The 107266-nt window shown below is 62.9% G+C and carries 117 protein-coding genes, 3 tRNA genes and 3 rRNA genes (2 of these 123 cut by a window edge); 54 read left to right on the plus strand and 69 right to left on the minus strand.

Translation table 11 applies throughout. The features are described from left to right. Positions 1-184, plus strand: partial view of a non-hydrolyzing UDP-N-acetylglucosamine 2-epimerase gene (gene wecB, locus ACLM42_RS02120; protein ID WP_415399582.1) — the 3' portion only. 953 nt of this gene lie to the left of the window's left edge; the window shows 184 of its 1137 coding nt (coding positions 954-1137); the start codon falls outside the window, past its left edge; the stop codon is at positions 182-184. Here wecB and ACLM42_RS02125 read toward each other — a convergent pair. Then, positions 181-1380: an efflux RND transporter periplasmic adaptor subunit gene (locus tag ACLM42_RS02125; RefSeq protein ID WP_415399583.1), complete on the minus strand. Its 1200-nt coding sequence runs from the start codon at positions 1378-1380 to the stop codon at positions 181-183. The genes wecB and ACLM42_RS02125 overlap by 4 nt on opposite strands. A gap of 115 nt (positions 1381-1495) precedes the next feature. Here ACLM42_RS02125 and ychF point away from each other — a divergent pair, with 115 nt between their 5' ends. Continuing rightward, positions 1496-2587, plus strand: coding sequence for a redox-regulated ATPase YchF (gene ychF / locus ACLM42_RS02130; RefSeq protein ID WP_415399584.1), 1092 nt, complete (start codon positions 1496-1498; stop codon positions 2585-2587). Between the two features lie 753 nt (positions 2588-3340). On the opposite strand, the gene ACLM42_RS02135 is transcribed toward ychF, so the two are convergent. The 4 genes from ACLM42_RS02135 to ACLM42_RS02150 form a co-directional block, all read right to left on the minus strand. Beyond that, positions 3341-4084 (minus strand): trimeric intracellular cation channel family protein, encoded by a 744-nt coding sequence (locus tag ACLM42_RS02135; protein WP_415399585.1) that lies wholly within the window; start codon positions 4082-4084, stop codon positions 3341-3343. Positions 4085-4279: 195 nt separating this feature from the next. Next, complete coding sequence (locus ACLM42_RS02140) at positions 4280-4993, minus strand: TMEM175 family protein (protein ID WP_247911548.1); 714 nt, start codon at positions 4991-4993, stop codon at positions 4280-4282. 140 nt (positions 4994-5133) lie between these two features. Then, positions 5134-5385, minus strand: a complete 252-nt coding sequence (locus ACLM42_RS02145) for a hypothetical protein (protein ID WP_247911547.1) — start codon at positions 5383-5385, stop codon at positions 5134-5136. 37 nt (positions 5386-5422) lie between these two features. Continuing rightward, positions 5423-5578 carry a hypothetical protein gene (locus ACLM42_RS02150; protein ID WP_247911546.1) on the minus strand — a complete coding sequence of 52 codons (156 nt, stop codon included), beginning with the start codon at positions 5576-5578 and terminating at the stop codon, positions 5423-5425. Between the two features lie 113 nt (positions 5579-5691). Here ACLM42_RS02150 and ACLM42_RS02155 point away from each other — a divergent pair, with 113 nt between their 5' ends. Next, positions 5692-5919 carry a Nif11-like leader peptide family natural product precursor gene (locus tag ACLM42_RS02155; protein WP_415399586.1) on the plus strand — a complete coding sequence of 76 codons (228 nt, stop codon included), beginning with the start codon at positions 5692-5694 and terminating at the stop codon, positions 5917-5919. A 3-nt stretch (positions 5920-5922) separates the two neighbouring features. Here ACLM42_RS02155 and arfB read toward each other — a convergent pair whose 3' ends face one another. Both arfB and ACLM42_RS02165 read right to left on the minus strand, forming a co-directional pair. Then, entirely contained in the window at positions 5923-6363 is a 441-nt protein-coding gene (arfB, locus tag ACLM42_RS02160) for an alternative ribosome rescue aminoacyl-tRNA hydrolase ArfB (protein ID WP_247911544.1), read from the minus strand. A gap of 24 nt (positions 6364-6387) precedes the next feature. After that, positions 6388-6624 carry a hypothetical protein gene (locus ACLM42_RS02165; RefSeq protein ID WP_415399587.1) on the minus strand — a complete coding sequence of 79 codons (237 nt, stop codon included), beginning with the start codon at positions 6622-6624 and terminating at the stop codon, positions 6388-6390. A 59-nt stretch (positions 6625-6683) separates the two neighbouring features. Between ACLM42_RS02165 and ACLM42_RS02170 the strand changes: the two genes are divergently transcribed. Beyond that, positions 6684-7157 (plus strand): early protein (E6), encoded by a 474-nt coding sequence (locus tag ACLM42_RS02170; RefSeq protein ID WP_247911542.1) that lies wholly within the window; start codon positions 6684-6686, stop codon positions 7155-7157. Here the strand turns inward: ACLM42_RS02170 and ACLM42_RS02175 are convergent. Next, a complete protein-coding gene (locus tag ACLM42_RS02175) occupies positions 7147-7320 on the minus strand; it encodes a hypothetical protein (protein ID WP_415399588.1) in 174 nt (57 codons plus the stop codon). The genes ACLM42_RS02170 and ACLM42_RS02175 overlap by 11 nt on opposite strands. A gap of 196 nt (positions 7321-7516) precedes the next feature. On the opposite strand from ACLM42_RS02175, the gene ACLM42_RS02180 reads away from it, so the two are divergent. Next, on the plus strand, positions 7517-7696 hold the full coding sequence (locus ACLM42_RS02180) for a hypothetical protein (protein WP_247911540.1): 180 nt from the start codon (positions 7517-7519) through the stop codon (positions 7694-7696). On the opposite strand, the gene ACLM42_RS02185 is transcribed toward ACLM42_RS02180, so the two are convergent. Further along, the gene (locus ACLM42_RS02185; RefSeq protein ID WP_415399589.1) at positions 7693-8910 is read right to left on the minus strand and encodes an MFS transporter; all 1218 of its coding nucleotides are present in this window, start codon (positions 8908-8910) and stop codon (positions 7693-7695) included. The genes ACLM42_RS02180 and ACLM42_RS02185 overlap by 4 nt on opposite strands. A 2-nt stretch (positions 8911-8912) precedes the next feature. Between ACLM42_RS02185 and ACLM42_RS02190 the strand changes: the two genes are divergently transcribed. Further along, a complete protein-coding gene (locus ACLM42_RS02190; RefSeq protein WP_415399590.1) occupies positions 8913-10574 on the plus strand; it encodes an alpha/beta hydrolase in 1662 nt (553 codons plus the stop codon). Here ACLM42_RS02190 and ACLM42_RS02195 read toward each other — a convergent pair. From ACLM42_RS02195 to ACLM42_RS02260, 14 genes are all read right to left on the minus strand, one after another. Further along, complete coding sequence (locus ACLM42_RS02195) at positions 10519-11538, minus strand: ABC transporter permease (protein WP_247911537.1); 1020 nt, start codon at positions 11536-11538, stop codon at positions 10519-10521. The two genes, ACLM42_RS02190 and ACLM42_RS02195, sit on opposite strands and share 56 nt — an antisense overlap. After that, positions 11535-13076: an ABC transporter substrate-binding protein gene (locus ACLM42_RS02200; protein WP_415399591.1), complete on the minus strand. Its 1542-nt coding sequence runs from the start codon at positions 13074-13076 to the stop codon at positions 11535-11537. The genes ACLM42_RS02195 and ACLM42_RS02200 overlap by 4 nt, the downstream gene beginning before the upstream one ends. Before the next feature lie 77 nt (positions 13077-13153). Beyond that, positions 13154-13363, minus strand: coding sequence for a hypothetical protein (locus ACLM42_RS02205; protein WP_415399592.1), 210 nt, complete (start codon positions 13361-13363; stop codon positions 13154-13156). 162 nt (positions 13364-13525) lie between these two features. After that, positions 13526-14836 (minus strand): homoserine dehydrogenase, encoded by a 1311-nt coding sequence (locus ACLM42_RS02210; RefSeq protein WP_415399593.1) that lies wholly within the window; start codon positions 14834-14836, stop codon positions 13526-13528. A 49-nt stretch (positions 14837-14885) separates the two neighbouring features. Then, on the minus strand, positions 14886-15308 hold the full coding sequence (locus ACLM42_RS02215; protein ID WP_247911533.1) for a SufE family protein: 423 nt from the start codon (positions 15306-15308) through the stop codon (positions 14886-14888). Then, positions 15308-15760 (minus strand): hypothetical protein, encoded by a 453-nt coding sequence (locus ACLM42_RS02220; protein ID WP_415399594.1) that lies wholly within the window; start codon positions 15758-15760, stop codon positions 15308-15310. Before ACLM42_RS02220 ends, ACLM42_RS02215 begins: the two co-directional genes overlap by 1 nt. Before the next feature lie 26 nt (positions 15761-15786). Further along, positions 15787-15996 (minus strand): hypothetical protein, encoded by a 210-nt coding sequence (locus ACLM42_RS02225; RefSeq protein ID WP_415399595.1) that lies wholly within the window; start codon positions 15994-15996, stop codon positions 15787-15789. Positions 15997-16022: 26 nt separating this feature from the next. Beyond that, the gene (locus ACLM42_RS02230) at positions 16023-16607 is read right to left on the minus strand and encodes a 5-formyltetrahydrofolate cyclo-ligase (RefSeq protein ID WP_415399596.1); all 585 of its coding nucleotides are present in this window, start codon (positions 16605-16607) and stop codon (positions 16023-16025) included. After that, a complete protein-coding gene (gene ruvC / locus ACLM42_RS02235) occupies positions 16607-17080 on the minus strand; it encodes a crossover junction endodeoxyribonuclease RuvC (protein ID WP_247911529.1) in 474 nt (157 codons plus the stop codon). The genes ACLM42_RS02230 and ruvC overlap by 1 nt, the downstream gene beginning before the upstream one ends. A 6-nt stretch (positions 17081-17086) precedes the next feature. Continuing rightward, a complete protein-coding gene (gene bchI / locus ACLM42_RS02240) occupies positions 17087-18175 on the minus strand; it encodes a magnesium chelatase ATPase subunit I (RefSeq protein WP_247911528.1) in 1089 nt (362 codons plus the stop codon). Beyond that, a complete protein-coding gene (locus ACLM42_RS02245) occupies positions 18172-19497 on the minus strand; it encodes a DUF3370 domain-containing protein (RefSeq protein WP_415399597.1) in 1326 nt (441 codons plus the stop codon). The genes bchI and ACLM42_RS02245 overlap by 4 nt, the downstream gene beginning before the upstream one ends. Before the next feature lie 11 nt (positions 19498-19508). Next, positions 19509-20558: a serine hydrolase gene (locus tag ACLM42_RS02250; RefSeq protein WP_415399598.1), complete on the minus strand. Its 1050-nt coding sequence runs from the start codon at positions 20556-20558 to the stop codon at positions 19509-19511. Between the two features lie 85 nt (positions 20559-20643). Next, on the minus strand, positions 20644-21360 hold the full coding sequence (locus ACLM42_RS02255) for an RNA methyltransferase (protein WP_415399599.1): 717 nt from the start codon (positions 21358-21360) through the stop codon (positions 20644-20646). Further along, a complete protein-coding gene (locus ACLM42_RS02260; RefSeq protein ID WP_247911524.1) occupies positions 21357-21743 on the minus strand; it encodes a c-type cytochrome in 387 nt (128 codons plus the stop codon). The genes ACLM42_RS02255 and ACLM42_RS02260 overlap by 4 nt, the downstream gene beginning before the upstream one ends. A gap of 74 nt (positions 21744-21817) precedes the next feature. Between ACLM42_RS02260 and petG the strand changes: the two genes are divergently transcribed. Next, positions 21818-21931, plus strand: coding sequence for a cytochrome b6-f complex subunit V (gene petG, locus ACLM42_RS02265; RefSeq protein ID WP_006041770.1), 114 nt, complete (start codon positions 21818-21820; stop codon positions 21929-21931). Positions 21932-21933: 2 nt separating this feature from the next. On the opposite strand, the gene rsmD is transcribed toward petG, so the two are convergent. The 7 genes from rsmD to ACLM42_RS02300 all read right to left on the minus strand — a co-directional run bounded on the left by rsmD (position 21934) and on the right by ACLM42_RS02300 (position 27821). Continuing rightward, entirely contained in the window at positions 21934-22482 is a 549-nt protein-coding gene (rsmD, locus tag ACLM42_RS02270; protein ID WP_415399600.1) for a 16S rRNA (guanine(966)-N(2))-methyltransferase RsmD, read from the minus strand. Further along, complete coding sequence (hisH, locus tag ACLM42_RS02275; protein ID WP_247911522.1) at positions 22479-23105, minus strand: imidazole glycerol phosphate synthase subunit HisH; 627 nt, start codon at positions 23103-23105, stop codon at positions 22479-22481. The genes rsmD and hisH overlap by 4 nt, the downstream gene beginning before the upstream one ends. Beyond that, on the minus strand, positions 23102-24160 hold the full coding sequence (locus ACLM42_RS02280) for a TIGR00730 family Rossman fold protein (RefSeq protein ID WP_415399601.1): 1059 nt from the start codon (positions 24158-24160) through the stop codon (positions 23102-23104). Before ACLM42_RS02280 ends, hisH begins: the two co-directional genes overlap by 4 nt. Positions 24161-24234: 74 nt before the next feature. Beyond that, complete coding sequence (gene trxA, locus ACLM42_RS02285) at positions 24235-24558, minus strand: thioredoxin (RefSeq protein ID WP_185188072.1); 324 nt, start codon at positions 24556-24558, stop codon at positions 24235-24237. 206 nt (positions 24559-24764) lie between these two features. Next, on the minus strand, positions 24765-25928 hold the full coding sequence (locus ACLM42_RS02290; RefSeq protein WP_415399602.1) for a GuaB3 family IMP dehydrogenase-related protein: 1164 nt from the start codon (positions 25926-25928) through the stop codon (positions 24765-24767). Positions 25929-25997: 69 nt separating this feature from the next. Next, positions 25998-26609 carry a CAAD domain-containing protein gene (locus ACLM42_RS02295; RefSeq protein WP_415399603.1) on the minus strand — a complete coding sequence of 204 codons (612 nt, stop codon included), beginning with the start codon at positions 26607-26609 and terminating at the stop codon, positions 25998-26000. A gap of 69 nt (positions 26610-26678) precedes the next feature. Continuing rightward, a complete protein-coding gene (locus tag ACLM42_RS02300) occupies positions 26679-27821 on the minus strand; it encodes a homocysteine biosynthesis protein (RefSeq protein ID WP_415399604.1) in 1143 nt (380 codons plus the stop codon). Between the two features lie 45 nt (positions 27822-27866). Between ACLM42_RS02300 and gyrA the strand changes: the two genes are divergently transcribed. Both gyrA and crtL read left to right on the plus strand, forming a co-directional pair. After that, a complete protein-coding gene (gene gyrA, locus ACLM42_RS02305; protein ID WP_415399605.1) occupies positions 27867-30494 on the plus strand; it encodes a DNA gyrase subunit A in 2628 nt (875 codons plus the stop codon). Between the two features lie 52 nt (positions 30495-30546). Next, positions 30547-31794, plus strand: coding sequence for a lycopene beta cyclase (gene crtL / locus ACLM42_RS02310; protein WP_415399606.1), 1248 nt, complete (start codon positions 30547-30549; stop codon positions 31792-31794). Here crtL and arsS read toward each other — a convergent pair. Both arsS and ACLM42_RS02320 read right to left on the minus strand, forming a co-directional pair. Further along, the gene (gene arsS, locus ACLM42_RS02315; RefSeq protein ID WP_415399607.1) at positions 31784-32809 is read right to left on the minus strand and encodes an arsenosugar biosynthesis radical SAM (seleno)protein ArsS; all 1026 of its coding nucleotides are present in this window, start codon (positions 32807-32809) and stop codon (positions 31784-31786) included. The genes crtL and arsS overlap by 11 nt on opposite strands. Then, a complete protein-coding gene (locus tag ACLM42_RS02320) occupies positions 32806-34392 on the minus strand; it encodes a glycoside hydrolase family 57 protein (RefSeq protein ID WP_415399608.1) in 1587 nt (528 codons plus the stop codon). The genes arsS and ACLM42_RS02320 overlap by 4 nt, the downstream gene beginning before the upstream one ends. Positions 34393-34458: 66 nt before the next feature. Here ACLM42_RS02320 and ACLM42_RS02325 point away from each other — a divergent pair, with 66 nt between their 5' ends. The 3 genes from ACLM42_RS02325 (at position 34459) to ACLM42_RS02335 (ending at position 37528) form a co-directional block, all read left to right on the plus strand. Beyond that, a complete protein-coding gene (locus ACLM42_RS02325) occupies positions 34459-34965 on the plus strand; it encodes an NYN domain-containing protein (RefSeq protein ID WP_247911515.1) in 507 nt (168 codons plus the stop codon). Positions 34966-35039: 74 nt separating this feature from the next. Then, positions 35040-36680, plus strand: a complete 1641-nt coding sequence (locus ACLM42_RS02330; protein WP_415399609.1) for a 2-isopropylmalate synthase — start codon at positions 35040-35042, stop codon at positions 36678-36680. After that, positions 36680-37528, plus strand: coding sequence for a carbohydrate ABC transporter permease (locus tag ACLM42_RS02335; RefSeq protein WP_415399610.1), 849 nt, complete (start codon positions 36680-36682; stop codon positions 37526-37528). Before ACLM42_RS02330 ends, ACLM42_RS02335 begins: the two co-directional genes overlap by 1 nt. On the opposite strand, the gene ACLM42_RS02340 is transcribed toward ACLM42_RS02335, so the two are convergent. Then, on the minus strand, positions 37529-38680 hold the full coding sequence (locus ACLM42_RS02340; protein ID WP_415399611.1) for an aminotransferase class I/II-fold pyridoxal phosphate-dependent enzyme: 1152 nt from the start codon (positions 38678-38680) through the stop codon (positions 37529-37531). Positions 38681-38688: 8 nt separating this feature from the next. Beyond that, the gene (locus tag ACLM42_RS02345; RefSeq protein WP_415399612.1) at positions 38689-39063 is read right to left on the minus strand and encodes a hypothetical protein; all 375 of its coding nucleotides are present in this window, start codon (positions 39061-39063) and stop codon (positions 38689-38691) included. A gap of 100 nt (positions 39064-39163) precedes the next feature. Here ACLM42_RS02345 and ACLM42_RS02350 point away from each other — a divergent pair, with 100 nt between their 5' ends. Both ACLM42_RS02350 and ACLM42_RS02355 read left to right on the plus strand, forming a co-directional pair. Next, positions 39164-39409 (plus strand): Nif11-like leader peptide family RiPP precursor, encoded by a 246-nt coding sequence (locus tag ACLM42_RS02350; protein ID WP_247911510.1) that lies wholly within the window; start codon positions 39164-39166, stop codon positions 39407-39409. 11 nt (positions 39410-39420) lie between these two features. Next, on the plus strand, positions 39421-39897 hold the full coding sequence (locus ACLM42_RS02355) for a DUF427 domain-containing protein (RefSeq protein WP_415399613.1): 477 nt from the start codon (positions 39421-39423) through the stop codon (positions 39895-39897). On the opposite strand, the gene ACLM42_RS02360 is transcribed toward ACLM42_RS02355, so the two are convergent. Further along, a complete protein-coding gene (locus tag ACLM42_RS02360; RefSeq protein WP_247911508.1) occupies positions 39894-40091 on the minus strand; it encodes a hypothetical protein in 198 nt (65 codons plus the stop codon). The genes ACLM42_RS02355 and ACLM42_RS02360 overlap by 4 nt on opposite strands. A 138-nt stretch (positions 40092-40229) precedes the next feature. Between ACLM42_RS02360 and ACLM42_RS02365 the strand changes: the two genes are divergently transcribed. The 4 genes from ACLM42_RS02365 (at position 40230) to ACLM42_RS02380 (ending at position 41611) form a co-directional block, all read left to right on the plus strand. Continuing rightward, positions 40230-40598, plus strand: a complete 369-nt coding sequence (locus ACLM42_RS02365) for an AbrB family transcriptional regulator (protein ID WP_247911507.1) — start codon at positions 40230-40232, stop codon at positions 40596-40598. 97 nt (positions 40599-40695) lie between these two features. Further along, entirely contained in the window at positions 40696-40977 is a 282-nt protein-coding gene (locus ACLM42_RS02370) for a hypothetical protein (RefSeq protein WP_415399614.1), read from the plus strand. A 17-nt stretch (positions 40978-40994) separates the two neighbouring features. After that, complete coding sequence (locus ACLM42_RS02375; RefSeq protein ID WP_247911506.1) at positions 40995-41276, plus strand: cell division protein SepF; 282 nt, start codon at positions 40995-40997, stop codon at positions 41274-41276. A 32-nt stretch (positions 41277-41308) separates the two neighbouring features. Continuing rightward, the gene (locus ACLM42_RS02380) at positions 41309-41611 is read left to right on the plus strand and encodes a hypothetical protein (RefSeq protein ID WP_247911505.1); all 303 of its coding nucleotides are present in this window, start codon (positions 41309-41311) and stop codon (positions 41609-41611) included. Between the two features lie 3 nt (positions 41612-41614). Here the strand turns inward: ACLM42_RS02380 and ACLM42_RS02385 are convergent, their stop codons facing one another. Beyond that, positions 41615-41986 carry a hypothetical protein gene (locus ACLM42_RS02385; RefSeq protein WP_415399615.1) on the minus strand — a complete coding sequence of 124 codons (372 nt, stop codon included), beginning with the start codon at positions 41984-41986 and terminating at the stop codon, positions 41615-41617. 44 nt (positions 41987-42030) lie between these two features. Between ACLM42_RS02385 and ACLM42_RS02390 the strand changes: the two genes are divergently transcribed. Beyond that, positions 42031-42663, plus strand: a complete 633-nt coding sequence (locus tag ACLM42_RS02390) for an RluA family pseudouridine synthase (protein ID WP_415399616.1) — start codon at positions 42031-42033, stop codon at positions 42661-42663. Here the strand turns inward: ACLM42_RS02390 and ACLM42_RS02395 are convergent. Then, on the minus strand, positions 42660-43958 hold the full coding sequence (locus ACLM42_RS02395; protein WP_415399617.1) for a Rieske 2Fe-2S domain-containing protein: 1299 nt from the start codon (positions 43956-43958) through the stop codon (positions 42660-42662). The two genes, ACLM42_RS02390 and ACLM42_RS02395, sit on opposite strands and share 4 nt — an antisense overlap. Beyond that, on the minus strand, positions 43958-45988 hold the full coding sequence (locus tag ACLM42_RS02400; protein WP_415400112.1) for an HDIG domain-containing metalloprotein: 2031 nt from the start codon (positions 45986-45988) through the stop codon (positions 43958-43960). Before ACLM42_RS02400 ends, ACLM42_RS02395 begins: the two co-directional genes overlap by 1 nt. A gap of 146 nt (positions 45989-46134) precedes the next feature. On the opposite strand from ACLM42_RS02400, the gene folD reads away from it, so the two are divergent. Genes folD through ACLM42_RS02420 form a run of 4 tightly spaced genes read left to right on the plus strand, consistent with a single transcriptional unit; the run spans position 46135 to position 49972 of the window. After that, entirely contained in the window at positions 46135-47031 is an 897-nt protein-coding gene (gene folD, locus ACLM42_RS02405; RefSeq protein WP_415399618.1) for a bifunctional methylenetetrahydrofolate dehydrogenase/methenyltetrahydrofolate cyclohydrolase FolD, read from the plus strand. A 55-nt stretch (positions 47032-47086) separates the two neighbouring features. Next, positions 47087-48025 carry a geranylgeranyl diphosphate synthase CrtE gene (gene crtE / locus ACLM42_RS02410; RefSeq protein ID WP_415399619.1) on the plus strand — a complete coding sequence of 313 codons (939 nt, stop codon included), beginning with the start codon at positions 47087-47089 and terminating at the stop codon, positions 48023-48025. After that, entirely contained in the window at positions 48022-48510 is a 489-nt protein-coding gene (locus tag ACLM42_RS02415; RefSeq protein ID WP_247911500.1) for a divergent PAP2 family protein, read from the plus strand. Before crtE ends, ACLM42_RS02415 begins: the two co-directional genes overlap by 4 nt. Next, complete coding sequence (locus ACLM42_RS02420) at positions 48503-49972, plus strand: ATP-dependent DNA helicase (RefSeq protein ID WP_415399620.1); 1470 nt, start codon at positions 48503-48505, stop codon at positions 49970-49972. The genes ACLM42_RS02415 and ACLM42_RS02420 overlap by 8 nt, the downstream gene beginning before the upstream one ends. Here ACLM42_RS02420 and ACLM42_RS02425 read toward each other — a convergent pair. The 7 genes from ACLM42_RS02425 to ACLM42_RS02455 all read right to left on the minus strand — a co-directional run bounded on the left by ACLM42_RS02425 (position 49965) and on the right by ACLM42_RS02455 (position 57281). Continuing rightward, on the minus strand, positions 49965-50651 hold the full coding sequence (locus ACLM42_RS02425) for a GAP family protein (protein WP_247911498.1): 687 nt from the start codon (positions 50649-50651) through the stop codon (positions 49965-49967). The two genes, ACLM42_RS02420 and ACLM42_RS02425, sit on opposite strands and share 8 nt — an antisense overlap. A 9-nt stretch (positions 50652-50660) precedes the next feature. Continuing rightward, positions 50661-51080 carry an acylphosphatase gene (locus ACLM42_RS02430; RefSeq protein ID WP_247911497.1) on the minus strand — a complete coding sequence of 140 codons (420 nt, stop codon included), beginning with the start codon at positions 51078-51080 and terminating at the stop codon, positions 50661-50663. A gap of 67 nt (positions 51081-51147) precedes the next feature. Then, positions 51148-51750 (minus strand): histidine phosphatase family protein, encoded by a 603-nt coding sequence (locus tag ACLM42_RS02435; protein ID WP_415399621.1) that lies wholly within the window; start codon positions 51748-51750, stop codon positions 51148-51150. 2 nt (positions 51751-51752) lie between these two features. Continuing rightward, positions 51753-53114 (minus strand): cobyrinate a,c-diamide synthase, encoded by a 1362-nt coding sequence (locus tag ACLM42_RS02440; protein WP_415399622.1) that lies wholly within the window; start codon positions 53112-53114, stop codon positions 51753-51755. 8 nt (positions 53115-53122) lie between these two features. Beyond that, positions 53123-54427 carry a glucose-6-phosphate dehydrogenase assembly protein OpcA gene (locus ACLM42_RS02445; RefSeq protein WP_415399623.1) on the minus strand — a complete coding sequence of 435 codons (1305 nt, stop codon included), beginning with the start codon at positions 54425-54427 and terminating at the stop codon, positions 53123-53125. Between the two features lie 39 nt (positions 54428-54466). Then, a complete protein-coding gene (gene zwf / locus ACLM42_RS02450) occupies positions 54467-55990 on the minus strand; it encodes a glucose-6-phosphate dehydrogenase (protein ID WP_415400113.1) in 1524 nt (507 codons plus the stop codon). 115 nt (positions 55991-56105) lie between these two features. Continuing rightward, positions 56106-57281, minus strand: a complete 1176-nt coding sequence (locus tag ACLM42_RS02455) for a phycobilisome linker polypeptide (protein ID WP_247911493.1) — start codon at positions 57279-57281, stop codon at positions 56106-56108. Positions 57282-57515: 234 nt separating this feature from the next. On the opposite strand from ACLM42_RS02455, the gene ACLM42_RS02460 reads away from it, so the two are divergent. Further along, on the plus strand, positions 57516-57986 hold the full coding sequence (locus ACLM42_RS02460; protein ID WP_247911947.1) for an SRPBCC family protein: 471 nt from the start codon (positions 57516-57518) through the stop codon (positions 57984-57986). A gap of 106 nt (positions 57987-58092) precedes the next feature. On the opposite strand, the gene ACLM42_RS02465 is transcribed toward ACLM42_RS02460, so the two are convergent. Next, positions 58093-58165 (minus strand) — tRNA-Glu (locus ACLM42_RS02465). Between the two features lie 124 nt (positions 58166-58289). Beyond that, positions 58290-59408 (minus strand): histidine kinase, encoded by a 1119-nt coding sequence (locus ACLM42_RS02470; RefSeq protein WP_415400114.1) that lies wholly within the window; start codon positions 59406-59408, stop codon positions 58290-58292. Between the two features lie 256 nt (positions 59409-59664). Between ACLM42_RS02470 and ACLM42_RS02475 the strand changes: the two genes are divergently transcribed. From ACLM42_RS02475 to pepN, 3 genes are all read left to right on the plus strand, one after another. After that, complete coding sequence (locus ACLM42_RS02475) at positions 59665-60201, plus strand: hypothetical protein (RefSeq protein ID WP_415399624.1); 537 nt, start codon at positions 59665-59667, stop codon at positions 60199-60201. 58 nt (positions 60202-60259) lie between these two features. Continuing rightward, the gene (locus tag ACLM42_RS02480) at positions 60260-60667 is read left to right on the plus strand and encodes a cAMP phosphodiesterase (RefSeq protein ID WP_415399625.1); all 408 of its coding nucleotides are present in this window, start codon (positions 60260-60262) and stop codon (positions 60665-60667) included. A 257-nt stretch (positions 60668-60924) separates the two neighbouring features. Further along, complete coding sequence (gene pepN / locus ACLM42_RS02485; RefSeq protein WP_415399626.1) at positions 60925-63633, plus strand: aminopeptidase N; 2709 nt, start codon at positions 60925-60927, stop codon at positions 63631-63633. Here pepN and ACLM42_RS02490 read toward each other — a convergent pair. Beyond that, complete coding sequence (locus ACLM42_RS02490) at positions 63630-64775, minus strand: glycoside hydrolase family 10 protein (RefSeq protein ID WP_415399627.1); 1146 nt, start codon at positions 64773-64775, stop codon at positions 63630-63632. The genes pepN and ACLM42_RS02490 overlap by 4 nt on opposite strands. After that, positions 64772-65767: a ribose-phosphate pyrophosphokinase gene (locus ACLM42_RS02495; protein ID WP_247911488.1), complete on the minus strand. Its 996-nt coding sequence runs from the start codon at positions 65765-65767 to the stop codon at positions 64772-64774. The genes ACLM42_RS02490 and ACLM42_RS02495 overlap by 4 nt, the downstream gene beginning before the upstream one ends. Positions 65768-65847: 80 nt before the next feature. Between ACLM42_RS02495 and ACLM42_RS02500 the strand changes: the two genes are divergently transcribed. Further along, the gene (locus tag ACLM42_RS02500) at positions 65848-66393 is read left to right on the plus strand and encodes a hypothetical protein (protein WP_415399628.1); all 546 of its coding nucleotides are present in this window, start codon (positions 65848-65850) and stop codon (positions 66391-66393) included. Here the strand turns inward: ACLM42_RS02500 and ACLM42_RS02505 are convergent. Next, positions 66329-67270 (minus strand): LCP family protein, encoded by a 942-nt coding sequence (locus ACLM42_RS02505; RefSeq protein WP_247911486.1) that lies wholly within the window; start codon positions 67268-67270, stop codon positions 66329-66331. The two genes, ACLM42_RS02500 and ACLM42_RS02505, sit on opposite strands and share 65 nt — an antisense overlap. Positions 67271-67339: 69 nt before the next feature. Here ACLM42_RS02505 and ACLM42_RS02510 point away from each other — a divergent pair, with 69 nt between their 5' ends. Next, positions 67340-68593 carry a Coenzyme F420 hydrogenase/dehydrogenase, beta subunit C-terminal domain gene (locus tag ACLM42_RS02510; RefSeq protein ID WP_415399629.1) on the plus strand — a complete coding sequence of 418 codons (1254 nt, stop codon included), beginning with the start codon at positions 67340-67342 and terminating at the stop codon, positions 68591-68593. Further along, on the plus strand, positions 68590-70080 hold the full coding sequence (malQ, locus tag ACLM42_RS02515) for a 4-alpha-glucanotransferase (RefSeq protein ID WP_247911484.1): 1491 nt from the start codon (positions 68590-68592) through the stop codon (positions 70078-70080). The genes ACLM42_RS02510 and malQ overlap by 4 nt, the downstream gene beginning before the upstream one ends. Here the strand turns inward: malQ and ACLM42_RS02520 are convergent. Beyond that, entirely contained in the window at positions 70062-70964 is a 903-nt protein-coding gene (locus ACLM42_RS02520; protein ID WP_247911483.1) for a helix-turn-helix domain-containing protein, read from the minus strand. The two genes, malQ and ACLM42_RS02520, sit on opposite strands and share 19 nt — an antisense overlap. Before the next feature lie 17 nt (positions 70965-70981). Beyond that, a complete protein-coding gene (locus ACLM42_RS02525) occupies positions 70982-71689 on the minus strand; it encodes a pseudouridine synthase (protein ID WP_247911482.1) in 708 nt (235 codons plus the stop codon). Between the two features lie 100 nt (positions 71690-71789). Here ACLM42_RS02525 and ACLM42_RS02530 point away from each other — a divergent pair, with 100 nt between their 5' ends. After that, positions 71790-72782 (plus strand): RpoD/SigA family RNA polymerase sigma factor, encoded by a 993-nt coding sequence (locus ACLM42_RS02530; RefSeq protein WP_415399630.1) that lies wholly within the window; start codon positions 71790-71792, stop codon positions 72780-72782. On the opposite strand, the gene ACLM42_RS02535 is transcribed toward ACLM42_RS02530, so the two are convergent. Together ACLM42_RS02535 and ACLM42_RS02540 are read right to left on the minus strand one after the other, a co-directional pair. Continuing rightward, positions 72779-73246: a hypothetical protein gene (locus ACLM42_RS02535; protein ID WP_247911480.1), complete on the minus strand. Its 468-nt coding sequence runs from the start codon at positions 73244-73246 to the stop codon at positions 72779-72781. The genes ACLM42_RS02530 and ACLM42_RS02535 overlap by 4 nt on opposite strands. 25 nt (positions 73247-73271) lie before the next feature. Then, positions 73272-74924, minus strand: coding sequence for an ABC1 kinase family protein (locus ACLM42_RS02540; RefSeq protein WP_247911479.1), 1653 nt, complete (start codon positions 74922-74924; stop codon positions 73272-73274). Between the two features lie 39 nt (positions 74925-74963). Here ACLM42_RS02540 and ACLM42_RS02545 point away from each other — a divergent pair, with 39 nt between their 5' ends. Genes ACLM42_RS02545 through ACLM42_RS02555 form a run of 3 tightly spaced genes read left to right on the plus strand, consistent with a single transcriptional unit; the run spans position 74964 to position 77868 of the window. Continuing rightward, positions 74964-76361 carry an aminotransferase class I/II-fold pyridoxal phosphate-dependent enzyme gene (locus ACLM42_RS02545; RefSeq protein ID WP_247911478.1) on the plus strand — a complete coding sequence of 466 codons (1398 nt, stop codon included), beginning with the start codon at positions 74964-74966 and terminating at the stop codon, positions 76359-76361. 8 nt (positions 76362-76369) lie between these two features. Further along, positions 76370-76984, plus strand: a complete 615-nt coding sequence (gene cbiT / locus ACLM42_RS02550; RefSeq protein ID WP_247479082.1) for a precorrin-6Y C5,15-methyltransferase subunit CbiT — start codon at positions 76370-76372, stop codon at positions 76982-76984. Beyond that, positions 76981-77868 (plus strand): phosphatidate cytidylyltransferase, encoded by an 888-nt coding sequence (locus ACLM42_RS02555; RefSeq protein WP_247911477.1) that lies wholly within the window; start codon positions 76981-76983, stop codon positions 77866-77868. The genes cbiT and ACLM42_RS02555 overlap by 4 nt, the downstream gene beginning before the upstream one ends. Here the strand turns inward: ACLM42_RS02555 and ACLM42_RS02560 are convergent. The 3 genes from ACLM42_RS02560 to ACLM42_RS02570 are packed head-to-tail and all read right to left on the minus strand — an operon-like array spanning position 77865 to position 80446. Next, positions 77865-78464: a DUF2993 domain-containing protein gene (locus ACLM42_RS02560; protein WP_247911476.1), complete on the minus strand. Its 600-nt coding sequence runs from the start codon at positions 78462-78464 to the stop codon at positions 77865-77867. The two genes, ACLM42_RS02555 and ACLM42_RS02560, sit on opposite strands and share 4 nt — an antisense overlap. Continuing rightward, on the minus strand, positions 78457-79341 hold the full coding sequence (locus tag ACLM42_RS02565) for an alpha/beta fold hydrolase (protein WP_247911475.1): 885 nt from the start codon (positions 79339-79341) through the stop codon (positions 78457-78459). The genes ACLM42_RS02560 and ACLM42_RS02565 overlap by 8 nt, the downstream gene beginning before the upstream one ends. Further along, a complete protein-coding gene (locus ACLM42_RS02570) occupies positions 79334-80446 on the minus strand; it encodes an iron-containing alcohol dehydrogenase family protein (RefSeq protein ID WP_415399631.1) in 1113 nt (370 codons plus the stop codon). The genes ACLM42_RS02565 and ACLM42_RS02570 overlap by 8 nt, the downstream gene beginning before the upstream one ends. Before the next feature lie 130 nt (positions 80447-80576). On the opposite strand from ACLM42_RS02570, the gene ACLM42_RS02575 reads away from it, so the two are divergent. Beyond that, positions 80577-81116 (plus strand): hypothetical protein, encoded by a 540-nt coding sequence (locus ACLM42_RS02575; RefSeq protein ID WP_247911473.1) that lies wholly within the window; start codon positions 80577-80579, stop codon positions 81114-81116. 92 nt (positions 81117-81208) lie between these two features. Further along, on the plus strand, positions 81209-82210 hold the full coding sequence (gap, locus tag ACLM42_RS02580) for a type I glyceraldehyde-3-phosphate dehydrogenase (RefSeq protein WP_247911472.1): 1002 nt from the start codon (positions 81209-81211) through the stop codon (positions 82208-82210). Here the strand turns inward: gap and ACLM42_RS02585 are convergent. Beyond that, complete coding sequence (locus ACLM42_RS02585; RefSeq protein WP_415399632.1) at positions 82189-82977, minus strand: AEC family transporter; 789 nt, start codon at positions 82975-82977, stop codon at positions 82189-82191. The two genes, gap and ACLM42_RS02585, sit on opposite strands and share 22 nt — an antisense overlap. A 27-nt stretch (positions 82978-83004) precedes the next feature. Here ACLM42_RS02585 and ACLM42_RS02590 point away from each other — a divergent pair, with 27 nt between their 5' ends. The 6 genes from ACLM42_RS02590 (at position 83005) to rrf (ending at position 89415) form a co-directional block, all read left to right on the plus strand. Beyond that, positions 83005-83457 (plus strand): hypothetical protein, encoded by a 453-nt coding sequence (locus ACLM42_RS02590; protein ID WP_415399633.1) that lies wholly within the window; start codon positions 83005-83007, stop codon positions 83455-83457. 567 nt (positions 83458-84024) lie between these two features. Further along, positions 84025-85509: ribosomal RNA gene (locus ACLM42_RS02595) — 16S ribosomal RNA — on the plus strand. Between the two features lie 174 nt (positions 85510-85683). Further along, positions 85684-85757 (plus strand) — tRNA-Ile (locus ACLM42_RS02600). A 25-nt stretch (positions 85758-85782) separates the two neighbouring features. Then, positions 85783-85855: transfer RNA gene (locus ACLM42_RS02605), tRNA-Ala, on the plus strand. 421 nt (positions 85856-86276) lie between these two features. Further along, positions 86277-89152: ribosomal RNA gene (locus ACLM42_RS02610) — 23S ribosomal RNA — on the plus strand. Positions 89153-89298: 146 nt separating this feature from the next. Further along, a 5S ribosomal RNA gene (gene rrf / locus ACLM42_RS02615) occupies positions 89299-89415 on the plus strand. The 16S, 23S and 5S rRNA genes sit together here with 2 tRNA genes alongside, the layout of an rRNA operon. 230 nt (positions 89416-89645) lie before the next feature. On the opposite strand, the gene ACLM42_RS02620 is transcribed toward rrf, so the two are convergent. From ACLM42_RS02620 to ACLM42_RS02630, 3 genes are all read right to left on the minus strand, one after another. Continuing rightward, a complete protein-coding gene (locus ACLM42_RS02620; protein ID WP_415399634.1) occupies positions 89646-89795 on the minus strand; it encodes a hypothetical protein in 150 nt (49 codons plus the stop codon). Positions 89796-90063: 268 nt separating this feature from the next. Then, positions 90064-92619, minus strand: coding sequence for an ATP-dependent Clp protease ATP-binding subunit (locus tag ACLM42_RS02625; protein ID WP_415399635.1), 2556 nt, complete (start codon positions 92617-92619; stop codon positions 90064-90066). 182 nt (positions 92620-92801) lie between these two features. Further along, complete coding sequence (locus ACLM42_RS02630) at positions 92802-93266, minus strand: GNAT family N-acetyltransferase (protein WP_415399636.1); 465 nt, start codon at positions 93264-93266, stop codon at positions 92802-92804. 46 nt (positions 93267-93312) lie between these two features. Here ACLM42_RS02630 and lysA point away from each other — a divergent pair, with 46 nt between their 5' ends. From lysA to ACLM42_RS02660, 6 genes are all read left to right on the plus strand, one after another. Further along, positions 93313-94692, plus strand: coding sequence for a diaminopimelate decarboxylase (lysA, locus tag ACLM42_RS02635; protein ID WP_415399637.1), 1380 nt, complete (start codon positions 93313-93315; stop codon positions 94690-94692). A gap of 90 nt (positions 94693-94782) precedes the next feature. Next, positions 94783-95550, plus strand: a complete 768-nt coding sequence (locus tag ACLM42_RS02640) for a diadenylate cyclase (RefSeq protein WP_371820708.1) — start codon at positions 94783-94785, stop codon at positions 95548-95550. Then, positions 95547-96341, plus strand: coding sequence for an isoprenyl transferase (locus ACLM42_RS02645; protein WP_247911464.1), 795 nt, complete (start codon positions 95547-95549; stop codon positions 96339-96341). Before ACLM42_RS02640 ends, ACLM42_RS02645 begins: the two co-directional genes overlap by 4 nt. A gap of 80 nt (positions 96342-96421) precedes the next feature. Continuing rightward, positions 96422-97324: a biotin synthase BioB gene (gene bioB, locus ACLM42_RS02650; protein ID WP_415400115.1), complete on the plus strand. Its 903-nt coding sequence runs from the start codon at positions 96422-96424 to the stop codon at positions 97322-97324. Next, positions 97321-98235, plus strand: a complete 915-nt coding sequence (locus ACLM42_RS02655; RefSeq protein ID WP_415399638.1) for a rhodanese-related sulfurtransferase — start codon at positions 97321-97323, stop codon at positions 98233-98235. The genes bioB and ACLM42_RS02655 overlap by 4 nt, the downstream gene beginning before the upstream one ends. Positions 98236-98240: 5 nt before the next feature. Continuing rightward, the gene (locus tag ACLM42_RS02660; protein ID WP_415399639.1) at positions 98241-99188 is read left to right on the plus strand and encodes a DUF952 domain-containing protein; all 948 of its coding nucleotides are present in this window, start codon (positions 98241-98243) and stop codon (positions 99186-99188) included. Here the strand turns inward: ACLM42_RS02660 and ACLM42_RS02665 are convergent. Beyond that, complete coding sequence (locus tag ACLM42_RS02665) at positions 99176-99448, minus strand: Txe/YoeB family addiction module toxin (protein ID WP_415399640.1); 273 nt, start codon at positions 99446-99448, stop codon at positions 99176-99178. The two genes, ACLM42_RS02660 and ACLM42_RS02665, sit on opposite strands and share 13 nt — an antisense overlap. After that, on the minus strand, positions 99435-99695 hold the full coding sequence (locus tag ACLM42_RS02670) for a type II toxin-antitoxin system Phd/YefM family antitoxin (RefSeq protein ID WP_247479049.1): 261 nt from the start codon (positions 99693-99695) through the stop codon (positions 99435-99437). Before ACLM42_RS02670 ends, ACLM42_RS02665 begins: the two co-directional genes overlap by 14 nt. Positions 99696-99740: 45 nt before the next feature. On the opposite strand from ACLM42_RS02670, the gene ACLM42_RS02675 reads away from it, so the two are divergent. The 3 genes from ACLM42_RS02675 (at position 99741) to ACLM42_RS02685 (ending at position 101306) form a co-directional block, all read left to right on the plus strand. After that, the gene (locus ACLM42_RS02675; protein WP_415399641.1) at positions 99741-100235 is read left to right on the plus strand and encodes a hypothetical protein; all 495 of its coding nucleotides are present in this window, start codon (positions 99741-99743) and stop codon (positions 100233-100235) included. Next, positions 100232-100852 (plus strand): DUF429 domain-containing protein, encoded by a 621-nt coding sequence (locus tag ACLM42_RS02680; RefSeq protein WP_415399642.1) that lies wholly within the window; start codon positions 100232-100234, stop codon positions 100850-100852. The genes ACLM42_RS02675 and ACLM42_RS02680 overlap by 4 nt, the downstream gene beginning before the upstream one ends. 61 nt (positions 100853-100913) lie before the next feature. After that, positions 100914-101306, plus strand: coding sequence for a DUF1622 domain-containing protein (locus tag ACLM42_RS02685; RefSeq protein WP_415399643.1), 393 nt, complete (start codon positions 100914-100916; stop codon positions 101304-101306). A gap of 290 nt (positions 101307-101596) precedes the next feature. Here ACLM42_RS02685 and lipA read toward each other — a convergent pair whose 3' ends face one another. Beyond that, complete coding sequence (gene lipA, locus ACLM42_RS02690; protein ID WP_415400116.1) at positions 101597-102550, minus strand: lipoyl synthase; 954 nt, start codon at positions 102548-102550, stop codon at positions 101597-101599. Positions 102551-102554: 4 nt separating this feature from the next. Beyond that, positions 102555-103124, minus strand: coding sequence for a recombination mediator RecR (gene recR / locus ACLM42_RS02695; protein ID WP_415400117.1), 570 nt, complete (start codon positions 103122-103124; stop codon positions 102555-102557). A gap of 116 nt (positions 103125-103240) precedes the next feature. On the opposite strand from recR, the gene psbP reads away from it, so the two are divergent. Together psbP and ACLM42_RS02705 are read left to right on the plus strand one after the other, a co-directional pair. Further along, a complete protein-coding gene (gene psbP, locus ACLM42_RS02700) occupies positions 103241-103804 on the plus strand; it encodes a photosystem II reaction center PsbP (protein ID WP_247911457.1) in 564 nt (187 codons plus the stop codon). A gap of 20 nt (positions 103805-103824) precedes the next feature. Beyond that, positions 103825-104835 carry an FAD-dependent oxidoreductase gene (locus ACLM42_RS02705; protein WP_415400118.1) on the plus strand — a complete coding sequence of 337 codons (1011 nt, stop codon included), beginning with the start codon at positions 103825-103827 and terminating at the stop codon, positions 104833-104835. Here ACLM42_RS02705 and ACLM42_RS02710 read toward each other — a convergent pair. Both ACLM42_RS02710 and ACLM42_RS02715 read right to left on the minus strand, forming a co-directional pair. Further along, on the minus strand, positions 104783-105061 hold the full coding sequence (locus ACLM42_RS02710; RefSeq protein WP_415399644.1) for a hypothetical protein: 279 nt from the start codon (positions 105059-105061) through the stop codon (positions 104783-104785). The two genes, ACLM42_RS02705 and ACLM42_RS02710, sit on opposite strands and share 53 nt — an antisense overlap. Continuing rightward, on the minus strand, positions 105003-105185 hold the full coding sequence (locus ACLM42_RS02715; RefSeq protein WP_415399645.1) for a hypothetical protein: 183 nt from the start codon (positions 105183-105185) through the stop codon (positions 105003-105005). Before ACLM42_RS02715 ends, ACLM42_RS02710 begins: the two co-directional genes overlap by 59 nt. 82 nt (positions 105186-105267) lie before the next feature. Between ACLM42_RS02715 and ACLM42_RS02720 the strand changes: the two genes are divergently transcribed. Then, complete coding sequence (locus ACLM42_RS02720; RefSeq protein ID WP_415399646.1) at positions 105268-105486, plus strand: DUF6737 family protein; 219 nt, start codon at positions 105268-105270, stop codon at positions 105484-105486. Here ACLM42_RS02720 and ACLM42_RS02725 read toward each other — a convergent pair. Both ACLM42_RS02725 and ACLM42_RS02730 read right to left on the minus strand, forming a co-directional pair. After that, a complete protein-coding gene (locus ACLM42_RS02725) occupies positions 105483-106379 on the minus strand; it encodes an LCP family protein (protein ID WP_415400119.1) in 897 nt (298 codons plus the stop codon). The genes ACLM42_RS02720 and ACLM42_RS02725 overlap by 4 nt on opposite strands. A 111-nt stretch (positions 106380-106490) precedes the next feature. After that, positions 106491-107266, minus strand: the end of a protein-coding gene (locus ACLM42_RS02730; protein WP_415399647.1) for an ABC transporter ATP-binding protein. It continues 1015 nt past the right edge of the window; the window shows 776 of its 1791 coding nt (coding positions 1016-1791); its start codon lies off the right edge, out of view; the stop codon is at positions 106491-106493.

Below are 107266 nucleotides of genomic sequence, written 5' to 3' on the forward strand. Positions count from 1 at the left end.
GCTGATCGGGACTGACTCGGCCGACATCCTTCGGGAGGCCTCGCTGTTGCTGGACAACGCTGAGGCCTATGAGGAGATGTCCAGAGCGCACAATCCCTTTGGGGATGGCCAAGCCAGCAGCCGAATCTTGGATGCCTGTCGCAGTTTCCTCAACGAGCGCCGCCACGCGGCAGAGCAGCTCTAGTTCCCATCACTCTTGCGCTTGGCCCAGGGGGGGAGGTCGATGAAGACCTGCGTCCCGGGTTTGAGGCCGTCGAGAATTTGGGTATTGCGGCCGCTACTGGCTCCCAGGGTTACGGCTTGGAATTTGGGTTGGTTGCCTGGACCCACCAGGAGCACACCTGGCTTGCCCCGCTCGGTGACGACAGCCACCGTGGGCACCAGGGTGCGTGGGGGTAAATCTCCAGTGTTGAAGTCAATGTCAGCGGTCATGCCAATACGCAGCTCAGGCGCTGGCTCGACGAACTTCAAGGTGACCTCAAAGGAGGTGACGTTGTTGAGCTTGGCCGCCCGCGGCGCGATCTGACGCACCTGGGCTTTGAAGCGTCGATCGGGGAAGGCGTCGACACGAACCGAGCCGGTTTGCCCGAGCTTGATCCGGCCGATGTCGCTTTCAGGAACCTTGGCGACCGCTTCGAGTCCTTGGGCGAGCTCGACGATGGAGGAACTGCTGGCGCCGGCGGAGGCTGACGCCGAGGTGGTGGGGGTCACGTAGGCCCCGGGGTCGGCGAACCGTGCGGTGATGATCCCGGCGAAGGGGGCGCGAACGATCAATTCACTGCGCTCCATCTCGCGCTGCTCGAGGCGTTGCTGGGCGGCATCCACGGCGGCGCGGTCCACCAAATAGGTCGCCTTGGCGCTGTTGTAGTTGTCCTGGCTGATGGCGCCGTTGCGCACCAGGTTCTCTCGGCGTTGCAGTTCGCTCTGGCTGCGGGCCAGTTGGGCTTTGGCCGATTGCAGTTGAGCGGCCAGCTCTTCCAGCCGGTCCGTCAGGTCGCCGCCATCCATCAAGGCCAGGGCCTGCCCGGCCTGAACACTGTCGCCCTCTTCGACATAGAGGGTCTTGAGGACCCCTTGGCGCTTGGGGCTGACGTTGACGAGCCTGAAGGCTTCCAGTTCACCGCTGGCGGTGACGAGACCCGGCAGTGATCCCTCTTGGGCGACTGCGGTGTAGGTGCTGAGGCTGCGGGCCTGCTTGGCGCTGCGGCTGAGGTTGAGCGCTGTGGCTCCACCGGCAATCGCGACCGTCCCGGCTAGGGCTGCGGCCCAGAAGCGACGACGGGCCAGCCATGGCCGATCGGCCGCCAGACGTTTGAGGCTCAAGGTGTTGCCTTGTAGCCAGGTGACAACAGGTTGTTTGCGACGGGGTGGTTGGAGCATCGCGCTGACCTGTCTGGCTCCTGGTATCTACCCAGTCTTCATTGCTGCGGGGAGCTGGCGGGTGTTCGGTCAGGGACGGATCACCGTCATCGAGGGCAAACCGTAGATTCCATCGATGCTTAAAGCCGGAATCGTGGGGCTGCCCAATGTGGGCAAGTCGACCCTCTTCAACGCACTGGTGGCCAATGCCCAGGCCGAAGCCGCCAACTACCCCTTCTGCACCATTGAGCCGAACTCCGGTGTGGTGGCGGTTCCGGATCCCCGCTTGCAGCAGCTCTCTGATCTGAGCAGCAGCAAGGAGCTGATTCCCACTCGGGTTGAGTTCGTGGATATCGCCGGTCTGGTCAAAGGTGCCAGTCAAGGGGAAGGGCTGGGCAACAAATTTCTGGCCAACATTCGCGAGGTGGATGCCATCGTCCACGTCGTCCGCTGCTTTGAAAACGACGACGTGATCCACGTCAGCGGATCCGTCGGTCCGGCCCGCGATGCCGAGGTGATCAATTTGGAGCTCGGTTTGGCGGACCTCTCCCAGCTGGAGAAACGCCGCGAGCGTTTGAAAAAGCAAGTGCGCACCAGCAAGGAAGCCCAGGTGGAAGACGCAGCCCTGGAGCGGATCCAGGCGGTGCTGGAGCAGGGCGGTGCGGCCCGCAGCGTCAGCCTCACCGTTGAAGAGGCCGCGATGATCAAGCCCCTGGGTTTGCTGACGGCCAAGCCGATCATCTATGCGACCAACGTCAGCGAAGACGACCTCTCCAGTGGCAATGCCTACTGCGAAGAAGTCGCCGTCTTGGCGGAGAAAGAGGGTGCTGGAACGGTGCGAATCTCAGCGCAGGTCGAGGCTGAGCTGATTGAACTGCCCGAAGAGGATCGGGCCGAATTCCTGGAAGGATTGGGTGTTGAAGAGGGTGGTCTTCAAAGCCTGATTCGTGCCACCTATAGCCTTCTCGGCCTGCGTACCTATTTCACGACAGGTGAGAAAGAAACCCGTGCCTGGACGATCAAGGCGGGCATGACCGCTCCCCAGGCTGCTGGTGTCATTCACACCGACTTTGAACGCGGCTTTATTCGCGCGCAGACCATTGGCTACAAGCAGCTGCTTGAGGCGGGTTCCCTGGCAGAAGCGCGCAATAAAGGTTGGCTGCGCGCTGAAGGAAAGGAATATGTCGTTGAAGAGGGGGATGTGATGGAGTTTCTCTTCAACGTCTGAGGTCTGCCGGCCTCTACTGAACTAAATCTATCAAGTAAGTGTTGATTTATCGGCTTGTTGTTGTGACTGGCTAAGGGACAAAACTTGTGAATCCAAGGCTTTTGTAGGTTGAATTATTGTTCTGGGAATTTGCAAGCTAAGTATTTCCGCCGACAGAATTGTGTTCCCGAGTATCCCTGTTGCCTGGCGTTGATGTTAGGGCAGTAACGGCAGCATTGGCTCTCGCTTGATTTCAGCGGGGAAGCGCGACCTTGAAGGAGCTGTTAGAGGATAGATTTGTGCCAATGGTTAAGTCGTTTTTGCTGGCATAAGTAAGCCAGGCGAAACAAGATGGCAGATCCGACCGCTGCACCTGTGTCACCGTTTTGGCAGTGGTAGCCAACAGAAGTTTTGAGGGCACTGAGGTTGTACCCCGCATCTAAGCCAAAGGTGTCTAGTGCTCTGCTTGCTGAGATGAATAAGCCATAGTCAAGGTTTGGAAGTGGGCTTCCCTCGCCGCAAGCAGTCAGGCAGCAACCACTCGCCCAAGAGTAACCATGGGTTCACTACCCGAAGATGCAAGCCAGCCTGAACCTGTGGAAGACGAGCAAAATTGAGAGCATCAGAGTCACCCAGCTGCATTATGCGATGGCCAATCAAGGTAAAGGTGGCAGTCGTGCTTGCTTATGGATTAGAGCGGAACAGGATTGACTTTCCAGATTTGTATGAGGAGAAAGAGGCTTATCAGCTACTTAGATGCTATTGGACTTGGCGCTAGCTGTCGTTAGTGAGTCGCCATGAACGCCAGCCTTTGCGAACAACCAGAAGACGTAATGAAAACATTGAAAGCCAAGCCACTAATATCGGCATTAGGACCAAAGCGTCCCTGCCAAAAAATTGATTTTGCAAGAACCAAAGAATAGTCAATAAAAAGCCACCCCCATATGCAATTTCCTCATAAGGTTCACCCGTGAAAACCTTTGGCTCATGTGCCGTTATCACATCCATAAGTATACCGCCACCAGTGCAAGTCAGAGCGGCTGAAATGGGCCACCAATACCATGGGAGTTCAGCTAATAAAGCGACTCTCGTTCCTATCACTGCAAAAGTAGCTAGTCCGATCGAATCGGCAACTATTAGCAGCTTGGAAGGCCATTTTGGTCGCACAGATACGCCAACGAAAAGTACCGCTAGGATAGCTATTAAGTATGAAGGGTCATTAAAGATAAATAGCGGCAGTCGTTCTCCACCAATGAGAAGATCGCGCACGACTCCACCTCCAACTGCGGGAAGCAAAGTCAAGATAAAAGCACCCCATAAACCATATTGCAGTCTCTTGGCTGTTAGGAAGCCATAAACAGCATAAGCAATGGTGCCAATCAGATCCCAGGGCTTAAGGCGAGACGATGTAAAGACTGACTCCAGCTGGGCTCGGCCATCATCGGTAAGAACTAATGGGTTGACACGTTGTATCCAGATTGCTAAGACAATAAAGGCTATGAGAATTAATGCCGACATCAAGCCCAATCGGGATTTGGCGACCTGCCCGCAGGCATTCGTTGGCTTGGGATAAATGAGGTTATTAGACTCGCGATGCTGCATTTTAAGAAAATCTTGAGGGCCAATAGGAATTAGATCGATAAGCGCAAGAAGGCAACGCGCGCCCCTCTACATCCGGCCAAGTCCTCCGAGCCTGTTGTTCTGCATGGGCCGTCAAGCTGTTTTGAGGCTTTTGCTTGGTGGAATGAAGATCGTGATCGCTAGCGCTAATGATGGGAAAAGCACCACCATTGCTCCGGTCTTGATGCCGATGATCAGGCTGATGGCGATGAGAACAGGTAGGACAAAGCAGCGACGCTTGAGCAGAATCCGGTTTAGTGAGAGCTGCTGTCTTCTCGACTTCTCCGCGTCCGTCGAATCACCAGGTTGACGGAGTTCGGTGTTCGCAAGATTCAGCAGAATAGAGTAAATCAGCAAAAGCAGGAAGAGTGCTGAGGATCGGATGGCCAACAGGATGCCAATGTCAGGGTCTTGGATCTCTCCAATCAGCGCCCCCAGAGAGAGATCTTGTACAAAATGTTCAAGCAGAAAGAACATCGGTGGGATGAGTGTTGATAGCCATAGGGTGCCCAGGGTGGATATTGAGCAGAGCTTAGATGGTCTGATATTTTGAACAAGGCTTTTATGAATCGACCAGATGTCGTAAATGACAATGGCGATTAGGAGGTATCCAGCCAGCTGCTGAATCACGATGAAGGCGACGCGGTCGGCTCTGAGCTCATGTGTAGACGCTTTTTCGATGATGTTGATGATGAGATCAGGCATCTCGAGCACCAGAAGCGTCAGGACAATGGCCTGAACCCCATCGATTAAGCCTGCATAGGCTTCGCCGCTCATTCCTTCCTTGATGACCTTGGATAAGTGCATGGCGACGCTTGCTTTTCACAGGATCAGAGAGACTCTGATCCTTCTTGTTTCGATATGGGAATGGTTGTTACCTTGTTTAAGGTTGTTGATTTCTGTATGTCTATTTCTTTGGTTGCTTCGCTGGGACCTGCATTGTTGGCCTAGCGAATCAGGTTCATTCCCAGGAATCCACGGCCCAGCCCTGAGCTGCGCTCGTTGAGATAGGTCAAGGCGATTTCGAAATCCATCAGGCCGGCCTCCTCAATGGCCTCTCTGCTGAGCTTGCCTTCACTTTGTGCGGCGTAGTTGGCGTAGATCTCTTCTTTGCGCGCGCCGAGGAAGCTCACCACTTCCTGGACAACAAAGTTTGCCCACTCGCTTTTGTCTTTCGCGCTGATGGCAGGACCTGGCATGGAGTGAGGGACGGGCGGTCGCACCAGTTTGGGGCGCTCAGCGCTGTCCCAGGAGCTCATCCCAACTCAGCCCATGGTTCTGGAGCGTTCGAGCAGGAATGGTGAAGCTGCGCTCCGGCCATTCCGGCCAGAGGGGGCGAGAGCCAAGGGTCTCGTGGTCGGGGGTGACCACCACGGGGACGGTGGTTTCCATTCAGGTCGAGATGGCATTTGCTAACCCCGTCAGCCTGCCTGCAATGACAGGATTGCGCTGCACACCAGACCACCGGCGGCTGTGCTCAAGGCAACAGCTCCTAGCCTGCGTACATGGCGTTTGAGCAGGTACAGCAGTTTTTTGCGCGGGTTCATGCTGAGCCCGCCCTACGGCAAGCGCTGGAAGAGGCCATGACGGCCGATGATGTGGCTCGCTTGGCCCAGGAGCTCGGCTTTGAGGTCTCAGGCAGTGACCTTCTTCGCTTTTCGGGGCGAACGGCGTCCGGTGTGACGGTCACCCGGATTGATCATCCAGGCGAATATCCCGGCCGATACGTCTAGAGCTCAGTCCTCCAGCCGCGGTCGTTGCTGCCGGTTGCGTTTGACATCGCCGCGCAGTTTTTTGCCTTCTAGACGCCTCCGTGTGGAGGCTTTTGAAGGCTTGGTGGCGCGCCGTGGTTTCGGGTCTGGTTTCAATCCGTCCCGGAGAGCCTCAGCCATTTTCTCCAGGGCCAGGCAGCGGTTTTGGTATTGCGAACGGTGCTCCGATGCGCGGATGCGGAGCACACTTGATCCCCTCAACTGCGTGAGACGTGATTGCAGCCGTTGTTTCTGAAAGGGGCCCAGAACCTTGCAGGCTTCGATGTCAAAGCTGAGCTCGACAGCGGTTTCCAGCTTGTTGACATTTTGTCCTCCAGGGCCTGCACTGCGACTAAACGACCACTGCAAATCCGCCGCTGGGATCACCAGCCTTGGATGAATCACAAGGTCAAGGTTTTGCGCCATGGAGAAGCTGAGGAAGGGACGCGATCAGTCCTCTTCCAGCCAGGCTCGAAAGGTGAGGACGCGTAAGCGCTGGACCTGACGCAGGCGCCGAACGCGATCCATCACGTAATAGGCCAAGCCGATGGCAAGGGCCGTGCGGATGAAATACCAGCTCAAGCTCCAGATGAAGACCCTGGCGAGGCTGAGGAAAGCAACCACCCCGAGCAAAATCCAGAGCGTCGAGAGAAGGAGCCGAATCAGTCCGCTGTTGCGTCGCGTCATTGGTTCTTTGCTTTCTCGATTTCCCTCCGTAGGGTTTTTAGCAGAGTTCATTGGAGTGAATGCCTTCGAAACCGCGCAATCGCATTGGTGAGGTGTATGGGCAACTCACCGTTGTGCGTGCGTCGGAGAAACGTTCCAAGGCAGGGAATGCCTACTGGTGGTGTCGCTGCAGCTGCGGCCAAGAGCGGGAGGTGCCAAGCGACAAGCTCTCCCACAACGTGGAGCGGAAGAAGCCCACGGTTCAGGCCTGCGCTGCTTGTTCCCGCGAGCTTCAGGTGGAGGCGGTCTGCGCGAAGAACGATCGAGAGGAGCGTCAGCGTCGGCGTGAGGCCTTGGCCAATCGCGAGGCCCTCAAGGGCACCGTTCCTGAAAGCTGGCTGGCCTTGCCCCTGACGGATGCCCATGCCCGCGAGCAGGGGCAGGTGTTGTTTTTTCGGGGTACCCGCTGCTTAAGGGATCACCTGGCTCCTTATCGCATTAATGGTGGTTGCTTGGCCTGCGCCGGCCAGCGGCCCTCGGCGACTATTCACTGAACTCCCGTTGGTCTGCTTGCCAGCGGCGCTCAAGGGAAGCGCGAACCTGCTCTGTGCTCGGTTCAGCCAGTTGCCGCCGGAAGGGCCGGGTTAGTCGCCAGAACTTGACCCCCGCAGCCAGGGCGAAGACTGCCCAGGGAACCAGCAGCCAAAGCTGATGCATGAGGGGGCCAGGGCGATCGGTCACGATCAGTCTCGCGGAGATTGGACCTGATCTGGTGCAAGAGGAACTGCGTTTTGTGATCACGCTGTTGTTGCTCGCGATCCTTCCGGTTGGGTTGCTGTTTTGGGCTTGGTTGCGTCTGCTCCCCTCCAAATCCAGATAGCTGTTTCAGAATGGCGCCAGCTCCAGATCTGCCATGACGGCTCAGCGCTCTCCTGAAAGCACCGGTGAAGGTCGTCAGGCACACGATTTCGACAGTCAGAAGGAGCTGCACAAGCAGATCCGCAACGATCCTGACTACGACGACTGGGAGTACGGGACTGAACCCCTGCCCCATGAGGCCTGGGCTAAAAAAAAGGCTGAAGAGAAGGCTTAAGCCGAGCGCCGCTTCGAACGCCTCTGGATCGGCCCAATCAGCAGCAAGCTGAGGCCGCAGGCCAGGGCGGTGGCCATCCAGAGGCTCATGCCATGGCCATGCTCATCCAGGAGCACCCCTGCCAGCAGGGGGGCAGCAAAGGCGCTCAGGGCAAAACACTGAGAGAACAGCGCCATCGCTAAGCCGCCGTGCCCTTGGGGACTGAGCTCAACCACCGCCTCAGTCGCCGTTGGCAGAAAGGCCGCCTCGCCAAGGGCCACCACGGCGAGCGCCACCACCACCAGGAGAATGCCGTGACTGCTCAGGGCTGAGGCGGCCAGGATCAGCGTCCCGGTGCTGAAGCAGACCAGGCTCAGCCCGAGGCCCACACCCACCGGGCGCAGGGCCAATGCTCTGCCGACGGGCCACTGAATCAGCACCAGGAGACCCAGTTTCAGCCCGATCAGCAGCGCGCTCCAACTCTCAGGCTGACCGGCTCGGTTGAGTCCGCCGCGCACGAGGTCCAAGGGCAGCGCGCTCTGCATCAGGGCTGGGATGGAGGTGGCGACGACCGAAATGCCGAGCATCGGCAACAGGGCTGGAAGCCATTGGCGCAGGGGGAGTTGTCCCTCTGCGCTCTCGCCGGCCCTGACGGCCCTGGGCAGGGGCTTGAGTAACAGCAGCGCTGCCAAGCCAAGTACCGCAGCGATGTCGATCCAGTAGACCCCTCGCAACTGTCCGGCGGCCGCCAGAAGTGAGCCTGTGAGTGTTCCGCTGGCCACACCTAAGGCATCGGCGCTGCGCACAAGCGCGTAGCCCTGGGCGGAGGGCAATGGGCTGGCGCATTGCGGCACGGCAAGCTCAACCGCCGGCCAGTAGAGACCGCCGGCCATGCCAATACAGAGTTGGCCAGCGACATAGCCCGCCATGGTGCTGGCCTGAAGCAAGAAGCCATCCCCCACGAAGCCACAGGCCGCTGCCATCAGCACCGGCGTTCCGCAACTGCGGCCTTGATCGAGCAGGGCACCGCTGATGAAACGTCCCACGGTGCCGGCCAGGGCGGCCAGGGCTAAGCCCAGTCCAATCGAGGAGGCGCTGAAGTCCTGTTGGTGAAACACCATCGGGGTGAGATACAAGATCCCACCGGCCCCAAAACTGGCGACCAGGCGAACACTGGCCAGTTCCCGCAGTGCCGGGGGAAACTGGTGCCACCAGCTCCAGCCTGTTGCCTGCATCCGTGGTTGAGCCAACCCGCTTGCGTCGCCGCCGTGCACTGTCCAGCAGTCTGCTGGCTGGAGTCCTCTCGCTGGGATCGCTGCTGGCCCTGCCACTGCGGGCCGCTGAACAACTGGACATCCACCTCGATGGGCTGGATCTCCCCCTCAACCTTGCGGAGCTCGAACGCTGGAGTCGTGATCCACTGGCACGCTCCGGAGAGTTGACGGTCTGGCTCAACCTGCTGGATCCTCAGAGCCAAGAGCAGTTGCACCGGCTGCTCAATGTCTCCCTGGTGCAACAGCGCAGCTTCACCCAACAGATGATGCGCAGTTGGGCCGGTCAGCGGGTCGCCGAAGAATTGGGTGTGTTGCTCAGCACGGAGAACGGCAATGCCGGTCCGCTGGTCCTCAGCACCCTCAACACCCTGCTCAAAGACCAGCAGCAGGTGACGGTGATGGAGCTGATGCGGGCACTCCCGGCCCGGCAGCTCACCATCAATCTCGATGGCCTCCAACAGCTCGCTAGAGGCTGGCGGCAACAGTTGTCTGATCAGGAAGCGGCCCTGCAGGCTCTGCAAACCCTGCCGCTGCCGCAGGGGACTCCGCTGTTACCCCTTTCCGATGGGGTTTTGTTGGAGCGGCAGCCCTCGCCGGCGGATCGGGCACTGCAGCGCTGGCGTCTGCCGGTCCCCCATCGCCAGCAGCCCCTGGAGCTCGAGCTCTGGCCTGTGCAAGGCGCCAAAACCTGGGTGCTGCTGATGCCCGGATTAGGGGGCAGCACCGATCAGTTGCGCTGGTTGGCCCAGGCACTGCATGAGCGGAACTGGCCCGTGGTGTTGCTCGATCACCCCGGCAGCAATGAGTTGGCCGTGCGCGAGCTTGTTCAGGGGCGCCGCTTACCCCCTGGAGCTGAGACCCTGCCCGGTCGGGTGCAAGACCTACAGGCTGTGGTGGCTGCTGCTCAGGCCGGTGGATTGCCCAAGTTGGGTCAGCGCGTTGTCCTGATGGGCCACTCCCTGGGGGGGCTGACGAGCTTGTTGGCGGCTGGCCTGCGTCCGGAACCGGGACTGCAGCGCCGTTGCAAGCGATCGCTTGCCGATCTGCCGTTAATCAATCTCTCGCGTCTCCTGCAGTGCCAGCTCCCTGAAGTGGCCCTGCCGCCGGTGCAACCGCTGGCCCAGCCGATTGCAGGGGTGGTGACCTTCAACGGCTTTGGCAGCTTGCTCTTTCCCCATCGCGGCCTGCGGGACCTGGATGTTCCCGTCTTCATGCTGGGGGGAAGTTTGGACTTGATTACGCCGCCCCTCAGTGAGCAGCTACGACTGTTCCTGCCAGATCCGAATCCCCGTAGCCGTCTGGTGCTGCTGGAGGGGGCGAGCCATTTCTCCCCTGTGCGGATGCAGGCTGGCGGTGAGGCTCCCCTGTTCAAGTTCGGCGAGGAGTGGGTTGGTGTGGATCCCACCCGGGTTCAGAACTTGATTTTGAGCTTGAGCAGTGAGTTTCTGTGGGGGCTGGATCAACCTGGGCTCAGGCGGGACTTGCCTCCCCAGCGGCGCGATCTCGGCGGGGTGAGTGCCTACGTGCTCGACCACGACCTGGCGAAGATTTGGCAGACCCGCATCGAGGTCAGAACTTCACGCGCGGATCCAACAGAGCTACCAGCAGGTCCACCAGAACGCTGACCGCCACGACGAGGCTGGCCACGACCACCACAATCCCTTGGACGACGGGGTAGTTGCGTTGGCTGATCGCTTCTTGAAGACGGAAAGCCACCCCAGGCCAGGAATAGGTCACCTCGATCAGCAGGGCCCCGCCGATCAAGGAGGCCACAGTGATGCCGGCAATGGTCAACACCGGCAGTAGGGCGTTGGGTAGGGCATGGCGGAGTACGACGCGGCGTTCACTGAGGCCGCGGCTGCGGGCTGCCTCCACGTAGTCGGAATCCAAGGCCCGCCGCAGATTGAGGCGCAGGGCGTTGGCAAAGATGCCGCTCAGCAGGATGCCCAAGGTGCTGGCCGGCAGCACCAGATGCCGGATCGTTCCCCAAAACTGCTGGCCATTGCCCTGCAGCAGGCTGTCGAGCAGGTAAAAACCACTGCCCTCAGGAGGAATCAAGGTGGCCGGGAAGCGTCCGCCCACTGGGAGCCAGCCCAGCCAGACCGCAAACACCAGTTGGACCATCATCGCGGCCCAAAACGGAGGCATGGCGTAGGTGCCGATGCCATAGAGCCGGGCCGAGAGGTCGAGCTTTCCCTCCGGTCGGGCGATGCCGCTGAAGCCCACGGCGAGTCCAACGACCGCCGCGATCAGCAGGGCCGTTAGGCCCAGCTCCAGGCTGGCGGGAAGGCTGCGGGCAATCACCGCCGTCACGGGCTCCTGGTTGGTCAGGGAGGTGCCTAACTGGCCGTGCAGGAGGTCATTGAGGTACTGGCCGTACTGCACCGGGAGGCTTTGATCGAGGCCCAGTTGCTGTCTCAGGGCCTCCCGTGCGGCCTGCGGCGCCCGTGGACCGAGCAGGGCATCGATGGGATCGCCAGGCGCTACTCGAAGCAGGAGGAACACCAGGCTGGCGATCAGCCAGAGCATCACGGGCACGAGGGCCAGACGGCTCAGCAGGTAGCCCCAGAGGTGATGGCGGCGGCTCATCGCTTGACCTGCTCCAGCTGCTGCAGGATCACCCGCCCAGAGCCATCAAATTGGGGCGCACGCAAGCTCCGTTGGCCCCAGGCGCGGGCATTGACCTGCCAGAGGGGAACAAACGAGGCCCCAATTGCGGTCTCCCGTTGGATCGTCAACAAGGTGGACCGGCGTGCCTGTCCAGAGCGGCTTTCACTGGCCTGGAGCTGTTGTTGCAGGCCGGGCTTGGTCCAGAAGCTTCCCGAATCAACGCTGCTGCCTGAGAGGCAATGGTCGCCTTCGCTTTTGCGGCAGCCCAGCAAGGGAGCCAGGTAGGTGTCGGGATCGGGGTAATCGCCAATCCAGTCGTAGATGATCATCGGAAAGACCCCCTGCGCCAGCTGCCGGTAGGCACTTGTGGACTCCACCCCGGTGATCTCCAGCCGGACGCAATCCCCCAGGTCCCGTCGCAATTGGGCCTGCCAGGTGAGGGCAAAAAGCCGATCGGAGGCATGGTTCGAGCGGAAGGTCAGCGGCAGGGTCAGTTGTTTCCCTGCGCAGAAGCCCTCATTGGTGTACAGCGCTCGAGCCGCTTTGGGGTCGTAGGCCGGCCAGCTCGGGGGCCGCGAGCCTGCGAGCGGCGGTGGCACAAGGGAACGGAGGGGTTCACTCATGCCAAAACTCACCCGTTGGCTGATCAGCCGGCGATCCAGGCTCAGGGCCACCGCTTGACGCAGCGTTCTGCGGTTGAAGGGCGGGCGTTGACTGTTGAGGGCCATCAAGGCGATCTCGATCGCCGGACCTTCTCCGCTGACTAGCTCACCGCGGGCAACGCGGGCATCGAGGGCCTGCTGCTGGTCGCTCTCGAGGCCACTAGAAATCAAGAGGTCCACTTCGCCGCTGACGAGGGAACCAAACAGCGCTGTGGAGTTGCTCAGGGTGATCAGGTTGATTCCAGCGTTCTTGGCGGGCTCACCCCAGTAGCCCGCAAACGGCAGCAACTGCTGTTTGCGCGGGCTGTAGCTCACCAAGCGGTAGGGACCGGTGCCGACAAAGCGCCCCGTCAAGGAGCGCTCGCTGTAGTCCTGGTAGGCCGTTGGTGAAACAGGGGTGAAGGTGATCGAACTCAGTAGGGCCGCCAGGGCGCGGTAGGGGCGCGTCAGACGGACTTCAATCGTGTACGGCCCCACGCTGCGAACCGAGCGGATTCGGTCATCCAGCAGGTAGCTGAGTTTTCCCAGTCGCCGAAAGCGATTGAGGTTGAACACCATCGCCTCGGCGTCGAAGCGGGTCCCGTCGTGGAAGCGAACGCCCTGGCGTAGGGGGATGCGAGCGCTGAGGCCGTCTGCGCTGAATCGCGGTAGAGCTGTGGCAAGCCTTGGCTGGAGTTGGCCTTGCCGATCGGCTGCGTAGAGCGGGTCGCCGACGGCGCTGAGCAATTGCGTTCCGGCCAACAAGTAGACATCCACCGGATCGACGGAGTCGAGGCTGCTCTTGTTGGCCACCACCAGTTGGCCGGCGGGATGGGGTGGTTGGCAGCCCATCAACAGCTGCAGGGCCGGCAGCATGGCCACTAGGCCGGCAACAGCAGGAAAGCGAGTGATGGGGCGCTTGGGCTAAGCGACCCCATTCAAGCCCCAAGACTTCAATTTGCGGGGCCGAGCGCTTGGCGGCCCGCGAGCTGTTGCAGAGAAATTTCAAAGACCGGGCAGCCGTGGCGGGCCAGGGGCCAACGCCGCACCCAGCAGCGGTCATGGCTGTCATCGATTCCCACCACTTGATAGGTGTGGGAATCACTGAACAGGGTGACGCAATCGCCCTGATGGACGTGGCGAGAGGGGCTTACTGAGGTCATGGCCAACGCAATAGTGAGGCCGAGGCTCAAACCAGCTGACCCGCCCAGGATTCCGCGTCGTTTGCGCTCAAAACGTTTGAAGAGCTACAAAACTGCGGTTGGGTCAGGGGAACGGCATCAACCGATCCCAAGACTCTGGCCCAGGTGCCCGGTCCGCTGCCACTACAACGTCGGCAGGCAGGCGGCGACGGCCTTCACCTCGGGAAGCGCCTTGATTGCCGCCAGGGCATTGGCAAAGTGCTGTTGCTTCACCTCATGGGTGATCACCACGATTTCGGCGTCGGTGGCTTCTCCGGAGGTTTCGAATTGGACGATGGAGCGGATGGAGACGCCCTGGTCGCCAAAGCAGCTTCCGATTCGCCCAATCACGCCTGCTTCATCACCGGTTTGCAGACGCACGTAGTGCCGCTGCAGGGTCTCACCGGCATCCACCAAGGCGCAGTTCCGCCAGCGGCTGGCCGCCAGCAGGGGGTCGAGTCCGCCGTTGTTACCGGTGGCAGCCCGGATGCCGGCGATGTTCAAGATGTCAGCCACCACAGCGGAAGCGGTGGGGCCGGACCCTGCTCCTGGGCCGTAGAACATCACCCGGCCGACGGGGTCGCCTTCCACCAGGATCGCGTTGTTCACGCCGTGGACCCCGGCCAAGGGGTGATCCTTGGGCAGAAGGGTGGGGCTGACCCGCACATCCAGTTGGACGGTGCCATCGCTGGCGGTGCCCAGATTTTTCGCTTGGGCCACGAGCTTCACGACATAGCCCAGTTGGTCGGCGTAGTTCACATCACAGCCATCCAGACGATCGATGCCTTCGGTCGGAATCGCGGCGCGCTCGATCGGGCCTCCATAGGCCAGGCCCGAGAGGATGGCGATTTTGTCGGCGGCATCACCACCGCCCACATCGGCGGCGGGATCGGCTTCGGCATAGCCCAGCCGTTGGGCATCGGCGAGCACCTCGGCATAGGCCGCGCCCTCATCCGCCATCCGGCTGAGGATGTAGTTGGTGGTGCCGTTGATGATCCCGCTCACCCGTTGGATCCGATTGCCGCCCAGGGATTGCTTGAGGGGCTCGATGATCGGGATTCCGCCGCCAACGGCGGCTTCGATCAGGACATAGACGCCTTTGTCGGCGGCGGCAGCAGCAATCTCTTCGCCGTGGCGGGCGATCACGGCCTTGTTGGCCGTGACGACTGGCTTTCCTGCCGCAATCGCCGCCAGAATCAAGCTGCGGGCGGGCTCGAGGCCACCCATGACTTCCACGACGATGTCCACCGCGGGGTCCTGAACGACCGCTTGGGGATCGGTGCAGAGAATCTCGCTGGGCAGTTCAATCGGCCGAGGGCGGTTGAGATCCCGCACGGCCACGCGTTTGAGCTCCAGATCCGCCACGAGCGGGTGGCGACCGTCTGGGGTCTGCAGGATTTCCGCAACGCCTGCTCCCACAGTGCCGAGCCCGAGCAAGCCGATGCCGATGGTCATCCTGTCGCCGATCTGAAAGGAGTGATCCTAGAAATTGGCCTTCCCGCTTTTAAGCCGCGGGGTTGAGGGCGCTGGCTTGGGCTTGCATCATCTTGAAGATGTTGAGAAAGCCATTGGCCCGAGACGGGGTCAGGCTTGCCTGCAGGCCGGTCTCACTCAAGAAGGCCGGATCAATGCCAGCCAGGGCGGCGGGATCGAGGCCCTCGGTGCCCTCGATCAAGAGGGCCAGTAGTCCTTTGGTAATGGCGGCGTCAGAGTCACCTTGCCAATGGAGTTTTCCGTCCACCAGCTGCCCCACGACGTAGACCTGAGAGACGCAGCCCTTGACCTTGAAGACGTCGTTGCGGAATTCCTCCGGCAGGGGCTCCAACTTCTTGGCGAGCCAGAGCACGTACTCGTAGCGCCGTTTGGGATCAGCGGTCCCTTTGAGGCGGTCCACGATTTGGTCGAGCTTCTGGCTGCCGGTGGCCATTAACGGTTGCGTCGAGTGCGCTGAAGTCCAAGCAGCATGGCAGTTGCACCGAAGGCACTGAGCCACAGCAGAGGTCGTGTCTGGGGACCAGTGCTGATTTGATCGACCTGGACTTGACCGGCCTGAACCGGCATCTCGAGGTAGTCGCGGTGGCCTGGGCCGCCATCCACCTGCAGTTCCCAGGCGCCTTGGCTGCCCATGGGCAGGGCGAAGCTCAGTCGCCCTGCCGCATCGGTCCGACCCAGGTCGTGCTGGCTGCCATCCGGGGCAATCAGGCGCACGACGGCATCGCTGGTGGGCTCTCCAGTGGAGAACTGGCTTTGGAGCACCAGTTGGCTATTGAGGCTCTCGAGCTGGCTGATGCTGCTCTCAATCCCATGGGCCTTGGCCGAATGGGCTGTTGCCCAGATCAGGACGGGAGTGAAGGCGCAGAGAACGAAGGTGGGTCGCATCTGCAATCAGGGCTGCTGCTCAGGACTTAAGCGGACCAGTGGCTGTCTGTCTTGGTTTGGCCGGCTTGAACCATGTGCACCATGGAGCTCACCATCATCGAGAGGGCGTTGCTGCTCTCATTGCGCCCCTTCAGCTCCGCCGCCGCGGATGGACGACCAGCATTGATGGCGGAGGGGATTGCGTCGTTGCCTGTGAAATCCACTGGTTCCGCCGTGAACTGAATCGATCCTGCCAAATTCAGTGCGTCGCTGCGCCCTGGCTTCAAGGTTGCTCAACAGGTTGCAACTCAGGCCGCCAGTGCACACCCTGCTCATCCAACCAGCCGGGGAAGGGCACATCCCAGGGGTCTGCGGGTAGTTGCTCCACCAGACATCCGCTTGGAACGACGGCCAGCGCTGGCACCTGGTCCCAAGGGGGCGTTTGCCGGAGTCGATCGAACCAGCCGCCGCCATAGCCCAGACGGACCCCCGCTTGATCGAAGGCCAGGGCTGGGGCGAGCAGGAGACCGATCTGTCTGGCCTCGAGGTTGGCCGCAGCAGTGGTGGGTGCGGGAATACCCGTCTCGTCGGGTGAGGTGGGATCGCCGGGGCTCCAATGGCGATAGGTCAACCGCCCTCCGGCGATGCAGGGCAATGCAATCCGGCCCGCCAGGACAGGCAGCTCGGCGAGACAGCGCAGATCCACTTCCCCGCTCAAGGGCCAGTAGAGCCCGAGGGCGCGGTCTGGAGGCAGCAGGCCGGGGAGCCCTTGGATCGCCTGGGCACGAAGGCTTGGGGCGCAGGCTGCGTGAAGCGTCAGCCGGCGCTGCTTGAACGCCTGGCGCAGTTGTGCTTTTTGTCCATCCATCAGCGCTGGAACCAGCCGGTGAGCGCAACCGCCAGGGCATCCGCGGCGTCATCGGGCCGCGGCGGGGTGTCGAGGTTGAGCTCCCTCATCACCGCGTCGAGCACATCGTCCTTATCGGCATGGCCATGGCCGGCTAAGGCCAACTTGATCTGCATGGGCGGGAACTCCACCACCGGGATGGCAAAGCGCGCCAAGGTCATCATTAGGACCCCCCGGGCTTGAACCACCGAGATGGTGGTGCTGGAGCGGTAGAAGAAAAACTTCTCGACAGCCGCTAGCTGCGGCCTCCAGGTGCGGATCAGGACCCGCAGGTCCTTGGCAATCTCGACCATCCGCTCGCCATCGCTGCGGCCGGGGTCGGTGCGGATGATGCCGCAATCAAGCATGGTTTGAGCCCCGCCGGGACCCTCCTCGACATCAATCACGCCATAGCCCACGCGAGCGAGGCCGGGATCGATGCCGAGGATCCGCAACGGCTTTTAGGCGGCGAGGGCCAATTCGAAGGCGGCCTTGTCGCCGCTTTCTGGACGCTCAAACACTTTGCAAAAGACCTTGACCACACGATCGCCCGAGTCGATCTGCTCGAGGGGGTCCTTGCGCAGGCGGTGACGCAGGCAGCAGGCGGCCACGCGTGCCACGTCGTCTTCGGTGACCTCGGTGCGGCCTTCGAAGGCGGCCAGGGCCCGGGCGGCCCGATTGGTCACGATGTCGCCCCGCAGGCCATCGACATCCAGCTCGCCGCAGATCGCGGAGATGCGCACCCGCAGGTCGTCGTCGATCTGAACATGGGGCAGGCGGTTCTGGGCCTCGACCACCCGGGCCTGCAAGCCGTCTTGTGTGCCTTGGACGGCGGTGTTGAAGCCGTCGGGGTCGTTGTCAAAGGCGGTGCGCTGGTCCACCACCTGCACCCGCAGTTCGGGGTCGCGGACGGTCCGCACCTCGACGCTCATGCCGAAACGGTCGAGCAGTTGGGGACGCAGTTCGCCTTCCTCGGGGTTCCCCGAGCCGATCAGCACGAAGCGGGCGGGGTGGCGGACGCTGACGCCTTCCCGTTCCACGGTGTTCCACCCGGAGGCAGCGGAGTCGAGCAGCACGTCGACGAGGTGGTCGTCCAGCAGGTTCACCTCATCGACGTAGAGCAGGCCGCGGTTGGCCTTCGCCAGCAGGCCGGGCTCAAAGGCGCGGACACCCTCGCTGAGGGCCTTCTCGATATCGATGGTTCCGCAGAGGCGGTCTTCGGTGGCCCCCAGGGGCAGGTCCACCATCGGCACCTGGCGCTTCTCGGTGGGGAGTTGCTCACCCTGCTCGGCCCGCTGACGCACCTCGCTGCTCTGCAGATCGGGGTCGCTCTCGGAACTGTTGTAGGGGTCGCCGGCCACCACGTCGATCTCGGGCAGGAGATCAGCCAAGGCACGAATCGTGGTGCTCTTGCCGGTGCCGCGGTCTCCCATGATCATCACGCCGCCAATGCGGGGATCGATCACGTTCAACAGCAGGGCCAGCTTCATCTCCTCCTGACCCACGATGGCGGTGAAGGGAAAGACCCTGCGCTTGCGGGCTTGCGTCACGGCTGGAGGCTGTCTGGCGGTGCTGGCGATTGTTTCACAGGCAGCAGGCTGAGGACCTGGGGCGGTGTGGCATCGGCGGGGTAGATCAGGCGCACGCGCAGATCCCGGCGGCCCCCTGCAGGCACGTTGATGCGTCCGAGTTCAGGTCCTTGCTGACCGGCCCGTTGGACCAGATGAAAGCTCTGGCGGCTGGATTCACCGTCGAGTCCGCTGAGTTCGACCGTGCCTCGAAACATCACGGAGCGCGACGGGGTGCTGTTGAAGCGCAGTCCCCCGATGGCTTTGTCGGTTTTGAGCGGTGACTCCAGAGCGACGGCGAGTTCAGTGCTGCTTTGGGAGCGGTTGCAGAGCGGGATGCGGATGTCGTAGGCCACGCCGTAGTTCCCATGGGCCGCCCAGGCGGTACCGGGGTAGTGGGCCTTGAGTTCTGCGGTCTGCACCTGAGCGGTCCCCAGCGTGCCGCGCTCCAGTGAGGCAATCGGCCAGGAGATGGGAGCTGATGCACTCGAGAGGCAGGGTTGGCCTGGATCCGTGATCACGGCGCTCCAGGTGCTGCCGACTTGCACGCCGCTGACGCGGGAATAGACCATGCGCCCTCGGGCGCCCCGCGGGGTGGGTTTGTGCTCCTTGGGGCTCAGGACGCCGGAGGCTAGGAGCTGTTGCAGAGCGGCCTTGCTTGGGGGCTTTTCCCCCTCTCCAAAGGCGGCCAGGGTGGCCACGCTGATGGCTCCGCTGGCCTGCAGCCGGAGCTGCAGATTGCGGCCATTGAGTAAGGGATCCAGTCCCTGCACCGGAATCGGCAGCAGCAGCAGGGTGGTGGGTGCGCCGGGACGTAACTCCCAGCGTTTGGGTAAACGAGGGTTGCGTTGGCGCAGCAGCAGTTCTGTGGCGACCCGACTTCCAGGTCCGGCGTAGGTGGAGCCGTCTTGGCGCATCCGCTCGGGTAGCGGAAGGAAAGGCGCCTGGGGTTCGCGGTCGTCGGTGGCCTGGGAGAGGGCGGTTGAGCCGCTCAAGAGCGTGAGCTGGACCGGTTGATCACCCCGGGGTTGGGCCACAACCGCTAACCAGATGGTCGAGTCCGGTTTCTCCGGGGTACCGGCGTAAACGTGGTGGCTAAACAGATCGAATCGACCGCTGAGCGGCAGGTCCAGCTGGCCGGCTCCCGCAAAGGTGGAGAGCAGGATCCCCGGTCCGCTGATCAACTCGGGGTTGTTGTCGTTGAGCATCAACACCCCATCGAGGCTTCCCGGCAGAGGACGGACCTGTTGCGGGCGCAGGACGGGTGCGGCGGCGGGGCTTGCAGCCAGGAGGACAGGAAGCATCGACGGAGTCCCTAGGCGGTGGGTTTCTTGGGCTTTGCGGGAGCGGGGGCGGGTTTGCGCACCAGGCTTTTCGCGATCTCGCCAGCCATGGCCCGGATCAAGTTCGTGGAGCGCGGATCGTTGAAGGGTCCCTTGACCATGAAGGCCGCCACGGCCCGTTTGCCGTCGGGCAATTCGATCAGGCCGGCATCGGCGTAGGCAATGCCGATATCTCCCGTTTTGTTGTAGACGGTCACCCCGTGGGCCATCAGTTCGCTGTCGGGGTTCGCCGAATCACCGCCTAGACCCATCAACATGCCGAGGGGCAGGAGGGTGTTGGTGCGGGATCGGCCCATGACCTCCCGGAAGAGATCGCGGGCCCGTGGGCTCAGCTTCTCGCCCGTATCGACAAGGGCGATGGAGCGGGCGAGGTCGTAGGCGCTGGTGGTGTTGGTGCCGTCCAGATCCGGCAGCCAGTTGTTCACCGCGGTGCTGGTGAGACCCAAGGCTTGGAATCGAGCGTTGAGGACCGTTTTGCCGCCCACCCGTTTGATCAGGAGGTTGGTGGCGGTGTTGTCGCTGACCCGAATCATCTCGTTGGCCGCTTCCCAGAAGGGGAAAGTGGTCCCGACGGGCTTGTTGGCCATCCAGCCCGCTCCCCCACCAACGACCTCCTTGGTCATCGCCAGGCGTTCGTTCCAGCGCAGCTTCCCGGCATCAAGATCCTCCAGGCCCACCAGCAAGATCGGTGTCTTGATCGAGCTGGCGGCAGGTAAGGGGCGTTGGGGGGCTAGTTCCGCAAAGCGGCCGTCATCGAGCACCAGCAGATAGCCGCTGACGGTCAGATCCTTGTAGCGAGCGGCGAGTTGGGCCCAGCGTTTGCTCAGGGCGGTGAGCTCCAGCCGTGGCTCGAAGCGGCCTAGATCCAGGCCGCGGGGGAGCGGCCGTCCGGGGGGCGCCAGAAGCGATTGGGGTTTGGCGGCTTGGGCGGCCCCTTGCCCCAGTTTTGGGGCGAGCAACTTCAGGCCGGTTCCAGCAATGACCCCAAGCCCCAGTCCCATGACCAGCAGCCGCAGCACCAATCGGACCGGTGCCCCCCAGCTGGAGCGGTTTGAACGTTGTGACCGACCTGCGCCCACGGAAGCGATCGAAGCTTGGGCTCAGACGTTAGGGGCAGTCTCGCTGTGATGCCCAGCGCAGCTGACGCACCATTCCTCGCAGCAGGGCGACTTCCTCATCGCGGATCTCGGCCCGTTGGAGCAGGGCCCGCACTTTGCCCATCCGCGCCTGGGCGGTATGGGGATAGAGAAAGCCCACCTCCAGCAGGAGTTGCTCAGCATCCGCCAGCGCGGCCTCCAGCTGCTCCCGCTGGCAGGGTTCAGGCTGGTGCTCCGCCTTGGGCCGGGTGCAGCGCCGCAGTTCATGCAGGCAGACCGCGACGGCATGCGACAGGTTCATTGAGGCGTAGGCCTCGCTGGTGTCCAGCCGCAGGATTCGTCCAGCCTGGAGTAGTTCTCCATTGCTCAGTCCGCGGTCTTCTCGGCCGAACACCAGGGCCGCTGGGGCTCCTGCTGAGGTGCCCCCCTGCAACCAGGAGAGGGCTTCCTCAGGACCGTTGAGCGGTAAGGCTTCCTCCTCGATCCGACCGCTGGTAGCCACCACGCGCCTGCAATCGGCCAGGGCGGCCTCCAGGTTTGGAAAGAGTTGCGCTTGCTCGAGCAGCGCTTCCCCGTGCACGGCCATGAGCCGGGCCTCGTCCCCGAGGTGATCGCAGCGGGGTGCCACGAGGCGCAGTTCGTCCACTGCGAAGTTCGCGCAGAGCCTGGCCACGCTGCCCACATTCAGGGGGCCGGCGGGCTCCACCAGCACCACCGCGAGTCTCACGAGAGGCTGTGAAGGTAGGCCAAGAGATCAGCCATGGCCTGGGGTTCCGGTTGGAAGCGCGGCATGGGCGGGGTGCGTCCGCTGACCACCTGTTGAATCAGCTGGCGATTGTTCTTGCGGTTGTCCACCTTGTGGAGGTTGGGCCCCACCAACCCTTGAGCGGCTATGCCATGACAGCCGGCGCAGTTCAAAAGGAACAGCTGTTCCCCGTGCTCGGCGGAGCCGCTCAGCTGCAGGGTGGTGCGGGTGTAGGGATCGCTGCGAGCGGCAGGGATGACGACGACCAGCATCACGATCGTGACGCAGATCGATGTCAGGAGCACGAGCGCCGAGATCAGGCCCCGCTGGGGTTGTTGCGCGGGGGAGGGGGGCTGTGCAGTCACGGTTGATGCAGATCGATCACGAACCCAGCCATGGGCGTGGGAGAATTGTGCAACCAAAGCTGGCTGCTCCTTCCATGATCGAACCCCTGCTCTGCGGCATCGTGCTCGGTCTGATTCCCGTGACTTTGCTTGGCCTGTTTGTGGCGGCCTGGAACCAGTACCGCCGTGGTAGCGCCCTGGGCGGCTGATCTCAACAGCGCGAGAGCATCACGAGGCTGCAGCTTCCGTAGCGCTTTTGCTTCTCCAATTCCCAACCCGCTGGAATCTCCGGCGGGTTTTTTGTTGCATGCTCCAGCAGCACGAGGGCTTGGGGCCTGAGCCAATCCCCTGCGGCGAGAGCCTCGAGCAGCGACCCATAGAGGCCAGCGGCATAGGGAGGATCCGCGTAGACCAGATCAAAGCCCTCGCCGTGGGGCGAGCTCAGCCAGCGGATCGCCTCCTGTTGGACGACGCGGAAGGAGGGGCGCGGCTGAAGGCTGGAGGCCACCGTCTCCAGATTGCTTTGGGCGATGGCGCCGATGTGCCGGTCCTGCTCCACGGCCACCACCTGAGCCGCGCCACGCAGTAGGGCTTCGCAGCCCATTACCCCACTGCCGCAGAAGAGATCAAGCCAGTGGGCCCCGGGCAGTTCTGCCGCCAGCATGTTCATGACCGCCAGACGCACCCGAGAGGCGGTTGGGCGGGCGATCTCTCCAGGAGGACTAAGCAGTTTGCGACCCCCGCTGAGCCGCAGGCTCATGCTTGCCCCTCGACCCAGCTCAGCCAGCGCCGAAGCAGTTGCTCTCCAGCTTCCGAGGATTTTTCAGGGTGAAATTGGCAGGCTCCGACGCTGCCTTGCCAGACGGCTGCCGTGACGGGCTGCTCCGCAAACGACACCGAGGCGGTGACGCAGCTGGGATCCCTGGGTTGAGCGGCAAAGGAGTGGACGAAGTACACCCAGCTCTCCTCAGATCCCTCTGGCAGTAACGGTGACGGAGTTCCAGGAATGAGGGCTTCCCAGCCCATGTGGGGAATCGGATGCCCTGGGACCTTGGGAAGCGCCGCAATATGCCCAGCCAGCAGTCCCAGTCCAGCGGCGGATCCTTCATCACTGCTTTCAAAGAGCAGTTGCAAGCCCAGGCAGATGCCCAGCAATGGGCGCCCCGCGTTGCACCAGGCTTTGATCGCTGGCACCAGGCCAGAGGCGTTCAGACGCTCCATGGCCGGGTCAAAGGCCCCAACACCGGGCAGCACCAGCGCTTGGCAGTCCTCCATGGCCTCGGCCTGCTGCAGGATCCGCACCTCACACCCCAACCGTTCAAAGGCCCGCTGCACTGAATGCAGGTTGCCCATCCCATAGTCGATTAGGCCGATGCGCGTCATGGGGTGGGCGGTAGGGAGCAGACACGTTGTCCAGGTTGCTCGATCGAGGGAGGAACCTCGATGGGTAGACCATTCAGGACATCGATCAATTGGTAGAGCAGCCCCACCCTGCGGCGATCCAGGTGAAAGCGCAGGCAGGGCCGCAGGATGCCGTGATGGTCACAGCTCTCGCCTTGGCTGATGCTGCCCTCATCCACCAGGGCGTCAAAACGTTGGTTGAGCTCAGCCACCGTTTCGGCAGGTAGGGGGGAGTGCATCAACAACTCCATCTGCTCCTCCGCAAACTGAGCGGTGTGGAAGACCCGGTAGAAGCGGCTGATGTGCCCTAAGGCCTCAGCGGCACTGCTGGCTTGTTTGAGCAGGGAGGTGTCCTCTGCGGAGATCAAGGCACGCCCCAGCAGGGTGTTGTCGATGGTCGCGAGCCAATCGCTCCAGAAGTCATCTCCCTCTGGAGCCAGAAGGACCACGGGGATTGGAGGTGTGCGTCCGGTCTGGATCAGTGTGAGCGATTCGAACAGCTCATCAAAGGTCCCAAACCCGCCGGGCATGACCACCAAGGCATCGCTCTCTCGCAGGAAGAAGAGTTTGCGGGTGAAGAAGTAGCGGAAGTGCAGCAGGCGCCCGTCGCAGGCGTTGACGTAGCGATTGGCGTGCTGCTCAAACGGCAGATCGACATTGAGGCCGATGCTGTTTTCACAACCGGCTCCACGGTTGGCGGCCTCCATCACGCCGCCGCCAGCTCCAGTCATGATTTCGAAGCCGCATCGTGCCGCCTCGCGCGCAAGCTCTTCGGCCAGCGGGTAGGGAGCCTCTTCTGACGTGGTTCGTGCAGAACCAAACACCGTCACCTTGCGGGTCTGGCGATGGGGGGCAAAGACGTTGAAGCCGTCGCGGATGTCCGCCAGTGCTCCTGTGATCAGCCGCCATTCATCGGCATCGCTGCTGTTGCGTGCGATCTCCAGCAGCCGTACGACACTGCGCTCGATCGAGCGGCGTTGCGGATGTCCGTCCAGGGCATCGGCCAACGCATCCAGAGGACTTCTCTCGATGGCCATCGTTTGGGATCAGGACAGAAAAGCCCGGCCATTGGCCGGGCTTGAGCTGAGGTCTTCGGCTGTGCCGCTGACGCTCAGAGGTACTTGGAGATGGTGCCGGACAGGGTGGTCTTGGGCACAGCGCCCACAACGGTGTCCACCTTCTGGCCGTCCTTGAAGACCATCAGGGTGGGGATGCTGCGGATGCCGTACTGGCTGGCGACGTTGGGGTTTTCGTCGGTGTTGAGCTTGAAGACCTTGATCTTGCCTTCGAACTCTTTCGAAATCTCATCAACGATGGGCGCGACCATGCGGCAGGGGCCGCACCAGGGAGCCCAGAAATCCACAAGAACGGGTACATCGCTCTTGAGCACGTCTTGCTCGAAGGAAGCGTCGGTGACGGCTGCGGCGCTGGACATCCGTTCAGGGATCAGTGTTTTCGGAATTTAGCAACGAGTTTTGGGCTTCGGCAGAGGCCTGGAGGAACTCGTAACTGGGTGGCGTAGTGCTGGCGGCTTGAGCCGCCGAGCCCTGGCAAAGAGTGAAAGCTCGGACGCGCCGAGCCGGGGGGTGTGAGGAGTGTGAGGGCTTTGGACCCACACACTCCGGAGGCTACCGCGATCGCTTACTTGCCCATGCCCAATTGCTGGGCCTTCTGATAAACCTTGCCCTCGGTCAGCAGGGACGGGGCGACGACGACCTCCACCTGCTGCATTTCCTTGAGGGTGCGAGCGCCGAGGGTTCCCATTGAGGTCTTGATGCAGCCCAGCAGGTTCTGAGTGCCGTCGTCGAGGGAGGCCGGTCCGCGCAGGATTTTCTCCAGGCTGCCGGTGGTGCCCACCTTGATGCGGGTGCCGCGGGGCAGGACGGGACTGGGCGTGGCCATGCCCCAGTGGAAGCCGCGACCCGGAGCTTCGGCAGAGCGGGCAATCGGTGATCCGATCATCACGGCATCGGCGCCGCAGGCCAGGCACTTGCAGATGTCACCGCCAGTGACGATGCCGCCATCGGCAACGATCGGGACGTAGCGGCCGCTTTCCTTCATGTAGTCATCGCGGGCTGCAGCGCAGTCGGCAACGGAGGTGGCCTGAGGAATGCCGATGCCCAGCACGCCGCGGGAGGTGCAAGCGGCGCCAGGGCCGATGCCCACCATCACCCCAGCGGCGCCGGCGCGCATCAGTTTCAAGGCGACGTCATAGGTGACACAGTTGCCGATGATCACGGGAACACCGAAATCACGGCAGAGGGCCTCAAGGTCCAGGCTCTCTTGGCCTGCAGGGCCGATGTGTTCGGTGCTGACCACGGTGGCCTGCACAAAGAACAGATCTGCGCCGGCCTCGGCGATGGCCTTGCCGAACTTCAGGGCGGCAACGGGGGTGCCGCTCACCGCTGCAATGCCGCCGCGCTCTTTGATTTCACCGATCCGCTTGCGGATGAGGTCTTCCCGCACGGGTTGGCTGTAGAGCTCCTGCATGAGGGGCACGAACTCTTCTTTGCCCACCGAAGCGATGCGATCGAGGGCCGGGTTGGGGTCGTCGTAGCGGCACTGGACGCCCTCCAGATTCAGCACGCCGAGGGCGCCTTGCTTGGCCAGCTCAACGCACATGCCCACGTCCACCACACCGTCCATGGCGCTGGCGATGATTGGGATCTCGCGGGTGATGCCGCCCAGGGTCCAGCTGCTGTCGGTGACGGCCGGATCGACCGTGCGACCGCCAGGCACCAAGGCGATTTCATCGATGCCGTAGGCGCGGCGCACAGTACGGGAACGGCCGAGCTGAATGTCCACCTGAGACCTTTTGAAGCAATCAAGCCAAGCTATCAACCGACCTGACGGCTTCTGGCCTCAGCCCATCTGCTACCGATTGCCCCGGAAGTTGCTCCAGCGCTGCTTCAGACCATCGATCACCTCATGGCGATCGTCGCTTTTCACCAGGCGAGTGAGGCTGAAACGGACCACGCTGATCACCCCCACCAGCTCGAGCAGTCCAGGGAGTAGAGGCAGGCTTTCCAGCACGCCGAGCAGTGAGCTGTAAATCCGCAGAACCAGCAGGACTGCGATCAGGCCAGCCAGCAGGGTGATTGGGGTGCGAGCCGTTTCCCACTGCTGCTGAAGTTGGCCGCTGGCGATCCACTGTTTGACCTTCTCGACAAGCAATTCCCATTCGCCGCCCTCGCCTTCGGGGGGCGCTGCTGCAGTGCTGGCCGGTACATCGGTGGTGCTGGCCACCTGAGGGGCCAAGGCATTGACCGGTTCTGGTTCGGGCGCAGGCTCCGGCTCCGGTTCCGGTGCAGCGGCCGTCTCGGCGACTTCAGTGACTTCAGCTGCAACGTCAGCCGCTTCTGTGGGTTCAGCGTCAGCCGCGGTCTCGATCGGCGCAGTGACGGTGCTTTCCGCAGCGTTGGTCTCCAAAGCCTCGAGTCCAGGTTGCTGCTCGGCGTCCGGCTGCGGGGCAGGAGCATCAGCCATGGTTTCGGTTCTGGATCGATGAAGCCGGGAGCATACGGCCGTTCTTGAACGTTGTCGGTTTGGGCGTGGTTAGTTCAGTGCCCGCACAGCCCGCTCGCTGGGCAGTGGGGCAAGGGGCAGGCGCAGCGGGAATGCGCCGCTGAGAAGCATCTGCTCGAGTTGGGCTCCCGCCTCCGCCGCCAGCCTGGGGCTATGGGCCGGTGCGGCAGAGAGGTGCCTCTCACCGAGACGGATGGAGCCGTTGAGCAATTCCCCATAGGTTGCGCTGGCCGGACAGGGCCGAACCCGCCTCGGGACCCCGTAGTCCAGGAGCGGTGCGGACAGTTCCTCGGCCGTAGCCGTCAGACGCTGAGCGGTGCTGAGGTTCAACAGAGGGATAGGAGCGGCGATGGCTACAAGCAGCCCGCTGCTGCCATCGGGAAGGCGGGTGGCACGGATCCCTGAGGGCTGCAGTCCATGGAGGTCCACTTGCAGGGCGCAACAGGCCCCGGGGCCCAGGGCATGACCGTTGCGGCTGCGTTTGGCGCCAGGGTTGTGACCGCTTCCCGGTCCGCTGACCCAGCCGATGGTTCCGCCGACCAGGACGGGAGATCCCGCTCCGAGGCCATCCAGGCCCGGCATGCTCAAACCAATGCTTCCAGGGCCGCGGCAGCTGTAGAGCGCGCTGGTCCATGGTCCCAGGACCGGTCCCCAAGGGGTTGGGGTCAGCCCTTCTCGGCTGCTGACGGCCACCACGCCGTTTTCGCTGATCCCGCGATGCAGGAGCAGGCGGCCGCATGGGATGTCTTCGAGTCCCAGTTCGGTCTCCAGTTCGACCTTGGGTTGCTGCTGACTGGGGGTTCCGCCCATGGAGAGGGGGAGGCGTTGACCGTCGAGGAGTGCGCTGAGCAGTGCTGCGCCACCCGCCCCCATCGGAATCACGAGTTCGGTATTGCCATGGCCGCCATGGCCTTCTGCTGGGCCAAAACGGAATTGGCGAACACGGATGGGTGGGTCGCTTGGACCCAGATGCAGCACCAAGGTGGCCTGCTGCGTCAGTTCGGCATCGCTGGCGACGACGACATGGGTTGTCTGGTAGGCCGTCTCCAGCCCCCGCTCCTCAGCAAGGTCACGGAAGCCTGTAGCGCTGCGGACCTTGAGTCGTCCTTCGCGCTGCCATTGCTGCAGTTCGGTCTCGCTCCGATTGGGGAGGTTCCCAGGGGAGGAAGACACAGGCACAAGTACCGATAAAATGCGTTCTAATCAAAGCTGTCTCGAATGGCGGATCCAACCGAACCCCGTGAATTGCCCGCGGGGGACGGAGAAGGACCAGGCGGATCCGACGGCCGGGTGATTCAGGCCGACCTTCGCAACGAGATGTCGCGCTCCTACTTGGAGTACGCGATGAGTGTGATCGTGGGACGGGCTTTGCCCGATGCCCGCGACGGTTTGAAACCCGTGCATCGGCGGATCCTGTACGCGATGTACGAACTGGGCCTGACCAGCGATCGGCCCTACAGAAAGTGCGCCCGTGTGGTGGGTGAGGTGCTGGGTAAGTACCACCCGCACGGCGATACCGCCGTCTACGACGCGCTGGTGCGCATGGCGCAGGACTTCTCCATGCGCATGCCGTTGATCGATGGTCACGGCAACTTCGGTTCGGTGGATAACGATCCGCCGGCCGCCATGCGATACACCGAATCGCGGCTCAGGGCCCTCACGACCGACAGCTTGCTTGAGGACATCGAGAGCGAGACCGTCGATTTCATCGATAACTTCGACGGGTCGCAGCAAGAACCAACGGTGATGCCTGCGCGCATCCCCCAGTTGCTGCTGAATGGCTCGACGGGAATCGCGGTGGGCATGGCCACCAACATCCCCCCCCACAACCTCACCGAGCTGATTGACGGTTTGTTGGCCTTAATCGCCAACCCTGAGGTCACCGACCGTGAGCTGACCTCCATCATCACCGGGCCGGACTTCCCAACCGGCGGACAGATCCTCGGCCGGCGAGGGATCCGTGAGATGTACGAAACGGGCCGAGGCTCCGTCACCATGCGCGGCGTGGCGGCCATCGAGACGATCGAGGCCAAGGGGCGTCCTGATCGCGACGCCGTGATCATCACCGAGCTGCCTTACCAGACCAATAAAGCGGCGCTGATTGAGCGCATCGCTGAGCTGGTGAATGACAAGAAGCTCGAAGGCATTTCCGATATCCGTGACGAATCCGATCGCGACGGGATGCGGATCGTTATCGAACTGCGTCGCGATGCCTATCCCCAGGTTGTCTTGAACAACCTGTTCAAGCTCACGCCGCTCCAGAGCAACTTCAGCGCCTACATGCTGGCGCTGGTGAAGGGGGAGCCCATCCTGCTCACGCTTCGCAAGATGCTCGAGGTCTTCCTCGAGTTCCGGGTCGAGACGATTGAGCGCCGGACGCGTTACTTGCTCCGCAAGGCCGAAGAGCGCGACCACATCCTTCTTGGCCTCCTGATTGCGCTCGACAACCTCGACGCGATCATTGCCCTGATCCGTGGTGCAGCCGATAGCGCCACCGCGCGATTGGAGCTGGTTGAGCAGTTTGGGCTGAGTGAGATTCAGGCCGACGCCATCCTGCAGATGCAGCTGCGGCGTCTCACTGCGCTCGAGGCCGACAAGATTCGCCTCGAGCACGAGGATCTACTCGCCAAGATCACTGACTACAAGGACATCCTGGCCCGCAAGGAGCGGGTTTACAGCCTGATCACTGAGGAGCTGGGAGTGATTCGCTCCCGCTATGACTCCCCGCGTCGCACCGAAATCCTCGATGTCGAAGGCGGCCTCGAAGACATCGATCTGATCGCCAATGAGCGCTCGGTCGTTCTCCTGACCGAAAACGGCTACCTCAAGCGGATGCCAGTCAGCGAGTTCGAAGCCACCAGCCGCGGCACCCGCGGTAAGGCCGGCACCAAAGCCCAGGCTGAAGAGGCGGTTCGTCTCTTTATCAGCTGCAACGACCACGATTCCCTGCTGCTGTTCTCCGACCGCGGCGTGGTCTATACCGTTCCCGCCTATCGGGTTCCCCTGTGTAGTCGCGCTGCTAAGGGCACGCCGATCGTCCAGCTGCTTCCGATCCCCCGTGAGGAGCAGATCACCTCATTGCTCGCGGTTAGTGAGTTCACCGAGGATGCCGTTCTGGTGATGCTCACCAGTGGCGGTTACATCAAGCGCACCCGTCTCTCGGCCTTCGCCAACATCCGCTCCAATGGCTTGATCGCCATTTCTCTGGAGGAGGGGGATGCCCTGACCTGGGTGCGTCTGGCTCAGCCCGGCGACAGCGTGCTAATCGGTTCGCGGAACGGGATGACCATCCACTTCCGCCTCAGTGACGACGAGCTCCGGCCTTTGGGCCGCACCGCCCGCGGGGTTCGGGCGATGAATCTTCGTCCTGGCGACGAGCTGGTGAGCATGGATGTGCTTCCTGTGGAACTCGCTGATCGCGTTGAGGGCAGCAGTGCCAGTGCCGATGACGACGAAGCCGAGGACGTCGCTCCGAGTGACGGCCCCTGGGTTCTGGTCGCGTCCGCCAGCGGTCTGGGTAAGCGGGTTCCTGTGGATCAGTTCCGCCTTCAGAAGCGGGCCGGCATGGGCCTGCGGGCGATGAAATTCCGCCGGGACGGCGACGTTCTGGTTGGCCTGAGGGTGCTCGGCTCGGGTGAGGAGTTGCTGCTCGTCAGTGAGCGTGGGGTGATCGTGCGGATGCAAGCCGACGCGGTGCCGCAGCAGTCGCGGGCGGCCACCGGCGTGAAGCTGCAACGCCTCGACAGTGGCGATCGCCTTTCTGAGGTGGTCCTGGTGCCCCCGGCACTCGAGGAAGAGGAAGAGGGCGAGGGCGCTTCGGGTGAGACCGAAAGCGCAGAGGCCTGATCGATAGCTCGGTGAGACACCTCCGTTCCAGGTCGATCACCGCGTTGTGATCTTGAACCCCGAGGTCCTGGTGATCGGCGCTGGTCCAGCGGCGCTCTGCATCGCTGCAGCCCTTCTGGAGCGTGGTGTGAGGGTCGCGGGTGTCGCTCCCTCCTCACCGGAGGCCCCCTGGCAGAACACCTACGGCATCTGGGGGCCGGAGGTGGATGCCTTGGGGATGGCCCATTTGTTGGGCCACCGCTGGAGCCAGACCAGCAGCTATTTCGGAGAAGAGCTGGGGACTGAGCCCCTGGTCCATGGCATCGATTACGGGCTCTTTGACAAGGCGGCGCTGCAGCGTCACTGGCTGTCCCCTTGCCAAGCGGCTGGTGTTCCCTGGACCTGCGCTGCGGTGGTGTCGATCGAGCACCACGACCAGGGCTCGATCGTGATGACGGATCAAGGAGAGCGGTTGGAGGCCCGGTTGGTGATCGATTGCAGCGGGCATCAGACCCCGTTTCTCAATCGCCCGGATGAAGGTCCGGTGGCGGGTCAGGCGGCCTACGGGATTGTCGGTCGCTTCTCCAAGCCCCCTGTGGAGCCCGGCCAATTTGTCTTGATGGATTACCGCTGCGATCACCTCAGTGAGGCTGAGCGGCGCTGTGGTCCGCCAACTTTCCTCTACGCGATGGACTTCGGCGAAGGGCGCTTTTTTGTCGAGGAAACCTCCTTGGCCTTGGCCCCGGCAGTTCCCTACGACGTGCTGAAAGCGCGTCTGCTGAAACGGCTCGCCCACCGAGGCGTTGAGGTGCTGGCGGTGGAGGAGGAGGAGTTTTGTCTCTTCCCGATGAACATGCCCCTACCGGATTTGGATCAGCAGTTGCTGGCCTTCGGTGGCGGCGCCACCTTGGTTCACCCCGCCTCCGGCTACATGGTCGGCTCCCTGCTGCGTCGGGCACCCGCGCTGGCCCAGGCCATCGCCGATGGACTGGCCGATGCCAACCTCCCTTCGCCGTCCCTGGCCCGGGCGGCTTGGCAAGCGCTTTGGCCGTTGGAGCTGCAACGCAAACATGCCCTGTATCGCTTTGGCCTCGAGAAACTGATGCGCTATCCCGAAGGGGAGCTCAGGCAGTTTTTCGCCACTTTTTTTGCCCTGCCTCGGGAGCAGTGGTACGGCTTCTTGACCAATACCTTGTCCCTGCCGGCCTTGGTTGGCGCGATGCTCCGTCTGTTCTCTGTTGCCCCCTGGAGTGTCCGCTGGGGTTTGATGCAGCAGCAGGGGCGCGAGTTGCCGTTGCTGCTGCGGCTGATTAAGCCGTAGCGCCAGCGCAGGAGCTCCCTTGGCCTGCGGTGCAGCCGAAGCAGTGGTTTCCCCAACGGATCGGTTGGAGCATCCATTGCTTCAGGTTGATCGAGCGAATCGTGGCTCCCCCGCGCAGCGGTAGATCCAACATCTGATTGAAGTCGCAGTCGTAGAGGGAGCCATCGGCGGCGACCGAGAGGGTGTCGCGGCACATCAATCCGGAGAGTGCGCCGGGATTGAAGGCACCCTGCAGCAGCTTCAGATAACAGTTGACATGTCCGTCGGCCTGCAGCTGCTGCAGGAATCGGGCGATCGGCATGTTGTTGAGCCCGATCAGTCGATCGAAGGTGACACCGGCTTTCTCTTGCAGGTCCTGTTTCCAGCGCGCCTCGTCGCAGGGGGTGAGCTGTTGCAATTGGGTGCCGCAGGGATTGCTCATCAAGGTGAGCTGCCGCTCAGGTTGCCCTTGGCCGTAGCCGTTGGCATTCAGACGTTTCAGGGCTTCGATGGAGGCCTCCCAGGTGCCATCTCCCCGTTGGGCATCGGTGCTGCTCTCCTCCGGCTGGGGAAGGCTGGCGACAATTTCGACCTGGTGCTCCGCCAGAAAGCTCACGAGATCGGACAGGGCCGGCAGGAGCAAGACCGTCAGGTTGCAGCGGTCGATCACATGGCAACCCCGTTGGCGGGCGGCACGGATCAAATCACGAAAGCGGGGGTGCAGTTCGGGGGCACCACCGGTGAGGTCCAGCACCTCGGGTTCCAGTCTTTCGATGGCTTCGATGCAGGCCTCGACGACCGCATCGCCCATTTGAGTGTGGCCTTGGTGGGGGCCGGCATCGACATGGCAGTGGGAGCACTGCATGTTGCAGAGCTTCCCCAGATTCAGTTGCAGCACCCGCAACCGGCTGCGCTCGGGCGTGGCGGCTTCGTGGCTGCTCAAGGTGGGCAGGAAGGCCAGCTCTTGCGGGAGCGCAGCGTTGAGCAAATCCTGCTGGGCCTTGGGCTCCAGCAGGGATGGACGGGGATCGCTCATGGGGTGGGAAGCCGGGCCCAGTCGGCGGCGTTGATCAGGGGGAACAGGCCGTCTTCCTGTTGGACGGCCACCAGCCAACCCTCGGGCAGAGGCGTATTGGTGTTGATGGCTTCGATCAGGCGCCAGAAGCGCTCGAGATGGCGCTCAATCCGTTCCTTGGCCAGTTCTGTCGTGGTCCCGGCCCGGAGGATGAAGCTCCAGTCTGAGCTTTGGGCGAGCAGCAATTCCCGGCCTGCCTGCTGCAGCCATTCCCTGGCCTGTTCGCTGCCGACCCCGCGGCTGACGCGATCCACCATCGCCCTGGAAGCCCGGTTCCACTCGGGGATCACCCAGGCATTGCTCTCGTTGAGCCAATAGGTGTGATAACCCCCTTGCCCCCAGCTGGAGGGGGAGGGTTGGCAGAGCTGCAGGGCATCGCCTCGACTGAGGGTCTCCCGCAGGGTGGCCAGATCGACGCCCTGGTGTGGCGCTTGCCGGAACAGCTCCGCAAGGAACTGGGGGCCTTCGAACCACCAATGGCCGAAGAGCTCGGCATCAAAGGGGGCCACGAGGAGGGGACGGCGTTCCATCGAGCTGCTGAGCTCCTGCAGCTGCTGTGCCCGGCCTTCGAGAAAGTGCTGCACATCGCGCCGCACTGTTTGTGCCGCCTGCTCGGGTTCGTAGGCCTGCTTGCCTTCGAGGTTGCAGTCCCGCCCGGTGACGCGATGGAGCTTCAGCCCCAGGGGGCGCGGGCTGGTGATTCCCTGTTGTTGGAGTTCGTCCTGGGGCAGATCCCAGCCAAGATCTCTATGGAATTCCCGGTAGCTGGGATCGCCGGGGTAGCCCTCCCGGGCACTCCAAACGGGCAGGGTGGATTCGCTGTCACGGCCAAAGAAGGCCATCCCACCGGGGCTGCAGATCGGTGCATAGACCCCATAGCGCGGCCGCGGTTGTCCGTGCAGCAGTCCGTGGGCATCCAGGATCGCGTAGCGCAAGCCACAGCTGACCAGCAGCCGATCGAGTCCTTCGTAGTAGGCGCACTCCGGAAGCCAAATCCCCAGTGGCCGCACGCCGAGCAGGCGTTCGTGCTCGCGCACGGCGGTGAGCAGCTGAGCGCGAACGGCTTCTGGGCAGTCCCGCAGCAGCGGCAGGTAGCCGTGGGTGGCCCCGCAGGTGAGCAGATCGAGAACCCCTCGCTGCTGTAACGCCTGAAACCGAGGCAGAAGGTTGCCTTTCGCCTCGCTCCAGGCCTGCTGCGCCCGCTGGAGTTGCAGCGTTAAACCGGCAGCTGCCGCCGCATGGCCAGCTGGTGCCTGTCGCAGGAGTTTTTGACGCACCTCGAGCCAGGGGCCAAAGCGCTGGCTCAGGACCGGATTGCTCAGTAGGGAGAGCAGTGTGGGCGAGAGCCCCATGGTCAGTCGCGGACGCTGCGTGGGGTCAGCGGCTGCGGTCTCCAGGGTGTCCAGCAGAGGCAGGTAGCACTCCAGAAGGGCCTGGAAATACCAGTCCTCCTCCAGCGAGCCCGGTGCGCTGGAGTGCACGTAGGGCAGATGCGCGTGGAGAACCAGCGCTAGATCGCCAGCGTTAGCGGGTCCTGCGGCCAACGCATCTGCTCAGAGTGTGGGGACTTTAGGTGCAACTTCTAGGCTCAACGGAACGAAGGGGTGCCCATGCAGCTGGCTCTGGCGGTGGATGGCCACAGCATGTTTTACGTGCAGCAAAAACTTGGTTGGTTTTTTGATCCCCGTCGGCTGCTGGAGTACGCCACGGCGCAATCCGATGTGGAGTTGGGTGCAGCCTTTTGGTACACGGGCCTGAAGGACGCGACGGACCAGCGGCCGTTCCGTGATGCCCTGACCAGCTTGGGCTTCACGGTTCGCACCAAGCCCCTGCGGGAGGTTGGCCATGACTCGGATCAGCGCCAGTTCGCGCGCGCCAATTTGGACGTGGAGATCGCCATTGACCTGATGGCGGTGGCCCATCGAATTGATGAGGTCTGGGTGATGAGCGGGAGCCGGGATCTGGAGCGTCTGCTCGAGGTGTTGCGATTCCGGGGCTTGAAGGTGGTGTTGATGAGCACCGAGGGCATGGTCCCCCGGGAATTGCGCAATGCGGCCGATCGCTTCGTCGACCTCTCCAGCCTGAAGCCGCAGCTGGAGAAGACCGACGCTCACTGAAGCGGCTGAGCCGCATCCCGGCCCTCCCGACTAGAGTGGGGGCTAACTCATAACCATTCCGACTTGTAGCCGCCATGGCCCGCGATCCCGGCCGGGTATTGATCTTCGACACCACCCTGCGTGATGGGGAGCAGTCCCCTGGGGCCAGCCTCAACCTGGAGGAGAAGCTGGCGATCGCCCAGCAGCTGTCCCGGCTTGGCGTCGACATCATCGAGGCCGGTTTCCCTTTTGCGAGTCCAGGTGACTTCAATGCGGTGCAGCGCATTGCCCAGACGGTGGGAACCCCTGAGGGCCCGGTGATCTGTGGGCTGGCCCGGGCGGCCAAGGGGGACATCAAGGCCTGCGCCGATGCGGTCGCGCCGGCTGCCCATCGCCGGATCCACACCTTTATTGCGACCAGCGACATCCACCTGGAGCACAAGCTCCGTAAAAGTCGCGCTGAGGTCCTGAGCATTGCCGGGGAGATGGTGGCCTATGCCCGCTCCCTGGTGGATGACATTGAGTTCTCCTGCGAGGACGCCGGCCGCTCTGACCCGGATTTCATGTATCAGGTGATCGAGGCGGCGATCGCCGCTGGGGCCACCACGATCAATATTCCCGACACCGTCGGCTACACCACGCCCTCGGAATTTGGCGCCTTAATCGATGGGATCAACCGCAATGTCCCGAACATCGATCAGGCGGTGATCTCGGTCCACGGCCACAACGATCTGGGCTTGGCTGTTGCCAACTTCCTCGAGGCAGTGAAAAACGGAGCCCGCCAGCTCGAGTGCACGATTAACGGCATTGGGGAACGGGCCGGCAACGCGTCTCTCGAAGAGCTGGTGATGGCGATGCACGTGCGCCGCAGCTACTTCAATCCCTTCCTTGGCCGCGAGGCCAGCAGCAGCGAACCCCTCACCGGCATCCGCACCGAGGAGATCTACAAAACCTCCCGGCTGGTGAGCAACCTCACCGGCATGGCGGTGCAGCCCAACAAAGCCATCGTTGGTGCCAACGCCTTCGCCCACGAGAGCGGCATCCACCAGGACGGGGTTCTCAAGAACCGTCTGACCTACGAAATCATCGACGCCCGCACCATCGGTCTGGCCGATAACCGCATTTCCCTGGGCAAGCTCAGCGGCCGCAGTGCGTTCCGCGCACGGCTAGAGGAGCTCGGCTACAACCTCGAGCGCGAGGACCTCGACGATGCCTTTGCCCGCTTTAAGGAGCTGGCGGACCGCAAGCGTGAGATTTCCGACCGCGATCTCGAAGCGATCGTCAGTGAGCAGGTTCAGCAGCAAGACCAGGCGACCTACAGCTTGAAGTTGGTGCAGGTCAGCACCGGCACCAGCCTGCAACCCACGGCCACGGTCACCCTGGTGAACAGTGATGGTGCGGAGCTCACCGAAGCCGCCATTGGCACGGGCCCGGTGGATGCGGTCTGTCAGGCCCTCAATCAGCTGGCCCGCGTCCCGAATGAACTGGTGGAGTTCTCCGTGAAGTCCGTCACCGAAGGGATCGATGCCATGGGTGAGGTCACCATTCGTTTGCGTGCCGAAGGTGTGCTGTATTCCGGCCATGCCGCGGATACCGACATCGTCGTGGCGTCCGCTCAGGCCTTCGTGAATGCCCTCAATCGTCTGGTGGCCGGTCACCAGCGCTCACCTCTCCATCCCCAGAAAGCCCCCTTGCCGGTGGGTGATATGGCTCCAGCCGATCGCCCTCGCCTCTGATGGCTCAGCCCATCAGCGGCCGTAGGCGGCCTGTCCTGCTGCATGGCCTGCAGTTGATCACATTGCTGCTGATTGCGGTGGCGATGCTGGTGCCCCTGCTCTGGCTGGTCAGCACCTCCTTGAAGGGACCGGCGGAAGACATTTTCACCAGTCCTCCGGCGCTCTTCCCGAGCCAACCCAGCCTCGAGGCCTACCTGAGGTTGTTTGAGGACAGCCCGATGTGGGGCTACATCCTCAACAGCACGATCGTCAGCGGTTGCGCGGTCTTCGCCAACCTGCTGTTTTGCTCACTGGCGGCCTATCCCTTGGCGCGGATGCGCTTCGCCGGGCGGGGATTGGTGCTGGCCCTTGTGGTGGCCACGATCCTGATTCCCTTTCAGGTGGTGATGATTCCGCTCTATCTCCTGATGGTGCAGCTAGGGCTGCGCAACACCCTCTGGGCCTTGATCATTCCCCAGGCCGCCACAGCCTTTGGAATCTTTCTGCTGCGGCAGAGTTTTGCAGGGGTGCCAGTGGAGCTCGAGGAAGCGGCTCGGATCGATGGCTGCAGTCGCCTCGGCGAGTGGTGGAACGTCATGATTCCGGCGGCCAAGGCCGATTTGATCACCCTGGCGATGTTTGTGTTCATCGGCACCTGGAGTGATTTCCTCTGGCCGCTGGTGATCCTGGATGACCGGAACCTCTACACCCTGCCCTTGGGTCTGCAGCAATTGGCCAGCAGCTTCTCCTTGGATTGGCGCCTGGTTGCCGCCGGGGCCGTCGTGTCAATCGTGCCCGTCTTGGTGCTGTTTATCGGGCTCCAACGCTTCATCCTCCCGAGTGCCACTGGGGATGCGGTCAAGGGCTGACTAGGTCAAGGCCAAGAGCCCGCGTTGGAGGCGCTGGAGTGCCTCGGCGAGGTCCTCGCCGCTGAGCGTGCCGTAGCTCAGGCGCAGGCAGGCGCCCTTCAGTCCAAAGCTGCTGCCGCTGGCCAGGGCCACTTGGTGCTCGCGGATGAGGCGCTCCATCAGTTGGTCTGTGCTCAGGGCGCACTGCACCTGGACCAGGGCGTAGAAGGCTCCTTCCGGTGGGCAGAGCAGACGGCCGGGCTGCTGCCCGTTGAAGGCTTGGAGGACCTGCTCTCGCCGTTCGGCCAGGCCCCCGATCTGTTCTTTGCACCACTGCGCTCCGGCGCCCAAAGCGGCCCGGGCGGCCCATTGGTTCAGCTTGGGCGGACCGATCAGGGAGGTGTCTTGAACTTTGGTCAGCGCTGACATCAGCCCTGGCGGGACCACGGCCCAGCCGATGCGATAGCCCGCCATGCCATGGCTTTTGGAGAGGGAACCCAGGCTGATGGTGTGACTGCCGCTGCCGCTGGCGGCACCGGGACTCCAGGGACGCTCGCCGCCGTAGTGAAACAGGCCATAGGCCTCGTCACTGATGTGGATCAGACCGCGGCGGGCGCAGAGCTGGTTGATGGCCTCCAGCACGGGCCTTGGAAAGATGGCCCCGCTGGGATTGTTGGGTGAGACCGTCACGATCGCCCGAGTCCGCTCGGTGATGGCTTGCTCCAGCTGATCAGGATCGGGGATCACCCCGGCTTCAATCGCCTTTGGAATCCCGCCGGCGATGCGGACCGCCATCTCGTGATTGAAGTAGTAGGGGATGGGAAGAATGACCTCGTCCCCTGGATCACAGAGGGCCTGCACCACCGCCTGAAAGGCCATGTTGCTGCCGGCGGTGATCAGGATCTCGCTCGCGCTGCAGTCGATCTGGTGCTGTTGCTCGAGCCAGTGCTGCAGCTCGATCCGCAGCTCCGGGTCACCGGCAACCGGTCCATAGCGGTGCAGGTCGGGATCGCTGCAAAGCGCAGCCTGAATGGCCTCGATGACCTCCGCTGGCGGTGCCCATGGAGCGACCCCTTGCCCCAGGGACAGGGTGCCGGGGTTGGCCGCGATCAGTTTGGCCATCACGGGGATGACCGGCGTCTGAATCTGATCGAAGCGCTTGGCGCTGGTCATCCCTGCGTTTAGGGCAGTTGGGGGAGTGCCGGCAGGGGCCGCGAGGGCCTCAGCCCAGGCTCGCCGGATTCATAGGGAAACAGCGATGGACGGGCGCGCTGCAGATCTCTCAGGGTCTGCACTTGGCTGCTGAGGCTTTGGACCTTCTGCTCAATGCCTTCCAGCGCTTGCAGGCGCTCCACCGTGGAGCGGAGCTGCTCTTCGAGGGCGTTGGTGCGTTCCAGGTCGTTGGCGTTTTCGATGGTTTGCACCTTGTCCTGCAGCTGCTGAACCCGTTGGCCCTGTTCACGGGTCTGCTGCAGCACCACCACAAACAGCACGGCCAGGAGACCCGTCAGCCCTGCACCAAGCAGGCGCATCCATTGGGGGAGGGGGGGAGCCATGCCAGTGCACGCGTCTTGGGCAAGTTTGCTGCTCGATGCGCCCTTTGACGAGGGCTGGCTTCCGTTAGACCGGTTGCAGGACTTCCCGGAACGAAGAGTCTTGTCGCTACAGCAGTTTGATGCCTTTTTGGAGTTCGCCCGCTCGAAGCCGGAATGGGCCGCACGGCTGAAGGCGCCCATGGATCTCAGCGAGCTGCTCCGCTGGGCGGCGGAGTGCCAATTTGAGGTCGAAGAGTCCGATGTGATCGCGGCCATGGTGCGCGAGGACGATCAGCTCAGCGATGCCGAGCTTCAGCAGCGCGCTGGCGTGGAGGCAAGGAAATTACGCAACTTCATCCCTGGTTGAGTTGAGCGGCCATGCATTCCACTCCTGAGCGGGTTTGCGATTACCCCAGGCCTCCAGCCCTGCAGGCCTCAAGCGAGCACATCGTGGTGCGGGCGTTCGGGACGCTCTTGGCGGAGACCCAGGCGAGTTATCGCGTCCTGGAAACCTTTCACCCACCGACCTATTACTTGCCCCCTGAGGCTTTTGCTAAGGGGGCTTTGGTGCCGGCCGGGGGGCGCAGCTTTTGCGAGTGGAAGGGGATCGCGCACTACTTCGACATCGTCCTGGGTGATCGCTGTTTGCCCAAGGCGGCCTGGAGCTACGCGCAACCTTCCCCCAGCTTTGCCCCCATCGCCAATTGGATTGCGCTCTATCCCGCCTTGATGGAGGGTTGTTGGGTTGACGGGGAGCTGGTGACTCCTCAGCCCGGCGGGTTCTACGGCGGCTGGATCACTTCAAGGGTGGAAGGCCCGTTCAAGGGGGACCCAAGCCATCCCGAGTTGATTTAGGCCGAGCAGGCGTGGTCGCCAAGCATCCGGCAGCCGATTTGGATCACGCCTTCATCGAGCAGGCGACCGAGCTTGAGGGCCATGGCTTCCTCTTGCCTGTCGAATTGACTTTGTTTGGTCGCGATCCAGGCAATTTCCTCAGCGGTGATCACACCGGTCGAGACACTCTCCAGGAAAACTTCGCCAACGATCATGGTGAACGCCTTTCTCTGGCTTGACGCTAGGGAGCTGGATTGATGTTGCCTGAGTGTGCAATGTCTCTTCATGCACACCATCCCCCTTGGTGAGTGTGGTTTCGCCCGCTATCTTTTTTGCAACCGAATCTCTATTCAATGCTCACCGGATCTGATCTTCTCTCCAAGGTCAAAGAGCTGGGTGATGTCAGCAAGTCTGATCTTGTGCGCTCCTGTGGATATGTGAGCAACAAGAAGGATGGTTCTGAGCGTCTGAACTTCACTGCCTTCTATGAGGCACTTCTGGAGGCCAAGGGTCTGAGCATTGGCGGTGGCAGCGGCGGCGGCACCGGCAAGGGCGGTCGCAAGCTCAGCTATGTCGCCACGGTCCAGGGCAATGGCAACCTGCTGGTTGGCAAGGCGTACACCGCTCTGCTGGGCTTGGAGCCCGGTGATGAGTTTGAGATCAAGCTCGGCCGAAAGCAAATCAAATTGAGCCCCGCCGGTGCTGAAGCTGAAGAGGAGTGATCGCTCTCTTCATCGCTTGGATTCCAGGCTGGACCGCTTCTGTGGTCCAGCTTTTTTTGTGCGCGTTTATTCGTAGGCTCAGCGCATCTGAGCGCCCGTGGCTGTGACCTTTTTTGAGTTGCTCTGGAAGGGAGAAAACTGCGGTGATGCCGGTGATCTAGAGGAGGCGCTGGTCAATTTCCAAGAGTTCAGGCCGAAGCATCTGAGCTGGCAGGAGGTGTGCGCTGATCCCGCGATCAACCCCACCATTTGTCGCTATGGCTCCTTTGAGGCCTTCCTCGACAACGAAGACGCTTTGGAGACGATTCATCCCACGGCAGACATGCTCGAGCGGTTCCGTCCACAGGAGGAGCCGGAACCGCCTGAAGGCGAGACCTAAATGGCACCGAGGCGTTGATGGACCCTTTCCTTCCGCAATCTGAGCAGGGCGCTCCGGGCTGGGGCCCGGAGGTCATCGTGATCCATCCGCCCAGTTTTGATGCCGTTCAAGAGGCGATTACAGCCTTGCGGGATCAGGCCACGGTGGTGGTCAACTTGAGCACCTTGCCCGAAAACCAATTGCAGCGTGCCGTTGATTTTTTGGCGGGAGCAGCCGTGGCTCTGGATGCCCAGCAGGTTCGACTTGGCGAGCGGGTCTTTCTCTATGCCCCCCACTACGTCCAGTTGAACCGGGCTTGACCCGAGTCCGCTCGCCGGCAGACAGTGAGTTGATGCAGGTGTTCGACCTCGATCTCTCTGGCTTTGAGCCGGTCAATCATCTTTGGCCCCGGTTGGTGGAGCGACTTGGCAGCGACAGTTCCGCCCGTGCTGTCCGCCAGGCGTTGGATCTGTTTGGGATGCGCGGCTCCCCAGGCTTGATGCCAGCTCTGCTGGTGGAAACCTGCGGTGTGGCCTTGGTGGATCGCCAACAATTGCGCAGGGTGACGGGCCTGCCTGTGGCTGTCGATGGGGATCAACTGGTGCTGATTAGTCGACGTGCCAACGAGCTGCAGCTGCTCCAGTGGAGCGCTTGAGCCTCAGAAGCTGCAGGTGGGCTTGAGTCCCGGCACTGTGAATTCCATGAACCAGAGGTACTCGCGGCTGCGCCAGCCGAGATCAAAGGGTTCTGTGCTTTTCCACTCCTCTGGGGTGAGGTTGTAGGCCGCCTCGAGAAATCCAGGGACCAGCGCTTCGACGGCCTCTTGGCCCTCTTCACCCTCCTCAAACAGGCGATCGGTGTAGATCACGGCGAAGATCTCGTGCTCTTCATCGCAGATCACGACCTCAAAGCCGCTGCCGCCGTAGCTAGGGAGGGTGTTTAGCTCGAAGTATTCGTCGCGCTCGAGGGGATCCTCGGGGGCCTGCTCGAGCAGGGCGGCCAGCGCCTGTTTGAACGAATCGAGTGCCATGGCCCGGCTAGTACTAGGGCCAGTGTGGCCATGGTCGAGCGTTCGTGCCTCCGTTGTTCGATCCCGCTTGGCTGGTGCATGCCGACCCGGCGCTGCTGGTGCTGGAGAAGCCCAGCGGTCTGTTGTCTCAGCCTGGCCTCGGCCCCGACTTGTCCGACTCCTTCATCACGGCGGTGCAGTCCCAGTGGCCTGAAGCACGCCTGGTTCATCGCCTCGATCGAGACACCTCCGGCCTGATGGTGGTGGCCCGATCGGCCGTGGTCCATCGGCACTTGAGCGTGGCCTTTGCCGATCGCCTGGTGGAGAAGCGCTATGTGGCCGATGTCTCTGGCGTGCCAGCCCATCAGGAGGGGTGGATCGACCATCCCATTGCCAAACGGCAACACAGGCCGCCGCTCTACGGCATCGATCCTTCTGGAAAACCCTGCCGGACGGGATGGCAGCTGTTGGATCAGCATCCGGGCTGCAGTCGACTGGCGTTGCAGCCGCTGACGGGACGCTCCCATCAGCTTCGCGTGCACCTTCAGGCTTTAGGGCATCCGATCCTTGGTGATCCCCTCTATGGCGTCATGCCGGCGCCGCGGTTGCATTTGCACGCCTGCAGCCTGGGGTTCAGTCATCCCGGCGATGGCCGCTGGATGGCCTTCGAATCCTCGGTTCCGTTTGCTTTGCCCTAGCGGTTGCGAGGCGGGAGACCCGTGCCGAAGCGCAGCAGCTGGCGCCATCTCCGAATGCGCCAGGCCCCTAGGGCGAGGGCGATGCTCACCCCCAGCGCGATGCTTCCCGCGAAGCCAGGACCACTCCAGGCCGCGGTTAGCCCGGCAGCCGCCACCAGGATCCAGCAGATCGGTTGCAGGCGTCTCAGCCGTTGATCGGCGCCGGAGCAACTGCGGCAATGGCGGGTGTGCGCCTCAAATCGCTCCATCAGGGCCTGGCGGTTTTGCCGCGCTGGTAGCGGTTGGCCAGGGAACGGCTCACCGCCGTAGCGATTCACCCAGTCGTGGAGGGCCCTGACATAGAGATCGGCCTGGGTGGGCAGGTGGTAGTGCCGCAGAGCGTCATGCCTGCCGCCCCGCTGCTCGATCACCCGTTCCTGCCAATGCAAGAACAGTTGGTCGTCCTCCAGCACCGTGTGGTTGCCGATGTGCTGGAGCCATTGGGGGCGCAGGCGCAGGAGCCGTCCTGGCCAGGGGGAGCTGAATTGAAAGGGGAAGCGGGCGATCAAGCGGCACTCCCCAGCTCGAGTGGGCACGGCATAGACGACCGTCAGGATGCGGGCAAAGCCTTTGGCCGTGAGGTCATGCCACATCAGGCCTGGGGCCAAGAAGCGGGTGTGCTGGCTTCCGAGCTTTCCCCGTCTGGGGCCCTCCTCCCAGAGGCCGCTAAAGCCATCGCGATCGAATCCCGTCAAGGCGAGGTTGACTGGGGCAGCGTTCTCCCTGCGGCCCACGGTGGCGTGGTGCGTGAAGGGGACATGGCTGGCATCCAGCACGTTCTCCAGCAGGGTGAGGGCATCCATGGGCAGGTCCCGGAAGGTGTCCTGCACGACCCAGCCCGGCTCATCCAGAACCGGTACCAGTGGTAGGGGCTGCTCGCCCGCTTGGGCGCTGGGTCCGCTGAAGACGAACAGCAATCCCTGGGCGGAGGCCGTCGCGTAGGCGCGGCAGCTGCTGCGTCCACTGACGCTGCTGCCGGAGTCCGCCTGGGGCTGCGCTGTGCAACGGCCTGAGCCATCAAAACTCCAGCCGTGATACGGACACTCCAGCTCTCCGGCGGCATTGAGGCGTCCGTCTGAGAGGGGGACGAGCCGGTGGGGGCAGACATCGGCAAAGGCCCGCCACTCGCCTGCCTGGCGGTCGAACCACAGCACCAGGTCTTGACCCACCAGGGTGAAGGGGTTGGGCCGGTCCCGGTTGAGGTCGCGCAGAAACGCCACCGGGAACCAGGCGTTGTGCCAGCGGTTGGAGGTCATTAGGCGCTGAAACTCTTGCGGGCGGGAATCGGATAGGGGATGCGGCGATGGCGCATCCGCCGCCACACCCGTACAAAGGCGCGGACCAACAGTTCCAACTCTGCAGGGGTCAGCCCGCTGCCTGTGAGCTGGCCATCACGCCAGCGGGCCTCGATGATGCTGCGCACGACATCGCGGGCTTGGGCTTCGCTGGTGTCGGGCGGGAGCGAGCGCAGGGCGGCTTCGCAGCCATCGGCCACCATCAAGACAGCCGTTTCTCGGCTTCGTGGGGTTGGGCCGCGGTAGCGGAAGTCCTCCTCACGGGTGTTGGGGTCGCGCCGGCGGGCCTCATGCAGGAAGTAGCCCATCTTCAAGGTGCCCTGGTGCTCCGGGATGAAGTCCGCCAGGGGTTTCGGCAGCCGGTAGCGCTTGGCGAGCTTGAGGCCTTCATCGACGTGGGCCTGCAGGATCCCAGCACTCAGTTGGGGGTCATCGAGTTGATCGTGGGGGTTGTCACCCCCCTCCTGGTTTTCGATGAACCACTGGGGGCCGTGGAGCTTGCCCACGTCGTGATACAGCGCCCCAGTGCGGGTTAAGTCGATATCGGCGCCGATCGAGCGGGCCCCTTCTTCGGCCAGGCCGCAGATCATCAGGGTGTGCTCGAAGGTGCCTGGGGCTTCGCAGGACAGCCGCCGCAGCAGAGGCCGCTCGAGATCGGCCAATTCCATGAGGCGGCTGCGGGTGAGCAGATCAAAAAAGCTCTCGACCATCGGGCCGATCAGGATGACCCCCAGCAGCAGCCCCCCCAGGACGAGGGCTTCACCGGTGAGGTCCGAGCCGATTGGCAGGCCCCCTTCGCGAACGCCTCGGAAGAGCTCCAGCTGCAACAGCAGCCATTCCGCCAGTAGCGCCCCGAGGGGCACCAGCAGCGCCAGTTGCAGAAGCTGAGCGCGGTTGCGTTGGCGATCCGCCAGGACGGCGGTGATCGCGGCCACGGCCGCTGCGATCAAGATCCGTTGGTCAAAGAAGGGAGACAGGGGGAGCGGCCAGAGCAGGCTGGCCATCGCCAGCCAGGCCAGTCCGGCGGTAGTCCCCAGTCCCTGGGCCAGCAGCAGCGTGGGTGGAACCAACAGCGCCAGGGGGCTGGCGGCAGCGCCGAGCCAGAGCTTGAGGCCTTGAACCAGAGCCAGCAGGCCTAGGGCAAGCAGGGCCTGACGGGGCTCCAGGCTGACCCGGCGGTTGCGGATCAGCAGCACCATCACGCTGGAGGCGGCCAAGGCTTCTGCGAAGTGAAGCAACCAGGCGCCAATCAGGGGGCGACGGTTCACCAGCCCGAAGTAATCGAGCACCGCATAGCCCTGCTGGCTGATCGGCTCTCCCTGCCGGGCGATCAGATCCCCTTTGCTCACTTGGATCGTGGGGATCCCCTGCTGGGTCAGGAGCTCCTCCAACATCCGTTGGCTCAGGGCCGCATCAATGCGGAGGTTGGTGCGCCCTTGCAGCGAATTGGCCATGAGGCGTGCCCCCAGGCCCAGCTCCGGCTCGGGCATGCCCTCCAGTTGATGGCGGGCTGCTTTCACCAGCTGCTGGCGTGCCACGTTGCCCACCACCCCTTGGCGCAACATCCGGGATTGGGCTTGGCGCAGCTTCTCTTCCCAGCGCAGCAGCTGACGACGACTCGAACGCTTCAGCCAAGCGCGCTCCGCCGGGAGGATATCGATGGGAGCCAACTGCTCCTGGTCACTCTGAGCCAGGCGGCTGATGGCCTCGAGTTGGCGATCCAACCGAGCCTGGAGGTCCCGGCTTTGCCGCTCATCCACCACCTGGACGTAGGTCCGTAGTCCCAGCTGGGAGCGGCGTTGCTCCAGGGCCTCGGAGTCGACCACCGTGGCCGCTTTTGGCGCCTTGGCCGTGAACGGTGCGGGGATTCCCGGCCGCAGGCTCGGCTCCACCAACCAGGGCCAACTGGAGACCAGCGCCACCACGAGGGCCATCAGAACAACCCCCGCGCTGGCGCCACGCTTCCAAGGGGTGAGGACCTGACGCGGCATCTCCAGCCGCAACAGTTGCTTCCAGAGCCGCTGGAGCCGTTGCCAGAGCTGGTGCACGGTGCTCAGGCGAGTCACGGCGAGGGCATGACAGATCCCCACGCTAGCCCTGCCATTGCATGCTGAGAGGAGATTGCCTGCCCCTCGCCATGGCTCAGCGTCTCGACGGTCGTCAGTTGGCTGCTGCGTTGGAGGAGCGCCTTGAGCGGGTGGTCACCGAGCGCATCGCCCAGGCGGGCCGTCCCCCGGGCTTGGCGGTGCTTCGGGTGGGGGATGACCCGGCGAGCGGTGTCTATGTCGCCAATAAAGAAAAGGCCTGCAGCCGCATTGGTATCACCAACCTGGGCGCCCATCTGCCCGCAGGCACGCCCGCAGCGGAGGTGTTGAGCACCATCCAACGCCTCAATGCCGATCCCGCCGTCGATGGAATCCTGCTGCAGCTCCCCCTCCCGGAGGGGTTGGATGAACGGCCGCTGTTGGCTGCGATCGATCCAGAGAAGGATGCCGATGGGCTGCACACCATGAACCTGGGGCGACTGCTTAAAGGGGAACCCGGACCCCGCAGCTGCACCCCTGCTGGCGTCATGGCTCTGTTGGCGGCCTCCGGTGTGGAGCTGGCCGGCAAGCGGGCCGTGGTGGTGGGCCGCAGCATCCTGGTGGGCCAGCCCATGGCCCTGATGCTGCAGGCCGCCAACGCCACGGTGAGCATTGGCCATTCCCGCACCCAGGACTTGGCGGAACTCACGCGCCAGGCCGATGTCTTGGTGGTGGCTGCGGGTCGTCCTCGGATGATTGGCGCGGAACACGTCAAACCCGGTGCGGTCGTCGTTGATGTCGGCATTCACCGCTTGCCCTCTGAGCCGGGTGCGAAGGCCAAGTTGTGTGGCGATGTGCGCTTTGAAGAGGTGGAGCCGATCGCCAGCGCCATCAGTCCGGTGCCCGGCGGCGTCGGTCCGATGACCGTGACCCTGTTGCTGGTCAATACCATCGCGAGCTGGTGTCAACGCTGCGGTTTGGATCAGCCCTTGGCTGATTTGCTCCCATAGCGGGGCGCGGCCTGAGAGAATCCGCCCGAGCGATGGCCCTGGGCCCTGATCTCCCATGAGCGCGGCGGTGACGACGACTGACAGCACCTCCACGGGGGAGCCTGGCCACTTTGATTTCGCCTCCTACCTGGAGAGATCCCGGAAGCTGGTGGAACAAGCCCTCGATGGTTCCCTTGGACCTGAGCGGCCCGAGAGCCTCCGGGAAGCCATGCGTTATTCACTCCTGGCCGGGGGGAAGCGCCTCCGTCCGATCCTCTGCCTGGCGGCCTGTGAGCTTACCGGCGGTGATACGGCCTTGGCGATGCCGACAGCGGTGGCCCTGGAGATGATCCACACCATGTCGCTGATCCATGACGACCTGCCGGCCATGGACAACGACGACCTGCGACGCGGGCGGCCCACAAACCACAAGGTCTATGGCGAGGCCAACGCCATCTTGGCGGGGGATGCCCTGCTGACTCGGGCCTTCGAGATGGTGGCTCTGCGCAGCCCCGGCGTCCCCGCCGAGCAGTTGCTGAAGGTGGTTGGAGAGCTGTCGTTGGCCTCCGGTGCCCCGGGACTGGTGGGCGGCCAGGTGGTGGATCTGGAATGCGAAGGCAAGGACGTTGATCTCGAGACCCTCGAGTACATCCATCTGCACAAAACCGGAGCGCTGCTGCGCTCCTGCGTGCTGACCGGGGCCTTGATTGCCGGCGCCTCCGACGAACTCCTGGCGGCCCTGACCACCTATGCCCGCGGGATCGGCCTGGCCTTCCAAATCATTGATGACATCCTTGATGTCACCGCCAGCAGCGAGGTGCTGGGTAAGACCGCTGGCAAAGACCTGACTGCAGATAAGACCACGTATCCAAAACTTCTGGGCCTGGAGGAGTCGCGCCAGCGGGCTGATGCGTTGGTGGCGGAAGCCAAGCAAGCGCTGGAGCCGTTTAATCGCAACGGATCGGCTGCCCCCTTGCTGGCCCTGGCGGACTACATCACCAGCCGGGATCGATGAGCGCTCCCTTGGTGGCTCTGTTGGATAACGGGGCCCTCTGGTGGGGACTTGCGGCCTGCGGCACAGCCCAGTTCTCCAAATTGTTGATTGAGTTGGTGGTCCATCGCCGCTGGAACCCCAAGGTGTTGGTGGAGACCGGGGGAATGCCCTCGAGCCATTCAGCGTTGCTCACCGGTACAGCCGCTGGGCTGGGCTGGCAGCAGGGGTTTGATTCCGGACTGTTCGCCCTGGCGGCAACGATGTGTTTTGTGGTCCTCTACGACGCGTCCCATGTCCGCTACTCCGCGGGCTTAACCGCAGCTCGGGTGAATGCCTTGAGTGATTCCACTGAAGCTCTGCCCCCGTTGAAGGAAAAGCTTGGTCACACCCCCTTGGAGGTGCTGATCGGCAGCCTGATGGGCCCCCTGGTCTCCCTGCCTGGGCTGGTGCTGGTGGGCTCTCCCTTAACGCTGGCCCACCACTGGGGCTTGATGGCGATTGGCTGAGGGATCAGGCGAGGGGCTGACCAGAGGCCAGACCGCGGCGGCCGAGGCCTTTGAGCGTTGGCTCAAGGCTCCTTACGACGGCACTCCGTTTGTCCTCAGTGGCTTTGCCGGAACGGGGAAGACCTTTCTCTCCTGTCATCTGCTCGCTTTGGTGGAGCAGAGGGACTGGTGCTGGACCGTGGTGGCGCCCACCCACAAAGCGGTCGGCGTGTTGCGTCAGCAGCTCTCCTGGGCCGACCTTCAGCCCACTTGGTATCCGAGCACGATCCATCGCTTGCTGCGGTTGAAGCTCAAACGCCAAGGGGATCTGGAGCGTTGCGAGGAAACCGAGCAGACCGCTGGATCCCTCGAGAACCTCTCCTTGGTGCTGATCGATGAGGCGTCGATGGTCGATAGCGCGCTGCTTGAGATTGCCCTGCGCTGCGCCCACCCCTTCAAGACCCGTTTGGTGTTTGTTGGGGATCCAGCCCAGCTCCCCCCCGTGGGGGAACCAGAGAGCCCCGTGTTTTCGATGGGCCGCTCCGTCCAGGCCAGCTTGAGCGAGGTGGTGCGCCATCAAGGACCGGTCTTGCAGCTCGCCACTGGATTGCGCAGCGGTGATCTTCCTTGCCGTCAGCCGCCAGCCCTAGGCCTGGTTCGAGATCCCCAGGGTCAAGTGGCGGTTTTGCCCCGTTCCCAGTGGCTGGAGGCAGCCCAGGCGGCTCTCAAGCGGGGGGCGGAGCTCGATAACCCTGATCACGCCAGGATCCTCTGCTACACCAACCGCGCCCTCGAGCAGTTGGTCCCGCTGGCACGGCGTGCCATCCATGGCGAGATGGCCGATCAACTTCCCGTGCTCCCTGGTGAGGTGTTGATGACCCGCTCGGCGGTGATGGCACCGGCCTGCCGGGCTGGGGAAGAGGCCGCGGAGGAGCCCGACATGCTGCTGGGCTCCAACCGCGAATTGGTGGTCCGCGATGTCACTCCTGAGCGTTGCGATCTGGCGGACTTTGGGGTCGGCGTCGGCGATGGTTTAACCCCAGCCGTCATCGACACCCTCAATGCCGAGGTGGAGGCCGGTGAAACCAGGCTGACCCTGCGCCTGCTGCCGCCAGTGGGTAGCGCGGGCCGTCAAATCCTTGATGGCGTGCTCCGCTCCCTGCGCCTCCAGGCCCGGGAGGCAGGAAAGCAGCAGGGCCGCAGCCTCTGGCGTCGCTACTTCCTCGTGCGCGATGCCTTTGCGTCCCTTGGGCCCGCTGCGGTGCTGACGGTGCACCGCAGCCAGGGCAGCACCTTTGGGGAGGTCTTTATCGCCGGTGACGTCTTCTGGCCCAGTGACGACACCCTGCGGCGCCAGTTGGTCTACGTGGCGGTCAGTCGCGCCTCCCAGGCGGTTTGGCTGAGTGCCGACAACCGTCTGGGGAGCACCGGAGCGGCCCAGGATCGCGAGCGCTGGAGCCGTTGGCTAAAGCCCGCTAGCTGAGCTGCAGTCCTTCGATACCTTGCCAGCCGAGGTATCCCGCCAGAACCAAACTCAGTCCGCCCACCAGCAGATCCCCTTTGTTGAAGAGCAGGGTCTTGACCCGCTCCAGCAGGGGGAGCACCTGCTCGCGGCCAATCAGCACCGCCAGGAATGGCAGCAGCAGTGCGGTGCTGCAGGCCAGGGTGAAGGCACCGGTGTACAGCGTCTCTTGCAAGCGGGTTAGGCCTGAGGCCAACAGGGCCGAGGCGGTCTTGGCAAAGAGGAAGAGGTCGTCGGGGCTAATCACCTCTAGAGCGGAGCTCACCCCCAGCAGCAGGGGCAAGGGCATGGCGCAGAAGCGATCGAGCTGCCGGGTCCAGCCGGGGGCCTCAGAACCCTCCTCCTTGCTCTCCAGTAACTCCTTGAGACCGAGGGCCAATAAGGCCCCTGCTGCAAGTAAATCCAGGCCTGTTCTATGGCTGGTGCCTTTCTCCATCGTGAGCAGGAGGCCATGACCCACGGTCAGCATGAGCACCACCAGGGCGGTCACGGTGAGCATCCAGCCCAGCACCAAAAGCCCCCCGCGCCGCAGCGGGTTGGGTCCCAGCAGCAGCAGGAGCAGCAGGCCGATATGGAGAGGGCTGAGGGCGATCCCACTGCCATAGGCCAGTAATTCGGCCCAGAGGGTCCCGTTGGTCATCGGCCAGCGCTAGCGGCGAATTTCGAACCAGTCTTCCTTGAGGGGAGTGAGTTGGCTTTGGCTCACGCTCAGCACCTCGGCACCCCTGGGTCCCCGCTCGCACCAGAGGCGTAATTCGGTGAGTTGATAGGGCTGACCCTCGGCTTGCACCTCCACCGACCCATCGGGGCAATTCCTCACCCATCCGCTGAGGTCGAGGTCCTTGGCCTTGCGGCTACAGCTCTCACGGAAGCCGACGCCCTGGACACGTCCGCGGACCTGCAGCTGCCAGCGCTCGATGCGCAGTGCGCTCTGGCTGGGGTGACGTTGTTCCTGGCGCACCCACTGCCGCACTTTCGCGGTGCGGTTCCCTCGGTTGAGGGGCCGCGTATCGGCGATCAGCCAGCCCGGTGGACCTGACCGACGGCTTGAGCTGTCCTCCTGATTCATCCACCCCCATGCGAAGGCTTGATGTCTTCAAGGTGGCACGGGTTTGGGCTTTCGGCTACAGCGGTCTTCAGGCCAGCAGCACCGGAGCATTCCAGTGGATCAGGGCTCGCTTTTGCCTTTCGTACCCCAGGACGCAGAAGCTGCCTGTCCCAAGGACCAGCTGGGCCCCTCCGGCGGGGCCTTGGCCCAGCCAGCAGCCTGCAAGGCTGCGCAGGATGTGGCCATGGGCGAAGAGCGCCACATTGCAGCTCTCTGCTTGGGCGCTGCTGGCATACTGGCTGGCGCGCTCAATCACCCGTTCGCAGCGCTGCTGCACCTGATCGCTGCTCTCGCCACCGGGACAGGGGTGGCTGAAGACAGTCCATCCGGGGACCTGGACTCGGATTTCGGGGGTGGTCAGCCCTTCATAGTCGCCGTAATCCCATTCCTTCAGATCCGGTTCGATCTGCGCCTGATGGCTCAGCCCGGCTAGCTCGCAGGTGCGTCTGGCCCGTTGCAGCGGGCTGCTCAACACAGCGGCAAAGGTCTGCTTGGCCAGGATTGGTGCGAGTGCGCGTGCTTCCGTTTCGCCTTGGGGCAACAGGGGCAGGTCGGTGTTGCCGGTATGGCGTCCATTGATCGCCCATTCGGTGGCGCCGTGGCGCAGCAGCCAAAGGTGCAGAGAGGCCATCGTTATTCAGCGACCAGGGGTGAGGCTCGGCGGGCGGCGGCAGCAAAGCGCTCTGGGATCGCCGGGCAGCCGCCCCAATGCAGGTGTAGCCAGCTGGCATGGAGCTGGCCATCACCCCAGCCTTCGCTGCGCGACGGACTGCCCCAGCCCTCCAGATCCCAGAGGCTGGTCTCCCTTGGGTTGTCACGATCGAGTTGCCAACGGTGAAACTCGTGGCCCCAGAGCGTCTCGCCCTGGCGAACCACTAAGCCATCGCAACGGGGGGAGGCTTGGCGATAGCCCAGGCTCAGGCTTCCCCGCCGGGCTTGAAAAGGCAGGAGCCCCGCCATCCCGTGCTGGACGCCCTGTTGATCCTCCAGGTCGCTTCCAAGCAGCAACAAGCCACCGCATTCGGCGTAGATCGGGAGACCTGCATCCCGTGCCTGCCGCAGGGCCGCGAGGCTCCGGCTGCTGCTGCTCAGGGTTTTCGCATGCAGTTCTGGATAGCCCCCGGGGAGGATGACGCCATGGCAATCCGGCGGTAGAGGTTCATCGGCTAACGGCGACCAGGTCTCGACGACCAATCCGTTCTGCTCCAGCAGCTCGATCGCCTCGGGGTAGCGGAAGTGAAAGGCGGCGTCGCTGGCCAGAGCAACCTTGACGGGGGTGCCTGCTCGAGCCGGTGTTGCTGGTGTTGGATCGCCTGGGGCAGGCGCGTTCAGTAGGGGCCAGAGCCGTTCGAGATCGAGATGGTTTTGGGCCAGCTCCGCCCAGGCCTCCAGGCGCTTCTGGACATCCTCGAGTTCATGGGCCGGTAGGAGCCCCAGGTGCCTGGAGGGCAGCTCCAGGCTGGTGTGCCTTGGCAGGGCCCCGAGAACTGGCATGGCAATCGAGGCCAGGGCCTCCCGCAGCAACGCCTCGTGGCGGGGACTCCCCACCCCGTTGAGGACCACCCCAGCGATGGTCAAGCTCGGGTCGTGGTCCCGGAAGCCCCGCACCAAAGCGGCCAAGGATCCTGCTTGCCTGCTGGCCTCCACCACCAGCACCACGGGCAGTTGCAGCATTGAGGCCACGTGGGCCGAGCTGCCCTCGCTTGAGGGCCCCTTGCCATCGAAGAGCCCCATCACCCCCTCGACTAGGCAGAGGTCGCTTTGACTGCCATGACGCTGGAAGGTTTGCTGCAGCCAGGGGCCTCCACAGAGCAAGGCGTCGAGGTTCCGGCACGCCCGGCCACTGGCCAGGGACAACAGCTGGGGGTCCAGGTAGTCCGGCCCCACCTTGAAGGTCTGCAGGCTGAGGCCGCGGCGGCGCGCCAGGGCGGCGAGGGCGAGGCTCACCAGGGTCTTGCCGCTGCCGCTGGCAGGAGCGGCAATCAGGCAGGGCATGGGGCTTCCTAACTGGGCAGCAGCTTGGCAGCTAGGGCGACGGCCGCAGCCATCAGCGGGTTGGTGCTGTCATGGCCCCCCCCGAGCAAGCGGGCCATTTCCATCTCCTCGCTTTCATTGGGCAGAGGAACGACATCCTCGGCCAGTTCCATCGAGGCGACACCACCGGCCTCAAGGCGCATGCAGCCTCCCGATTCCGAGCAGAGGATCACGCAGAGGGGAGAGCGATTGGGCGGGGCACAGATCAACCGCAGGCCGACCAGGGCCCCGGGATGGACCTTGCTCACCCCGACGGGGACCGGCATCAGCCGGAATTGAACGCTTTGACCATCGGAGCGCTGGAATTCAGCACCGATTCCACGCTCTTCTGGGCCTGTGCCCTCAACCCAGAAGCTGCTTACGAGATGCCATCCGAGTCGATCGGCAATCCAGGCGGCCAGCAGGAGGCCTTTCACTGGATGCTGGCCTTCGACATCAATGTCGAGTTGAACCACTTGGTCGAGGGCTTTTTGGCGGCTCGGGGGGTCGAAGACCATCGCCAACGACTCCCTCCAGGTCCGCAGCCGTAACCAGTTCAGGTCATTGACTGCTTGTCCCAGGGCAATGCGCTGGGCGAGCAGATCAATGCAGCGTCTGGGCTCGCCGATGGAGCTGTCCACCACCAAACGGCGTGGCACCGTCGCGAGGCCCTCCAGCAGCTCAGGCGATTCATCCATGCTCCCGTTCCACCAGACCCAGCAGGGCAGGTCGGAGGGGATGAGCTCCTGGAGCATCGACAGGCCTTGGGACATGGCGCCCATGCCCCCGCGCAGGACCACAACATCACCGCAGGCATCGTTGTTCGTGCCGCGCTCTTCTGGCAGAGGGCAATACGCCGCCACCATGGATTGCAACTGTTGATCCTCGGCCAAGGTGGGGGCCAGGGTGATCAGGCGTCTGGGTTGGTGGGCGCTGATGGCGCGGTCGACGAATTGTCCCCGCAGATCCTCAAAGCGGTGCGCACCGGGCTGTTGTCCCAGGGCCCAGGCCAACTGGGGAGCAGTCGGTGCCGTGCCAGTGGGAAGACCCAGCTCACTGCTGGCCCGCCGGGCGGCCTCGAGCAGCTCATCATTGAGGAGTCCGCTCAGGGGGCCGTCCGCACGGCCGGTGCGAATCAGTTGCTGCTGCAGCCAGGAGGGCTCCCAAACCACCAGGGTGAAGGTGGAGGCACCGTTGGAGTCCTGGAGGTGGTCACTCCAGAGCCGGTTGAGATAGGCCGGGACCTCCTGGGGAGACATTTCGATCGGGGCCTGGAGGGTGAGTTGGGGAGCCATGGGGATCGCTGAAGAACAGAACGTCGAAGTGCGCTGGGATTACGGGCGTCGCCACATCAGTCCGTCCTCGGCCAGCAGTGAATCGGAGGCGGCAGGGCCCCAGGTCCGGGCTTCATAGGGATAGACCGGAAGGCGGGCTGGGGCGTCCTCGATGAGTTCCAGCAGAGGGGTGTAGAGCCGCCAAGCTGCCTCCACCTCGTCGCTGCGGGTAAAGAGCGTTGGATCGCCGAGCATCGCGTCGGCGAGTAGGCGGACATAGCCCTCATCGGAGGGTTCACCAAAGCTTTCGTCGTAGCTGAAGTGCATGTCGACGGGCCGGCTGCGCATTCCCGATCCGGGCGCTTTGACGTCAAAGACAAAGCCAGCCCCTTCATCCGGTTGGATCCGCAGCACCAGTTGATTGGCGGTTGGGGTGCCTCCCGCCGCATCAAAGAGCTGAACCGGGGCCTTGCGGAAGGTCAGCACGACTTCGGAGAGACGTTTCGGGAGACGTTTGCCTGTGCGGAGGTAGAAGGGCACCCCTTGCCAGCGCCAGTTGTCGATGAAGAGCTTCATCGCCACATAGGTCTCGGTGGTGCTCTCTGGGTTCACCCCCGGCTCCTGGCGGTAGCCGGCTAACGGGCTGGCGGGGCTGCCGCCGCGGCTGTACTGACCGCGCACGCAGCATTTCCAGGGTTCGTCCTCATAGGCAAGCCTGGCGGCTTGGAGCACCTTCGCCTTTTCGTTGCGGATGGCCTCCGGGTCGAAACGGCCCGGTGCCTCCATGGTGGTCAGGGCGAGCATCTGGGTGAGGTGGTTTTGAACCATGTCCCGAAGGGCCCCACTGGTTTCGTAGTAGCCGGCCCGCTCCTCGACGCCGACGGTTTCCGCCGCCGTGATCTGAACGCTGGAGATGTAGTTCCGGTTCCAGATCGGCTCGAAGATGGCGTTGGCAAAGCGCAAGACCAGGATGTTCTGAACGGTCTCTTTGCCCAGGTAGTGGTCGATGCGGAAGATCTGGGACTCTTGGCCGCAGCTTTGAACGACCCGGTTCAGGCTTTGTGCACTGCTGTAGTCGGTCCCGAACGGTTTTTCGATCACCACCCGGCTGCGGCTGGGGTCCTGGAGCAGGCCAGCATTGGCGAGCGCCCGGCAACCACTGCCGTAGAAGGCTGGTGAAACCGAGAGATAGAAGGTGCGGTTGCCGCGGGTTGCCTTGAGCCGATCGAGGGTCTCCAGCCGTGACCCCAACTTCACGACGTCCTCGTCCTTTTGCAGGTCGACTGGCTCGTAGAACAGGCAACCGCTGAATTGTTCCCAGGCGCTTTGGTGTTGCTGGATCTCGCTGGCCATCGCCTCGGCCATGCGCGCTCGAAAGTCCTCATCACTCCAGGGCCGTCGCGCGCAGCCGAGGATCGCGAATTCACTCGGCAGTCGACGTTGCCTGAAGAGCTCGAACAGTGCTGGGATCAATTTGCGATGGGTGAGGTCACCGCTCGCGCCGAAGATCACCAGGCACTGGGGTGAGATGACGCGCTCTTGTCGAAGGCCTACCCGCAGAGGGTTTGTTTGTTGGGCCGGCATGGGCAATGCGCGCGTGCCCATGGTTTAACGGCGGTTCTTGGGCTACGCATCGAGAAGTCACAAAAAAAGCCCGCCGAGGCGGGCTTTTGAGCAAAGGCTGACCTGAGGTTTTGGCTCAGTAGGTCTCGACGTGCCAGCGCTCGGCTTTCTTGAGCTTGGGACGCAGTTCGGACCAGTCCAGGCCCTTGGCGGCCGCAGCGGTGGTCATCGCTTCGTCGATACCGGGTTCCATGCCACGCAGACCACACATGTAGACGTGGGTCTTGGGGTCTTCGATCATGGCGAAGATCTCATCAGCGTTCTCGCTGACGCGGTCTTGGATGTACATCCGGCCGCCGTTGGCGTTCTGTTGCTCGCGGCTGATCGCCTTGGTGTAGCGGAAGTTCTCGGGGAACTCACGCTCGTAGCGGTTGAAATCGTCGTCGTAGAGCAGGTTGGCGGTGGTGGGAGCACCCATGAACAGCCAGGCCTTGCCGCGGAAGTTCCAACCGTTCTTCTCTCGCTCATTGGCTTCGAACATGCGCCGCAGGTAGGTGCGCATCGGTGCGATGCCAGTGCCGGTGGCCAACATGATGATGTTGGCGTCCTCGTCTTCCGGCAGAAGCATTTCCTTGCCCACCGGTCCGGTGATCTTCACCTTGGAGCCCGGTTCGATGTCGCAGAGGAAGGTGGAGCAGACACCGTTGATGGTTTCGCCGTCCTTCTCGTACTGCAGCTGGCGCACGCAGAGGGAGACGGTGTCATCAGCCAGGTTGTCGCCGTGGCGAGTACTGGCAATGGAATAGAGGCGCAGCTTGTGGGGCTTGCCGTTGGCATCTTCACCATCGGGAATGATGCCGATGGACTGGCCTTCGACGTAGTGCAGCTGTGGATCGCCACCCTTGAGGTCGAAGGTGATGTGGTTCACCCGACCGATGGCACCTTCACCCAGCAGGCTGTAGTTCTCGGTAACGGTTCCCAGGAAAGGGGTCTTGGGCTTGTAGAGATTGACCGGAACGGCAGCGTGTGTCACAGAAGCAGCTTTTTTAGCGGGGGCTTTTTTGGCCGCGGCGGCAGGGGCAGGCTTGGCCGCGGGCGTTGGGGCAGAGGCAACAGGGGCGTCGCCGGAGGGGGTGACCGAAACGATCGTTCCACCGATCTGACTGATGCATTGCATCAGTGCCTGCAGGCGAGAGAAGGGAACGTTGATGGTTCGATTCGTCCTGCGGGAGCGGGCACTGCCGAACCCCTGCAGGACCACCGTGAACATGCGTGAGTCGCTGAGGCTGGATGTAGCGGTCGAAACACGCATGGATCTCTTCTGCCCTGAGGACGCGCGCGATCATAGGTAATCCTCTGGTTTTCGAGCGGCCTCCGTTGCATTCCGGAGCGAGTTAGGTTGACGCTTCTTGAGCGTGAGCCACCCCCGGCGCAACCCTTGACCCAGTTGTCGGTGCCACCGGATTCGACCTTTGCGCTGAGCGAAACGCTGGATGCAGCGTCCTCAGGGCAGGGGGCCTGCTCGCTTGACACCATTCAGCAGGACATGGAGCGTTTGCCGGGGGGGACCCGCCGGCTTGCGGTTCAGCTTCGACTCGCCATCGATCCGAGCTGGATCTGGGCGGTCTTGACCGATTACGACCGGCTTAGTCAATTCATTCCCAATCTCCAAATCTCCCGTTTGCTGTGGCGACGGGGTGCTGTGGTCGGTCTGGAGCAGGAGGGAGCTCAGCGGTTCATGGGGATGCAATTCAAAGCTCGAGTGCAGCTTGAACTCACAGAGCATCCTGAGGACCGTCAGCTCACCTTCACGCTGTTGAAGGGAGATTTTCGCCGCTTTGATGGTGCCTGGACCATTGGATCGGACGGCCAGACCACGACCTTGCTCTATGAGCTCACGGTCCAGGGCTGCGTCGGTATGCCGATCGGACTGATTGAGCAACGCCTGCAGGAAGACCTGGCTGCCAATTTGCGTGCGGTTCAAGCTGAGGCGCAGCGCCGAGAAGCCTTGGCTTGACCGGCCATTGAGACTGCGGTCTCTCCGTCTTTGGATCGCTCGATTGCACGGCAGTTGCGCGCAAAAGTAGTCACAAAAAAAGCGGCCGAAGCCGCTCTTCTCTGGATACCCCCAAGGGGATTCGAACCCCTGTCGCCTCCGTGAAAGGGAGGTGTCCTAGGCCTCTAGACGATGGGGGCTAGGACTCGGATAACAAGGAAAAAACGTTTCCCCTTGCAGCGCTTGCCGTTTGAGAGGCGCGCCCGATGGAAAGAAATTACGGGTCAGAGGGGCCCTTCGTCAATCAAGGTCATGTCCTGCAACTCAACTGGCCCCTTGGCCGTCCCAGACGGGCACGGTGAAGTAGAAGCAGGCCCCTTCGTCCGGCTCTGAAACCACCCAGATCCGGCCGCCATGCACTTCGGTGATGCGCCGGCAGACCGATAGCCCCACCCCGAACCCCGAGGTGGTTGAGGAGGTCTGCGGCAGCCGCACGCGATCTTGAAAAATTCGTTCCTGTTCATCGACGGGAATCCCTGGGCCGGAATCGCAAACGCTGACCTCAAGCCATTGGCTGGTCCGGTGAAAGATCGCCATTCGGACCTGGCCCCCATCTGGGGTGTACTTGAAGGCGTTCTCCAGCAGGTTGAGGAAGACCTGACGCATCCGCCGTTGGTCGGCGTAGACATCCGGCAGGTCGCTTGGGATATCGGTGATCAGCTCGAGACCTCGGCCAACCCAGCGTTTCTCCAGTTCAAGGATGGCCTCGGCGGCCGTGGGGCCCATGGCAATGCGCTGCGGATTGAACAGGGCTTCCCAGCGCGTCGTTCCGACTTCCAGTAGGTCTTTGGACAACTGTTCGATGTCATCGAGCCGGCGATCGAGGACATCTCGGAAGCGGGTCTGATCGATTTGTCCGAGGTTGAGGCTTTGGAGAGCCAGCTTTGATGCCGTCAGAGGTGTCCGCAGTTCGTGGGCCACCATCCGCAGCAGACGCTCCTGCCCCCGAAGGCGCTCGATCAGCGTTTCGTTCTCTTGGCGTAGCACCAAGACCTGGTCTTCCAGTTGCAGTTCCCGTTGGGTGCGGCTGCCGTCGCTTTCCGCGGGCCTAAGGCTCATGCCCAGTCCGCTCACCACCTCCAACTGCTGCCAGCGGGGCAGCCAATTGCGCAGCTGTTGCAGGAGCATGTTTCCGGCAAACACCTGCTTGGGTGCTGGCTCCAGCTTGATCAGCGCTGGGGTGGCCACCAGTCGATGAAGCTCCAGTAGCTCAGGCCGCTGGGCAGGGTCCGCCAGCTCAAGGCTGACTTCAAAGCCAAAGTCCTCCTTCTCGAGGAATGCCACCAGGCTGCGTACATCAGCACTGGCCCGGTGACGGGTGCCGGCCACCAGTAGCAACTTCAGATGTGGCCGCCGGGGGGAGTCCTCGTCGTCGAGCTCCAGCGGGTCTGTTTCCTTCGGATCTGCAGGCACAACAAGGCCTTCCGTAGGGGGCCTACGGATTAGCTCGTTTCCGTCGGGGATTGGGTCCCCAGCAGAGTGCACCGGCGGGTGAAACCTGGAGAAATTGTGGTTTCACGATATGGGGGTTTTTCAAGTGCTGCTGGCCTCGCTATGACGACTGTGACGAGTCGTTGTCTGGTTAGTCCCAGTGGTCCATCATCGGGAACTATCGACTCGAGTCCATCCGGTCTCGTGGGTGCCTTCCGCTTCAAGGACCGGGCGTATTCAATTTGATACGACCTTGCGGCGATGGTTCAACCGCAACTTGGGTCTATGGCGTTCGCGTCGCCAATATTTTTTCCCGGATGATGAGGTCCTCAGGGCAGACATGTTCCTGCGGGTTGAAACCTTTGAAGATCAGGCTGAATCTGAACCGCGTTATCGCTTCTCCTGGTGGCCAGAAAAGGAATACGACTTCTTTGAAATCAAGCCGCGCTATGTCCGCGAGGGCTCCATGGACGCCACCCTGTGCGGCCATCAGCTGCGTCGCAGTCGCGGCTACCTCTGCGGCTCACCAACGAAAAGCCAGATCCGCCAGGTGGATGAGCACGAGGTCGTTTTTGAGTCGCACTATCGGGAGTGGGACATCCTTGAGCACATCCGTCTTGTGAATCAAGACCAGTTCCGGGCGCGTTCCATTTATTCCTGGTGTGACGGGAACCTCGAACTGGTGGAAACCCACCATGAAATTCGGGTTGAAGAGGCGGGGCCCCCGTTAAGTAGCGATAGCTAGAGGCAGGGCGCCTTGATGCAGCAGGATTGAACAACGAATGCTGCTTCCGCCAGTGCGAGTGACTCGAAGCCGTCTCGGTCTGTTGATCCTGCCTGTGGTCCTGTGGTTCGCACCGCTCTCGGTTCAAGCCGCCCCTGCATCCGAGGCGGAGATGAACCTCTACACGCGCATTGCCGCACTCAACGTCTGCATTGCTCGCGCGGCGGGAACGGACTTCGATAAGGCCGTTGCGATTGCTGGGGAAACGATCGCCCAGGTGATCCAGGGCGGGCACCAGTCGCAGATCGCTCAAGTGGGCACCAAGCCCCTTTCAATTGAAGAACTGCGCCGTGGGTCGATCAATTCAGCCGTGCTGGGTGCTGTGGAGGTCTGCCCCAATGAGGTCCCGGCCGATGTGAAGGCCAAGGTGGATGAAGCGGTGAAGGCTCGAGCTCCCCAACCCAAGGCCCCAGTCAAAAAGCCTTGAGTCGCATCTGGTTGTAGGTCCGAGCGCTGGCCTGCGCCGTGACAGCCCCCGTGCCGATCCTGCTGCCCGCTCCCGCTTTGGCTCATGCGGATCGTCGGCTCTGCCATGGGCGGCTTGAGCGGGAGGGCGGCGGCCTATGCGCTCTCTCGCCAGGATGGTTGGGCATGGGCGATCCCCCTTGGTGCTCTGCTCGGCTCTCAGATGGGCTGCGGCGTGGCGCCTGGGAGGGTCCCGTTCCTTGGTGATTGTTCCCCCGCATGGCCACCGTTCGTCTCGCTGACTACCGCCCGGCCCCGTTCACGATCGAGCAGACCCAGCTGTTGTTCCAGCTGCATGCCGATCACACCATTGTTGATGCGGAGTTTCAGCTGCTTCCCGTAGGAGCTGCATCCGATGCGGCTCCCTGGGAGTTTTTGGGGGAGCAACTGGAGCTGCTCTCGATTGAGCTCGATGGCCAGCCTCTCGCTGCCGAGGCCTACCGCCTGGAGAGCAGCAAGTTGGTGTTGCTCGCACCACCGGCAGCGGCCTGCCGCTTGCGTACCCGGGTCAAGATTCAGCCCCAGACCAACACCAGCCTGGAGGGTCTCTACGTCAGCGGTGGCCTCTTCACGACGCAATGCGAGGCCGAGGGGTTCCGGCGGATCACGTTCCATCCGGATCGCCCTGATCTCCTGAGTCGTTTCCGGGTGCGCATCGAAGCGGATCAAGCCAGCTGCCCGGTGCTGCTCTCCAACGGCAACTGCTTGGAGACGGGCTTGCTTCCGGGGGAGCCGGGTCGTCACTACGCCGTCTGGGACGACCCCTTCCCCAAGCCCTCCTATCTGTTCGCCTTGGTCGCGGGTGCCCTGGAGGAGGTGCGCGATCAATTCGTCACCTGCAGCGGCCGGACGGTTCAGCTGCGGATTCATGTTGAGCCTGGGGATGCTCCCTTCACGGCCCATGCGATGGCTTCGCTGAAGCGCTCGATGGCCTGGGATGAGAGTCGCTACGGCCTCGAGTACGACCTCGACGAGTTCAACCTCGTTGCGGTGCGCCACTTCAACATGGGCGCGATGGAGAACAAGAGTCTCAATATCTTTAACTCCAAGTTGGTTCTGGCGGATGCTGAGACGGCCACCGATGCCGAGTTGGAGCGCATCGAAAGCGTCATCGGCCACGAGTACTTCCACAACTGGACGGGCAACCGCATCACCTGCCGGGACTGGTTCCAGCTCTCCTTGAAAGAGGGACTGACGGTGTTCCGTGATGCCAGTTTCACGGCGGATTTGCATTCACCGGAGGTGAAGCGCATCGAGGATGTGGCGCTGCTGCGCAACACCCAGTTCCGCGAAGATGCCGGCCCGACTGCCCATCCGATTCAGCCGGATCACTACCAGGCGATCGACAACTTCTACACAACGACGATTTATGAGAAGGGGTCTGAAGTCATCCGCGTCTTGCACACCCTGCTGGGAGAGGAGACGTTCATGCGGGGCATGGCTCTCTATGTGAGCCGTCATGACGGCACCGCTGCCACCTGCCAGGACTTCGTTCAGGCGATGGAGGATGCCGCTGAGCAAGCGTGGGCTGCGGGCGCGGCGTTGCCCCGCTTTGATTTTCAGCAGTTCCGCCGCTGGTACAGCCAGGCGGGCACGCCCCAGCTGCAGATTGAGCGTCACTGGGATGGCGACGCCGGCACCCTGCAGCTGACGATTCGTCAGAGCACTTCGGCCACACCTGGTCAACCTCAGAAAGAACCGGTGGTGATCCCCCTGGTGCTGGGCCTGGTGGGGCAAGGCGGAGATTCATTGCCGCTCCAGTTGCCCGGGGAGCACGCCCAAGACGTTGCAGCAGCAGGCCTCTCTGCCGAGTGGGGCAGTGCCAGTCGCTTGTTCGTGATCGACCGCGAGGAGCAGCAACTGCTGTTCGTGGGGCTCGAGGCCCATTCCCACCCACCGGCGGTGTCCTTGCCCCGCGGATTCTCCGCCCCGGTGCGGGTCGAGATGGAGCGCCCCAGCAACGAGCTGCTGCACCTGCTGGCCTGCGATAGCGAATCCTTTGCCCGCTGGGATGCCGGCCAGGTTTTGCTGCGTCAGGCCCTGCTCGAGCGAGCTTCAGGTTCGATCAATGATGAGCTGGAAGAAGGCTTGGTGGCCGCCTTTGAGCGGATCCTGCTGGAAGGGGACCTGGGGGATTCGTACCGCAGTGCCCTGATGGCCTTCCCCGGATTGCCGGAGCTGGAGGATGCGGCCTTGGCCCAGAGCGGGACGGTCGACCCGCCGGCCTTGTTTGAGGCGGTCTTGGCCCTGCGCAGCCGGTTGGGTGAGGAGCTGAAGGATCCCCTCGAATCGGTCTTGGCCTCCTGCCGCAGTCAATGGCAGCAGAGCTGGCCTGAAGGGGTGGGTGACCGGGACCTCACGGCCACCGTTTGGAGTTGGCGGGTGGCGGCCGGTGATGCAGGGGTTCGCGCCGAGGCGGCTGCGGCGGTGTCCGGCCCCTCGATGACCCTCTCCCGCGCTGGTTTGCGGGCCCTGCAGTCCATGGAGAGTGCTGAGCGCAGTGCGGCACTGCGGGCCTTCCACGACCGTTGGCAGGACAAGCCCGTGATCCTCGATGCCTGGTTTGGCCTGGAGGCCGCCACTCCCTTCGGCGATGGGGTCAGGCGCGTGCGGGAGTTGATGGATCACCCGCGCTTTGATCCGGCAGCGCCGAATTCCCTGCGGGCGGTTCTTGGGGGATTTGCCAGCAATGTCAGCCAATTCCATGCGCTCGATGGCCGTGGCTATCGCTTCATGGCTGAGCAGGTCGCCGCCTTGGATCAGCGCAATCCGATCACGGCCTCGCGGATGGCCAAGGTGTTTAGCCGTTGGCAGAGCTATGGCGCTGAGCGTTCCGAACGGATGTTGGAGGCGCTGAAGCAGTTGTCCGCGGCGCCCCTCTCCCCGAACAGCCGGGAAGTGGTGGATCAGTGCCTGCAGTTGGCCTAGGGCAGGGCCTGGTGGAGCTGCTTCAGGCCTTCGCGCCGTAGGGCGGCTCCCTCCGGACCGGCATGGGCCCCCCATAGGCCCTCCCAGTAGAAATAAATGACTCCGTGGCCGCGGGCGGCGGCCAACTTGACCCGTTCACTCAGGTCCGGCAACGGCGTGGTGCGTCCGCCAAAGCCCGCCAGGATGCCGATCTCAACTGGGATGCCCCAGCTGCTGGACTTGGTCAGCGCGGGCTGCTGCAGATCCTTTTCAAAGCCGGAGAGGGAATAGGCATAGTTCTGCACCACCAGCTCATCGATCAGTCCCCCCAGGGCCCAGATCTCCCAGTCCTGTAGCCAGTGGTTGTAGGCAAAGCGGAACGGTCCCGGAGAGAGGCTGACGTAGGGACTGCCCTGGCCGCTTTCCTTCAGCGTGCGGCGCAGCTCCCGCAGTAGGCCTGTCAGTTGCCGGCGTCTCCAGTTCATCCAGGCCCGGTCGGTGTGGAGCTCGGGAGGGTCTTGTCCTGTGTCCTGGCGGTAGAGCTGGCGGGTGTAGGGGTCGTACCCCAGTTCAACGGGCCAGGCGAAGTGGTCATCGAGCTGAATGCCATCGACCTTGCAGCGCTGCACGATCTCGCCGATCAGCCCGAGAAAGCGCTTCCGTACCCCAGGGTGGGCGGGGTTGAGCCAGACCATGTCCTTGCCGTGCATCGAAACGCTGCTGCGGCCGGCTCTGTTCTGCAGAACCCATTCCGGATGCTGGCCGACAACCGCCGCATCCGCCGGCTCCATGAGGCCGTACTCAAACCAGGGGATGACCCGCAGGCCGCGCCGGTGGGCGGCTTCGGTGAAACGGCAGATCGGATCGTGGTTGGGGTCGCTCTGGAGCAGGGCTGGTTCCATCGGCGCCCAGCGGCTTCGGTGGAAGGTCGTGCCGCGGCTCCAGACGTTGGGGTAGAGGGTGTTGAAGCCAGCTGCACTGAGCTCCTCAACGGCCGCGTTGATCCGTTGCTTCGTGTAATAGAGCGGGCTTGGGCTGTTGGTGAGCCAGACCCCGATGCGCCTGGGCTCGGGGTCCTTCGCCAGGGCGGTCAGGGGTGCCAGCAGCCCTGAGAGCAACAGACTGGCCCCGATGGCCAGACTGCGCTTCAGGCCTGATCTCAACGGAACATCGAGCTCACCGAGCTCTCATCGTGGATGCGCCAGATCGCTTCACCGAGCATGTTGGCCACCGAGAGCACCTGAAGCTGGGGGAAGCGGCGGTCATCGCTCAGGGGGATGGAGTTTGTGACGATCACCTCCTCAAACAGCCCGGGTTCTGACAGCCGTTCCACCGCTGGAGGGGAGAAGACGGCGTGGGTGGCGCAGGCCAGCACCTGGGTGGCTCCGTTTTGGCGCAGCAGGCGAGCACCGGCACAGATCGTGCCGCCGGTGTCGATCATGTCGTCGATCACGATCGCGGTCTTGCCGGCCACATCACCGATCACCGTCAGGCTCTCGGCCACGTTGTGACCGGAGCGTCGTTTGTCGATGATCGCCAGGGGCGCGTCATTGAGCTGCTTGGCGAAGGCCCGGGCCCGGGCCACGCCACCGACGTCCGGGGAGACCACCACCACATCCCCCAGGTCCCGGCCGGAGAGATAGTCCACCAGCACCGGGGAGCCGTAGATGTGGTCGCAAGGAATATCGAAATAGCCCTGGATCTGGGCTGAGTGCAGGTCCATGGCCAGGACCCGATCCACGCCGGACTTGGCCAGCAGGTTGGCCACCAACTTGGCGGTAATCGACTCGCGCCCAGCGGTCTTGCGATCCGCCCGGGCATAGCCGTAGTAGGGGATCACAGCGGTGATCTGCCGGGCGGAGGCCCGTTTGCAGGCATCAACCATCACCAGAAGCTCCATCAGGTGATCGTTCACCGGAGCGCAGGTGGGTTGGATCAGGAAGACATCGCAGCCCCGGATCGATTCCTGGATCTGGATGTAGAGCTCCCCATCGGCAAAGCGTTTGATTACCCGGGGACCGTCCGGGACGCCCAGGTAGGCCCCGATCTCACGGGAGAGGGCTTGGTTTGAGGTGCCGCTGAATAGCCGCAGACGCTTGGTGTCGTGGCCCATGCTCGCCTGATCGACCCGTTCTGCGGTCAGGAAACTGGTCACGGGGCCGCTGGCTGGACGGTAGAACTCCGATCGTAGAAGCCGCTCGGTTCGCGGTCAGCACCCTGGAGCCCCAACCGTTGATGAATCGCTCCCACTCCAGTGCCGCTTCAGGGGTGTTTTTGGTGGCTCCGGGGGGGCGCATGGGTGCGGCTGCCACCGCGTTGGCTGAGGTCTGTCAGTTGCGGCTTCTGCCAGCCTGGGAGGGCGATCTCCTGGATCGCAACCCGTCGTTTCAAGCATTGACGGCGGAGCCCCCAGGCTGGATCCAACCCTTGGCCTTGGACCCCGGTCAGACCCTGTCTGGATTCGATTGCTGGGCGGAGGCATTGGGGGCCTGGCGTATTCCAAGCTGTCTGGTCTGCAGCGAGGCGGACCGCGCCGCCGGCTTGGCCCGCAGCCACTGGGCGCTGCTGCGCCACTACCGGGTTCCCCTCTTGGGGTTGATCCAAGTGGGTGGGGACTGGCGGCCGGCGGAGCGACGCGCCGAGGGACTCCCCTGGCTGGGGCATTTGCCCACCTCTTCCGGCGATCAGGAAGCCTTGGCGGAGCTGCGGTTGCGTTTTATTGCGGCCAGCGGGGCTGCAGCCGCTGCTCCTCCAGCTCCCGCATCGAAGCCTTCCCATTGAGGGCCGGCCGCAGGCTGAGGCTGTTGAACTGCACGGTTTGCCCGGGTTGCAGCGCCACCGCCAGAAGGCTCAGCGCCTCCTGGGGACTGAGGTTGGTGTCCACCTGGGGGCGGAGCTCTGCCACCAGTGACGGAAGCCGCTTGAGCTGGGCCCCCTGACGCATCTGCCTCAGCAGTGTGGCGAGGGTTTGCTCTTGGCGATCGCGCCGGCGCTCCTCACCATTGAGCGTGTCACGGAAGCGCAGATACTGCTCCACCTGGGCGCCGTTGAGCCGTTGCAGGCCCCCTTGAAGGGCGATGGTCAGCTTCTGGCTCTGATCCGAATAGGCCATGGTCCGATCGGGTGCCAGCTCCAGGCGTCCCAACCCATCCACGAGCTCCCGCAGGGCGGTGCGGGGAATCACGGCGTAACGCTGCGGCTCCCCGTCTGAGAGTCCCAGCAGTTCAGCACTGGCGCTGGCGACCAGGGCGGCGCCACCGCGCCTGTAGAGGCTGCCGAGGGGAACGGGCGTCGCATCACCGGGGAGGCGCACCGCTCCTTCGATCGGCAGATTCATTACCTGCACGGGGCCTGCAGGGTCGATGTGGACCAGCAGCAGGGCATCGCTGTTGGCGGGTCCAGCGGGGGCGGCTCCGTTGGCGATGGCGCCTTGACGGTCCGCGTCGGAGCCGATCAGCAGCACATTCAAGGCTTGGTTGGGACGTTCTGCCAGGGCATCGGCGCTGGGCGGGCCGTCCTCTTTGGCGGAGTGGTCCTGCAGGGGCCAGACCAGGCTCAGGGCGCCCAGGCCAGCCACGATTCCCGCTCCGGCGGCCAAAAGGCGGATGGACGCCCGTTGGCGAGCACTGCGCTGCTGGCGATTCCCAGCGGTGGCCATGGACGGGCAGCAAACAAGGACGCACCACTTTGACGTAGGTCGCCTGGGGCTGACGCCGTTGTTGCAGTCATGCCCGATAGGTTGTTCCTTCGCCCGGCCAAGTCCTTGTCAGTCGCCGCCTCATCTCCAGGCTCATCGCTGCCCCATGAGAGGGCCAGGCCCCTGGCCAAGGGCAGCACCTATCCGGCCAGGGATCTCTGCAGCCAGTGTGGCCTCTGCGACAGCCGCTGGGTGGCCTACGTCAAGGACAGCTGTGCCTTTTTGAACCAGCGCTTCGAGGCCATGGAAACCGCGGCCCATGGCCGCAGCCGCGATCTCGAGAACGAAGACGAGCTCTATTTCGGGGTGCAGCAGAAGATGCTCACCGCCCGCCTGCAGCAACCCATCGCGGGTGCCCAGTGGACGGGCATTGCCAGCCGCATTGGCGTCCTGGCCCTGGAGAGCGGCCTGGTGGATGCCGTGCTCTGTGTGGGGCAAAGCGAGGACGATCGCTTCACTCCTGTTCCCCGTTTGGCCCGTACCCCTGAGGAGGTGCTGAGCGCCCGGGTGAACAAACCCACCCTCTCCCCCAACCTGGAGGTGCTGGAGCAGCTGCCGGGCAGTGGCATCCGCAACCTCCTGGCCATCGGCGTGGGCTGCCAGATCCAGGCCCTGCGGGCGGTGGAGTCCACCCTGCCCCTCGATCAGCTCTACGTGCTGGGCCTGCCCTGCACCGACAACGTTTCTCGCGAGGGCCTGCAGACGTTTCTGGAGACCACCGTGAGCTCCCCGGAGACCGTGGTCCATTACGAGTTCATGCAGGACTTCCGGATCCATTTCCGCCACAGCGATGGCCGTGAGGAGACGGTTCCTTTCTTTGGCCTGGATACCCCCAAGCTCAAAAACGTCTTCGCGCCGAGCTGTCTGAGCTGCTTTGACTACACCAATGCCGGCGCTGACCTGGTGGTTGGCTACATGGGGGCGACGTTTGGCCGTCAATGGCTCACGGTGCGCAACCCCCGCGGCCAGCAACTGCTTGATCTCGTTGAGGCTGAGCTCGACGTCGCACCGGTGACCAGCCGCGGACAGCGCCAGGCGGCGGTGCAACAGGGCATTGAGGCCTATGACAAGGCGCTCAAGCTGCCGATCTGGCTGGCCAACATCATTGGCTGCTTTGTGGGGCGCTTCGGTCCCCAGGGCCTGGAGTACGGCCGTTTCTCCATCGACTCCCACTTCACCCGCAACGCCCTCTGGTTGCGGCGCAATCACCCCGAGAAGGTGGACGCCCACATTCCAGCGTTCGCTAAGCGGATCATTAGCCGCTACAAGCTCCCCAACCCATGAGAGGTGCTGGGGTTCTGCTGCACGTCACGGCCCTGCCGGGAACACCGGCCTGCGGGACCTTTGGCGCCGCTGCCCACCAGTGGGTCGATGCGCTCGCCAGCCACGGCATCCAGGCTTGGCAGGTGTTGCCCCTGGCGCCCACCGACGGCCTGGGCTCCCCCTACAGCGCCCCCAGTGCGTTTGCGCTGAATCCCTGGTTTCTCGATGCAGAGGCATTGGTGGCTGCCGGGCTGCTCAGCCAAGGGGACCTGAGCGACCTTCCCACCGCCGAGCAGCAAGCATCGCTGGACTTCGATCTGGCCCATCGCCGCTCCGCCGGTTTGGCTGATGCGCTGCTGCAGCGCTACCCGAGCTGGGATGAGGGGGTTCGCCAGGCTTTTGATGCATGGCGAGGGCAGGAAGACCACTGGCTCAGGGACCACTGCCGCTTTGTCGTGCTGAAACAACTCCAGGGCGGCCTGCCCTGGTGGTCTTGGCCCGCTCCTCTGGCTCGCCGTCAGCGCTCAACCCTGAAGGCCTTTGATCAGGCGCAACAGCAGGCGTTGCTGCGGGAAGCCCTGCTCCAGTGGCAGCTGCAAGTGCAGTGGCAGCAGCTGCTCGATCACGCCCGCCGCGCCGGCGTGCAGGTGATCGGCGACATTCCTTTTTATGTCGCCCATGACAGTGCCGATGTCTGGAGCCATCGCCGCCTCTTCTCGGTGGATCGCTTGGGACGTCTCAAGCAGCAGAGCGGTGTGCCGCCGGATTACTTCTCAGAGACCGGTCAGCTCTGGGGCACGCCCGTCTACCGCTGGTCCCTGCATCGCTTGAGCCGTTTCCGCTGGTGGAAGCGCCGCCTGCGCCGTCAGCTCGAGGTGTTTGATCTGCTGCGCATTGATCACTTCCGGGCTCTGGAGGCGGCCTGGATCGTTCCCGGCGCTGATGCAACCGCCGAGCGGGGCCGCTGGGTCCCTACGCCCGGAGCCAGCCTCTTGCGCCAGTTGCAGCGGCGTCTGCCCTCTCCCTTGCCCTTGATCGCCGAAGACCTTGGGGTGATCACGCCTGAGGTGGAGGCTCTGCGGGATCGCTTTGCCCTGCCGGGAATGAAGATCCTGCAATTCGCCTTCGACGGCAACCCAGACAATCCCTATCTCCCAAGCAACATTGAGGGAGAGCATTGGGTCGTGTACACCGGCACCCATGACAACGCCACCTGCATCGGTTGGTGGCAGCAGCTCAGCCCTGAGCAGCGCGCGCAAGTGGAGGCCCTGACCGGTCCTGTTCACGCCCCGGGTTGGCAGTTGCTGGAGTTAGCCCTGCGCTCCAGCGCCGGTTGGGCCCTGGTCCCCCTGCAGGACCTGCTGCATCTGGGGGATGAGGCCCGTTTCAACACCCCTGGGACGACGGAGGGCAACTGGCGCTGGCGTCTGCCCCAGTCCATTGCTTCGCTGGCTGGTCCGCTTCAGGGCTACGGGGAGCTGGCTCGTCGCTACGGGCGCTGCGGCTGAGGGGCCGGCACTTGGAACTGTTCCGGCTGCTCGGGAAGGGCGGCTAGGGGCTTGCCGTTCCAGATCACCTCGCCGGTTTTGGGGGCTGGCGCGATCGAGAGTTGTAGGGGCGGTTGCAGCTGCAGCACCAGTTGCCCCTTGCTGCCGCTGAGGCGGGTGCGCTGGCCCCCATCACTGCTGAGGTTCAGCGCACTGGCCTGGCTCAGGTTCAGTTCCAGCACCCCTTGTCCTTCTTGCTTCGGGTCCTGGAGTTGTAGGCGCAGGGCGGTTTGGCCAGTGCCGCGCTTGGCGCGCTCCAGCGGCCGCAGATCTGGGTAGGCCATCAGCAGGTTGTCCCCGGCTTGGACCGGTTTGGACTGCTCGCTGGGCTTCAGGGCTGGAATGGGCTGGTACGTGAGCAGGTTGGCCGCGGCGAGTTGGCGCTGCTGCAGGTTCAGGCCGTAGATCAGGCCCAGGGTGATGGCCCCATAGAGGACGGTGCCCTGCCAGCTGTTGAAGACATCGATCGAGCCCGGGGTGAAGCGTTGCACCATGCCCGGCTTCGAGCTGGCCTCGCTTTGCTTGGGGAGTGCTGCGGCAAGGCTGCCGCTGGGCAGATTCAGGTACCCCTCCAGCAGCGGGATCATGGACTTGAGGTAGGCCCCCTCCGGCAGTCGATCGCGCCAGCCCCGCTCCAGGGCTTCGAGCACTGGGGTGCTTATCTTGGTCTCAAGGGCCATCTGCCGGAGGTTCAGACCTCGGGATTCCCGCTCAAGCTTCAGGCGCCGGCCGACCTCCAGCAAGGGGTCTTCGGGTTCAGGGCTGTCCGTGCCTGAACTCGCCGCACTGTTCCCTCGGCCCAGCAAACGGGCCAGACCTGGGATGGGCAGGGCGAACCGAGGCATTCCGGCCGATCAGCTTGTTAGTCCCATTCTTGGGCGTTTATTCGTCTCCAGCGACCCTCTGGCAGTGCTCCGAGATGAATGGGGCCGATGGCGATCCGCTGCAAATCGACAACACGGTGACCCAAAAGCTCTGCGGTGCGGCGAATCTGGCGATTTTTGCCCTCGCTCATCACCAGCTCCAGCACGGTGTGATCTGGCTCTGTTTCGGCGACGCTGACCTGCACGGCTTGGGAGGGCACCCCATCGAGGCTGACCCCGCGGGCCCACTGATCCAGGACCCGTTGGCTTGGTCGGCCTTGGACGCGGACCCGGTACGTCTTCCTGTGGGCGAAGCGCGGGTGGGTCAGCTCCAGGGTGAGGGCTCCGTCGTTGCTGAGCAAGAGGGCCCCTCGGCTTTCAAAGTCCAGGCGCCCCACTGGGTGCAGTCCCTGGCCTCGGGCTAACTCCGCTGGCAGCAGGTCCAGCACGATCGGCCGGCCTTCTGGGTCAAAGCAGCTGCTAAGGACCCCCGCTGGCTTGTTCAGCAGCAGCACCATCGATTCGGCTGAAGCGCCCAGGGGTTGGCCATCGAGGGCGATGGCATCGCTGTTGGGATCGGCCTTGTCCCCAAGCTGGGCCCGCTGGCCATTGACCGTGACACGGCCGTTCCTGAGGAGTTCCTCAGCGCGGCGCCTGGAGCAGACCCCCGCCTGGGCGATCAGCTTTTGCAGTCGTTCGGCGGCCATCTCAGCGCTGTGCCCAAAAGCATTTTGCTCTCCAGAAAAAAGTGATACGGTTCAGCAACAGCTTTACGAAACACATGGGTTTCGTAAGTCGTTTTTGCTGATGCCCTCCGTTCCGATTCTTCGTGCTGACCGCGACACCGCGCTGGCCGGTGGAACAGACCTGGTGCGCTCGTATCTGCGGGACATCGGCCGAGTGCCGCTGCTGACCCACGAGCAGGAGATCACCTTGGGCCGTCAGGTCCAGGAATTGGTGGCGCTGGAGGTGCTGGAGCAGGAGCTGGCGAGCCGTGAGGGCGTGGAGAAGCCTTCGCCTGCGGTGCTCGCTAAGGAAGCGGGTCTGACGCAGGTTCAGCTAAAGAAGCGGTTGCGCAGCGGCCAGCGCGCCAAGGAGCGGATGGTGGCCGCCAACTTGCGCTTGGTGGTGAGCGTGGCCAAGAAGTACACCAAGCGGAACATGGAGCTCCTGGACTTGATCCAGGAGGGAACCATTGGCCTGGTGCGGGGCGTTGAGAAGTTCGACCCGACCCGGGGCTACAAATTCAGTACCTATGCGTATTGGTGGATCCGCCAGGGGATCACGCGGGCGATTGCGGAGAAGAGCAGAACGATCCGCCTGCCGATCCACATCACAGAGACCCTGAACAAACTTAAGAAGGGCCAGCGGGAGCTGAGCCAGGAGCTAGGCCGCACCCCGACCGTGACGGAGCTGGCGGAGTTTGTGGACCTGCCGGAGGAGGAGGTGAAGGACTTGCTCTGCCGTGCTCGTCAGCCGGTGAGCCTGGAAACAAAGGTGGGCGACGGGGATGACACGGAGCTGCTGGACCTGCTGGCGGCCGATGGCACCCAGCCGTCTGAGCTGGTGGATGGTGAGTGCCTGCGGATGGACATGCGTGGTCTGCTGGACCAACTGCCGGACCTGCAGGGGCGCGTCTTGAAGATGCGCTACGGCATCGATTGCGAGGAGCCGATGAGCCTGAGCTCCATCGCGCGCTCCCTGGAGATGAGCCGTGACCGTGCCCGCAGCCTCGAGCGCAAGGCCCACGAGGAACTGCGCCGGCGCTCAGAAACGATGCATGCCTATCTCGCTGCTTAAAAGAACTCGTCGAAGTTGTCGAAGTCCACGGCGCTGAAGGTACCGTTCTCCACCTGGCTCATCAGCCGCTCCAGCTGAACCCAAAGGGCACCGGCGGTGGCCATGGAGAGCACGAAGGCCACCAGCAGGGCTGCTCCGGAGGCAAAGCCGAAGATTTGGAGGCTGCCGCCGATGAAGAGGGTGATGCCGATGATGATCCCGCTGTAGGGGAGGTTGGTCTCGAAGTTCCCCAGGGGCAGTAAGGCCAGGCGGTCCTGCTTCCACCCATCCAACTTGTTCTGCACGAGCTTGGCGAAGGTCAGCCCGCAGAGGATCCCCATCGCCAGGCCGATGCCCGCCACCACATACGGCGGCTGGAACATCGGGGCAAACTCCAGCAGGATGTCGCCAGGCTCCAGGTCACCGAAGTCCCCTGTCGCGAAGTCCAGGGCGGCTTCGCTCAGGTTGATCGGGGCCAGGGACATTGGTGGTCTGCAAATCGCGCTGACCCTAAGCGGCCAACGGGTTCAGCCGGGTGAGCAGTCGGCCCGCCACGCGGCGCGGGGAGAAGGTGCGGCCCAGCAGCTCCATCAGCCCCCGCAGGTCATCGGTGTTCAGGCGGTTGTCGCGCACCAGGGTCAGCAGTAGCCGCTGCCGCAGGCTCTTGCCCCCTTCCCCCACCAGCAGCTTCAGGCCAGCGCCGGCCACGGGTAGCAGGTCCGTGGCCCCGCCACCGCCGTCGTCGTTCTCAACCACCTGCAGCAGGTTCTCCAGCCGCTCCAGCTGCAGCCGGCCCTCCTGGTCGAAGAGCACCTCCAGCAGCTTCTCGCGCATCTCCGCGGTGTCTCCCGCCAGCAGGCGCCGGGCCACGTAGGGGTAAGCCACGTTGATGATCCGGAAGCTGGGATCCAGGCGCATCGCCAGGCCCTCCTGGCTGACCACCGCCCGGATGATCAAGGCAAAGCGCGCCGGCACCCGGAAGGGGTAGGCGTACATCAGCTCCGAGAAGCGATCGGTGATCGCCTTGAAGTTGAACGAGCCCACGTTCTCCCCCAGGGCGCCGCCCAGCACTTCCTCGAGGGCCGGGACGATCGGCGCCAGGTCTGTTTTGGCGTTCAGGAAGCCCAGCTCGACGAAATCTTGGGCCAGGCCTTCGAAGTCGCGGTTGATTAGGTGCACCACCGCCCCGGTCAGCGTCAGGCGATCGCTGTTGCTGATCGAATCCATCATTCCGAAGTCCACGTAGGCCACATGGCCCATGGCTCCGGTCTTGCCCGGCAGGGCAAAGAGGTTTCCGGGGTGGGGATCGGCGTGGAAGTAGCCGAACTCCAGTAGCTGCTGCAGCCCGGAGATCACGCCCGTGCGGATCAGGGCCGCCGGATCGAGGTGTTGGGCTTCCAGCTCTTGGCGCTGCTGCAATTTCGTGCCGTTGATCCAGGTGGTGGTCAGTACCCGCTCTCCCGAGAGGCTGCGGTCCACCCGCGGCACGACCACCGCGGCGTTCTTCTCAAACATCCGAGCGAAGCGCTCGGCGTTGTCCGCTTCCTTGCGGTAGTCGATCTCCTCGAACAGGGAACGACCGAACTCATCAATGATTTCCCCCAGGCCAAAGCCCAGGTTCAACGGCAGCAGGGGAGCGGCCATCACCCCCAGCAGACGGATCAGCACCAGATCGCGGCGCAGCTGTTGCTCCAGTTGGGGGCGTTGCACCTTGACCGCCACCCAGTGGCCGCCGACGGGCTTGGCCCGGTAGACCTGGCCGAGGCTGGCCGCCGCCACCGGGTAGTCCGGGAAGTCTTCAAAGAGCTGGTTGACCGGTGCTCCCAGGTCGGCCTCGATCGTCTTCAGGGCGATGGCGTGGGGGAAGGCCGGCAGGTTGTCCTGCAGTTGGGTCAGCTGATCCAGCCAGTCCCGCCGCACCAGATCCGGCCTTGTGGAGAGGGCCTGGCCCACCTTGATGAAACAGGGCCCCAGGCCCGTCAGGGTGGTGAAAATCTTTTGCCCAAGGCGCTGCTGCACCTTGGGATCGGGGTTGTTGGCCTGCAAGACCAGCACCAGCGCCAGGCTCAGCAGGCTGCTGAGAACCACCACCAGCCGGCCGATCAAAACCCAGGGCCGCAGCAGCAGCCAACGCAGATCTCGCCCCGGGTTGTAGGTGGCCATGGAACCGGGGGAAGGGGCAGCTGGTTGCAAACTCTAGGAATGGTGTTGCTCAAGCAGCTGTTTCAGGCCCGCCGGGCTCGCCTGCCGCTGCATCTCCCCGCCCACGGCCGCGGGCGCGGCCTGGCTCCGGCATTGGCGCAATTGCTGCGGCAACCACCGGGGAGCTGGGATCTGCCGGAGCTTCCCGAGATCGGTGGTCCCTTGGAGTCAGGCGGGGCCGTGGCTGAAAGCCAAGCGGCGATCGCGCAGCTGCTCGCTGCCCAGCGCTGCTGGTTTGGTGTTAATGGCGCCAGCGGCCTGCTTCAAGCCGCCCTACTGGCTTTGGCAAGCCCGGGTGAGCGGGTCTTGCTGCCGCGCAACCTGCACCGCTCCTTGCTGCATGGCTGTCTGCTGGGGCAGCTGGAGCCCGTCCTCTTTGATTTGCCCTTTGATCCAGCCTCGGGTCTCTGGTTGCCGCCAAGTCCGGAGCACCTGGCGGCAGTGATTCGCGCGGCCCTGGCGCAAGGGCCCCTGGCGGCGGTGGTGCTCGTCTCCCCGAGCTACCAGGGCTGCGTGGGAGATCTCGCGGGTTTGGTGGCGGTGGCCCAGCGACAGGGATTGCCGGTGCTACTCGATGAGGCCCACGGCGCCCATCTGGGCTTGGATCCGCGCCTGCCTGCCTCGGGACTGAGCGCCGGAGCCGATCTGGTGGTGCAGTCCCTGCAGAAGGCCGCCGGTGGCCTGGCCCAAAGCGCTGTCTTGCTCCAAGGCATTACCAGTGGCGTCGATCCGGCGCGGATCGAGCGGGCGCTCCTCTGGCTGCAGACCTCCAGCCCCAGTGCCCTGCTGTTGGCTTCTGCAGAAGCGGCGTTGCTGCATCTCCATAGCCCCAAGGGGCGGCGGCAGTTGGCCCGGGCCATTAGCCGCGGCGAGCAGTTGCGCCAGCGCCTGGTGGACCGCGGCTTTCAGTTGTTGGAGACCCAGGATCCGTTGCGCCTGAGCTGGATCTGCGGCGCCGCTGGCATCAATGGGCTGGAGGCTGATGACTGGTTGATGGAGCGGGGGGTGATTGCTGAGCTTCCCGAGCCCGGCTGCCTGACCTTTTGTTTGGGCCTGGAACCTCCGCGCCGGCTGCTTCGGCTGTTGCCGGCGGTGCTGGAGCCGCTGCGGCTGGAGCTGGGTGGTGCAGGCGCGCGCTCCTTCCGCCGGCCGCCGTTGCCCCTGGTGGCCAGCCCGGAGCTGGCCCTAGGCGAGGCCTGGCGGGCCCAGAGCGAAGCCATTCCCCTCGAGCAGGCCGCGGGGCACCTGTCGGCGGAACCGCTCTGCCCCTATCCCCCTGGGATTCCGCTGTTGATTCCCGGTGAGCGCATCGACGGCCCCAGGGCCGCCTGGTTGCAGGAGCAGCGGCGGCTTTGGCCCGATCAGATCGCTGATACGGTGAAGGTGGTGATTGCTTGAGGCGGAGCATGCCCGCGGCAGGGAAGGGCTCCTTCCAATGGGATTTCGTCACCCCTGGGCTGCCGGATGCGGCCTTCGCCGATGCCCCCGGGTTCAGCCCCACACCGATGGAGCAGCGGGTGATGCTGCTTTCGCACCTGCGGCCCAAGAGCGATTCCCTGGTCTGGGATGTGGGCGGCGGCACCGGTGCCCTGGCCCTCGAGATCGCGCGTTTGATGCCCGCCGGAGCGGTGCACACGCTGGAGCGGGACCCGGATGGCATCGAGCTGCTGGAGCGCAATCGCCGCCGTTTTGGCATTGAGAACCTCCACATCCATCAAGGTGAAGCCCCAGATGGATTGGCACAGTTGCCGCCGCGCCCCGATCGGGTCCTGCTGGAGGTGGGGCGTCCCCTGCGGGATGTGCTCCATCAGGTTTGGGAGGCCCTGGTCCCCGCGGGCCGCCTGGTGATCAGCACCGCCAGCCTGGAGGGGTTGGTGGACGCCACCGATACCTTGGGGCAACTGGCCGCCGTCGATCTGCAGGTGGTGCAAGCCACGGTCCACCGGATGCAGCGCCGCGGCAGCCAGGCCCGCTTGGCGGCTGCAGAACCTCTGTTTTTGATCGCTGCGGAACGCCCTTGATTCCTCCCCCGCGCACCCGAACCTCCCCCCAGCGCCTGCTGAGCGGCTACGCCGCCGGTGCCTTTGGCCTGCTGGTGGTGGGCCTGGGGGGCTGGTGGTTCACCATCGCCTTGGGGGTGATGGTCCACCTGGGGCTGCTGGAGTACTTCGATCTCGCCCGTGCCAAGGGCATCCGCCCGGCCAGCAAGACCACCTTGGTGCTGGTGCAGCTGCTGCTGATCACCACCCAGTGGGCCCACGGCGGTGATGTGGCGGGCGTCGGCTTTGCCGCGGAGCTTTCGGCGGCGGTCCTGCCGGTGGCCGGGGCGGTCATCTGCGGCTGGCTGCTGCTGCAGCCCGTGACTGGGACGATCGCGGATATCGCCTCATCGATCTTTGCCCTCTTTTATCTCGGCTACCTGCCGAGCTACTGGATTCGCCTGCGGGATCTGACCGATCCGCTCTTGGCCCCGAGCCTGCAGCACTGGCCTTGGCCGCTGACCTCGGGGATGGTGCTGATGCTGATGGCCTGCTTGCAGATCGTGGCAACGGACATCGGCAGCTACATGATTGGCCGCCGCTATGGCCGCACGCCGCTTTCCCCCACTTCACCGGGGAAAACCGTCGAGGGAGCTCTGGGCGGGCTGGTCTGCTCAATGCTGCTCGGCGCCCTCTTTGGGGTGCTCCTGGGCTGGAGCTGGGGCTGGGCCATTGGCGCCCTGCTCGGTGTGATGGTCACGGTCTTTGCCCTGGTGGGGGACCTGACTGAATCGATGATGAAGCGCGACGCCGGGGTGAAGGATTCGGGCGATTTCCTGCCCGGCCATGGCGGCATCCTCGATCGCATCGACAGCTATCTGTTTATCCCGGCGGTGTTTTTCACCGTGGTGACGTTCCTGGCCTAGGGCTGCACCATTGCCGTGCCGCTCACCAGCAGCCGCCCGGACTGCAGTTCGGCCTGCTCGATGGTGATGTTGGGGTCCCCGGGCAGGGCGTAGCGCTGGGGGCCATTGTTCTGCTGCAGCACCACACAGCCGTCTTCGGCAAGCGGTTGGGTGGCCATCTCCCGGCCCTGGGCGCGCACCAGCAGCTGCTCGTTCTCGATCGTTAATTCCTGCAGCGGCGTCAGTCCCAGCAGCGCCTCGCTGATTTGATCCCCCAGGCCGCGCCAGTGGGCGCCACTGAAGGATCGGCTCAGGCCCGCGCCACTGAATTCAGCGCTCCCCTGCACCGCAAAGGGCTGCTCCAGCTGCAGGGACTGGCCTTTCATCAGCTTGCCGATCTGAACATTGATGGCGCCGCTGCGCAGCTCCACCCGTTCGATCTCCAGGGCGCTGAAGACCGCCTTGCGGGCCACCAGGCTTACCCCCTCGAGGCGGCCCCGCAAGAGCGCCAGGGTGGATCCGTGCAGCTGCAGCTCCAGGTGCTCAACGGATTCACATTGCTGGCGAATCCAGAACTGCAGTCCACTGGCCAGCAGTTGCAGAACGGGATCAGCCATGCCAGGTGCGCACCACGGTGCCGGGCTGATCGATGTGGGGCAGGTGCCCGCAATCGCTGAGCTCAGTGATCCGCTCTCCAAGCAGAACAGCCGCGTCGGCTTTGGGTTTGCCTTGAAGGATCCGGTCATTGGCCCCCCAGAGCACTTCGAGCGGTTGGCTCGGCAGCGGCAGCCCGCAGCCCCCGAAGCCACCACTGCCGGCGAAGGCCGCCAGGGCTGGTGCCCAGTTGGGGCAGCGCAGATGGATCGAGGCAATCTCCAGCTCAGCTGGACCAACATCACGGTCGGGTTGGGCAAAGGCGCTGCGGCAGAGCCCGCGCCGAATGGCAGGAAGCGCCAAAAAACGGGCGCCCAGCTGATTGAGCAGTGGTGGGACCGGCATCGGCTTGCCCGTCAGACCAGCTGGGGCAAGCAGCAGCAGGCGCTCGATCTGATCTGGGCGACGGCGTGCCAATTCCACAGCAACCGACCCCCCCATGGAGGCGCCAATCAGGCCGACCTTCTGGGCTCCACTGCGCTCGAGCACCGCATCCAGCACGGCTTCGAGGTGGCGCAGCACGCCGGCGGGGCTGTAGTCGCCGCCTTGGGGCCTGGGGCAGAAGCCAAAGCCGTAGAGATCGGGGATGAACAACTGGGCGTGGGCCGCAAGCAGGGGGCTCAGGCGCCGGAACTCCAGATGGGAACTGTCAAAGCCATGCAGCAGCAGCAGCGGCGGGCCGGACCCCAAGACGGCGACGGGCCAGGGCTCGCTGGTCTGGCTGCAGGCGTTGGGGAGGTCCCACCACTGCACCGCCTGGGAGATGACTTGTCCTTTGGGATCCAGCAGGGTTTTGGCAGCGCGCTCCAGCAGCTGCCGCTGATCCAGGTGCTCAGGCATCAACGGTGCTCAAGGCGGCGGTGGTGCTGACCAGAGCCGCTAGGACATCGGCCGGTCCGACGCTGAAGGGCAGGTGATGCAGGTCGGATCCGGGGCGGCAGGCAAAGTCCGCCACCTGCTGCAGCTCCGCCAGGCTGGCCTGGACGAGCCCCAGGTCCTCCAGGCTGACCGGCAGGTTCAGGCGCTGGAAGAAGGGCAGCAGTTGGCGCCGCGCTTGGGCCGCCAGTTGGCTGCCGCCGACGCTTTCCTCGAGGCGCAGTTGCACCAGGATTCCGAAGCCCACCTTCTCCCCATGGAGTTGTCCATGGCTGGCCTCCAGTTGGGTTAGGCCGTTATGGACCGCATGGGCGGCGACGGTGCGGCAGCGGGCGCCGCCAATGCCGCCAATCAGTCCGGCTGTTAGGCCGCTGGCTTCCGCGACTCGGACCCAGGCTTCACCGCCGACATCGCTGAGGGCCTGCTCGGCCTCCAGAAGGAGTTGGTCCCGCAGGACGCGGGCCTGCTGCACGGCCTGTTGGACCAGGCCATCGCGGCTGGCGCCGCTGCTAACCGAGGCCTCGTACCACTTGGCCATCGCATCGGCGATGCCGCTGGCGAGGGTGCGGTTGGGGGCTGAGGCCACCAGGGCGTGGTCAAACACCAGCAGCTCGGGGCAGTGATCGAGGGCCACATCCCCTTCGAAAGCTCCCTGGGGGCTGTAGAGATTGGCCAGGGCCGTCCAGCCCGCGCAGGTGGCCGCGCTGGTGGGAACGGTGATGCAGGGGAGCCCGAGGCGATGGGCCAGCAATTTGCCGGCATCGAGCACCTTGCCGCCGCCACAGGCCAGGACTCCATCACAGCCTTGGCTTTGGCTCAGCTCCGCCAAGCGGCGGAGATCCTCTTCGCAGCAGTCGAACTCCAGCTCAGCGCCCAGAACCTGCAGACCGTGCTGCCGGAGATCGGCTTCCAGCCCGCGGCGCAGCTCCCGGGTGGCGGTAGAGCGGCCCAGCAGCAGCGGCGCCCTGGTTAATCCAGCGATGAGGGGCAAGGCTTCAGCCCAGGCTCCCTCGCCGCGGAGTACGCAGGCCGGCGCAATGGCGTGTTGCTGAACGGCGGATTCGGCCATGGCCTTGATTCCAGGGCATCACTTTAAAAGTGGTGCGGTTGCCGCTGCTCTGTCGTGAGGGGCATTCGGTTTTCCGCTACCCATTTCACGCCTGCACCATCAGATTGGAGGGAGGTCGAACTGGAGGGGAATGGCAAGACGGAGCTGGAGACGGCGTCTGGGGAATGTCCTGATTCGTTGGGGGCAGGCCCTAAAACCCGCTGCAGCGATTCGTCCGGCCCCCACGCCGCTAAAGCGCTCGGCCGTGAGTCAGATGCCTGGCCTCCGCTCACCGCTGACGATTGATCAGGCGGTGCGTGAAAGGGACCTGAGCCTTTTGAAGCGCGAGGCCAGCGATGCCTTGGCGGCCCTGGGTGCCGCCCATGCGGTGGTCAGCTCAGCGCGTCTCGCCCAGATCCAGACCATCCGCTCGGAGGTGGATCGGGGAACGGTCGAGCAGGACGCCTTGATCGAGGTCGCTGGTGATTACCAGGCCTGGCAAAACGATCAGGTACGTCTGTTTGATGCCTTGGCCTTGGTGCTCGGCATCACGGTCCCGGACGGCTCTGCTTTCGATCAGATCGAGGAGGAGATGGTGGCTGCTGCTGGTGAGCACCTCAACGCTTTGACCGCGGAATACCAGCGGCGATTGCTGACCGATCAATTTGAAGCGGGACCCAAAGAAGGCTGATCGGCGGCTCGTTTGATCCAGGTCTGCTGTTTTTTCGTAGACAGAACCAGAACACGGGCTGTATTAGGGACCGGCATTCGGGGCCTCTTCCCTTGACCATCCGGATCGGCATCAATGGTTTTGGTCGGATTGGTCGCTTGGCCTTCCGGCGTGCGATGGCAACCCCCGGCGTCGAGGTCGCCGGCATCAATGACCTCATTGATGTGGAGTACCTGGCTTACCTGCTTCGCTACGACTCCACCCACGGCCGCTTTAAGGGCGAGGTCAAGGTTGAGAACGGTCAGCTGGTGGTGAATGGAAGCGCCATCCGGATCACGGCGGAGCGCGACCCCAGCAACCTCCAGTGGGATGCCATTGGTGTGGACACGGTGCTGGAGAGCACCGGATTTTTTCTGACGGACCCTCTGGCACGTACCCACATCACTGCAGGTGCGAGGCGGGTGGTGATGAGTGCCCCCTCCAAGGACGAGACCCCGATGTTCGTGATGGGGGTGAATCACAGCAGCTATGGCGGCCAGGACATCGTGTCCAACGCCAGCTGCACCACCAACTGCCTGGCCCCCCTGGCCAAGGTGGTCCACGACAACTTCGGAATTGTCAGTGGCTTGATGAGCACGGTTCATGCCACGACCGCCACGCAAAAACCAGTGGACAGCCCATCTTTGAAGGACTGGCGTGGAGGCCGGGGGGCCGGCCAGAGCATCATCCCCAGCTCCACCGGGGCGGCGAAGGCTGTGGGCCGGGTGATCCCAGAGCTCAACGGCAAGCTCACAGGTATGGCTTTCCGCGTCCCGACTCCGGACGTCTCGGTGGTGGATCTGACCGTCAACCTGGCCAGGCCCGCAAGTTATGAGCAGGTCAAAGCGGCGATGAAGGCCGCTTCAGAAGGGGAGCTCAAGGGAATCCTGGGCTACACGGAGGACCAGGTGGTCTCCAATGACTTCTTGGGGGAGAGCTGCACCTCGGTGTTTGATGCCGGTGCGGGGATGGCCCTGAGCGACACCTTCATGAAACTGGTGTCCTGGTACGACAACGAGTGGGCCTACAGCTGCAAGTGCATCGATCTGATCTGTCACATGGCCGCTGTCAGTTGAAACCAGAGCGGGAGGCTGAGCACAGCCGCCCCACTGCTCCAGAGAACCAGGCGGGCGGCGGGGATGGTTTCCTCACCGCCTTTGTTTTGGGCATCGGCGGCTTCCGCCAGTAGCAGGACGGACATGGCGGTGGGGGCAGCAGCTTGCAGGACCAGCGCTTGTTGCATCAGCGCCGGCAGCTGCAGCAGCACGCTCACCAGCCACATCACGCCCGGCAGCACCAGGAGCTTGATGGTGAGGGCTGCGGTGAGTGAGGGACTGCTTCTTTTCTCGGCCTGATCGATCCTCTGGAGCACCAACCCCAAGCGCATGCCCACCAGGAGCAGGAGCAGCCAGAGCACAACCCGGGCTGGGAGCCAGAGCCACTGCCCCAGGAGCGATCCCCAAGGGCTGATCCCGAGGGGGAGGGCGATGAGCAGGGCCTGAACGACAGGGGTTTTGAACAAGGTCAGTGCGCTTGCTCGGCTTTGGCCCGGGGAGAGCAGTAGGGGGCCGGCGCTCCAGGTGATCAGGGTGCCAATCAGGTCATAGATGAGGCTGAAGCCCAGGGCCTCGCTGGGCAACAGGGCAATGGCAACCGGTAGTCCGAAGTAGCCGGTGTTGCCCACCACAGCCCCCAGTTGCAGGCTTCGAGCCGGCAGCAGAGCCGGGATCTGGCGGCAGAGGAACAGGCCGCTGGCGGTCACCGCGGCAATGAGTCCAGCCATGGGGATGGCGCTCAGGGGCAAACCGCTCTTCAGCAACAGTCCCGTGAGGCTTAAGGGCATCCCCCAGCGCAATAGAGGTGGGGCCAGTTGGCTCGGAAGCGCTGGGAAACGCCGGCCCAGCCAGAACCCAGCCAAGAGGCAAGGGGCGAGTTCCAGCAGCAGGCGCAGCCTGGCAGCTTGCCGATGGGCTTGGGCAGAGCTAACCAGGGGGTAAGCGCCGGAGGGGGAGCTGTGGACGACAGGCCGATCACACCCCATGCGGTTCCGATCTTTGATTCCGACGGCAACCTCACCTATGTGGGCGATGACGGTCGTCGTTATGTGGTGGGACCCCTTCCGGAAACCGACGAGGCCAATGTCGATCGGGTGATGGAACGCCTGCGGGAGGGACAGGCCCTGTTCTCCCAGATTGAGCAGTTGTCAGGGCAGTGGCTGGACTACGTCAGTAGCTCTGACTTGGCCCGTCATTCGGCGTTGGCCCTACTGCTGACGACCTTGGAGACCTTCCTGAGTGATCCGGAGTCAGACGAGGACACCTGAACAGCGCGGATCAGTAGCGGAGGCGACAGCGGCTCTGGTATATTTCTGGGCCGCTCAGCGATCGAGAGATCACGGGCGGCGAACTGAAAACCGGGTTTACCCGGTGATGTAAGTTCAACAAGCGGTCGAGAGGCCGCGGACCGATAACCCGAGAGACCTGAGAGGGTCGAGCTGAGAAGCGTGTGGTTGTTGGAGCACCTGGACAACTGAACGTTTAGGAACTGACGCTTTCACTGCGTTAGTCGCGAGCTGAGGCTGAGAGGCTGAGGTGAGTGGTTAACGAAGATGCAGTGAGGGTGTGAGGTCCCGTCAAAAATTATTTAGTTGTGGAAGCTTGCTGCTTGCATGATTGTCGACTCTCACGGTTGACGGTTGTGTCGGTGTGCAGTGAGTGGAGCAACGACCGGATCTGAGATCCTGGAAAGTCTGAACGAAAGAGATTTTGTTTTGCACTCTTTGAACGCTTCTGTCAGAGGAAGTGGCATCAACTGCAGCAGTGCGCCAGTGCTGACTGTGGGTGAAGCAAATCAAATTGAGACTGTGAAAGCAGTCAATAGGATTTGATCTACAACGGAGAGTTTGATCCTGGCTCAGGATGAACGCTGGCGGCGTGCTTAACACATGCAAGTCGAACGAACCTTCGGGTTAGTGGCGGACGGGTGAGTAACGCGTGAGAATCTGCCCTCAGGAGGGGGATAACGGTTGGAAACGACCGCTAATACCCCATATGCCGCGAGGTGAAATGAATTTCGCCTGAGGATGAGCTCGCGTCTGATTAGTTAGTTGGTGGGGTAAAGGCCTACCAAGACATCGATCAGTAGCTGGTCTGAGAGGATGATCAGCCACACTGGGACTGAGACACGGCCCAGACTCCTACGGGAGGCAGCAGTGGGGAATTTTCCGCAATGGGCGAAAGCCTGACGGAGCAACGCCGCGTGAGGGATGAAGGCCTCTGGGCTGTAAACCTCTTTTATCAAGGAAGAAGATCTGACGGTACTTGATGAATAAGCCACGGCTAATTCCGTGCCAGCAGCCGCGGTAATACGGGAGTGGCAAGCGTTATCCGGAATTATTGGGCGTAAAGCGTCCGCAGGCGGTCTGTCAAGTCTGCTGTTAAAGCGTGGAGCTTAACTCCATTTCGGCAGTGGAAACTGACAGACTAGAGTGTGGTAGGGGCAGAGGGAATTCCCGGTGTAGCGGTGAAATGCGTAGATATCGGGAAGAACACCAGTGGCGAAGGCGCTCTGCTGGGCCATAACTGACGCTCATGGACGAAAGCCAGGGGAGCGAAAGGGATTAGATACCCCTGTAGTCCTGGCCGTAAACGATGAACACTAGGTGTCGGGGGAATCGACCCCCTCGGTGTCGTAGCCAACGCGTTAAGTGTTCCGCCTGGGGAGTACGCACGCAAGTGTGAAACTCAAAGGAATTGACGGGGGCCCGCACAAGCGGTGGAGTATGTGGTTTAATTCGATGCAACGCGAAGAACCTTACCAGGGTTTGACATCCTGCGAATCTCTTGGAAACGAGAGAGTGCCTTCGGGAACGCAGTGACAGGTGGTGCATGGCTGTCGTCAGCTCGTGTCGTGAGATGTTGGGTTAAGTCCCGCAACGAGCGCAACCCACGTCGTTAGTTGCCAGCATTTAGTTGGGCACTCTAGCGAGACCGCCGGTGATAAACCGGAGGAAGGTGTGGATGACGTCAAGTCATCATGCCCCTTACATCCTGGGCTACACACGTACTACAATGCTACGGACAAAGGGCAGCAAACTCGCGAGAGCTAGCAAATCCCATAAACCGTGGCTCAGTTCAGATCGTAGGCTGCAACTCGCCTACGTGAAGGAGGAATCGCTAGTAATCGCAGGTCAGCATACTGCGGTGAATACGTTCCCGGGCCTTGTACACACCGCCCGTCACACCATGGAAGTTGGCCACGCCCGAAGCCGTTACTCCAACCCTTGTGGAGGAGGACGTCGAAGGTGGGGCTGATGACTGGGGTGAAGTCGTAACAAGGTAGCCGTACCGGAAGGTGCGGCTGGATCACCTCCTAACAGGGAGACAAACAACGATTTTGATGCCTGAGTACTTTTATTCTTAGGCCGAAATCCTGTCACCTTAGGTCGATCGGTACCTCAACTTCAATCCTGTGAGTCGAAAGACTGCATAACGATTGATTTTTAGTTCCTAAACGTTGTCTAGGTCACCCCATAGAGGGTTCACTTCCTGGGCCATTAGCTCAGGTGGTTAGAGCGCACCCCTGATAAGGGTGAGGTCCCTGGTTCAAGTCCAGGATGGCCCATTCCAAACTCCATTTTGGATCCTTTGGGGGTTTAGCTCAGTTGGTAGAGCGCCTGCTTTGCAAGCAGGATGTCAGCGGTTCGAGTCCGCTAACCTCCACTAACATATCTGAACTCCAAAGCCAGGAAGAGCTTCTTGGTTGGTGACTAGACGTTGTTCGCTGAATGATTCCACTGGATAGCCAGTCGTATTCAGCCTCAGCTCATTCGATTGACACGGTTGTGTTGATTTGGTTGAGCTGATGCTGAGTTCACTCCTGAAAGGGAGGGGATTTAGCAGAACCTTGACAACTGCATAGGTGAGTCTGGAAAGACAAAGCATCTCATAGAGGCTAGTTCGAAAGAGCTAGTGATTCTATTTTTTGAGAGCCGAGACCTTCTAGCGTTCTTCCCAATCCGCCGAGGAGCGGGGAGTTTGATCCTTCTTTCTAACTGATGAGTGAGCAGAGCAATCTGTTGATTGATTAAGAGAAAGTCGAGAGAATGGGCCTCAACAGCCTGAAGCGTTAGGAGGATAAATTGGTCAAGCTACAAAGGGCTCACGGTGGATACCTTGGCACACAGAGGCGATGAAGGACGTGTTTACCTGCGATAAGTCTCGGGGAGCTGGAAAAACGCTTTGATCCGGGAATTTCCGAATGGGGCAACCCCTAGAACGGCCAGCTGAATCTATAGGCTGGCGCGAGCCAACCCAGCGAACTGAAACATCTTAGTAGCTGGAGGAAAGGAAAGTAAAAACGACTCCCTAAGTAGCGGCGAGCGAACGGGGAAGAGCCTAAACCGATAGTTTCGACTATCGGGGTTGTGGGACAGCAACGTGTATCAGGGATGTTAGAGGAAGCGTTTGAATGGCGCGCCACAGAGGGTGAAAGCCCCGTATTCGAAAACTGAACTGAGCTAGCTGTATCCCGAGTAGCACGGAGCACGTGGAATTCCGTGTGAATCAGCGAGGACCACCTCGTAAGGCTAAGTACTCCTGTGTGACCGATAGCGCAACAGTACCGCGAGGGAAAGGTGAAAAGAACCCCGGGAGGGGAGTGAAATAGAACATGAAACCGTGAGCTTACAAGCAATGGGAGCCCTACTCATAGGGTGACCGTGTGCCTGTTGAAGAATGAGCCGGCGACTTATAGGCACTGGCAGGTTAAACCGGAAATGGTGGAGCCATAGCGAAAGCGAGTCTGAATAGGGCGATTGTCGGTGTTTATAGACCCGAACCCGGGTGATCTAACCATGGCCAGGATGAAGCTTGGGTGATACCAAGTGGAGGTCCGAACCGACTGATGTTGAAAAATCAGCGGATGAGCTGTGGTTAGGGGTGAAATGCCAATCGAACCCGGAGCTAGCTGGTTCTCCCCGAAATACGTTGAGGCGTAGCGTCTAGTGCTCCAGCAGGGGGGTAAAGCCACCGTTTCGGTGCGGGCTGCGAGAGCGGTACCAAATCGAGACGAACTCTGAATACCCTGTGTGTAACTAGGCAGTCAGACTGTGGGGGATAAGCTCCATGGTCGAAAGGGAAACAGCCCAGACCGCCAGCTAAGGTCCCCAAATCAACACTAAGTGATAAAGGAGGTGGGATTGCCGAGACAACCAGGAGGTTTGCCTAGAAGCAGCCATCCTCAAAGGAGTGCGTAATAGCTCACTGGTCGAGCGATCCTGCGCCGAAAATGAACGGGGCTAAGTGTTGTACCGAAGCTGCGGATTAAACTTGTTTAATGGTAGGGGAGCGTTCTATGTGGGGTGAAGCGTTAGCGTAAGCGGGCGTGGACTGCATAGAAGTGAGAATGTCGGCTTGAGTAGCGAAAAAATGGGTGAGAATCCCATTCCCCGAAACCCTAAGGGTTCCTCCGGCAGGCTCGTCCGCGGAGGGTTAGTCAGGACCTAAGGCGAGGCCGAAAGGCGTAGTCGATGGATAACAGGTCAACATTCCTGTACTGATCATGTTTTGGGAAGGAGGACGGAGAAGGCTAGCCAATCCGGATGTTGGTTACCGGTCCAAGCGTTCGAGGCGTTGAGAGCTGGCGAAAACAGCTTGAGCTGAGGCGTGAGTGCGAGCTGCTACGGCAGCGAAGTTGGTGACGTCAAGCTTCCAAGAAAAGCCCTATACCCGTTAAGGCATGATTACCTGTACCCGAAACCGACACAGGTGGGGTGGTAGAGAATACCGAGGGGCGCGAGGTAACTCTCTCTAAGGAACTCGGCAAAATGACCCCGTAACTTCGGGAGAAGGGGTGCCAGCGAGAGCTGGTCGCAGTGAATAGGCCCAGGCGACTGTTTACCAAAAACACAGGTCTCCGCTAAGTCGCAAGACGATGTATGGGGGCTGACGCCTGCCCAGTGCCGGAAGGTTAAAGAAGTTGGTCAGCGCAAGCGAAGCTAACGACTGAAGCCCCGGTGAACGGCGGCCGTAACTATAACGGTCCTAAGGTAGCGAAATTCCTTGTCGGGTAAGTTCCGACCCGCACGAAAGGCGTAACGATCTGGGCGCTGTCTCGGAGAGAGGCTCGGCGAAATAGAATTGTCTGTGAAGATGCGGACTACGTGCACCCGGACAGAAAGACCCTATGAAGCTTTACTGTAGCTTGGTATTGTGCTCGGGCTCGCAATGCGCAGGATAGGTGGGAGGCTTTGATCCATTGCTTGTGGGTGATGGTGAGCCACTGGTGAGATACCACTCTTTGCGAGCTAGGGTTCTAACGGTTACCCGTTATCCGGGAACCGGACAGTATCTGGTGGGCAGTTTGACTGGGGCGGTCGCCTCCTAAAAGGTAACGGAGGCGCGCAAAGGTTCCCTCAGGCTGGTTGGAAATCAGCCGACGAGTGCAAAAGCAGAAGGGAGCTTGACTGTGAGACCTACAAGTCGAACAGGTACGAAAGTAGGCTTTAGTGATCCGACGGTTCTGAGTGGAAGGGCCGTCGCTCAACGGATAAAAGTTACTCTAGGGATAACAGGCTGATCTCCCCCAAGAGTTCACATCGACGGGGAGGTTTGGCACCTCGATGTCGGCTCATCGCAACCTGGGGCTGAAGTCGGTCCCAAGGGTTGGGCTGTTCGCCCATTAAAGCGGTACGCGAGCTGGGTTCAGAACGTCGTGAGACAGTTCGGTCCATATCCGGTGCATGCGCAGGAATATTGAGAGGATTTCTCCCTAGTACGAGAGGACCGGGAGGAACGCACCTCTGGTGTACCAGTTATCGTGCCAACGGTAAACGCTGGGTAGCCATGTGCGGAGTGGATAACCGCTGAAAGCATCTAAGTGGGAAGCCCACCTCAAGATGAGTATTCCCATGGCTTAAGCCAGTAAGGTCACGGGAAGAACACCCGTTGATAGGCTCTATGTGGAAGCGCAGTAATGCGTGAAGCAGAGGAGTACTAATAGACCGAGGGCTTGACCAAATCTCATCTCTCAAAACACAAAGGCCGTCAGGTCACTGTGGAGAGCTTTGACTTCCAGAGCGACTGCCTGAAGCCTGCGAAAGCAGGTAAAAGGCAGACTCGTAACCTATGCAGTTCTCAGGGTTCACCTGAGAGCGAAGAACTATCCTGGTGTCCATGGCGCAGTGGAACCACTCCGATCCATCTCGAACTCGGCTGTGAAACGCTGTAGCGCCGACGATATTTGGGGGGTAGCCCCCTGAGAAAATAGGTCGATGCCAGGTAAAACATTCGCTCCAATCACTCAATCCATGCTGTTTGTCCTTGAACGGTTAAGCCATGGGTTGAGACGAGAAAGCCACCCCAAAAGGGTGGCTTTTTTGTGTCTACACGACAGCAGCAGCCGGGGGCGTTCGGGCTGAACTTGCTCTGAAGCGCTAAAACATCAAAAAAGAAAGCCGCCGGAGCTTCTGCCCTGGCGGCTTTTTGCAGTCAAAGCAGTCGCCAGCCCAACTCAGGAGCGGTGCACGTGCACCTGTTTCCAGGTCCCGCCAAGCTTCTGCCAGATCCGCGTCTCGCAGCAACGCGCCGTCAGCGGATCTCCATTCACCAACTTCTGCGTCAGCCGGGTGTAGCTCAACACCACTGATTCATCGTTGAACATTGGATTAAGTGCATCATTGACTTGTTATCTTGCGGGTTGAATATGATTGAGCGAGCTCTCTTTCGTTTGGCGCTCCTGTCTTTTTGTTGAGAGGTCATTGCTCAAGAGCTGCTCTTTAAGGTCATCTGCATCTGTTTTTCTCTTGCATTTCTGAGGCCCTTGTGTTCCCTCTGTGGTTCCTTCCCTGAGGTGGCTGAGCATTATGGGGCAATAAAAAAAGCCCGGTCAATGACCAGGCTTATCTGTTGTTGCGAGTCAGACCTGAACTTCAGACGGAAGCGAATTCAGGGATGGAAGGAGTGGTGGAGTCCTTGCGGATGACCACCTGCTTGTCGTCGTCGACATCCACCAGGGCGGTGTCGCCTTCACCAATGCGGCCGGAAAGGAACTCTTCGGCGAGGGAGTCTTCCAGCAGGCGCATCACTGCACGGCGCAGCGGGCGAGCTCCATAGCTGGGGTTGTAGCCCTCATCGACCAGGCGCTCCTTGAAGGCCTCGGTCACCGTCAGGGTGATGCCCTTCTCCAGCATCCGCGTGAAGACCTCCTTGAGCATGATCTCGGAAATCTCCTTCACCTCGTCGCGGCTGAGCTGACGGAAGACGATGATCTCGTCCAGACGGTTCAGGAACTCGGGGCGGAAGTACTGCTTGAGTTCTTCGTTCACCAAGGAGCGGATTCGGTTGTAGTTGGTCTCTTCGGCATCGCCGCCAGAGAACTCAAAACCGAGGCCACCGCCACCCTTTTCGATGACCTTCGAACCAATGTTCGAGGTCATGATGATCAAGGTGTTCTTGAAGTCCACCGTGCGGCCCTTGGAATCGGTCAGGCGACCGTCTTCAAGAAGTTGCAGCAGCAGGTTGAACACATCCGGGTGGGCCTTCTCGATCTCATCGAACAGCACCACGGTGTAGGGGCGGCGGCGAACCGCTTCAGTCAGCTGGCCACCTTCGTTGAAGCCCACATATCCCGGAGGAGAACCGATCAGCTTGCTGACCGTGTGGCGCTCCATGAACTCCGACATGTCCAGGCGGATCATCGCCTCTTCGCTGCCGAAGAAGTAGGCCGCCAAGGACTTCGTCAGCTCGGTCTTACCGACACCGGTGGGGCCGGAGAAGATGAAGCTGGCGATTGGTCGGTTGGGGTTCTTCAGGCCCACCCGAGCACGACGAATAGCGCGGGAGACAGCCTTCACGGCTTCGTCCTGACCGATCAAGCGCTGGTGGAGGGTTTCCTCCATGTTCAGCAACTTTGCGGACTCGCTCTCGGTGAGCTTCTGGACCGGGACGCCGGTCCAAGAGGCCACGATCTGGGCGATGTCCTCTTCGGTCACCATCGGACCGGCCTCAGCGAACACCGGTGTGCCGACAACCGCCACAGGCGTCTCGGCCGTCGTGGTCTCTGCAGAGGTCTCTGCCGATTCGTCAGCGGGCTTCTCGTCCTTGCGGTTCTGAAGGATGGAGCGGATCTGCTCGCGCAGTTCCACTTCCTTGTCACGCAGCTCCCCGGCTTTGGTGAAGTCCTGCTCACGCACGGCCTCATCCTTCTGCTTCTCGATGTCACGCAGCTGCTTGTCGACTTCCTTGGCCGCTGGGGGCAGCTTGGAATTCATCAGGCGTACGCGGCTGCCGGCCTCATCGATCAGGTCGATGGCTTTGTCAGGCAGGAAGCGATCGGAGATGTAGCGATCCCCCAGGGTGGCGGCTGCCACCAAGGCCTCATCCGCAATCGTCAGACGGTGGTGCGATTCATAGCGCTCCTTCAGACCGCGCAGAATCTCGATGGTGTCCTCAACGGAGGGCTCACCCACCTGCACGGGCTGGAAGCGACGCTCCAGGGCGGCATCACGCTCAATGTGTTTGCGGTACTCATCGAGGGTGGTTGCGCCGATGCACTGCAACTCACCTCGTGCCAGAGCCGGCTTGAGGATGTTGGCGGCATCGATGGCGCCCTCGGCTGCGCCGGCTCCAATCAGGGTGTGGACCTCGTCGATCACCAGGATCACGTTCCCGGCGCCGCGGATCTCCTCCATGATCTTTTTTAGGCGTTCCTCAAATTCGCCCCGATACTTGGTGCCGGCCACCAAGAGACCGATGTCTAGGGTCAGGACACGTTTGTCTTCGAGGATGTCCGGGATATCGCCGGAATTGATGCGCTGAGCCAAGCCTTCGGCGATGGCGGTCTTGCCGACCCCGGGTTCGCCAATGAGGACCGGGTTGTTCTTGGTGCGGCGACCCAGGATCTGGATCACCCGTTCGATCTCGTGCTGGCGACCGACGACGGGATCGAGCTTGCCGTCGGAGGCTTGTTGGGTCAGGTTGCTGCCGAATTCGTCGAGGGTCGGGGTCTTGGTCGAGCCCTTACCGCCGCCGCCGCCGCTGGCTACTTCGGCGGTTTCGCCGAGCATGCGGATCACCTGGGTGCGGACCTTGGCGAGATCCACGCCGAGGTTTTCAAGGACACGAGCAGCGACACCCTCGCCTTCGCGAATCAGGCCTAACAGCAGGTGCTCAGTGCCGATGTAGTTGTGCCCGAGTTGGCGCGCTTCTTCCAGCGACAGTTCGAGAACGCGTTTCGCCCTCGGTGTAAATGGAATCTCAACGGCTACGAAGCCGGAGCCGCGGCCGATGATTTTCTCGACTTCGACCCGAGCGTCCTTGAGGTTCACGCCCATGGACTTCAGGACCTTGGCGGCGACGCCCGTGCCCTCTCCGATCAAACCCAGCAGGATCTGCTCAGTGCCAACGAAGTTGTGACCCAGGCGGCGGGCCTCTTCTTGGGCCAGCATGATCACCTTGATGGCCTTCTCGGTAAACCGCTCGAACATGGGGCGGGGCCTGGCTGCATGTATCCCCAATTTATCAGGGTTGCTTGGGGGTGTGTGAGATCAATTTGAAAAGGTCGGAATCGACCGTCCCATCAGGGTTTAGGCGGCCTGATCGTCACACCGAAGCCGCTCAATGTTTCCGGTTCTCGCTATCAGGAATGGGCGGCAATCCGTACCGCCTCTCAGTCGTGTAATTCAAGCCATTGGATCAGGGCATCGCTTCCGTTGCGGTAGTAGCCGCGACGAATCCCAGCAGTCCTGAAGCCCAGCCGCCCGTAGAGCCCCAGTGCCGCCGCGTTGTCTGAGGCCACCTCGAGGGTTGCCTGACGGGCGCCATCCCCTCGCGCCTGATTGAGTAAGGACTGGAGAACTTGACGCCCTAAGCCCAATCGGCGGTGCGTTGGGTCGACGGCCAGGGTCGTGATTTGCAGTTCATCCAGCACGAGAAGGCCGCAGGCCAGGGCCAGCAGTTGATCCCCTTGCCATAGGCCCAGCCCGGGCCGCTTCTGGTCGGCGAGTTCGCTGATCCATTGCCCTTCGCTCCAGAGCCCCCCCAGGGCGGCTTGGTCGAGGACGAGGCAAGCGTTGAGGTGGTCGGGGAGCAGCGTCCCAATGCGGGGCGTCGACGCGGCTGTGTCACTCGCCACCGGGACCTCGATAGGGCCTCTTTAGGATCGCCCCATGATTAGTTCGATGGCGACAGCCGATCTCCAAGTGAGCACCCGGCCCTTTGAGAGCAACCGCGATACCAACAGTCCCAACCGCAACCTCACCCCGGTGACCACGGCCATCGGGCCCGAGGGCGGCTTGGAGGTTGGCGGCTGCGGGCTGAGCGAGCTCGCCCGGCGCTACGGCACACCCTTGTACGTGCTGGATGAAGCCACCTTGCGCGGCACGGCGCAGGCCTACCGCAAGGCTCTGGCCTCCCACTACCCGGGTGCTGCTCTGGCGCTCTACGCCTCGAAGGCCAACAGCAGCCTGGCGATTACAGCCGTGGTCGCCTCCGAAGGGCTCGGCCTCGATGCCGTCTCCGCTGGTGAGCTGCTCACGGCGGTTCAAGGGGGAATGCCCCCGGAGCGCATCGTTTTTCACGGAAATAACAAGAGCCTGGAAGAGCTCCAGCTGGCTGCCGATCTCGGGGTCACCGTTGTCGCGGACAACTGGTCGGATCTCGAGCTGCTGGCCTCCCTCGGCTTGAGTCAGCCTGTGCGGTTGATGCTGCGCTTCACGCCCGGCATCGAGTGCCACACGCACGAGTACATCCGCACCGGGCACCTCGACAGCAAGTTCGGTTTTGACCCTGACCAGCTCGAGCCGGTGCTGCAGCACCTCAAGGGCTGCAGCTGGGCCCAGGTCAGCGGCCTGCACGCCCACATCGGTTCCCAGATTTTTGAGCTCCAACCCCACCGCGACCTGGCGGCCGTGATGGCTGATGCCCTGAAGCTTGCTCGTGAGCTCGGCCATCCCGTCTCCGATCTGAACGTTGGTGGTGGCCTGGGGATTCGCTACGTCGAATCGGATGATCCCCCGTCCATCGATGAATGGGTTCGCACCGTGGCCGAGGCCGTTGCTGGTGCTTGCCAGGAGCGGGGCCTTGATCTGCCCCGTCTTCTCTGTGAGCCCGGCCGCTCCCTGGTGGCCACAGCTGGCGTGACCCTCTACAGCGTTGGAAGTCGGAAGGACATTCCCGGGATCCGCACCTATCTCTCCGTGGATGGCGGGATGAGCGACAACCCCCGTCCGATTACCTACCAGTCCCTTTACACGGCTGTCCTGGCGGATCGTCCTGAAGCCGAGGCCAGTGACACCGTCACCCTGGCCGGCAAACACTGCGAGTCCGGCGACGTTTTGCTCAAGGACCTCGCCTTGCCTCCAGCTGAGGCTGGTGATGTTTTGGCAGTCTTTGCCACCGGCGCTTACAACGCCTCGATGGCTTCGAACTACAACCGGATCCCCCGTCCTGCAGCCGTGATGGTGCATGACGGCATGGCGGAGTTGGTGCAACGACGAGAGTTGCCAGAGGAACTGCTGCGCTACGACGTTCTTCCCGAACGCCTTCGGCCGGTACTCTGATAGCCAGAAAGTAGAGCAAGGGTGCTCGGGTTGATCGGGGGAATCCAGCTGGGCTTTGTGCTGGATCTCCTTTTGGCCACCGCCCTTGGCATGGTCGTCCTGGCTCGGGTCAATGAGCCACGGACGCTTTGGTTGTTGCGGGGCTACCTGACGCTGGTTGCCCTGGCCTGGGTTGTTCAGCGCTACGCCAACCTGCCCCTCACCAGCAAGTTGGTGGACGCGCTGGTCATGGCCTGCAGCCTGGCCCTGGCCATCCTCTGGCAAGGGGAGTTGCGGCGGCTCATGGAGCTGCTGGGGACCGGGCGCCTGGATGTCCTCTTTGGCAGTCAACGGGCCGACAAGATTGCCTCGAGCTCCGTCGGTGTCCTCAGTGAGGCGGCGGGTCGTCTCTCACAAATTCGTCGCGGCGGCCTGATTGTTCTGGACCTGGGCAGCGACCTGCGTCCAGAGGACTTCTTGAACCCGGGCATTCCTCTGGACGCTCAGCTTTCGGTCGACCTCCTGCTGAACCTCTTCTCCATCGACACACCGCTGCATGACGGCGCGGTTCTGGTCAAAGGCAATCGAATTCTCTCGGCCGGGGTGATCCTGCCCCTCTCCCGTCAGGGGGTGAACCGCTACGGCACCCGGCACCTGGCAGCCCTAGGCATCACTGAGCGCTTTGATCGCTGTCTCTGCATCGTGGTCTCCGAAGAGACCGGCACCTTGTCGCTGGCCAAACAGGGCCGGTTGGAGCGACCGATTACAAGTTCGCGCCTGCAGGAATTGTTGAGCGAAGCACTAGCGCAGGCCCCGAAATCCTCCGGAAAAGGTGGTGGTCGTAGCGTGTCCGTAGATTCGTCCGAGCCTCTCGCATGAGTCGTTCCCTGACGACTGCCTTAACTGTCGAAGGGAACAGGCCCTCGCGCTGTGCCCTCCCGCCTGGGTTGGACCCTGGCCGCCTACCGGCGCACGTCGCCGTGATCATGGACGGCAACGGTCGTTGGGCTGGACAGCGCAAGCTCCCCCGGGTGATGGGGCATCGCGAAGGGGTGGAAGCCCTGAAACGCACCCTGCGTCTATGCAGCGACTGGGGCATTGGCTCGCTCACGGCCTACGCCTTCTCCACCGAGAACTGGAACCGCCCCGGGGAGGAGGTCAGCTTCTTGATGACCCTGTTCGAGCGCGTGCTGGCCAAAGAGCTCAAGGCGCTCGAGCAAGAACAGGTGCGCATTCGCTTCCTCGGCGATCTTGAGCAGCTCCCAGAGGGACTCCAGCAGCTGATCGAGGACGCCACGGATCGCACCGCTTCGAACACCGGCATTCGTTTCAATGTCTGCACTAACTACGGCGGTCGCCGTGAGCTGGTTCGTGCTGCCCGGCTGTTGGCAGAACAGGTCGCCCGCGGTGAGCTGGATCCAGCGGCGATCAATGAGCAGGCTTTCGCCTCCCATCTCCTGACCGCCGGCGAACCGGATCCTGATCTGTTGATCCGCACCAGCGGGGAGCAGCGCATCAGTAATTTCCTGCTCTGGCAACTCGCCTATGCCGAGCTGCACATCACCGACGTCCTCTGGCCCGATTTCGATGAAGCGGCCCTGGTGACGGCTTTGATGGATTTTCAGAATCGCCAACGCCGCTTCGGTGGCGTTGAGTCCGTCTCCTCCTAAACCGCGTGACCTCCTCCTCCGTTTCGGTGCGCCACGACTGGAGCACCTCTGAGATTCAGGCGCTCTTGGAGTTGCCCTTGATGGACCTGCTCTGGCAAGCCCAGGGCGTGCATCGTCAGGCCAACCCTGGCTATCGGGTCCAGTTGGCCTCGTTGTTGAGCGTCAAGACCGGGGGCTGTGAGGAGGACTGCGCCTATTGCCCGCAGTCGATGCACAACAGCAGCGATGTGACGGGGCAACCGGAACTGGAGGTGGAACCAGTCTTGGCCCGGGCCCGGGCGGCAAAGGACGCTGGAGCCCATCGCTTCTGCATGGGCTGGGCCTGGAGGGACATCCGCGATGGGGCGCCCTTTGAGGCGATGTTGTCGATGGTGCGCGGCGTCCGTGCCTTGGGGATGGAGGCCTGCGTTACCGCCGGGATGCTGACCGACAGTCAGGCCGCCCGCCTGGCGGAGGCGGGACTGACTTCCTACAACCACAACCTCGACACCAGCCCGGAGCATTACGACCGGATCATCACCACCCGTACCTATGAGGAGCGGCTCGAGACCCTGGCCCGGGTACGAAAGGCGGGGATCTCGATGTGCTGCGGCGGGATCATCGGCATGGGCGAGACCCTGACTGACCGCGCCTCGCTGCTGCAGGTGCTGGCCTCGATGAATCCCCACCCCGAGAGCGTGCCGATTAACGCCCTGGTGGCTGTGGAGGGCACTCCGCTGGAAGAGCAACCCGCCATCGATCCCCTTGAGCTTGTGCGGATGGTGGCGGTGGCCCGAATCCTGATGCCCCACAGCCGCGTGCGCCTCAGTGCTGGCCGGGAAACCATGAGCCGTGAGGGCCAGGTCCTCTGCCTGTTGGCGGGGGCTGACTCGATCTTCTACGGCGAGACCCTGCTCACCACGGGGAATCCCGATGTGGAGGCTGATCAGCAATTGATGAGCGTGGCGGGCGTCAACCCCTGGCAGGAGCAGGTGCCGGCGTGAGCGCCCTGGTGATGGCCTTCTATGGCTTCACCGCCATGGAGGGTTTGCCTGGGCTGCAGCAGGAGCTGAAGGAGCTGGCGCAGCAGGGAGGCGTGCTCGGCACGATCCTGCTGGCTGAGGAAGGGGTCAACGGCACCATCAGTGGGCCCGATGCTGGTGTGAAGGCAGTCCTGGAGCGGCTGCGCCAGTTGCCTGGTCTGGGGGGGCTTGAGGCCAAGTTCAGCCGCGCTGAGCAGCAGACCTTCCATCGGCTCAAGGTGCGGCTCAAGCGCGAGATCGTCAGCATGGGCTGCCCCACGGTGAAACCGGCTGAGCAGGTGGGGACCTACGTTCCGCCGGCGCAGTGGGATGAACTGATCACTGATCCCGACACCCTGGTGGTGGATACGCGCAATCGCTACGAGGTGGAGGTCGGCAGCTTCGCTGGGGCGATTGATCCAGGAACTGAGAGCTTTCGTGAGTTCCCGTCTTGGGTCGAGCAGACGCTGCGGCCGCTGGTGCAGAAGACGCAACCCAAGGCAATCGCGATGTTCTGTACCGGTGGGATTCGCTGCGAGAAGAGCACCGCCTATCTGTTGCAGCAGGGCTTTGAGAACGTCCATCACCTCCAGGGCGGGATCCTGCGCTACCTCGAGGAGATCCCCGAAGAGCGCAGCAGTTGGCAGGGTGAGTGCTACGTCTTTGACCAGCGGGTGAGCGTCAATCACCAGCTCCAGCCCGGCAGCTACAGCCTCTGCCACGCCTGCGGCTTGCCGGTGTCCCCTGAGCAGCGCCTGGAGCCCAGCTACCGCGAAGGCATCAGCTGCCCCCATTGCGTTGAGCGCTTCAGTGACGCCGATCGCCTGCGCTTTGCCGAGCGCCAGCGGCAGATGCAGCTGGCCAGGGAGCGGGGCCAGCAGCACCTCGGCTAGGGCGGATGCGACCCGTTCTCTACAGCTTCCGCCGCTGTCCCTATGCGATGCGGGCTCGCCTGGCCTTGGCGGCCGGTGGGCTGGAGGTGGACCTGCGGGAGGTGTCCTTGAAGGCCAAAGCGCCGGAGCTCCTGGAGGCCTCGGCGAAGGGCACCGTCCCGGTCTTAGTAGAAGCCGACGGTGCGGTGCTTGAAGAGAGCCTGGAGATCATGCGCTGGGCGCTGGAGCAGGCCGACCCCCTGGGGTGGTTGCAGGCGGATGGTGCTGCAACCGCGGACCTGATCGCCCAGAACGATGGGCCGTTCAAGCGCCACCTGGATCGCTTCAAGTACCCCGATCGCCATGGCGAGGTGGATCCCCTGGAGCATCGCGCGGCGGCCCTGGTGATCCTGCACCAGTGGGAGCAGCGCCTAGCCGGTGGAGGTTGGTTGCTCGGTGCGCAGGCGACCCTGGCGGACTGGGCCCTGCTGCCCTTTGCGCGCCAGTTCCGTCTAGCCGATCCCGACGGCTTTGCTGCGGAGCCCGGGCTGCAGGGGCTGCGGGACTGGCTGAGGCGTTTTGAGCAGGCTGAACTGTTTCAGCGGGTGATGGAGTCCCCCTGGGCGGAGCGCCGCTGCTGGCGTTCACCGCGCTGGCTCTATCACCTGGCTCTGGCCTCCGATTGGCAGCAGGCCCGCCAGCAGGGGCAGTACCGGATCTCGACCCGGGGTCAGGGCCTGGAGCAGGTGGGGTTCATCCACGCCAGCTACGCCGATCAACTGGAGGGGACGCATCAGCGCTTCTACGCCGATCTCAGCGATCTGCGCTTGTTGGTGATCGATCCAGACCGGTTGGCGGCCCAGGGGATTGAGGTGCGTCCGGAGGCCGCTCCGGGCAGCGGGGAGCTCTTCCCCCATCTGTATGGGCCGTTGCCCTTGGATGCGGTGTGTTTGGTGGAGCGCTACACGCGGTAGTGGTAGCGGCAGGCCAGGATCACCAGGACAGTTCCGTCGACGCGGTAGACGAGCCGATGCTCCGCATCGATGCGCCTGGACCAGCATCCTGAGAGGGATTCCCTGAGGGGCTCTGGCTTGCCAATGCCCTCAAACGGGTTCCTCAGGCAAGCCTGGATCAGTTGGTTGATGCGCCGTAGGGTTTTGCGGTCCTGTCCCTGCCAATAGAGGGAGTCGCCCCAGGCGGCCGGGGTCCAGGTCAGCCGCTCAGGGCTCAGCATCGATCAACGCGTGATCGACCAGCTCCCCGCGATCGGCTTGCTCGAGGGACTGCTGCAGATGGGCGGCGTTGGCGGGACTGCGCAGCAGGTGCACGGTCTCCATCAGGCTGTTGTAGGTCTCGAGAGACATCAGGACGGCGCTGCTGGCATCCCGCCGGGTGATCAAGGTGACGTCCGCATCGGCCTCGACACGATCCAGGACGGCTTTGAAGCTCTGGCGCGCTTCCGAAAAGCTGACCACCTGCATCGCTTTGTACGCTCTTCTGTACATCAGCCTAGGTTGGTTCTGTCGATGAGTGTTCCCGGGCTTGTCGAGATTGAGCAACGGGCCGCGGCGCGGGGGCTCTTGCTGCGCTTGCAGGTCAAGCAGGTCCTGGCGGTCACGACCCTGCGGGTGGTGGTGGCGCGGCCGCGGGAGGGACAGCCGCCCCTTTTGCTCGGCGAACTCAAGGGCTGGGCGTTGCCCTTGCCTGATGGCCTGCAGCTCGACACGATGCGCGTCCAGGGGAAGGACACCCAGGGGGTCGGTGCCTTGATCTGGGCGGCCACCTTTGCCTGGGCCTTGGAAGCCACCCCTTGCCGCAGTGCCCGTCTGCTGGCGATCCGCGACAACGATCAGCAGCACCGCCGTCTGGTCCGCTACTTCCGTCAGCTGGGCTTTGAGCCGACCCGGGATGTGGGGGCCGCGGCGCTGGATCTGCCCCTGCGCTTGGTCTGGGGTGGCGCGGGGTTGCTGATGCGTGGAGACATCACAGCCGGGCTGGAGCGCGTGAGCCGCCGGCTGTGATCGTCGCTGGAGTCGATGTGGGGGGCTCCCGTAAGGGCTTCCATGCCGTCCTGCTCGAGGGGCAAAGCGTTGTGGATCAACTCAACACCCCTGATGCCCAGGCGTTGGCGAACTGGTGTCTCAGGGCCGAGCGGATTGCCATCGATGCCCCCTGCGGTTGGGCTCTGCCGGGGGAGCGTTCTCGCCTGTGTGAACGGCAGCTCTTGGCCGCAGGCATTCACTGCTTTGCGACTCCGACCCGGGAGGCGGGGCTGGCTAGCCGCAGCAATTTCTATGGCTGGATGCTTCGGGGCGAAGCGCTGTATCAGGCGTTGCAGCAGCGTGGAGTGCCGATCGCCCGTGAGCCTGAGGCGCTCCAGGGGCGCTGCTGTTTTGAGAGTTTTCCCCACGGCATCACCATGGCCCTCTCCCCTCAGATTGAGGTGAAGGCCGCGCTGAAGCTCGAGCAACGCACGGCTCTGTTGGAGCGCTTTGGTCTCTCGCTCGCTGGGTTGAACAGCATCGATTGGATTGATGCTGCGGTCTGCGCTCTCTTCGCTCAGCGCCTGGCCGAGGGATCCGCTGTTGCGGTCTACGGCGAGGCTGATGGTGGTTTGTTGATCCTGCCTGCCGTTTGAGGACGTTGGCGATCTGGGGACGCCTCGCCACACTGCCGGGATCCCCTCACGGATTGGCCAGATGGACCTCCATTGGATGGAGCTGCTGCTGAGCCACTCAGGCCAAACCCTGCGCCTGGGGCTGGAGTTTCTCTCGCTGATCTCTGTCGCGATCGGCTTGTTGGCTGTCCTGAGCGGGGCGCGGAAGTTGCGGCTCAGGGAGATTCCGCCCCACCTCATCCAACGCGGTCCCGTCACCTTGGCCCGAGTGACCTTTGGCTCCTGGGTCGCCCTGGCGTTGGAGTTTCAGCTGGGTGCCGATGTGGTTTTGACCACGATCAGCCGCGAGCCCAATGCCCTGATCCAGTTGGGTGCGGTGGCCTTGATTCGAACCTTCCTGAACTTCTTCTTGGCCCTGGAATTGCGCCAAGAGGATCGCCCTTCAGAGCACCAGCGATCAATGAACGACTCGTGAGGTCAATGATTTGATTAAAGCTGCTTGCACTCCATGCTAGGACTTCGATAAGTATTGACTAATGACTTAATTCTTGAGATGTCAGTCTTTGAGGCATATGTTGCTCAACTGTGTTTATTCGGATTGTGACAGTAGTGCCAATTGCTCATTGAGATTTGTCGTTTATGGCGCTGCAGATATAGGCTTCTTTTGTGCACGATCTGTGGGTGCCGACTGACGATGAACCTGGCACGGTTTTTGTCTGCTCTTGCACTCATCCCTTGGCTGTCGGTTCCTGTTCAGGCCGAGACCTACAAAGGTTTAGCGGATCTGGTTGCATCGCCAGAGTTGCCGGCACTACCGGATGATTCGCCAGCGTGATAGCTGCTGCGCACCAATGGCCCGGAGCGCACATCGCTGAATCCCAGCTCCTTGGCGATCAGTCCGAGCTCCTCGAACTCCTCCGGGGTCCAGTAGCGATCGACGGGGATGTGGGCCAGTGAGGGCCGGAGGTACTGGCCGATGGTGAGCCGCTGGCAGTCCACTGCGCGCAGATCACGCATTGCCTCCACCACCTCTTCGAAGGTTTCACCCAGGCCGAGCATCAGGCCGCTCTTGGTGGGGATCTGGGGTGCTAGCTCACGGGCGGCGGCAAGCAGTCCAAGGGAGCGGCTGTAGGTGGCGCCGCGCCTGACCTCGCCCTGCAGGCGCTCGACGGTTTCCAGGTTATGGTTGAAACAGACCGGCTCGGCTGCGAGCACCGTCTGCAGGCGTTGCCGTTGGGCTGCGATCGCCTCGGCTTCGTCGCGGTACCCCCCCCAGAAGTCGGGGGTCAGCACTTCAATGGCGATCAGTGGATGGCGTGCCCGGATGGCGGCCATGGCCCGGGTGAAGAGTGAGGCGCCGTGGTCGCTCTGATCGTCCCGCGCGACGGAGGTCAGCACGACATAGCGCAATCCCAGGGTCTCAACAGCCTCGGCCACCCGTTCGGCTTCCTGGGCATCCAGGGGCTCAGGTGCCAGGCCCTTGTCCACCTGGCAGAAGGCACAACTGCGGGTGCAGATGGATCCCCCAAGCAGAAAGGTCGCCGTTCCTGAGGCGTAGCACTCGCCGCGGTTGGGGCAGCGCCCTTCCTCGCAGATGGTGTGGAGCCGTTGTTGCTTGACCACAGCCTGAACCGACTCCAGGGCACTGGCATTGCCGATGGGGGTTCGGATCCACTCCGGCAGACGTTCTTTGGGTGGGAGCTGGCTGTAGCGGCTCATCGCATCACTCCATCCGGCGCCGGCCTTCGAGGGCCCGAGCCAGGGTGACCTCATCGGCGTATTCCAGTTCGCTTCCCACCGGCAGGCCGTAGGCGATGCGGCTGACTTGGGTGAAGGGTTTGAGCAGGCGGGCCAGGTAAAGACTGGTGGTGTCGCCTTCCACGCTTGGGGTGAGGGCCAGGATCACCTCGCTGATGCCATCGCGGTCCACCCGCTCCACCAGCGGCTGGATATGAAGGAGTTCCGGCCCGATTCCATCCATCGGTGAGATCAGTCCCCCGAGGACGTGGTAACTGCCTTTGAACTCGCGGGTCCGCTCAAGGGCCAGCAGATCGCGGGAGTCAGCGACCACACAGATCACACCGGTGCTGCGTTCTTCGTTGCGGCAGATCTCGCAGAGTGGATCGGCCGAGAGGTGGAAGCAGCGCTGACACTGCCCCACTTGGCTGCGGGCGGCCAACAGGGCGTCCGCGAAGGCCTGAATCTGCTCACTGGGCTGGTTCAACAGGTGCAGCGCGAGCCGCTGGGCCGTGCGAGGCCCGATGCCGGGTAGCCGCTCGAACTGATCAATCAGCCGTGCCAGGGGTCTGGTGAAGCCGCTCAGATCCCTGTGGGCAACTGGGGTGAATCTAAGAGGCATCGCAACAAATGCGGCGGCGCGTGAGAATGGCCCCGCTAAAGCGCTGATCAATGGCCGTGCTTACCCGCTGGATCTCCCAAGGACTGCGTTCATTCCTGGCCCTCGGTTTGGTTTTGGTGTTGGTGAGCTGCAGTGCGGTCGCGGCGGGTCTGAACTCCTTCCAGAGCGCTGATGGCCGCTACGCCTTCCTCTATCCCACGGGGTGGACCCGGGTGCAGGTCACCGAGGGTCCTCAGGTGGTCTTCCACGACCTGATCAACGCCGATGAAACCCTCAGCTTGGTGGTCTCGGAGGTGAATGAGACCAACAGCCTGGAGAACCTCGGTAGTGCCGTGGCCGTGGGCGAGAAGCTGCGCCGCGTGGTGATTGCCCCAGAGGGCAGCGGCCGGGAGGCGGAACTGGTGGAGGCCTCTGAGCGCGAAGACGGCGGCCGCACCTTCTACGACTTGGAATATGCCGTTCACCTGCCCGATCGCGATCGCCATGAGCTGGCGACCGTTGTCGTGGATCGCGGCCGGCTCTACACCCTTGCGGCCAGCACCAATGAGCTGCGCTGGCCGAAGGTCAAGGGCCTCTTCCACCAGGTGATCACCTCCTTCACCCTGCGCATCTGATCGCTGCTCCGTTGAAGGAGGTGTTGATCGTTGGCGGGGGGCTAGCGGGCGGTCTGCTGGCCTTGGCCCTGCGGGAGCTCGAGGTCGACGTCTGTTTGATCGCTGCTCAAAAGCCCTGCGCCACGCAGTGGAGCTACGGGGTGATCCCCGGCTGGCCGCTCGGTACCTCACCGCTGGCGCTTCAAGCCGCGAAGGCCTCGGGTCTCTGGAGAGACCTTGGGCGCCGCTATGGGGCGATCGGCTGGTCGCGATCTCGCCTGCAGCTCCACAGCGGTCAGCCTTGGTCGCGGCTTCTTCCATTACCCGCGTCCCAGGTCGACACCGCCCGTTTTCACGCCCAACTGCCGGAGCTCTTGCGCTCGAGCGGGGTGCGTCTTCTCTGTGCCGACGCGCTGGCCATCGAGTGGGATCGAGGGGAGTGGCTGGTGCGTTGCAGCGATGGCAGCGACCAGCGCAGTGCCCAGGTCGTGCTGGCTGCCGGGGCGGCCTGCCGCAGCCTCTGGCCGGCGTGGCCTGAGGTTTTGCGCAGTAGCTGGGCCGGGGTTCTCGAGCTGCCGGACTGGCCGGCAACACGCCTTCAGCTTCCGGCCCAGTTTCAGCGCCCCGGGATCGAACGCAGCAGTGGGGAACTCAAGGAACCCTGCTCCGTGGTCGATGCGGGTTTGGTGCCCCGAGGGGATGGCGCGCTGCTGGGGCAAATCAGCCGTTTTTTCCCCGGATTGGCTTTGGCAGAGTCCCCACTGGGGATGGAGCAGGAGCTGAGGCAGGCCATCGCCGCCTCAGCCCTGCCAAAGGGTCTGTCTAAAGCGAGCGGGATCTGGCGCCAGGTGCCCGTTGCGTTCTCCTTGACCGGAAATCCATGGGCGGGCCCCCTTCCGGATGCCCCGGGCCTGTTCGGCTTCAGCGGTTTCAGCGGCGGCTTTGCCCAGGTCCCTGTGCTGGCCCCGCTGCTGGCCCAGGTGCTGGCGACGGGCAGCGCTACGGCGCAGCGGCAGCTGGAGCAGCTGCAGGTGTGGCAGCCCTCCAGGTGAGCTCCGGGGTGAGCGGTGTGGCCGGATCCCGCGGCACTGGCAGGAGTTCGCGCAGCAACTGGGCGTAGGTGATGTTCACCCCAACGGTGGCGTTCAGCCGCTGCACCAGGCTGGCGATCAGGCGTTCCTGGGTGATCGAGAGATCCACCTCGCTGATGCTGCGCGATTCAAAGAGCTGCCATTGGACACTCAGACCAATGGCTGAGTCGTATCCCCTGCTGGTCATCGTTGTCATCGACAACAATCACCACCGCCATCAGCGGATACCAAACAAACTCAATTCGCTCAAACCACAGAGCAATGGCCGCCGTGATGAACACCGCCGTGAACATCTTGAGGGTGTTGCGCACCAGCAGGGCATCCACAGGCCGCGGCGTCGTTGTTCTGCGGGGAGCTTATGGAGAACTGCTGAGATGAGCTCGTTCTGAATCCATGCCTGAGTCCCAACCCGCGTTCTGGAGCCTGAAGCCCTGGTGGTGCCAACCCTGGTCGATCCTCTTGACCGGAGTACTGGTGATCGCCGCCAGTTGGTTCCTGATGCACCGCTGGTGGATCAGCGCACCAGTGGCCGTTGCTGTTCTGGCCTGGTGGGGACTGTTTCTTGTCGCTGTTCCTTCGGCCTATCGCTCCGGTGCTCTTGAGGAGCCCTAGAAGAGGAACTTGAAGCGCTCGGAGCTGCCCGCTGCCGCGGCTCCTGCCGCGGTTGCTTCCGGCCATTCGGCTTTCCAATAGCTGATGCCCTCATGCATGAAGGGCTGACCGCCGAGGCGCTCGGCATTGAGTTCGGTGCTGCCCATGGCGCTGATCAAGCCACCGATTTCCATCGGGCCGAGGTCCGTGCGCAGGTCCTTGCCGGCGACGGCCAGGAGCGAGGGCAGGCGCACCAGGCTCTCCGGACGGGTGATCTGTTTGAACAGGGCCTTGAGCACCAAGCGCTGGCGATCCAGGCGACCGATGTCACCCATCTCGTCGTGGCGGAAGCGCAGGAAGCCTTCGAGGTCTCGGCCCTTGAGAACCTGTCTCCCGGGCTGCAGATCGATGTGCAGGCCTTGGGTGTTGTCGTGATACCACATGCGCTTGGGCACGTTGACCTCAAGGCCGCCCAGGGCATCCCCCAGGCGCCGGATCACCGCCAGGTTCACCAGGATGTGGTGACGTACCGGCCGTCCAAGGTGCTTGGAGAGCTCCGCCTTCACGGCATCGGGGCCGCCATAGGCATAGAGGGCATTGGCCTTCACCGGGCCAAAGCTGCTGGAATTGATGTAGGTGTCGCGGGGCACCTGCAGCAGCTTGGTGACCCCGTTCTGCACACGCATAGTGTACATCACATCGGTGTTGCCGCCGCCCACATCGGTCCCGAGGATCACCACATCAGCGTCACTGAGGCTGTTCCAGCTGCTGAAGGGATTGACCAGCTGATGGCGCTCGCTTACCTGGGGACTACTGAGGTAGTCCGCGACTGGAGAGGCCAGTAGGAGTCCACCACCCAGCCCAAAGCCAATGGCCGTCAACATCGCGCCGCGTTCATCGCGGCGGCGGGGCATCGGACTGGCTGGGGCTGTTTTCAGGATGGGACTCTTCATTCTCACAATTTATTTCTTTTTCTGCCGCCCATCTTGTGGGCCCCCTTGCTTTGGTGCCAGTTCTTTGGGTGGTTAGAGAGCTAGGGCCTCGTTCTGGCGCAGTCCGGCCTGAACGCGCCAGAGATTGACGTAGGCCCCGCCGGCCGCAATGAGCTCCTCGTGGCTGCCGCTCTCCACGATCCGTCCCTGGTCCATGACCACGATCCGATCCGCATGGCGCACGGTGGAGAGGCGGTGCGCAATCACCAAGGTGGTGCGCTCGGCGGTGATCCGCTCGAGGGAGCGCTGAATGGCCGCTTCGGTTTCGTTGTCCACCGCAGCGGTGGCCTCATCAAGGATCAGCACAGGCGGATTTTTGAGAATCGCTCGGGCCAGGGCAATCCGTTGGCGCTGTCCCCCGGAGAGGCGTTGACCCCGCTCTCCGACCACCGTGTTGTAGCCCTGAGGCAGGGCCTCGATAAAGCGTGAGGCTTCCGCCAGTTGCGCCGCCTGCTCGATGGCAGCGCGAGAAGCGTCAAAGCTGCCGTAGGCAATGTTCTCGGCCACGGTTCCGTGGAAGAGGAAGACCTCCTGGCTCACCAGGCCAATCGCCTTGCGCAGGTCCCCCAGCTCCAACTCCTGGACAGGCTGATCATCGATGCGGATCGTTCCGCTCTGCAATTCGTAGAGGCGAAGCAGCAGTTTCACAATGGTGCTCTTGCCGGAGCCCGTGGCCCCGACGATTCCCAGGGTGCTGCCGGCGGGAATCTCCAGATCAAAGTCCCGCAGCAGCAGGTCCCGGCCGCTGTAGCCGAAGCTCACCCCTTCAAAGCGGATCTGACCGCGGACGTTCTGGCTGGGCAGTGGGC

The organism is Synechococcus sp. W4D4 (assembly GCF_047716805.1).
Lineage (GTDB): Bacteria > Cyanobacteriota > Cyanobacteriia > PCC-6307 > Cyanobiaceae > Vulcanococcus.

What these genes read in the sequence shown, in the direction of transcription:
- ACLM42_RS02535 (WP_247911480.1), bottom strand. Translation starts at nt 73,246, where the DNA reads ATGTCCCTGGCCCCGATCAACCTGAGCGAAGCCGCCCTGGACTTCGCG.
- arsS (WP_415399607.1), bottom strand. Translation starts at nt 32,809, where the DNA reads ATGAGCGATCCCCGTCCATCCCTGCTGGAGCCCAAGGCCCAGCAGGAT.
- ACLM42_RS02345 (WP_415399612.1), bottom strand. Translation starts at nt 39,063, where the DNA reads ATGGCTCCCCCCCTCCCCCAATGGATGCGCCTGCTTGGTGCAGGGCTG.
- ACLM42_RS02725 (WP_415400119.1), bottom strand. Translation starts at nt 106,379, where the DNA reads ATGCCCCGCCGCCGCGATGAACGCGGCGCGATGTTGACGGCCATTGGC.
- ACLM42_RS02575 (WP_247911473.1), top strand. Translation starts at nt 80,577, where the DNA reads ATGGCAAGACGGAGCTGGAGACGGCGTCTGGGGAATGTCCTGATTCGT.
- ACLM42_RS02640 (WP_371820708.1), top strand. Translation starts at nt 94,783, where the DNA reads ATGGTCGTCCTGGCTCGGGTCAATGAGCCACGGACGCTTTGGTTGTTG.
- ACLM42_RS02720 (WP_415399646.1), top strand. Translation starts at nt 105,268, where the DNA reads ATGCCTGAGTCCCAACCCGCGTTCTGGAGCCTGAAGCCCTGGTGGTGC.
- ACLM42_RS02540 (WP_247911479.1), bottom strand. Translation starts at nt 74,924, where the DNA reads ATGGCCACCTACAACCCGGGGCGAGATCTGCGTTGGCTGCTGCTGCGG.
- ACLM42_RS02230 (WP_415399596.1), bottom strand. Translation starts at nt 16,607, where the DNA reads ATGGATGGACAAAAAGCACAACTGCGCCAGGCGTTCAAGCAGCGCCGG.
- ACLM42_RS02625 (WP_415399635.1), bottom strand. Translation starts at nt 92,619, where the DNA reads ATGTTCGAGCGGTTTACCGAGAAGGCCATCAAGGTGATCATGCTGGCC.
- ACLM42_RS02330 (WP_415399609.1), top strand. Translation starts at nt 35,040, where the DNA reads ATGGCCCGCGATCCCGGCCGGGTATTGATCTTCGACACCACCCTGCGT.
- malQ (WP_247911484.1), top strand. Translation starts at nt 68,590, where the DNA reads ATGAGAGGTGCTGGGGTTCTGCTGCACGTCACGGCCCTGCCGGGAACA.
- ACLM42_RS02125 (WP_415399583.1), bottom strand. Translation starts at nt 1,380, where the DNA reads ATGCTCCAACCACCCCGTCGCAAACAACCTGTTGTCACCTGGCTACAA.
- arfB (WP_247911544.1), bottom strand. Translation starts at nt 6,363, where the DNA reads ATGGCGCAAAACCTTGACCTTGTGATTCATCCAAGGCTGGTGATCCCA.
- ACLM42_RS02205 (WP_415399592.1), bottom strand. Translation starts at nt 13,363, where the DNA reads ATGACCTCAGTAAGCCCCTCTCGCCACGTCCATCAGGGCGATTGCGTC.
- ACLM42_RS02135 (WP_415399585.1), bottom strand. Translation starts at nt 4,084, where the DNA reads ATGTCGGCATTAATTCTCATAGCCTTTATTGTCTTAGCAATCTGGATA.
- ACLM42_RS02325 (WP_247911515.1), top strand. Translation starts at nt 34,459, where the DNA reads ATGCAGCTGGCTCTGGCGGTGGATGGCCACAGCATGTTTTACGTGCAG.
- lipA (WP_415400116.1), bottom strand. Translation starts at nt 102,550, where the DNA reads ATGAGCCGCTACAGCCAGCTCCCACCCAAAGAACGTCTGCCGGAGTGG.
- ACLM42_RS02385 (WP_415399615.1), bottom strand. Translation starts at nt 41,986, where the DNA reads ATGGCACTCGATTCGTTCAAACAGGCGCTGGCCGCCCTGCTCGAGCAG.
- ACLM42_RS02145 (WP_247911547.1), bottom strand. Translation starts at nt 5,385, where the DNA reads ATGCCAGGTCCTGCCATCAGCGCGAAAGACAAAAGCGAGTGGGCAAAC.
- ACLM42_RS02520 (WP_247911483.1), bottom strand. Translation starts at nt 70,964, where the DNA reads ATGCCTCGGTTCGCCCTGCCCATCCCAGGTCTGGCCCGTTTGCTGGGC.
- ACLM42_RS02435 (WP_415399621.1), bottom strand. Translation starts at nt 51,750, where the DNA reads ATGGCCTCTCTGCACCTTTGGCTGCTGCGCCACGGCGCCACCGAATGG.
- ACLM42_RS02460 (WP_247911947.1), top strand. Translation starts at nt 57,516, where the DNA reads ATGGAGCGTTTGCCGGGGGGGACCCGCCGGCTTGCGGTTCAGCTTCGA.
- ACLM42_RS02510 (WP_415399629.1), top strand. Translation starts at nt 67,340, where the DNA reads ATGCCCGATAGGTTGTTCCTTCGCCCGGCCAAGTCCTTGTCAGTCGCC.
- ACLM42_RS02395 (WP_415399617.1), bottom strand. Translation starts at nt 43,958, where the DNA reads ATGACCTCCAACCGCTGGCACAACGCCTGGTTCCCGGTGGCGTTTCTG.
- ACLM42_RS02660 (WP_415399639.1), top strand. Translation starts at nt 98,241, where the DNA reads ATGCGACCCGTTCTCTACAGCTTCCGCCGCTGTCCCTATGCGATGCGG.
- ACLM42_RS02445 (WP_415399623.1), bottom strand. Translation starts at nt 54,427, where the DNA reads ATGGCTCCCCAACTCACCCTCCAGGCCCCGATCGAAATGTCTCCCCAG.
- ACLM42_RS02565 (WP_247911475.1), bottom strand. Translation starts at nt 79,341, where the DNA reads ATGCCTGAGCACCTGGATCAGCGGCAGCTGCTGGAGCGCGCTGCCAAA.
- ACLM42_RS02530 (WP_415399630.1), top strand. Translation starts at nt 71,790, where the DNA reads ATGCCCTCCGTTCCGATTCTTCGTGCTGACCGCGACACCGCGCTGGCC.
- ACLM42_RS02365 (WP_247911507.1), top strand. Translation starts at nt 40,230, where the DNA reads ATGCTCACCGGATCTGATCTTCTCTCCAAGGTCAAAGAGCTGGGTGAT.
- ACLM42_RS02430 (WP_247911497.1), bottom strand. Translation starts at nt 51,080, where the DNA reads ATGAATCAGGAGGACAGCTCAAGCCGTCGGTCAGGTCCACCGGGCTGG.
- psbP (WP_247911457.1), top strand. Translation starts at nt 103,241, where the DNA reads ATGGCCGTGCTTACCCGCTGGATCTCCCAAGGACTGCGTTCATTCCTG.
- ACLM42_RS02670 (WP_247479049.1), bottom strand. Translation starts at nt 99,695, where the DNA reads ATGCAGGTGGTCAGCTTTTCGGAAGCGCGCCAGAGCTTCAAAGCCGTC.
- ACLM42_RS02400 (WP_415400112.1), bottom strand. Translation starts at nt 45,988, where the DNA reads ATGCCGCGTCAGGTCCTCACCCCTTGGAAGCGTGGCGCCAGCGCGGGG.
- ACLM42_RS02675 (WP_415399641.1), top strand. Translation starts at nt 99,741, where the DNA reads ATGAGTGTTCCCGGGCTTGTCGAGATTGAGCAACGGGCCGCGGCGCGG.
- ACLM42_RS02195 (WP_247911537.1), bottom strand. Translation starts at nt 11,538, where the DNA reads ATGAGCCGCCGCCATCACCTCTGGGGCTACCTGCTGAGCCGTCTGGCC.
- ACLM42_RS02645 (WP_247911464.1), top strand. Translation starts at nt 95,547, where the DNA reads ATGAGTCGTTCCCTGACGACTGCCTTAACTGTCGAAGGGAACAGGCCC.
- ACLM42_RS02500 (WP_415399628.1), top strand. Translation starts at nt 65,848, where the DNA reads ATGAATCGCTCCCACTCCAGTGCCGCTTCAGGGGTGTTTTTGGTGGCT.
- ACLM42_RS02165 (WP_415399587.1), bottom strand. Translation starts at nt 6,624, where the DNA reads ATGACGCGACGCAACAGCGGACTGATTCGGCTCCTTCTCTCGACGCTC.
- hisH (WP_247911522.1), bottom strand. Translation starts at nt 23,105, where the DNA reads ATGACGCGCATCGGCCTAATCGACTATGGGATGGGCAACCTGCATTCA.
- ACLM42_RS02215 (WP_247911533.1), bottom strand. Translation starts at nt 15,308, where the DNA reads ATGGCCACCGGCAGCCAGAAGCTCGACCAAATCGTGGACCGCCTCAAA.
- ACLM42_RS02525 (WP_247911482.1), bottom strand. Translation starts at nt 71,689, where the DNA reads ATGGCCGCCGAACGACTGCAAAAGCTGATCGCCCAGGCGGGGGTCTGC.
- ACLM42_RS02175 (WP_415399588.1), bottom strand. Translation starts at nt 7,320, where the DNA reads ATGCATCAGCTTTGGCTGCTGGTTCCCTGGGCAGTCTTCGCCCTGGCT.
- ACLM42_RS02360 (WP_247911508.1), bottom strand. Translation starts at nt 40,091, where the DNA reads ATGATCGTTGGCGAAGTTTTCCTGGAGAGTGTCTCGACCGGTGTGATC.
- gyrA (WP_415399605.1), top strand. Translation starts at nt 27,867, where the DNA reads ATGGCGGATCCAACCGAACCCCGTGAATTGCCCGCGGGGGACGGAGAA.
- ACLM42_RS02155 (WP_415399586.1), top strand. Translation starts at nt 5,692, where the DNA reads ATGGCGTTTGAGCAGGTACAGCAGTTTTTTGCGCGGGTTCATGCTGAG.
- ACLM42_RS02280 (WP_415399601.1), bottom strand. Translation starts at nt 24,160, where the DNA reads ATGGCCATCGAGAGAAGTCCTCTGGATGCGTTGGCCGATGCCCTGGAC.
- ACLM42_RS02570 (WP_415399631.1), bottom strand. Translation starts at nt 80,446, where the DNA reads ATGGCCGAATCCGCCGTTCAGCAACACGCCATTGCGCCGGCCTGCGTA.
- ACLM42_RS02220 (WP_415399594.1), bottom strand. Translation starts at nt 15,760, where the DNA reads ATGCGACCCACCTTCGTTCTCTGCGCCTTCACTCCCGTCCTGATCTGG.
- ACLM42_RS02505 (WP_247911486.1), bottom strand. Translation starts at nt 67,270, where the DNA reads ATGGCCACCGCTGGGAATCGCCAGCAGCGCAGTGCTCGCCAACGGGCG.
- ACLM42_RS02455 (WP_247911493.1), bottom strand. Translation starts at nt 57,281, where the DNA reads ATGCGTGTTTCGACCGCTACATCCAGCCTCAGCGACTCACGCATGTTC.
- ACLM42_RS02170 (WP_247911542.1), top strand. Translation starts at nt 6,684, where the DNA reads ATGCCTTCGAAACCGCGCAATCGCATTGGTGAGGTGTATGGGCAACTC.
- ACLM42_RS02585 (WP_415399632.1), bottom strand. Translation starts at nt 82,977, where the DNA reads ATGCCCTTAAGCCTCACGGGACTGTTGCTGAAGAGCGGTTTGCCCCTG.
- ychF (WP_415399584.1), top strand. Translation starts at nt 1,496, where the DNA reads ATGCTTAAAGCCGGAATCGTGGGGCTGCCCAATGTGGGCAAGTCGACC.
- pepN (WP_415399626.1), top strand. Translation starts at nt 60,925, where the DNA reads ATGGCCACCGTTCGTCTCGCTGACTACCGCCCGGCCCCGTTCACGATC.
- ACLM42_RS02560 (WP_247911476.1), bottom strand. Translation starts at nt 78,464, where the DNA reads ATGGCTGATCCCGTTCTGCAACTGCTGGCCAGTGGACTGCAGTTCTGG.
- ACLM42_RS02245 (WP_415399597.1), bottom strand. Translation starts at nt 19,497, where the DNA reads ATGCTTCCTGTCCTCCTGGCTGCAAGCCCCGCCGCCGCACCCGTCCTG.
- ACLM42_RS02440 (WP_415399622.1), bottom strand. Translation starts at nt 53,114, where the DNA reads ATGCCCTGCCTGATTGCCGCTCCTGCCAGCGGCAGCGGCAAGACCCTG.
- bioB (WP_415400115.1), top strand. Translation starts at nt 96,422, where the DNA reads ATGGACCTGCTCTGGCAAGCCCAGGGCGTGCATCGTCAGGCCAACCCT.
- ACLM42_RS02295 (WP_415399603.1), bottom strand. Translation starts at nt 26,609, where the DNA reads ATGGCTGATGCTCCTGCCCCGCAGCCGGACGCCGAGCAGCAACCTGGA.
- ACLM42_RS02150 (WP_247911546.1), bottom strand. Translation starts at nt 5,578, where the DNA reads ATGGAAACCACCGTCCCCGTGGTGGTCACCCCCGACCACGAGACCCTT.
- lysA (WP_415399637.1), top strand. Translation starts at nt 93,313, where the DNA reads ATGGCGACAGCCGATCTCCAAGTGAGCACCCGGCCCTTTGAGAGCAAC.
- ACLM42_RS02380 (WP_247911505.1), top strand. Translation starts at nt 41,309, where the DNA reads ATGCAGGTGTTCGACCTCGATCTCTCTGGCTTTGAGCCGGTCAATCAT.
- ACLM42_RS02185 (WP_415399589.1), bottom strand. Translation starts at nt 8,910, where the DNA reads ATGCAGGCAACAGGCTGGAGCTGGTGGCACCAGTTTCCCCCGGCACTG.
- rsmD (WP_415399600.1), bottom strand. Translation starts at nt 22,482, where the DNA reads ATGAGCCTGCGGCTCAGCGGGGGTCGCAAACTGCTTAGTCCTCCTGGA.
- ACLM42_RS02335 (WP_415399610.1), top strand. Translation starts at nt 36,680, where the DNA reads ATGGCTCAGCCCATCAGCGGCCGTAGGCGGCCTGTCCTGCTGCATGGC.
- ACLM42_RS02685 (WP_415399643.1), top strand. Translation starts at nt 100,914, where the DNA reads ATGGACCTCCATTGGATGGAGCTGCTGCTGAGCCACTCAGGCCAAACC.
- ACLM42_RS02140 (WP_247911548.1), bottom strand. Translation starts at nt 4,993, where the DNA reads ATGCACTTATCCAAGGTCATCAAGGAAGGAATGAGCGGCGAAGCCTAT.
- petG (WP_006041770.1), top strand. Translation starts at nt 21,818, where the DNA reads ATGATCGAACCCCTGCTCTGCGGCATCGTGCTCGGTCTGATTCCCGTG.
- ACLM42_RS02415 (WP_247911500.1), top strand. Translation starts at nt 48,022, where the DNA reads ATGAGCGCTCCCTTGGTGGCTCTGTTGGATAACGGGGCCCTCTGGTGG.
- crtE (WP_415399619.1), top strand. Translation starts at nt 47,087, where the DNA reads ATGAGCGCGGCGGTGACGACGACTGACAGCACCTCCACGGGGGAGCCT.
- ACLM42_RS02620 (WP_415399634.1), bottom strand. Translation starts at nt 89,795, where the DNA reads ATGTTCAACGATGAATCAGTGGTGTTGAGCTACACCCGGCTGACGCAG.
- ACLM42_RS02210 (WP_415399593.1), bottom strand. Translation starts at nt 14,836, where the DNA reads ATGACCATCGGCATCGGCTTGCTCGGGCTCGGCACTGTGGGAGCAGGC.
- ACLM42_RS02710 (WP_415399644.1), bottom strand. Translation starts at nt 105,061, where the DNA reads ATGACCAGCAGGGGATACGACTCAGCCATTGGTCTGAGTGTCCAATGG.
- ACLM42_RS02200 (WP_415399591.1), bottom strand. Translation starts at nt 13,076, where the DNA reads ATGCTGCCGGCCCTGCAGCTGTTGATGGGCTGCCAACCACCCCATCCC.
- cbiT (WP_247479082.1), top strand. Translation starts at nt 76,370, where the DNA reads ATGCCCGCGGCAGGGAAGGGCTCCTTCCAATGGGATTTCGTCACCCCT.
- ACLM42_RS02425 (WP_247911498.1), bottom strand. Translation starts at nt 50,651, where the DNA reads ATGACCAACGGGACCCTCTGGGCCGAATTACTGGCCTATGGCAGTGGG.
- ACLM42_RS02180 (WP_247911540.1), top strand. Translation starts at nt 7,517, where the DNA reads ATGACGGCTCAGCGCTCTCCTGAAAGCACCGGTGAAGGTCGTCAGGCA.
- ACLM42_RS02355 (WP_415399613.1), top strand. Translation starts at nt 39,421, where the DNA reads ATGCATTCCACTCCTGAGCGGGTTTGCGATTACCCCAGGCCTCCAGCC.
- folD (WP_415399618.1), top strand. Translation starts at nt 46,135, where the DNA reads ATGGCTCAGCGTCTCGACGGTCGTCAGTTGGCTGCTGCGTTGGAGGAG.
- zwf (WP_415400113.1), bottom strand. Translation starts at nt 55,990, where the DNA reads ATGCCGGCCCAACAAACAAACCCTCTGCGGGTAGGCCTTCGACAAGAG.
- ACLM42_RS02545 (WP_247911478.1), top strand. Translation starts at nt 74,964, where the DNA reads ATGGTGTTGCTCAAGCAGCTGTTTCAGGCCCGCCGGGCTCGCCTGCCG.
- ACLM42_RS02665 (WP_415399640.1), bottom strand. Translation starts at nt 99,448, where the DNA reads ATGCTGAGCCCTGAGCGGCTGACCTGGACCCCGGCCGCCTGGGGCGAC.
- ACLM42_RS02340 (WP_415399611.1), bottom strand. Translation starts at nt 38,680, where the DNA reads ATGACCAGCGCCAAGCGCTTCGATCAGATTCAGACGCCGGTCATCCCC.
- ACLM42_RS02375 (WP_247911506.1), top strand. Translation starts at nt 40,995, where the DNA reads ATGGACCCTTTCCTTCCGCAATCTGAGCAGGGCGCTCCGGGCTGGGGC.
- trxA (WP_185188072.1), bottom strand. Translation starts at nt 24,558, where the DNA reads ATGTCCAGCGCCGCAGCCGTCACCGACGCTTCCTTCGAGCAAGACGTG.